The sequence below is a fragment of the Geothrix paludis genome (genome assembly GCF_022808815.1).
GTDB classification, from domain to species: domain Bacteria; phylum Acidobacteriota; class Holophagae; order Holophagales; family Holophagaceae; genus Geothrix; species Geothrix paludis.
This window is the reverse complement of record NZ_JAKZLC010000001.1, coordinates 112,009-224,194: the sequence shown is the minus strand read 5'-3', so window position 1 is coordinate 224,194 and position 112,186 is coordinate 112,009. Positions and strand designations below refer to the sequence as shown.

Annotated in this window: 101 protein-coding genes, 2 tRNA genes, 1 pseudogene and 1 riboswitch (2 of these 105 running past the window's edge); of the genes and pseudogenes, 49 read left to right on the top strand and 55 right to left on the bottom strand. The window is 68.0% G+C overall.

All coding sequences use genetic code 11. The features are described from left to right. From MLE64_RS01040 to MLE64_RS01005, 8 genes are all read right to left on the bottom strand, one after another. Positions 1-1,230: the 5' portion of an MFS transporter gene (locus MLE64_RS01040; protein ID WP_243314859.1), read on the bottom strand. 18 nt of this gene lie to the left of the window's left edge; the window shows 1,230 of its 1,248 coding nt (coding positions 1-1,230); its start codon is at positions 1,228-1,230; its stop codon lies beyond the left edge, outside the window. A gap of 167 nt (positions 1,231-1,397) precedes the next feature. Next, positions 1,398-1,820, bottom strand: a complete 423-nt coding sequence (locus MLE64_RS01035; protein WP_243314857.1) for a CBS domain-containing protein — start codon at positions 1,818-1,820, stop codon at positions 1,398-1,400. Positions 1,821-1,831: 11 nt separating this feature from the next. Next, positions 1,832-2,536, bottom strand: coding sequence for an ABC transporter ATP-binding protein (locus MLE64_RS01030; protein WP_243314855.1), 705 nt, complete (start codon positions 2,534-2,536; stop codon positions 1,832-1,834). Beyond that, positions 2,529-3,248 (bottom strand): ABC transporter ATP-binding protein, encoded by a 720-nt coding sequence (locus tag MLE64_RS01025; protein ID WP_243293367.1) that lies wholly within the window; start codon positions 3,246-3,248, stop codon positions 2,529-2,531. The genes MLE64_RS01030 and MLE64_RS01025 overlap by 8 nt, the downstream gene beginning before the upstream one ends. Then, positions 3,248-4,297 (bottom strand): branched-chain amino acid ABC transporter permease, encoded by a 1,050-nt coding sequence (locus tag MLE64_RS01020; protein WP_243314854.1) that lies wholly within the window; start codon positions 4,295-4,297, stop codon positions 3,248-3,250. Before MLE64_RS01020 ends, MLE64_RS01025 begins: the two co-directional genes overlap by 1 nt. 10 nt (positions 4,298-4,307) lie before the next feature. Then, positions 4,308-5,177, bottom strand: coding sequence for a branched-chain amino acid ABC transporter permease (locus MLE64_RS01015; protein WP_243293365.1), 870 nt, complete (start codon positions 5,175-5,177; stop codon positions 4,308-4,310). 105 nt (positions 5,178-5,282) lie between these two features. Further along, positions 5,283-6,428 (bottom strand): ABC transporter substrate-binding protein, encoded by a 1,146-nt coding sequence (locus tag MLE64_RS01010; protein WP_243314852.1) that lies wholly within the window; start codon positions 6,426-6,428, stop codon positions 5,283-5,285. 149 nt (positions 6,429-6,577) lie between these two features. Further along, a complete protein-coding gene (locus MLE64_RS01005) occupies positions 6,578-7,840 on the bottom strand; it encodes a porin (protein ID WP_243314850.1) in 1,263 nt (420 codons plus the stop codon). A 477-nt stretch (positions 7,841-8,317) separates the two neighbouring features. Here MLE64_RS01005 and MLE64_RS01000 point away from each other — a divergent pair, with 477 nt between their 5' ends. The 11 genes from MLE64_RS01000 (at position 8,318) to MLE64_RS00950 (ending at position 20,554) form a co-directional block, all read left to right on the top strand. Continuing rightward, positions 8,318-9,559, top strand: a complete 1,242-nt coding sequence (locus MLE64_RS01000; RefSeq protein ID WP_243314848.1) for a porin — start codon at positions 8,318-8,320, stop codon at positions 9,557-9,559. Positions 9,560-9,695: 136 nt separating this feature from the next. After that, on the top strand, positions 9,696-10,064 hold the full coding sequence (locus MLE64_RS00995) for a CidA/LrgA family protein (RefSeq protein ID WP_243314845.1): 369 nt from the start codon (positions 9,696-9,698) through the stop codon (positions 10,062-10,064). Next, positions 10,052-10,744 (top strand): LrgB family protein, encoded by a 693-nt coding sequence (locus MLE64_RS00990; protein ID WP_243314843.1) that lies wholly within the window; start codon positions 10,052-10,054, stop codon positions 10,742-10,744. Before MLE64_RS00995 ends, MLE64_RS00990 begins: the two co-directional genes overlap by 13 nt. 149 nt (positions 10,745-10,893) lie before the next feature. Next, entirely contained in the window at positions 10,894-12,174 is a 1,281-nt protein-coding gene (locus MLE64_RS00985) for a LytS/YhcK type 5TM receptor domain-containing protein (RefSeq protein WP_243314841.1), read from the top strand. After that, positions 12,171-12,914, top strand: coding sequence for a LytR/AlgR family response regulator transcription factor (locus MLE64_RS00980; protein ID WP_243314839.1), 744 nt, complete (start codon positions 12,171-12,173; stop codon positions 12,912-12,914). The genes MLE64_RS00985 and MLE64_RS00980 overlap by 4 nt, the downstream gene beginning before the upstream one ends. Before the next feature lie 132 nt (positions 12,915-13,046). Then, entirely contained in the window at positions 13,047-14,450 is a 1,404-nt protein-coding gene (locus tag MLE64_RS00975) for an SLC13 family permease (protein ID WP_243314838.1), read from the top strand. 4 nt (positions 14,451-14,454) lie between these two features. Beyond that, positions 14,455-15,858: an FAD-binding oxidoreductase gene (locus MLE64_RS00970; protein WP_243314836.1), complete on the top strand. Its 1,404-nt coding sequence runs from the start codon at positions 14,455-14,457 to the stop codon at positions 15,856-15,858. Further along, a complete protein-coding gene (locus MLE64_RS00965; protein WP_243314834.1) occupies positions 15,852-17,087 on the top strand; it encodes a (Fe-S)-binding protein in 1,236 nt (411 codons plus the stop codon). The genes MLE64_RS00970 and MLE64_RS00965 overlap by 7 nt, the downstream gene beginning before the upstream one ends. Positions 17,088-18,179: 1,092 nt before the next feature. Further along, on the top strand, positions 18,180-18,941 hold the full coding sequence (locus MLE64_RS00960) for an SDR family NAD(P)-dependent oxidoreductase (RefSeq protein WP_243314832.1): 762 nt from the start codon (positions 18,180-18,182) through the stop codon (positions 18,939-18,941). A gap of 25 nt (positions 18,942-18,966) precedes the next feature. Further along, entirely contained in the window at positions 18,967-20,007 is a 1,041-nt protein-coding gene (locus MLE64_RS00955; RefSeq protein ID WP_243314830.1) for an AraC family transcriptional regulator, read from the top strand. 16 nt (positions 20,008-20,023) lie between these two features. Then, the gene (locus tag MLE64_RS00950) at positions 20,024-20,554 is read left to right on the top strand and encodes a hypothetical protein (RefSeq protein WP_243314828.1); all 531 of its coding nucleotides are present in this window, start codon (positions 20,024-20,026) and stop codon (positions 20,552-20,554) included. Positions 20,555-21,270: 716 nt separating this feature from the next. Here the strand turns inward: MLE64_RS00950 and MLE64_RS00945 are convergent. Together MLE64_RS00945 and MLE64_RS00940 are read right to left on the bottom strand one after the other, a co-directional pair. Then, positions 21,271-21,347: transfer RNA gene (locus MLE64_RS00945), tRNA-Arg, on the bottom strand. A 17-nt stretch (positions 21,348-21,364) separates the two neighbouring features. Further along, positions 21,365-22,597, bottom strand: coding sequence for an FAD-dependent oxidoreductase (locus MLE64_RS00940; protein ID WP_243314826.1), 1,233 nt, complete (start codon positions 22,595-22,597; stop codon positions 21,365-21,367). A gap of 60 nt (positions 22,598-22,657) precedes the next feature. Between MLE64_RS00940 and MLE64_RS00935 the strand changes: the two genes are divergently transcribed. Continuing rightward, positions 22,658-23,881 carry an MFS transporter gene (locus MLE64_RS00935; RefSeq protein WP_243314824.1) on the top strand — a complete coding sequence of 408 codons (1,224 nt, stop codon included), beginning with the start codon at positions 22,658-22,660 and terminating at the stop codon, positions 23,879-23,881. Between the two features lie 241 nt (positions 23,882-24,122). On the opposite strand, the gene MLE64_RS00930 is transcribed toward MLE64_RS00935, so the two are convergent. From MLE64_RS00930 to pgsA, 3 genes are read right to left on the bottom strand one after another with little or no spacing between them, the layout of a single operon-like run. Further along, on the bottom strand, positions 24,123-24,851 hold the full coding sequence (locus tag MLE64_RS00930) for an SDR family NAD(P)-dependent oxidoreductase (RefSeq protein ID WP_243314822.1): 729 nt from the start codon (positions 24,849-24,851) through the stop codon (positions 24,123-24,125). Further along, positions 24,848-25,486 (bottom strand): DUF502 domain-containing protein, encoded by a 639-nt coding sequence (locus MLE64_RS00925; protein ID WP_243314820.1) that lies wholly within the window; start codon positions 25,484-25,486, stop codon positions 24,848-24,850. The genes MLE64_RS00930 and MLE64_RS00925 overlap by 4 nt, the downstream gene beginning before the upstream one ends. Further along, positions 25,487-26,140, bottom strand: a complete 654-nt coding sequence (gene pgsA / locus MLE64_RS00920) for a CDP-diacylglycerol--glycerol-3-phosphate 3-phosphatidyltransferase (RefSeq protein ID WP_243314817.1) — start codon at positions 26,138-26,140, stop codon at positions 25,487-25,489. 123 nt (positions 26,141-26,263) lie between these two features. On the opposite strand from pgsA, the gene queG reads away from it, so the two are divergent. Then, complete coding sequence (gene queG, locus MLE64_RS00915) at positions 26,264-27,208, top strand: tRNA epoxyqueuosine(34) reductase QueG (RefSeq protein WP_243314815.1); 945 nt, start codon at positions 26,264-26,266, stop codon at positions 27,206-27,208. A 92-nt stretch (positions 27,209-27,300) separates the two neighbouring features. Further along, complete coding sequence (speA, locus tag MLE64_RS00910) at positions 27,301-29,190, top strand: biosynthetic arginine decarboxylase (RefSeq protein WP_243314813.1); 1,890 nt, start codon at positions 27,301-27,303, stop codon at positions 29,188-29,190. A gap of 17 nt (positions 29,191-29,207) precedes the next feature. On the opposite strand, the gene MLE64_RS00905 is transcribed toward speA, so the two are convergent. Both MLE64_RS00905 and MLE64_RS00900 read right to left on the bottom strand, forming a co-directional pair. Continuing rightward, positions 29,208-29,690, bottom strand: a complete 483-nt coding sequence (locus tag MLE64_RS00905) for a nucleoside deaminase (protein ID WP_243314802.1) — start codon at positions 29,688-29,690, stop codon at positions 29,208-29,210. A 40-nt stretch (positions 29,691-29,730) separates the two neighbouring features. Next, a complete protein-coding gene (locus MLE64_RS00900; protein WP_243314798.1) occupies positions 29,731-30,213 on the bottom strand; it encodes a DinB family protein in 483 nt (160 codons plus the stop codon). 122 nt (positions 30,214-30,335) lie between these two features. Here MLE64_RS00900 and MLE64_RS00895 point away from each other — a divergent pair, with 122 nt between their 5' ends. The 3 genes from MLE64_RS00895 to MLE64_RS00885 all read left to right on the top strand — a co-directional run bounded on the left by MLE64_RS00895 (position 30,336) and on the right by MLE64_RS00885 (position 34,926). Beyond that, entirely contained in the window at positions 30,336-31,223 is an 888-nt protein-coding gene (locus MLE64_RS00895) for a 3-hydroxyacyl-CoA dehydrogenase family protein (RefSeq protein ID WP_243314797.1), read from the top strand. Positions 31,224-31,247: 24 nt separating this feature from the next. Further along, positions 31,248-31,595 (top strand): hypothetical protein, encoded by a 348-nt coding sequence (locus MLE64_RS00890; protein WP_243314794.1) that lies wholly within the window; start codon positions 31,248-31,250, stop codon positions 31,593-31,595. A 70-nt stretch (positions 31,596-31,665) separates the two neighbouring features. After that, positions 31,666-34,926, top strand: a complete 3,261-nt coding sequence (locus tag MLE64_RS00885) for a S41 family peptidase (protein ID WP_243314792.1) — start codon at positions 31,666-31,668, stop codon at positions 34,924-34,926. A gap of 39 nt (positions 34,927-34,965) precedes the next feature. Here MLE64_RS00885 and purD read toward each other — a convergent pair whose 3' ends face one another. Beyond that, positions 34,966-36,270: a phosphoribosylamine--glycine ligase gene (purD, locus tag MLE64_RS00880; protein WP_243314790.1), complete on the bottom strand. Its 1,305-nt coding sequence runs from the start codon at positions 36,268-36,270 to the stop codon at positions 34,966-34,968. A gap of 220 nt (positions 36,271-36,490) precedes the next feature. Here purD and MLE64_RS00875 point away from each other — a divergent pair, with 220 nt between their 5' ends. After that, complete coding sequence (locus tag MLE64_RS00875; RefSeq protein ID WP_243314788.1) at positions 36,491-37,060, top strand: hypothetical protein; 570 nt, start codon at positions 36,491-36,493, stop codon at positions 37,058-37,060. Positions 37,061-37,109: 49 nt separating this feature from the next. Here MLE64_RS00875 and MLE64_RS00870 read toward each other — a convergent pair whose 3' ends face one another. Both MLE64_RS00870 and MLE64_RS00865 read right to left on the bottom strand, forming a co-directional pair. Further along, a complete protein-coding gene (locus MLE64_RS00870) occupies positions 37,110-37,862 on the bottom strand; it encodes a LytR/AlgR family response regulator transcription factor (RefSeq protein WP_243314786.1) in 753 nt (250 codons plus the stop codon). Next, positions 37,859-38,938: a sensor histidine kinase gene (locus MLE64_RS00865; RefSeq protein WP_243314782.1), complete on the bottom strand. Its 1,080-nt coding sequence runs from the start codon at positions 38,936-38,938 to the stop codon at positions 37,859-37,861. Before MLE64_RS00865 ends, MLE64_RS00870 begins: the two co-directional genes overlap by 4 nt. A 154-nt stretch (positions 38,939-39,092) precedes the next feature. Between MLE64_RS00865 and tpx the strand changes: the two genes are divergently transcribed. Next, positions 39,093-39,638 (top strand): thiol peroxidase, encoded by a 546-nt coding sequence (gene tpx, locus MLE64_RS00860; RefSeq protein WP_243314780.1) that lies wholly within the window; start codon positions 39,093-39,095, stop codon positions 39,636-39,638. Positions 39,639-39,778: 140 nt separating this feature from the next. Here the strand turns inward: tpx and MLE64_RS00855 are convergent, their stop codons facing one another. The 6 genes from MLE64_RS00855 to polA all read right to left on the bottom strand — a co-directional run bounded on the left by MLE64_RS00855 (position 39,779) and on the right by polA (position 47,856). Next, positions 39,779-40,270 (bottom strand): 3-isopropylmalate dehydratase small subunit, encoded by a 492-nt coding sequence (locus tag MLE64_RS00855; protein ID WP_243314778.1) that lies wholly within the window; start codon positions 40,268-40,270, stop codon positions 39,779-39,781. A gap of 3 nt (positions 40,271-40,273) precedes the next feature. Beyond that, the gene (locus MLE64_RS00850) at positions 40,274-41,554 is read right to left on the bottom strand and encodes a 3-isopropylmalate dehydratase large subunit (protein ID WP_243314776.1); all 1,281 of its coding nucleotides are present in this window, start codon (positions 41,552-41,554) and stop codon (positions 40,274-40,276) included. Positions 41,555-41,570: 16 nt separating this feature from the next. Continuing rightward, complete coding sequence (locus MLE64_RS00845) at positions 41,571-42,770, bottom strand: CaiB/BaiF CoA transferase family protein (protein WP_243314774.1); 1,200 nt, start codon at positions 42,768-42,770, stop codon at positions 41,571-41,573. Beyond that, positions 42,767-43,675 carry a hydroxymethylglutaryl-CoA lyase gene (locus tag MLE64_RS00840; protein WP_243314771.1) on the bottom strand — a complete coding sequence of 303 codons (909 nt, stop codon included), beginning with the start codon at positions 43,673-43,675 and terminating at the stop codon, positions 42,767-42,769. The genes MLE64_RS00845 and MLE64_RS00840 overlap by 4 nt, the downstream gene beginning before the upstream one ends. 108 nt (positions 43,676-43,783) lie before the next feature. Further along, entirely contained in the window at positions 43,784-44,902 is a 1,119-nt protein-coding gene (locus MLE64_RS00835) for an isocitrate/isopropylmalate dehydrogenase family protein (protein ID WP_243314769.1), read from the bottom strand. A gap of 155 nt (positions 44,903-45,057) precedes the next feature. Continuing rightward, complete coding sequence (gene polA / locus MLE64_RS00830; protein ID WP_243314767.1) at positions 45,058-47,856, bottom strand: DNA polymerase I; 2,799 nt, start codon at positions 47,854-47,856, stop codon at positions 45,058-45,060. A gap of 468 nt (positions 47,857-48,324) precedes the next feature. On the opposite strand from polA, the gene MLE64_RS00825 reads away from it, so the two are divergent. Together MLE64_RS00825 and MLE64_RS00820 are read left to right on the top strand one after the other, a co-directional pair. After that, positions 48,325-48,978: a TetR/AcrR family transcriptional regulator gene (locus tag MLE64_RS00825; RefSeq protein WP_243314765.1), complete on the top strand. Its 654-nt coding sequence runs from the start codon at positions 48,325-48,327 to the stop codon at positions 48,976-48,978. 7 nt (positions 48,979-48,985) lie between these two features. Further along, complete coding sequence (locus tag MLE64_RS00820) at positions 48,986-49,936, top strand: alpha/beta hydrolase (RefSeq protein ID WP_243314763.1); 951 nt, start codon at positions 48,986-48,988, stop codon at positions 49,934-49,936. Positions 49,937-49,972: 36 nt separating this feature from the next. Here MLE64_RS00820 and MLE64_RS00815 read toward each other — a convergent pair whose 3' ends face one another. The 3 genes from MLE64_RS00815 to ispH all read right to left on the bottom strand — a co-directional run bounded on the left by MLE64_RS00815 (position 49,973) and on the right by ispH (position 52,939). Further along, on the bottom strand, positions 49,973-50,797 hold the full coding sequence (locus tag MLE64_RS00815) for an SDR family NAD(P)-dependent oxidoreductase (protein WP_243314760.1): 825 nt from the start codon (positions 50,795-50,797) through the stop codon (positions 49,973-49,975). Positions 50,798-50,872: 75 nt separating this feature from the next. Further along, on the bottom strand, positions 50,873-51,154 hold the full coding sequence (locus tag MLE64_RS00810) for a hypothetical protein (RefSeq protein WP_243314753.1): 282 nt from the start codon (positions 51,152-51,154) through the stop codon (positions 50,873-50,875). A 63-nt stretch (positions 51,155-51,217) separates the two neighbouring features. After that, entirely contained in the window at positions 51,218-52,939 is a 1,722-nt protein-coding gene (gene ispH, locus MLE64_RS15920; protein ID WP_243314750.1) for a 4-hydroxy-3-methylbut-2-enyl diphosphate reductase, read from the bottom strand. Positions 52,940-53,081: 142 nt separating this feature from the next. On the opposite strand from ispH, the gene ppc reads away from it, so the two are divergent. Continuing rightward, a complete protein-coding gene (gene ppc / locus MLE64_RS00800; protein ID WP_243314749.1) occupies positions 53,082-55,841 on the top strand; it encodes a phosphoenolpyruvate carboxylase in 2,760 nt (919 codons plus the stop codon). Between the two features lie 51 nt (positions 55,842-55,892). On the opposite strand, the gene MLE64_RS00795 is transcribed toward ppc, so the two are convergent. The 3 genes from MLE64_RS00795 to MLE64_RS00785 all read right to left on the bottom strand — a co-directional run bounded on the left by MLE64_RS00795 (position 55,893) and on the right by MLE64_RS00785 (position 60,495). Further along, positions 55,893-57,038, bottom strand: a complete 1,146-nt coding sequence (locus MLE64_RS00795; RefSeq protein ID WP_243314747.1) for a S53 family peptidase — start codon at positions 57,036-57,038, stop codon at positions 55,893-55,895. Positions 57,039-57,248: 210 nt separating this feature from the next. Then, on the bottom strand, positions 57,249-58,160 hold the full coding sequence (locus tag MLE64_RS00790; protein WP_243314745.1) for a prohibitin family protein: 912 nt from the start codon (positions 58,158-58,160) through the stop codon (positions 57,249-57,251). A 103-nt stretch (positions 58,161-58,263) separates the two neighbouring features. Further along, the gene (locus tag MLE64_RS00785; RefSeq protein ID WP_243314743.1) at positions 58,264-60,495 is read right to left on the bottom strand and encodes a nitric-oxide reductase large subunit; all 2,232 of its coding nucleotides are present in this window, start codon (positions 60,493-60,495) and stop codon (positions 58,264-58,266) included. Between the two features lie 212 nt (positions 60,496-60,707). Here MLE64_RS00785 and MLE64_RS00780 point away from each other — a divergent pair, with 212 nt between their 5' ends. Together MLE64_RS00780 and MLE64_RS00775 are read left to right on the top strand one after the other, a co-directional pair. After that, positions 60,708-61,148 carry an ATP-binding protein gene (locus MLE64_RS00780; RefSeq protein ID WP_243288121.1) on the top strand — a complete coding sequence of 147 codons (441 nt, stop codon included), beginning with the start codon at positions 60,708-60,710 and terminating at the stop codon, positions 61,146-61,148. Beyond that, positions 61,145-61,768, top strand: a complete 624-nt coding sequence (locus tag MLE64_RS00775; RefSeq protein WP_243314741.1) for a cation efflux transmembrane domain-containing protein — start codon at positions 61,145-61,147, stop codon at positions 61,766-61,768. Before MLE64_RS00780 ends, MLE64_RS00775 begins: the two co-directional genes overlap by 4 nt. A gap of 22 nt (positions 61,769-61,790) precedes the next feature. On the opposite strand, the gene MLE64_RS00770 is transcribed toward MLE64_RS00775, so the two are convergent. The 5 genes from MLE64_RS00770 to MLE64_RS00750 form a co-directional block, all read right to left on the bottom strand. Continuing rightward, positions 61,791-62,120, bottom strand: coding sequence for a DUF190 domain-containing protein (locus MLE64_RS00770; RefSeq protein ID WP_243293325.1), 330 nt, complete (start codon positions 62,118-62,120; stop codon positions 61,791-61,793). Between the two features lie 9 nt (positions 62,121-62,129). After that, positions 62,130-62,516: a fluoride efflux transporter CrcB gene (gene crcB / locus MLE64_RS00765; protein ID WP_243314739.1), complete on the bottom strand. Its 387-nt coding sequence runs from the start codon at positions 62,514-62,516 to the stop codon at positions 62,130-62,132. Between the two features lie 14 nt (positions 62,517-62,530). After that, a riboswitch (Fluoride riboswitch) is annotated at positions 62,531-62,593 on the bottom strand. 3 nt (positions 62,594-62,596) lie between these two features. Beyond that, positions 62,597-63,511, bottom strand: coding sequence for a divergent polysaccharide deacetylase family protein (locus MLE64_RS00760; RefSeq protein ID WP_243314737.1), 915 nt, complete (start codon positions 63,509-63,511; stop codon positions 62,597-62,599). Position 63,512: 1 nt separating this feature from the next. After that, on the bottom strand, positions 63,513-64,676 hold the full coding sequence (locus MLE64_RS00755; RefSeq protein WP_243314735.1) for a S41 family peptidase: 1,164 nt from the start codon (positions 64,674-64,676) through the stop codon (positions 63,513-63,515). 87 nt (positions 64,677-64,763) lie between these two features. Then, positions 64,764-65,852, bottom strand: a complete 1,089-nt coding sequence (locus tag MLE64_RS00750) for a D-alanine--D-alanine ligase family protein (RefSeq protein ID WP_243314732.1) — start codon at positions 65,850-65,852, stop codon at positions 64,764-64,766. 143 nt (positions 65,853-65,995) lie between these two features. Here MLE64_RS00750 and MLE64_RS00745 point away from each other — a divergent pair, with 143 nt between their 5' ends. The 3 genes from MLE64_RS00745 to coaD all read left to right on the top strand — a co-directional run bounded on the left by MLE64_RS00745 (position 65,996) and on the right by coaD (position 68,582). Beyond that, positions 65,996-67,234 (top strand): DUF438 domain-containing protein, encoded by a 1,239-nt coding sequence (locus tag MLE64_RS00745; protein ID WP_243314730.1) that lies wholly within the window; start codon positions 65,996-65,998, stop codon positions 67,232-67,234. Between the two features lie 279 nt (positions 67,235-67,513). After that, positions 67,514-68,023 (top strand): DUF1858 domain-containing protein, encoded by a 510-nt coding sequence (locus MLE64_RS00740; protein WP_243314727.1) that lies wholly within the window; start codon positions 67,514-67,516, stop codon positions 68,021-68,023. Positions 68,024-68,096: 73 nt separating this feature from the next. Beyond that, positions 68,097-68,582, top strand: a complete 486-nt coding sequence (gene coaD, locus MLE64_RS00735) for a pantetheine-phosphate adenylyltransferase (RefSeq protein ID WP_243314725.1) — start codon at positions 68,097-68,099, stop codon at positions 68,580-68,582. 8 nt (positions 68,583-68,590) lie between these two features. Here coaD and MLE64_RS00730 read toward each other — a convergent pair whose 3' ends face one another. From MLE64_RS00730 to MLE64_RS00710, 5 genes are all read right to left on the bottom strand, one after another. Then, positions 68,591-68,959 carry a pyridoxamine 5'-phosphate oxidase family protein gene (locus tag MLE64_RS00730; protein WP_243314722.1) on the bottom strand — a complete coding sequence of 123 codons (369 nt, stop codon included), beginning with the start codon at positions 68,957-68,959 and terminating at the stop codon, positions 68,591-68,593. Positions 68,960-69,046: 87 nt separating this feature from the next. After that, positions 69,047-70,369, bottom strand: coding sequence for a S8 family serine peptidase (locus tag MLE64_RS00725; RefSeq protein WP_243314720.1), 1,323 nt, complete (start codon positions 70,367-70,369; stop codon positions 69,047-69,049). Between the two features lie 187 nt (positions 70,370-70,556). Further along, positions 70,557-72,641, bottom strand: coding sequence for an ATP-dependent DNA helicase RecG (gene recG / locus MLE64_RS00720; RefSeq protein WP_243314717.1), 2,085 nt, complete (start codon positions 72,639-72,641; stop codon positions 70,557-70,559). A 10-nt stretch (positions 72,642-72,651) separates the two neighbouring features. Further along, positions 72,652-73,362: a hypothetical protein gene (locus MLE64_RS00715; RefSeq protein WP_243314715.1), complete on the bottom strand. Its 711-nt coding sequence runs from the start codon at positions 73,360-73,362 to the stop codon at positions 72,652-72,654. An 83-nt stretch (positions 73,363-73,445) separates the two neighbouring features. Continuing rightward, positions 73,446-74,660, bottom strand: coding sequence for a trans-sulfuration enzyme family protein (locus tag MLE64_RS00710; protein WP_243314714.1), 1,215 nt, complete (start codon positions 74,658-74,660; stop codon positions 73,446-73,448). A 77-nt stretch (positions 74,661-74,737) separates the two neighbouring features. Here MLE64_RS00710 and MLE64_RS00705 point away from each other — a divergent pair, with 77 nt between their 5' ends. Continuing rightward, entirely contained in the window at positions 74,738-75,202 is a 465-nt protein-coding gene (locus MLE64_RS00705) for an Lrp/AsnC family transcriptional regulator (protein WP_243314712.1), read from the top strand. Here MLE64_RS00705 and MLE64_RS00700 read toward each other — a convergent pair. After that, on the bottom strand, positions 75,190-75,525 hold the full coding sequence (locus MLE64_RS00700; RefSeq protein WP_243314709.1) for a winged helix-turn-helix transcriptional regulator: 336 nt from the start codon (positions 75,523-75,525) through the stop codon (positions 75,190-75,192). The genes MLE64_RS00705 and MLE64_RS00700 overlap by 13 nt on opposite strands. 227 nt (positions 75,526-75,752) lie before the next feature. Between MLE64_RS00700 and MLE64_RS00695 the strand changes: the two genes are divergently transcribed. Beyond that, on the top strand, positions 75,753-76,823 hold the full coding sequence (locus MLE64_RS00695) for a DUF3187 family protein (protein ID WP_243314707.1): 1,071 nt from the start codon (positions 75,753-75,755) through the stop codon (positions 76,821-76,823). Positions 76,824-76,844: 21 nt separating this feature from the next. On the opposite strand, the gene MLE64_RS00690 is transcribed toward MLE64_RS00695, so the two are convergent. The 5 genes from MLE64_RS00690 to MLE64_RS00670 are packed head-to-tail and all read right to left on the bottom strand — an operon-like array spanning position 76,845 to position 80,293. Further along, complete coding sequence (locus MLE64_RS00690; RefSeq protein ID WP_243314705.1) at positions 76,845-77,450, bottom strand: TMEM175 family protein; 606 nt, start codon at positions 77,448-77,450, stop codon at positions 76,845-76,847. A gap of 35 nt (positions 77,451-77,485) precedes the next feature. Next, positions 77,486-78,025: a DUF1697 domain-containing protein gene (locus MLE64_RS00685; RefSeq protein WP_243314703.1), complete on the bottom strand. Its 540-nt coding sequence runs from the start codon at positions 78,023-78,025 to the stop codon at positions 77,486-77,488. A gap of 2 nt (positions 78,026-78,027) precedes the next feature. After that, a complete protein-coding gene (locus MLE64_RS00680; RefSeq protein WP_243314701.1) occupies positions 78,028-79,320 on the bottom strand; it encodes a hypothetical protein in 1,293 nt (430 codons plus the stop codon). Then, on the bottom strand, positions 79,317-79,940 hold the full coding sequence (locus MLE64_RS00675) for a hypothetical protein (RefSeq protein WP_243314699.1): 624 nt from the start codon (positions 79,938-79,940) through the stop codon (positions 79,317-79,319). Before MLE64_RS00675 ends, MLE64_RS00680 begins: the two co-directional genes overlap by 4 nt. Further along, entirely contained in the window at positions 79,940-80,293 is a 354-nt protein-coding gene (locus tag MLE64_RS00670; RefSeq protein ID WP_243314697.1) for a hypothetical protein, read from the bottom strand. The genes MLE64_RS00675 and MLE64_RS00670 overlap by 1 nt, the downstream gene beginning before the upstream one ends. A gap of 46 nt (positions 80,294-80,339) precedes the next feature. Here MLE64_RS00670 and map point away from each other — a divergent pair, with 46 nt between their 5' ends. Beyond that, complete coding sequence (gene map, locus MLE64_RS00665) at positions 80,340-81,137, top strand: type I methionyl aminopeptidase (RefSeq protein WP_423748239.1); 798 nt, start codon at positions 80,340-80,342, stop codon at positions 81,135-81,137. Between the two features lie 76 nt (positions 81,138-81,213). On the opposite strand, the gene MLE64_RS00660 is transcribed toward map, so the two are convergent. Then, entirely contained in the window at positions 81,214-81,717 is a 504-nt protein-coding gene (locus tag MLE64_RS00660) for a thioesterase family protein (protein WP_243314695.1), read from the bottom strand. A 20-nt stretch (positions 81,718-81,737) separates the two neighbouring features. Here MLE64_RS00660 and ispE point away from each other — a divergent pair, with 20 nt between their 5' ends. The 11 genes from ispE to MLE64_RS00605 all read left to right on the top strand — a co-directional run bounded on the left by ispE (position 81,738) and on the right by MLE64_RS00605 (position 95,742). Beyond that, on the top strand, positions 81,738-82,592 hold the full coding sequence (gene ispE, locus MLE64_RS00655) for a 4-(cytidine 5'-diphospho)-2-C-methyl-D-erythritol kinase (RefSeq protein WP_243314693.1): 855 nt from the start codon (positions 81,738-81,740) through the stop codon (positions 82,590-82,592). A gap of 17 nt (positions 82,593-82,609) precedes the next feature. Next, positions 82,610-84,175, top strand: a complete 1,566-nt coding sequence (locus tag MLE64_RS00650) for an NAD(P)H-dependent oxidoreductase (protein ID WP_279342837.1) — start codon at positions 82,610-82,612, stop codon at positions 84,173-84,175. A gap of 60 nt (positions 84,176-84,235) precedes the next feature. Continuing rightward, the gene (locus MLE64_RS00645; RefSeq protein WP_243314688.1) at positions 84,236-85,156 is read left to right on the top strand and encodes an ABC transporter ATP-binding protein; all 921 of its coding nucleotides are present in this window, start codon (positions 84,236-84,238) and stop codon (positions 85,154-85,156) included. A gap of 2 nt (positions 85,157-85,158) precedes the next feature. Continuing rightward, positions 85,159-86,217, top strand: a complete 1,059-nt coding sequence (locus MLE64_RS00640; protein WP_243314686.1) for an ABC transporter permease — start codon at positions 85,159-85,161, stop codon at positions 86,215-86,217. A 48-nt stretch (positions 86,218-86,265) separates the two neighbouring features. Next, entirely contained in the window at positions 86,266-88,707 is a 2,442-nt protein-coding gene (locus tag MLE64_RS00635; protein ID WP_243314684.1) for a hybrid sensor histidine kinase/response regulator, read from the top strand. Between the two features lie 38 nt (positions 88,708-88,745). Then, a complete protein-coding gene (locus MLE64_RS00630) occupies positions 88,746-90,008 on the top strand; it encodes an MFS transporter (RefSeq protein WP_243288090.1) in 1,263 nt (420 codons plus the stop codon). Further along, positions 90,005-91,495 (top strand): histidine ammonia-lyase, encoded by a 1,491-nt coding sequence (gene hutH, locus MLE64_RS00625; protein WP_243314682.1) that lies wholly within the window; start codon positions 90,005-90,007, stop codon positions 91,493-91,495. Before MLE64_RS00630 ends, hutH begins: the two co-directional genes overlap by 4 nt. Continuing rightward, the gene (locus tag MLE64_RS00620; protein ID WP_243314681.1) at positions 91,492-92,166 is read left to right on the top strand and encodes an HD domain-containing protein; all 675 of its coding nucleotides are present in this window, start codon (positions 91,492-91,494) and stop codon (positions 92,164-92,166) included. The genes hutH and MLE64_RS00620 overlap by 4 nt, the downstream gene beginning before the upstream one ends. Before the next feature lie 7 nt (positions 92,167-92,173). Further along, on the top strand, positions 92,174-94,429 hold the full coding sequence (locus MLE64_RS00615; RefSeq protein ID WP_243314678.1) for a HEAT repeat domain-containing protein: 2,256 nt from the start codon (positions 92,174-92,176) through the stop codon (positions 94,427-94,429). A gap of 73 nt (positions 94,430-94,502) precedes the next feature. Then, positions 94,503-95,027 carry an inorganic diphosphatase gene (locus MLE64_RS00610; protein WP_243314677.1) on the top strand — a complete coding sequence of 175 codons (525 nt, stop codon included), beginning with the start codon at positions 94,503-94,505 and terminating at the stop codon, positions 95,025-95,027. Positions 95,028-95,034: 7 nt separating this feature from the next. Then, positions 95,035-95,742 carry an HAD hydrolase-like protein gene (locus tag MLE64_RS00605; protein ID WP_243314674.1) on the top strand — a complete coding sequence of 236 codons (708 nt, stop codon included), beginning with the start codon at positions 95,035-95,037 and terminating at the stop codon, positions 95,740-95,742. Here the strand turns inward: MLE64_RS00605 and MLE64_RS00600 are convergent. The 3 genes and pseudogenes from MLE64_RS00600 to MLE64_RS00590 all read right to left on the bottom strand — a co-directional run bounded on the left by MLE64_RS00600 (position 95,726) and on the right by MLE64_RS00590 (position 98,168). Next, entirely contained in the window at positions 95,726-96,319 is a 594-nt protein-coding gene (locus tag MLE64_RS00600) for a LolA family protein (protein WP_243314671.1), read from the bottom strand. The two genes, MLE64_RS00605 and MLE64_RS00600, sit on opposite strands and share 17 nt — an antisense overlap. 709 nt (positions 96,320-97,028) lie before the next feature. Beyond that, a pseudogene (locus MLE64_RS16000) lies at positions 97,029-97,604 on the bottom strand (GTP-binding protein); the annotation flags it as partial. A gap of 75 nt (positions 97,605-97,679) precedes the next feature. Beyond that, positions 97,680-98,168, bottom strand: a complete 489-nt coding sequence (locus MLE64_RS00590; protein ID WP_243314668.1) for a peroxiredoxin — start codon at positions 98,166-98,168, stop codon at positions 97,680-97,682. A 94-nt stretch (positions 98,169-98,262) separates the two neighbouring features. Between MLE64_RS00590 and MLE64_RS00585 the strand changes: the two genes are divergently transcribed. Beyond that, a complete protein-coding gene (locus tag MLE64_RS00585) occupies positions 98,263-99,291 on the top strand; it encodes an isocitrate/isopropylmalate dehydrogenase family protein (RefSeq protein ID WP_243314666.1) in 1,029 nt (342 codons plus the stop codon). A 123-nt stretch (positions 99,292-99,414) separates the two neighbouring features. Here the strand turns inward: MLE64_RS00585 and MLE64_RS00580 are convergent, their stop codons facing one another. Then, complete coding sequence (locus MLE64_RS00580) at positions 99,415-99,708, bottom strand: cupin domain-containing protein (protein ID WP_243314662.1); 294 nt, start codon at positions 99,706-99,708, stop codon at positions 99,415-99,417. A gap of 70 nt (positions 99,709-99,778) precedes the next feature. Continuing rightward, positions 99,779-100,432, bottom strand: coding sequence for a transcriptional repressor LexA (gene lexA, locus MLE64_RS00575; protein ID WP_243293286.1), 654 nt, complete (start codon positions 100,430-100,432; stop codon positions 99,779-99,781). A gap of 192 nt (positions 100,433-100,624) precedes the next feature. On the opposite strand from lexA, the gene MLE64_RS00570 reads away from it, so the two are divergent. Together MLE64_RS00570 and MLE64_RS00565 are read left to right on the top strand one after the other, a co-directional pair. After that, positions 100,625-102,448 carry a 2-oxoacid:acceptor oxidoreductase subunit alpha gene (locus tag MLE64_RS00570; protein ID WP_243293285.1) on the top strand — a complete coding sequence of 608 codons (1,824 nt, stop codon included), beginning with the start codon at positions 100,625-100,627 and terminating at the stop codon, positions 102,446-102,448. Between the two features lie 14 nt (positions 102,449-102,462). Continuing rightward, positions 102,463-103,515, top strand: a complete 1,053-nt coding sequence (locus MLE64_RS00565; protein ID WP_243314659.1) for a 2-oxoacid:ferredoxin oxidoreductase subunit beta — start codon at positions 102,463-102,465, stop codon at positions 103,513-103,515. 70 nt (positions 103,516-103,585) lie between these two features. Here MLE64_RS00565 and MLE64_RS00560 read toward each other — a convergent pair whose 3' ends face one another. Then, the gene (locus MLE64_RS00560) at positions 103,586-104,359 is read right to left on the bottom strand and encodes a cytochrome b/b6 domain-containing protein (RefSeq protein WP_243314658.1); all 774 of its coding nucleotides are present in this window, start codon (positions 104,357-104,359) and stop codon (positions 103,586-103,588) included. Between the two features lie 79 nt (positions 104,360-104,438). Between MLE64_RS00560 and MLE64_RS00555 the strand changes: the two genes are divergently transcribed. Further along, positions 104,439-104,993: a helix-turn-helix transcriptional regulator gene (locus MLE64_RS00555; protein ID WP_243293282.1), complete on the top strand. Its 555-nt coding sequence runs from the start codon at positions 104,439-104,441 to the stop codon at positions 104,991-104,993. Positions 104,994-105,027: 34 nt separating this feature from the next. Continuing rightward, positions 105,028-105,103, top strand: a tRNA-Ala gene (locus tag MLE64_RS00550). Positions 105,104-105,162: 59 nt separating this feature from the next. Here the strand turns inward: MLE64_RS00550 and MLE64_RS00545 are convergent. Then, positions 105,163-106,998, bottom strand: a complete 1,836-nt coding sequence (locus MLE64_RS00545) for an acyl-CoA dehydrogenase (RefSeq protein WP_243314655.1) — start codon at positions 106,996-106,998, stop codon at positions 105,163-105,165. A 131-nt stretch (positions 106,999-107,129) separates the two neighbouring features. Beyond that, positions 107,130-108,806, bottom strand: a complete 1,677-nt coding sequence (locus tag MLE64_RS00540) for an AMP-binding protein (protein WP_243314653.1) — start codon at positions 108,804-108,806, stop codon at positions 107,130-107,132. A 168-nt stretch (positions 108,807-108,974) separates the two neighbouring features. Here MLE64_RS00540 and MLE64_RS00535 point away from each other — a divergent pair, with 168 nt between their 5' ends. The 3 genes in view from MLE64_RS00535 to MLE64_RS00525 are tightly spaced (at most 31 nt apart) and all read left to right on the top strand, a layout consistent with a single transcriptional unit that may run on beyond the window. Then, entirely contained in the window at positions 108,975-111,413 is a 2,439-nt protein-coding gene (locus MLE64_RS00535; RefSeq protein ID WP_243314652.1) for a bifunctional acetate--CoA ligase family protein/GNAT family N-acetyltransferase, read from the top strand. Positions 111,414-111,444: 31 nt separating this feature from the next. After that, positions 111,445-112,071: a CBS and ACT domain-containing protein gene (locus MLE64_RS00530; protein WP_243314650.1), complete on the top strand. Its 627-nt coding sequence runs from the start codon at positions 111,445-111,447 to the stop codon at positions 112,069-112,071. Further along, on the top strand, positions 112,059-112,186 hold the beginning of the coding sequence (locus tag MLE64_RS00525; protein ID WP_243314648.1) for an acetoin utilization protein AcuC. The gene runs 1,006 nt beyond the window's last position; only the first 128 of its 1,134 coding nucleotides appear in the window; the start codon lies at positions 112,059-112,061; its stop codon lies beyond the right edge, outside the window. The genes MLE64_RS00530 and MLE64_RS00525 overlap by 13 nt, the downstream gene beginning before the upstream one ends.

Here is a 112,186-nt window from a genome sequence, read left to right as displayed (position 1 = left end):
GGGCAGCATACGGTCGTACACCCAGAGCAGCACGGCCGTGAGCACGCCCACGCCGATGATCGTCCAGAGCATGCCCGCCGGCTTGTGCGTCACCTCGCCGAAGTGATGCATCAGTTTCCCGCCGAACCAGCCCCCGATGAGGGAACCAAGGCCGATGGGCAGGAAGGCGAAGCCCATGTAGGTCCCCTGCTGCCCCGGAGGGGCGAGGCGTGAGATGTACTCGTAGTAGCGCGGCGACTGCACGATCTCTCCCAGCGCGACGCAGACGAGCGTGACGATCACGCCCGTCACAGTCGGCCTGAAGATCAGCACGATCCAGGCGAGGGACGACATCAGGGTTCCGATGGTGACCGCCTTCACCGAGGCGATCTTCTGGGTAGCCAGGTTGATCAGGACCGTCAGGGAGATCACGACCAGCGGGCCCGTCATCAGCAGCAGCTCCGTGTCCGCCTTCGGATCGATGTATTTGGCGACATACAGGGGCAGCGTGATGAATTCCTGCCAGTACACCACCCAGTACCCCGTGAAGATCAGCAGGAACAGCATGAACTTCGGGTTCGAAAGGACCGTGAGGAAGTTCCTGCCCGTCTCCGCCAGAGAGGGAGGCGGCACATCGCCCTCTTTGCGCGGTTCCTTGAACAGCAGCAACACCGCGAAGAACATGAGGAACACGCTGATGGCCGCTACGCGGAATACATTCTCCACGCTCATGTGGCGGTGGACGTACGACGCGACAAAGGGGCCGGCGGCGCCGCCGATGTTCACCAGCGTGTAGTAGATCGAATAACCGATGGAGCGGACATTCTCTTTCGAGGCGCGCGCAGTGGTTCCGACCACGGCCGGCTTCACCAGCGCGATGCCGAGGGCCGGCAGCATCAGCAGGAACGCCACGAGCGCGCCGAGCGGCACCAACCCTCGCACCGGAGCCATCCAGGAGGAACCGAGCGATCCCAGAAGAAAATAGGAGCAGCTAAGGATCAGGTAGGCGAGGGAGAGTGCGCGACGGAAGCCGAGGCGATCGGCAACCGCGCCTCCGAAGGCTGCCAGGAACCAGACCAGCCCTCCGAACAACCCGGCCAGGCTGCTGGCATCCTGGGTCGGAAAGCCCAGAGATTCGTTCAGGTACCTGGCCAGAGATGCGAAGGCCGCGTAGTAGGAGAGCCGCTCGAACAGCTCGCTGACGTTCGCGACCCAGAAGGGGCGTTCGAATCCGTCGCGGATCTCACGCAAGCGTCGAGCTGGGCTCAAGGGACCTCCTGGGGAAGGATGATGACCTTCGATCTTCCCGGGGAACCGGAGGCAGGGTCAACCCATGCCCTCCAGGCGCCTGCCTGGCAAGCGCCCGGGAGACCGCGCCTGTTCCATCGCGCGGCCCCCGTGGCGTATCGGGAGGGCTGCTACTTCCCGGCTTTCGCGAACTCCACCACGGCCTTGAGCATGTCGCCCACGGACATGATGCCCACCAGCTTCCCCTTGGCATCCACCACGCACAGGCCGTAGAGCTTGTGGTCGAGGATGGCCTGGGCGGCCGTGGCCAGGTCCGTATCCGGCGTCACCGTGATCGGATGCAGGTTCATGACCTCCTTCACGGCGGTCTTGGACAGCAGGTAGTGGACCTCCCAGGTGTCCAGGGAGGTCGCCTTCCCGGGGGTGTAGTCCTTGATCATGCGCTCGGTGATCAGGCCGACGAACGAGCCCCTGGCCATGACGGGGAGCCGCCGGATGCCCTTCTCCTTCATGAGGTGGATGGCCTCGATGATGGAGGCGTCCTCCTCGATGGTGATGGGGTTCTTGGTCATCCACTTTTCGACCGTGGTCATCGGGTGTCTCCTCACATGCCCAGGAAGGCTTTCTTGATGTGTTCGTCGGCGAGCAGTTCCTCTCCGCGGCCCGTCATGACCACGCGGCCCGTCTCCATGACGTAGGCGCGATGCGCGATGCGAAGGGACTGGTAGACGTTCTGCTCCACGAGAAGGATGGTAACGCCCTGCTTGTTGATGCCGGTGATGATGTCGAAGATGTTCTTCACCAGCAGGGGCGACAGGCCCAGCGATGGCTCATCCAGGAGGAGCACCTTGGGGTTGGCCATGAGCCCTCGGGCGATGGCCAGCATCTGCTGCTCGCCGCCGGACATGGTCCCCCCCAGCTGCTGTTCGCGCTCCTTGAGGCGCGGGAACAGCTCGAAGACCCAGTCGATGTTCTTCTGGCGATCCGCCCGGGTGGCCTTGACGTAGGACCCCATGCGGAGGTTCTCCATCACGGTCATCTCCGGGAAGATCCGGCGTCCCTCGGGCACCTGGACGAGCCCCGCCTCGACCACATGATGCGGGAGCATTTTGCCGAGATCCTTGCCCTGGAAGGTGATGCTCCCGGAGGCGGGCTTGACGAGCCGCGAGATGTTCTTGAGGGTGGTGGACTTCCCGGCGCCATTGGCGCCGACCACTGTGACGATCTCGCCCTCGTGGACTTCCAGATCCACGTCCCATAGGACTTTCAGATCGCCATAGGCGAAATTCAGCTTCTCGACCTTAAGCATGGCTCTCACCCAGATAGGCATCGATCACGTCCTGATTGCTCACCACCTCCTGGGGGGTGCCTTCGGTCAGCTTCTCACCGGAGGTGAGGACGACGATCCGGTCGGAAATGCGCATGATGGCCTTCATGTCGTGCTCGATCACCATCTGCGTCAGGCCTTGCGCCTTGATGTCCAGGATGAGCTGGATGATCTCATCGCTCTCGGCGGGGTTGAGGCCGCCCATGACTTCGTCCAGCAGTAGGAGCTTCGGCTGCGTGGCCAGGGCCCGGGCCACCTCGAGCTTCTTCCGCTCGCCGATGGGCAGGCCCCCGGCCAGGAAGTCAGCCCGGTGCTCCATGCGGACCACCTTGAGCTGCTCCATGGCCATGTCCCGGGCGGTCTTCAGCGAGATGGTGCGGACCAGGGCCCCCACCATGACGTTGTCCACCACGGACAGCTTGGCCAGGGGGCGGACCTTCTGCCACGTCCGGACCATGCCGAGCTTGCAGACCTTGTCCGGCTGGAGCCCGTTCATGCGGCGGCCATTGAAGATGACCTCGCCCTTGGACGGGGGGTAGTAGCCGGTGATGCAGTTGAAGAGGGTGGTCTTGCCCGCGCCGTTGGGCCCGATGAGGCCCATGATCATGCCCTGCTCCATGGAGAAGGACACATCGGAATTGGCCGCCAGGCCTCCGAAGAACTTGCTGACGTTCTTGATCTCCAGGATGGGCATCAGGCCGCCTCCCGCTTCCGGCGCGAAGCCAGTTTCTTGACGAAGCCCATGAGGCCGTCCGGCATGAAGAGGATCACCAGCACCACGAGGATGCCGTAGATGAGGACGTGGGCGTGGGCGAGGTTCTCCTTGAGGAAGAGCCCCACCTTCGAGTCCGCGCTCACGAGGCCGATCTTCACGAGCCCCTCGGTGATCATGTTGCTGCGGAGGGCCTCGGAGAGGGGCACGAGCAGCAGGGAACCGAGCACCGGGCCCCAGATGGTGCCCATGCCGCCGATGATGCAGATCAGCATGATCTGGACGGAAACATCCAGCCCGAGCACCGTGGGGGGGTCGACGAATCCGACGTAGATGCCGTAGAAGCTCCCGGCCAGCGACGTCAGCACCGCCGAGATGACCAGCCCGATGTTCTTGTAGACCGAGATGTGGATGCCCAGGGAGTGGGCGGCATCCTGGTCCTCCCGGATGGCCTGGAAGTAGTAGCCCAGCTTGGAGTGCTGCACCCAGTAGGCGATGGCAAGGGTCAGCAGGGCCAGGAAGAGGCCGATGTAGTAGAAGGGCACCTTCGTGAGGAAGTCCGTCACCACCCGCTCGCCGATCTTGAAGGCGGGGATCTCAGTGACCAGGATGCCCTCGGCGCCGTTGGTGAGCGTGGTGAGGTTAATGGCGGACAGCCGCATGATTTCGGCCACCGCGATGGAGGCCAGCACGAAGTACGGGCCGCGCAGCCTGAAGCAGATGCTGCCGATCACGAGGGCCACGGCGATCACCGCCGCCACGCCGGCCCAGACACCGACCCAGGGCGCCACCTGCTTGGAATACATGAGCATCATGGTGGTGTAGGCGCCCACGCCGAAATAGGCGGCGTGGCCGACGGAATACTGGCCCGCGTAGCCCCCGAGGATGTTCCAGCTCTGGCCCTGGGACACGCTGAGGAACAGCAGGATCATCATGTGCAGCGCGTACGGGCTCTCCACGAAACGCGGAACGACCAGGAGGCCTGCCAGTACGATGAGGCCGATCGCGGCCTTGAGCATGCGCTTGTTCATGTCGTCCTCCTCAGGTCCGCGACTTGCCCATCAGGCCCGAGGGCTTGAAAAGGAGTACGAGCAGGAAGAGCACGAAGACCACCACATCCTTCCATCCGGAGGAGATGTAGACCGCGCTCATGGATTCGGTGATGCCGATGAGGATCCCGCCCAGCGTGGCGCCCACCACGCTGCCCATGCCGCCGAGCACCGTGATGACGAAGGCCTTCAGCGTGAAGGTGCCACCCACCTGCGGGAAGATGTAGTAGGTCGGCGAGATCAGCGCGCCGGCCGTCCCGGCCAGGGCCGCGCCGAGACCAAAGGCGATGACGGACATGCGACTGACGTTGATGCCCATCAGCTGGGCGGCGTCCCGGTCCTGGGCCGTGGCCCGGATGGCCTGGCCCGTGTCCGTCTTCAAGAGGAACCAGCCCAGGGCCGCCGTGATGACGGCCGTGATCAGGAACGAGACCAGCAGCGGGGTGGAGATCGACACCCCGCCGCCCACCTGGATGGTGGAGGAGGAGTACGAGGTGGTGAGGATCTTGTAGTCCGACGTGAAGATCAGCATCACCGTGTTGCTCATGACGAGACCCAAGCCGATGGTCAGCAGGATCTGGTTCTGGGCGACGGCGTTGAGCACGCGGTTGATGAAGACCTTCTGGAGGAATCCCCCGAAGAAGAACATCAGCGGGAAGCTGATGAGCACCGACACGAAGGGGTCCACGCCCATCAGCGTGAACAGCAAGTAGGTGAGGTACATCCCCACCATCATGATGTCGCCGTGGGCGAAGTTGATGACGCGCATCACGCCGAAGATGAGCGTGAGTCCGATGCCGATGAGCGCGTATACCCCACCGATCAGGACGCCGCTGATGAGAGATTGAAGGAAGACAGCCATGGATTCGCGGGGCTCCGGGGGGAAAGTCCCAGTCCGGCTCTGCCGGACTGGGACGCGGGGGCCCGGGGGTGTGCGCGCAGCGCGGAACCCCCGGTCAAATCGGCATCACTTCCACTTCGGGAAGGGGAAGATCGGCTTCTTGGTGGCGAACTTGGCAGGCAGCACCGTCTCGTAGTTCCCGTTGATGATCTGCTGCACGAGCATCTGGTGGTTGTTCTGGTTGGTGAAGCCCTCATAGTCGGCGAACTGGACTTCGCCCATGACACCGTTCCACTTGCCGGCCTTCAGGCCTTGCTGCGTCTTGGTCCGGTCGCCACCCGCATTCCGGGCGGTCTCCGCCATGATCATCATGGAGGCGTAGGCGCAGGCGGCATGGTACGTGGGCTCCTTGCCGAACTTCGCCTTGAAGCGAGCTTCAAATTCCTTGGCGCCGGGCCAGTTCACGTCGCCGGTCCACTGGGTGCAGGAGATGACGTTCTCGGAGATCGCGCGCTCCTTGGCGAACTCCGGCGTGGTGAAACCCGCGCCAGCGCCCAGGAAAGCCTGGGGCTGGAGGCCCACTTCCTTCGACTGCCGCATGAGCAGGATGGCGTCGGCCACGTACGACACCATGAACACCAGGTCCGGGTTCTTCGACTTCACCTTGGCCAGGGTGGACCGGTAGTCCGCGGCGCCCTTGGGATAGGGTTCGTCGGCCACGACCTGCATGCCCTTCTTGGCCACGTACTCCTTGGCCGTCTTGGACGTGGACGTGCCGAAGTCGGTGTTCTCGTAGATGAAGGCGATGGACTTCGGCTTGCCGAGGGCGGCGGCGGCATCGATGAGGCTGGAGGCGTACTTGTCCGCGGGGGCGTTCATCCGGAAGACGTACTTGAGGCCCTGGCGCGTGATCTCCTCCTTGGCCGCGGCGGGGATCAGGAGAGGGACACGGTACTTCTCCGCCAGCTTGGCGACGGCGTTGGAGCAGGCCGAGGTGTAGGGGCCCACCACGCCCACGACGTTGTCGCGCGTGGCGAGCTTCTCCATGGCGCTCATGGAGATCTGCGGCTTGCCCGTGTCGTCTTCCCACACCAGCTGGAGGTTGATGCCCTTCTTCTTGAGGTCCTCTTCGGCGAGCTTGATGCCGTTGGTGATGTGCTCCCCGATGGGTGCCTCGGGTCCGCTCATGGAGTTGATGACGCCGATCTTCTGCGCCATGAGACACGGAGAGAGGGCTAGAACGGCGCCCAGGGCCAAGAGGTGCTTTCGCATGGCAGCTCCAATGCAAAAGAGATGTGGTTGGAAGGTATGGGAAGTCTACACCTGCCGAGGGCCAAAAAAATCACGGAACCCGCGGGTTGTGACCCGTGAGTTCCGTGACCGTGCAGAGAGAAGGATCTGCTAGGTAGAACGTGCTCTGATCAGAAGCCGATCATGAGCGAAGCGACGAGGCTGTCGCCGCCCTGCTCGCCGGTCTGGCCGGCGGCCGGGGCCAGGAAGTTCTTGCTGCGGTGGACGTAGTCCAGCTTCAGCTTGCCCGCGCTGTACTTCGCCGGGTTGAACAGGAAGTTGTAGCCCACGGTGATTTCCGTGTACTTGGGGCTGTAGTCGCCACCGGCGGCGGGCTTGTAGGGGCTGGTCGCGGTGTACCAGTCGTCGCCCGAGTTGTAGTTCATCATGTCGTAGCGGGCGGTGAACCAGTGACGGCCCATCTTGTAGGCGCCATCCACGGCGATGCCCTGGAACTTCTGGTCGAGGTGCTCGCGGAGGGGATTGGTCGTGACGGCCGCGAAGAGGGTGGGGAAGCGGCGGCCCAGCAGGCCCGTGGCGACCTCGGCGCTGGCGTGCCAGGTGGCGTTGTCGAAGGCGTAGTAGGCGCCCATCAGGGTCGTCTTGTCCTTGTTGTCCTTGATCTGGGCGGCGCTGACATAGCCGGCGGTCACCCAGGCGGAGGCGTTGTTGAAGGTGGAGTCCTTCAGGTTCGTCACGCCCTCGCGGTAGTAGGCGCCGAACTTGTGCTCGGGGCCGTAGGCGAACTCGAGGCGGGTGGTCCAGTCCTTCTGGGCGTTGCCAGAGCCGGCCACGGTGTTCTCGTTGTTCTTGCCGCCGCTGCCGTCATCGGTGGTGCCGTTGGAGACGGCGAGGTTGATCTTGCCGTTCCAGCCCTTGGCGTCGCCCCAGCTGTAGATGCCCCACACGCCGCGGTCGCGCTTGTCGCCGAACACGCGGTTGATCTGGTTCCGCTCGAAGAACAGGATGTTCGTGGCGGCGACCATGGTGGCTTCATAGGTCGTGGGCATCTTGAACTGGCCGGCCTTCACGCTGAACCCGCTGCCGATGTTCCAGGTGATGACCGCGTCGTGCAGCACGTTGTTGGGAACGGCGGTGGTGTTGCTGTTGTTCGGATCGAACATCAGGTTCCAGCTCACGTCGTCGGTGATCTTCCCGTTCAGGTAGATCTCGGCGCGCTTGACGGCGAAGTTGTTCTCCTGGAACCGGGAGTCGAGGCCGTAGTACTTCGAGGCACCGGCCGTGGCGGTCGCGTTGTTGCGCAGGTTGCTGTCCAGCATCTGGGTCTGCCAGAACTCGATGAGGACGCCGGTGAGCTTGACGTCCTGGGCCTGGGCCTGGGTGACCCCGGCGGCGAGAAGGGCGGCAACGCCAGCAAGGCGGGTGATCTTCATGGGTGGGCTCCTAATAAGGGAGGGTTGGGGGGATTGAAGGACGAAGGTGACGAGTGGACGGATCAGGTCAGACCACCAGATGTCTGGGACATCAGTCGCGGAAAATCTGAGGGATGATCAAACGGATTCAAGCTAAACGGGGGAGTCGCTTGCGTCTATCAAAAATGAACCAAAAGTTCCGATGGTTGTGATGATAGACACAAAGGTGTGGCGACACTTCGAGGGCCACGGGACTGGCAGGGGATTTCAGCCCTTTCGCAAGGACTGATCGGCTCAGGTTCTTACTGGTCAAGAACCGTGAGTGGATTGGGTAAATTCAGGTTTCCATAAGCCTGCACCCCCTGTAGAAAATCGGGACCGGCGGCCATTGGGCTGAATTCACGTCTCAGACACAAGACCGGACCAAGGTCTTCGCGGGCATGTCACAGGGAGCCGGGAACCTTTCTCCCATCGGCCTGTCGGCCTCTAGGAGACCCCATGAAGCGCACGCGCACCCTCAGCCTGGCGGCACTCGCCCTGGCCACCCTGCCCGTCTCGGCCCAGACGGCGAAGATCGGCGGCGACATCCAGCTCTGGTACACGCAGATGACGGACAGCAACCTCCGGTACAACAGTGCCGCTCCTGGCGGGTACTACAACCTCCGCAGCGAATTCAAGGAGAATACGTTCGCCATCCGCCGCACCGAGATCAAGGTCTCCGGCAACATCGCCGAGGGCGTGGATTACGAGGTGATGTTCGATCCCTCCATCTCCACGGGGACCTCGAACCCCAGCATCCTCCAGGACGCCTTCGTGGTCTGGAAGCCCGTGGCCGGCATCGACGTGAAGGCCGGCCAGTTCAAGGACCTCCAGACCTACGAGGGGGTGACCAGCTCCACGGAACTGCTCTTCGCAGAGCGCAGCCAGCTGGGCCGGATGTTCGGCGACAAGCGCGACCGCGGCCTCGCCCTGGGTTTCTCCTACGGCGATCCCAAGGGCTTCGCCGGCAAGGTCACCGCCGCCGTCTTCAACGGCATGAACGATGCCGCCTCCGGCAAGGCCAACGACACCAACGCCCAGAAGGACTTCGTCCTGCGCCTGGACTTCAGCCTCGGCCAGGCGCACAAGTTCGGCGCCTACACACTCCAGGGCGGTACGGACGTGGCCGACAAGGGGAATCCCCCCGCCTCCATCGCCGCGAACCCCGGGGGCCTCTGGCCGAGCCAGACCGCCATCTACGACAACAAGGACAAGACCACCAACCTGGGCGCCTTCTACGCCTACCAGGACGGCACCTGGACCTTCACCGCGGAGTACATGACCGGTCTGCTCGGCCGCCGCTTCGCCACCCTCGCCGCCACCGCCCCTGTGGTGAAGCGCGAGCACCTGGACCAGAAGTTCACGGGCTACTACGTGACGGGCGGCTACACCTTCGGTCCCCACAGCATCCTGGCCCGCTACGACCTGATGAACCTCAACAGCGGGGACGACTGGTACACGGCCACCAACCCCTACACCACGAACGTGGCCACCGGCCTGCCCACCGGCACCGACTACAGCCCCAAATACACCGAGGTCACCGTCGGCTACACCTACGCCTGGATCCCCGAGAAGGCGAAGGCCGCCAACTTCAAGCTCAACTACATCGCCCGCAGCAAGAACTTCCTCCGGCCCTTCGGCACCGAGACCGGCGAGCAGGGCGGGAACACCGTCGTGGCGGCGCTCCTGGTCGCCTTCTGACCTGAGCCGGAACGTATGGGAGCCCCCGGGAGACCGGGGGCTTCTTGGTAGGTGAGGCACCTGGTTTGGACAAGCCGCCGTTTCAGCTCACAATCGCCTTGTAGCTGGGGCTGCCCCTGCTCCATTCGAGGCTGCCGTGAAGCAACTGAAGATCCTGGGCCAGCTCCTCCTCCTGGCCCTGATCTACCTCCTGGGCAATCAGGTCGCCCGTCTGGCTCACCTGCCCGTCCCCGGCAACGTGGTCGGCATCATCCTGCTCTACCTCCTGCTCAACCTGGGGGTGGTGCGCCTGGAACACGTCCAGGAGGCTGCGGACTTCCTGCTGAGGCACCTGGTCTTCTTCTTCATTCCTGTGGCCGTGGACCTCATGAACTGGGGCGGCGTCTTCTACCGCTACGGGCTGGCCCTGGCGCTCGCCATCGTCCTCAGCACGGCCCTGACCTTCCTCGGGGCCGGCGCCATCGCGCAGTGGCTGGAGAAAGATGGTGCATCATGCACGGACTGATGATCCTGTTCTCCGTCCTGCTGACCGTCGGCGCCTACCTGCTCTCCAAGGCCCTGTACCTCCGGTACAGGCATCCCCTCCTGAACATCGTGCTGCTGGGCGCCGGCCTCGTCATCGCCACCTTGCTGGCCCTGAGGATCCCCTACCAGTCCTACGTCCCGGGTCAGCGGATCATGACCTGGCTGCTGGGTCCCGCCACGGTGGGCCTTGCGGTTCCCCTCTACCGGCAGCGGAGCCTCCTCCGGCGCCATCGCCGGGAGATCTTCGCAGGCGTGGGCCTCGGCGCCCTCGCCTCGATGCTGACCGCCGGCCTGATCGCCCTGGCGGCGGGGCTGCCGAAAGACGTGCTTCTCTCCCTCCTGCCCAAAAGCGTCACCATCCCCTTTGCCGTCGAAATCGCGAGGATCCACGGGGGCAGCCCCGGCCTGGCATCCGCCATCGTCGTGGCGACCGGCACCCTGGGATCCGTCTTCGGCGGCACCCTCCTGACCTGGGCGGGGATCAAGGCCCCCGTGGCCCGCGGGCTGGCCCTGGGCACCGGCGCCCACGGCCAGGGCACGGCCATGGCATTCATGGAGGGCGAGCGCCAGGGTTCCATGGCCGGCCTGGCCATGACCCTGGCCGGCATCACCACCGCCACTTTCGCCCCCCTGATGGTGCGGTTGCTGCTTCGGCATTGACAAGGCTTCCCTGGCCCACATCGTGAGCGGCCTTCCCACCCACTCGCCCTTCGTGGATATGGAGGTGGTGCAGCCCTGAAGGAAGATCCCACTGAGGGCGTCCCGCGCCCTTGGTCGGGCCGGCAGGGCGGTGGATACTTGAGTGGATGATGGATTGGACGAACTTCTCGTGGGGTCCGTTCGAAGGCAAGCTGCTGTGGGACATCCTCCGCAACCTGGCCCTCAACGGCATGGGCGCGTATTTCGTGACCCGCCTGAGCGCGGTGCGCCGCGCCCTCACGGGGACCCGCTCCCGGCGCCTGGACACGCTGGTGCTCATCCTGGTCTTCGGCCTGTTCTCGATCCTCGGCAACTTCCTCGGGCTGCCCATCCACGGGGCCCTCGCGAACACACGCATCGTCGGGCCCATCGCCGGCGGGCTGATCGGCGGGCCCTGGGTGGGGGCCGGGTCCGGCATCTTGGGCGGCCTCGTCCGCTATGGCATGGGCGGCTACACGGCCCTGGCCGCCCTCGTGGCGAACGTGCTGGCGGGCCTCGTGGGTGGCTGGGTCCAGACCGGGCTGGGCTATCGGCGGGTCACCGTTCCCGTGGCCTTCCTCACGGGCGTGGCGGGGGAGCTGGTGCTGAAGGCCTGCATCCTGACCTTGTCCAAGCCCTTCGACATGGCCTGGAAGCTCGAGAAGACCATCGCCGTGCCCACCCTCCTGGCGAACGCCACCGCGGTGGCCATCTTCCTCCTGGTGGTGAAGGACGTGTACCGGGAGCAGGAGAAGGCCACGGCCGACGCCCGCACCCAGGCGCTCCAGGTCCAGGCGGAACTCCAGGCCCTCCGGGCCCAGGTGAACCCGCACTTCCTCTTCAACACCCTGGCCACCATCGGCGCCCTGACCCGCACCAGCCCCGACCGGGCGCGGGAGATCGTCAAGCATCTCTCGGAGTTCCTGCGGAGGTCCCTGCACCGCCGCGAGGAGCAGATTCCACTGGCCGAAGAGCTGAAGTCGGTCGAGCTCTACCTGGGCATCGAGAAGGCCCGCTTCGGCCCCCGGATCGCCAGCCGGATCGAGGTGGACCCGGCCCTGTCCCGCGTCCTGGTGCCCGTGTTCTCCGTCCAGGTCCTGGTGGAGAACGCCATCAAGCACGGGATCGGCCCCCGGCCGGAGGGCGGCCAAGTGGCGGTGACGGCCAGGCGCGAGGGTGGACGGCTGCTCATCCGCGTCGAGGATGACGGGCTGGGCCTCCCCCAGGACCGGCTGGATCAGATCAACCGCCGGGAGCCCAAAGGCTACGGGGAAGGCAGCGGACTGCGGAACCTGCAGCGCCGCCTCGAGCTATTGTGTGGCGATCCCGCGGGGCTGACGCTCTCGCGGGTCGGGGAGGGCGCCGGAACGCTGGCTACCCTGGACCTGCCCCTGAGCGAGGAGGTCCCATGAAGCGACTCAAGGCCGTCCTCGTGGACGACGAGCCGCTCATCTGCGGGGAGCTCAAGTGCCTGCTCGAGGAGCAGGGCTGGGCCTGGGTGGTGGGCGTGTACCACGATGGCCCCTCGGCCCTGGCCTTCCTCGAGGCGGAAGGCGCCGACCTGGTCTTCTTGGACGTGGACATGCCGGGCATGGATGGACTGGAGGTCGCGCGACGCCTCCTGTCCCTCCCGAAGCCTCCCCGGGTGGTCTTCGTGACCGCCCACGCCTCCTTCGCACTGGAGGCCTTCTCGGTGAAGGCCGTGGACTACCTGCTCAAGCCCTTCGACGCCAGCGATCTCCGGCGGGTGGCGGAGCGGGTGCTACCGCAGCCGGCCCCGGCCCCGCACCTGGACCGCGAGCCCTGGGCCCGCACCCTCCTGGTGGAGCACGGGGCCAGCCTGGAAGTGGTTCCCGTGTCCGATATCCGCCTGGTGCTGGCACGGGAGCGGGAAGTGCTCGTCGAGACCCTCGACGGCCGCCAGTGGCCCATCCGCGCCAGTCTGCGGGACCTGGAGGAACAGCTCGATCCCCGGATGTTCATGCGGTGCCATCGCAACTTCATCGTGAACCTCGACCAGGTCCAGCAGCTCACGCCCTGGTTCAACCACGGCTACCTGCTGAAGCTCCGTGCCCCCCGGGACCAGAAGGCCGTCGAGGTGCCGGTGGGCCGGGCCTACGCCGACCGGATCCGGACCCACTTCCACCTTTGAGCCATCCATGGGGCCGCTCGTAGGCGCCTGAGGGCCGTTCGTCGCCCGGGGCATTTTCTTGACCCCCTTGTCGCGATCTGATGCCTGTGGCGGGCCGAGGGGCCCGATTGCGCACCGACGAGGAGGATGGACATGGGTCCAAGGAAAATCGCATCGCTGGTGGCCGCGTTCGCGCTGCTCGCCGCGATCCTGTGGCTGACGCCCGCCGTCAAGGGGCTCAGCCCTCAGGGCAAGGCCTCCATCGCCGTGGCGGTCTTCGCCATCGTGGTGTGGGTCACGGAAGCGCTGGAGGATGCCCTCAGCGGCCTCGTGATCGTGTTCCTGCTGGCGGTTCTGAACGCGGTCCCCCTGGCGGCGGCGTTCGGCGGGTATTCCAACACCGCGCTCTGGCTCATCGTGATCGGCTTCATCATGGCCGGGGCCATGGAGAAGTCCGGCTTCTCCAAGCGGGTGGCCCTCTGGCTCGTGGCCCGGGCGGGAGGCAGCATCATCCGCATCTACTGGGCGGTGGCCCTGGTGATGGCGGTCATGACCTTCCTGGTGCCCTCCATCACGGCCCGCACCCTGCTGATGCTTCCGATCATCCTCGGCATCGGCCAGGCGGTGAAGGCCGAGCCCGGGAAGAGCAACACCATGAAGGCCCTGATGTTCATCGTGGCCATGAGCGGCACGATGATGAGCCTGGGCGTGCTCACGGCCCACGTGGGCAACCCCATCACGGCGGGCCTCATCGAGGCGGCCACGAAGCGCGCCGTCTCCTGGTCCTACTGGCTGAAGGTGGGCGGCATGCCGGCCTTCCTGCTGGCGTTCCTCAGCGTGTTCGTGATCCGCTGGATGTGGCCCCCCGAATCCGAAGCCGCCAGCGGCGGCGCCGACTACATCCAGAAAGAGCTCGAGGCCCTCGGTCCCTTCTCGGCTGCCGAGAAGTACACCCTGGCGGTCTTCCTTCTGACGCTCCTCCTCTGGGCCACGGACGCCTTCCACAAGGTGAACGTCGTCCTCGTGGGAGCGGCCTCCGTCATCGCCCTGCTCTGGCCGGGCAAGGGCATCATGAAGTGGAAGGAAGCCCAGACCCGGGTGCCCTGGAACGTGTTCGTCCTCTACGGGGCGGGCCTCTCCCTGGGGACGGCCCTGGCATCCTCTGGCGCGGCCAAGTGGATGGCGGGCGTCTTCCTGGGTCCCATCGCCGGGATGCCCCATGTCATGCAGGTGATCATCCTCATCTGGGTCGTGACGGCCCTCCAGATCTTCTTCACGGGGGGCGGCCCGAAGACCACGGCCCTCACGCCCATCGTCATCGCCCACGCCCTGGCCATCGGCGTGGACCCCATGGCCTTCGCCCTCGTCCTCGGCATGAACATGCAGCACCAGTACCTGCTGCCCGTCACCAACATGCCCAACGCGGTCGCCATGGGCAGCGGCCATGTCACCTCCCGGGAGATGATCCGCACGGGCGCCGTCATGAGTGTGCTGGCGGCCACCTTCATGTCCCTGGTCGCCCTGACCTACTGGTACTGGCTCGGCCTGACGCGGTGATCCCATGACGACCTTCACCGCATTCGAACCGGAGGTGCTGGACGGGTTCCGCGACGCCGTGGGCCGCGAGCACGTCATCGAGTCGCCCCTGGAAGTCTTCGGGTACTCCTACGACGCCTCCTTCCTGGCCCTGGACCGGAACACCATGCCCCAGGCCGTGGTGCGCCCCCGGACCACCGCCGAGATCAGCAGGGTCATGGCCCTCGCCCATGAGCGGCGCATCCCCGTCACGCCACGGGGGGCCGCCAGCGGCCGCACCGGCGGGTCCGTACCGCTGCAAGGGGGGATCGTCCTCTCCCTGGACCGCATGACCTCCATCCTGGAGCTGGATACCGCCAACATGATGGTGAGCGCCGAGCCCGGCGTGCGCACCGTGGACCTCCACGACCACTGCGCCCGCCACGGGCTGTTCTTCCCCCCGGACCCCGGCAGCTGGAAGTTCTCCACGCTGGGGGGCAATGTCGCCGAGAACGCCGGCGGCATGCGGGCCGTGAAGTACGGGGTGACCCGGGACTATGTGATGGGCCTGGAGGTGGTCCTGGCGGACGGCTCGATCCTCGAGACCGGGGGCAAGGCCGTGAAGAACGTCACCGGCTACGACCTCACGGGCCTGTTCGTGGGCTCGGAGGGAACCTTGGGCATCGTCTCCCGGGCCCTCTTCCGCCTCCGTCCCCTGCCGAAGGCCCGGGGCGTCCTCCGGGTGGTCTTCCGCACCATGGACGAGGCCTGCGCCGCCGTGCAGGAGATGCTGCTGGACGGGGTCACCCCATCCGCCGCCGAAATCATGGACGCCACCTGCCTGGAAGCGGTGGCCCGGGCCCGGAACACCCAGGTGGAGGAGGGAGCCGGCGCCTGCCTCATCCTGGAGATTGATGGAGACGGCCCCGAGGCCCTGGAAGCCCAGTCCAGGCGGATCGAGGCCATCACCGACAGAACCGGGCGCATCGCCTTCCGTTCCGCGGCCTCCCGGGAGGAGACCGAGGCGATCTGGGCCGAGCGCCGGGGCCTCAGCTCCGCCGTGGCGGCCATGGCCCCGAACCGGCTCGGCGAGGACATCTCCGTGCCCCGCAGCGCCTTCCCCGAAGTCGTGCGACGCATCAACGCCATCTCGGCCTCCAGCGGGCTCCCAATCCCCGTGTTCGGGCACGCCGGGGACGGTAACCTCCACCCCTCCGTGCTCTGCGACCTCGCCGACCCCGACCAGGCGGCCCGGGCCCACCGGGCGGTGGACGGCATCTTCCAGGCCGCCCTGGACCTGGGGGGAACCCTGTCCGGAGAGCACGGCATCGGCATCACCAAGCGGCCCTACTTCGCCGACGCCGTAGGGCCCGTGAGCCTGGAGACGCACCGGGCCGTCAAGCGGGCCCTGGATCCCCTGGGGCTCCTCAACCCGGGGAAAATATGGTGACCGCCACCACGAAGGCCGGCCCGGGGCCCTTCGCGTCCGCCCGGGGGAAGGTGCTGGGCTGCGACCGCTGTGGCACCTGCCTGCCGGTCTGCCCGCTGTTCCAGGTCCAGGATGTGGAGCGGGCCAGCGCCCGGGGCAAGAACGCCCTCGTGCGGGGGCTGGCCGAGGGCCTCATCCCGCCCGACCGGGAAGCCCAGGAGGCCCTGGAGTTCTGCCTCCTGTGCCGGGCCTGCACGGACGCCTGCCCCGGCAAGGTCCCCACGGACGAGGCCATGCTGCAGGTCCGCCAGGCCCTCGCTGACACGCTGGGCAGCACCCCGCTCCGCAGCCGCTGGATCGGCCGGGTGCTCCGCCGCCGGAGGATGGTCGGCCTGGGTGCCGCCGCCCTCGCGGGACTGCGGGCCGTGGGGCTCCACCGCCTGCTGCCGTCCCAGCTGGTGCCCCGGGAGACCTCCCGGCAGGCCTACCTTGAGAAGCACGCGGGCCCCGCCCTGCTGGGCGCCCCCGCTCCGAGACCGGAACCAGCCCTCCATCCCGGCGCCAAAGTCGCCTACTTCCAGGGCTGCGGCATGAAGCTGCTCTTCCCGGATGCCTCCCGAAGCACCCAGCGGATCCTCGCCCAGCTCTCGCCCTTCCAGCGGCCGGACCATCCCTGCTGCGGCCTGCCCCACCTCGCCCACGGACAGCGCGAGGCGTTCCTCGAGCTGGCACAGGAGAACATCCGGGCCTTCGAGGGTGCGGACCTGGTGGTGACCGACTGCGCCAGCTGCAGCGGAACTCTCAAGCACCTGGCCTCGTGGTTCGCGGGGGACTCCGTCTGGGAGGACCGGGCCGCGCGATTCTCCGCCAAGGTCATGGACCTGACGGAGTACCTCGCCGCGGCCGGCTACCGCCCCCAGGCGCTTCCCGGAGCCACCTTCACCTACCACGACCCCTGCCACCTGGCCCGGGGCCAGGGGATCCGCCGCCAGCCCCGGCAGCTCCTGGAGCAGGCCGGAAAGCTGATCGAGCTGAAGGAGAAGGAGCGCTGCTGCGGCGGCTCCGGCAGCTTCCACCTGGAGCACCCCCGCGCGGCCGAGGCCATCCTCCGGCGCAAGCAGGAGGACATCCAGGGAACCGGAGCCCAGGTCGTCGTCACCGCCTGCCCCGGCTGCCTGATCCAGCTGACCCGTGCCGCCGAGCAGAGCGGCGGGGCGTTCCAGGCGATGCACATCAGCCAGGTCATCTGAGCCGCACGGCTGCTCGGGCCGGGACACCTTCGCCGAATCGGTCGTGTCCCGGCCGAAGGCTTGGAGGAGAATCCCGCCTTCCGAGCGAGCGATGCCTGATCTCCACCCCCGGGTTCTACGCAGGGTCACTCAACCGTGGGAGGCGACGGTGGGCGAGGGGGAGTCTATCCCTACAAGCAACGAGGAATAGGTGATCAGTGAGGTTGCCATAGACAGCGAAAAATTTACATATATGCCTAGCTAGCCTATAGCCCAAGCTGACACAGCAGAATTGGTAAGGTCCCAACAGGATTTGAGAACAATTTTCGATAGGGGTACCGGCCAGGAATATCCCTACCCGACTCGACTTAGAGCAACGTGCTCATGAGCTCGTTCACGTAAGTGTCAGGTTCATCCTTGGCTGAAAGGATGTGGTGTTCTCTGTATTCGGCAGCATCAGCCTTCTTCTTTGAGTCTTGCTGACTCATCCAGGCGCTAGAGCTACTTCCCCTGGTCAGGAGATGAAAGCCGGGCTGCCCCTGACTGCGGAGGAGCAACGGTCCGCGGAATCGCTTATCTCCATAGCCCGCAGAACGGTTCTGGCTGTGTAGTGCCGCTTGAGGTGCTGCAGCTATCTCGGCCTATCGAAACAAGCTTGTCCCGATATCCAGCAACGAAGCCTGGAAGACCATCCATTGAAAGAGGAAGGAAGTGAGCAAGTAAGACTTTGGGAGCCAAGGATCGAAGGCTCAAATCATTTCGCCCCGACCACAAGAGAGTCATAACATCGATTTTTGAAATACTGAAAGCCTAGTCGCGCAAGTGGCCGGACTCTTCCCTGTCAGGCAGATGTCCCCAAATGTAAACGTAAGTCCAATGGGAGCTTCTGATGTAGTCGATCTCATACCAGACCGATCAACCCAGTGGCCCAAGGAGAGAACCTCACATGGCCTGGATTGAGGCCCTTGTTGGGAACCTTGTATCCTGGGTCAAAGGAATGAGGTTGGCGCACTTTGCAATAGTGTTGGCGCCTTAGGATAAGGCGTCGAAGGGGTATTCTCCTTACGCTTGGGTCCATGGGGCGACACCCGCCCACTCACCCAGGAGGCCAGCATGACCCAGCCCGTAGCCCTCATCACCGGCGGCGCCACCGGAATCGGCAAGGAGACCGCCAAGATCCTTGCCGCCAAGGGCGCCATCGTCTACATCAGCGGACGCCGCAGCGACGTCGGAGAGGAGGCCGTGGCCGAGATCCGGGCGGCGGCTGCCGGGAGTGGCGGCGACGCCTTCTTCGTCCAGAACGACGTGAGCGACGAGGAAGCAGTCGCTAGCATGTTCTCCGACATCCTGTCCCGGCATGGACGCCTGGACATGGCCGTGAACAATGCGGGCATCAACACGGAGTCCAAGACCCTGGCGGATTCCGACACCCAGGCCTTCCGGGCGATGCTGGAGACGAACGTGCTCGGGCTTTACCACTGCATGAAGCTCGAGATCCGGCAGATGCTCGCACAGGGGCACGGCTCCATCGTGAACCTGGCCTCCATCGCCGGGCTCAACGGGATTCCCTGGACCGGCACCTATGCCGCCACCAAGCACGCCGTCGTTGGCTTGACCAAGAGCGCCGCGCTCGACCACGCCACCCAGAACGTCCGGATCAACGCCGTCGCCCCGGGCGCCATCCACACCGACATCATCGACGCCTCCATCGCCCTCGGGGTTTACGACACATCTGCCATCGCGGCCATTCACCCCATGCAGCGGATGGGCAGGCCCGAGGAGGTCGCCCGCGCCATCTGCTGGCTGCTTTCCGACGAGGCTTCCTTCGTGACCGGCCACATCATGAACATCGACGGCGGCTTCCAGGCCAAGTAGACGTCCGATCTACGGGAGGTTCCCCATGGCCATCCAGAGTGCAGACCAGGTCAAGATCCCGCAGGCCACCTGGATCGGGCTGACGGCCTTGGGCATCCGCCCGGCGGAGGCGCTCCGCCAGGCCCGGCTGCCCGCGGCCCTGGTGGCCAAGGGGAGTGCCCTCACCACGGAGCAGTTCTTCGGTCTTTGGCAGGCCATCGGCCAGCTCACGGCCGATCCCGCCGCCGGGATCAAGCTCGTCACGAGGATCGACCCTTCGCAGCTTCCGCCCTCCCTCATCGCGGCCTACCACGCCCGCGACCTCCGGGACGCCCTGGCCCGCGTGGCCCGGTTCAAGCACCTGTGCGCGCCGGAACTGCTCCATGTCACCGAGGATGGCGACACCTGCGTGGTCGAGCCGGAGTGGGTCCACGCGGATCGCGAGGTCCCCGGGCTTCTGGTGGATGCCACTTTCAGCTCCCTCGTCGAGCTGGCGCGGAAGGGAACCCGGACGGAGCTGCGGCCCGTTCGCGTGGAGCTGAAGCGAGACGGTGGTAGGTCCGAGGCGCAGCGCGAGTTCTACGGATGCCCCGTGCGCTTCCGGTCCACTGGAAACCGCCTCGTCTTCCGCCGGGAGGATCTGGACCTCCCCTTCGCCTCCTACAACGCGGAACTGGTGGAGATGCTCACGCCGCAACTGGAGCTGGCCTCGAAGGTCCCTTCGCCCAAGGCGACGGCTTCCGAACAGGTCAGGAGGCTCCTGCGCCAGTTCCTGTCCGCCGGAAGACCGGAGATCGAAGCCGTGGCGAAGGAGCTGGGCATGAGCGGGCGGACGCTGCAGAGGCGCATCACGGAGGAGGGGAGCACCTTCCGGGACCTGCTCTCCCAGGCCCGCCGGGAACTGGCCCAGGAATACCTGGGAGATCCCGGGCTGGACCTGAAGGAGATCGTCTACCTCCTCGGCTACGAGGACGCGCCGTCCTTCTACCGCGCCTTCCGGCACTGGGAGGGGACGACGCCCGCCATCTGGAGATCCCGCAGTTCGCGGGTCGAGCACGACCGCCTGGGGCCGTCCCCGGGCCATTGATGAAAGGAGTGGAACGATGAACGACGCGAGGGTCCTCCAGTTGTCCCAGGCCATCCAACGGTATTTCGACGGGGAGAAGGGCGAGATGCTGGCCATCCTCGCCGGTTCGCTCGCGATGCTGATCCTGGCAGCGGGGCTGTTCATTCACTTCAGGGATGGCTTCGCCCGCGGCTTCGGGCTCGCCGTCCTGGCCGGGGTGCTGCTCTTCTCGGGCGCGGCCACCTCGCTCCTGCTGCGGGACCGGGCGCACCAGGTCGTCCTGCTGGAGGAACTGCAGGCCGGTTCCGCCGAAGGGGTGGCCGCCCGTGAATCCGATCGCATCGAGGTGGTCATCTCGAAATACCCGGCATACCGGTACGCCTCCTTGATCCTGGGGGCGATCGCCCTGGCTGCTGCGGCCTGGATCTCACGTGGGTGGGTGATGGGGAGTGCCGTCGGCGTGCTGCTGATCGCCGCGGCCCAACTGACCATCGACCACTACTCGGAAGCCAGGGCTCGGGCCTACCTTCAGCAGGTATGGCATGGTTCAAGCGCAGCCCAGAGTTGAATCCACAGGAGTGGTGCGAGCGACTGTTACCGGAACAATGACCTTGAGGATCTGGTAGCCGTGATGGACGGTCGGCCTGAATTCATCGAGGAGACCAAGGCGGCGGACCCCACACCATGCAGACCCTGGAGGCATGGCACCTTCAGGAATCCCGCCGCCTCCACCTCCTGTTGGTCGGGATGCTTCGTTCCGAGACCTACGCCCACAACCTCCGCCCTCTCCTGCCAAGTCCTCAGGGTTGGTTCTCGATAGAGGTCGTTCGCTCCGAGTCGCTCCGAGGAAGCGGAGGCGACCATTGGAACCCGATGGGGCATCGCTTTGCATTGGGGGGCTTGAGCATCTCATCGAGCCGCTCCACGGCCTCCACGCCCTTGGCCTCGATGATCTGGCGCAGCTCCACCAGCAGATCCGCACGGGCGGTGTCAGGTCGGACCCAGCATTCATGGACCTTGGGTTGACCGACAGCGGGATCGCCACCTTGAAAGCCTTGCGATGCCTGGTGATCACTACGGACGGTCCACTGTGTGTACGCCTCCAGTCGCGAGGAATCCCCGTCTTCAATTTCCTCCACCTCAGCTCTCTACAGGCCTCGGTTAGAGGCAGGTAGGGAACGAATTGCAGATGCCAGCCTCGGGGTTTCTTCGGCCCTTTGTTGCTTGGATGTATAAAACGAATTAGGCCCAGGTTAATTGCCTGGGCCTAAGTGTTGCATTGAGTGGTGGTCCCGGAGCGACTCGAACGCCCGACCCTCAGATTCGTAGTCTGATGCTCTATCCAGCTGAGCTACGGGACCGCACTGAAAGAATGATTCTACCGGATCTGCGCCGGCTGTCCATCCCAAAGGCGCAGGGGCGCGGTGCGGGAGCCGTCGCAGGGGCGGCCGGTGAGGTCGGTGGCCAGGCGGTCCATGAGGGCGCGGGCGGTGGTGAGCTTGCCGCCGAGCACCATGGTGAGGTTCTGGAACTGAGCGTGGCGCTCAAGCACCGCCTCCCGGCTGAGGTGGGTCGTGGCGCCCCGGGCCGCCACCAGCGGCCGCACGCCCAGCTCCTCGGCCCGGACGGGCATCTCGCGCCAGGGGAGGATGGGCAGGTTGGCCTCCAGGGCGCCGAAGAGTTCCTCCCGCTCGGCTTCCAGGATGGGCACCCAACCGTCCGCCACCTCCCGCTCCGTGGTGCCCACCTGGAGCATGCCGTCCCGGGGGATCACGAAGAGGATGCGCCCCTTGGGTCGCCGGATGGCCCAGGGCCGCTCGCAACCGGGCACCGCGTCGAACCAGAGGTGGATGCCGGCGGACAGTCGCAGCCGCTTCCGCGTCTCGCCGAACCAGCGCGCCATGGCGCCGTCCGTCCATGGCCCCAGGGCGAACACCCAGCGGCGGGCCGCGAGCTGCCGCTGGGAACCGTCCCGGCGATCCACGAGGTGGAGGAGCTTCAGGCCGTCGCTGTCCTGATCGAACCGGTCCGCCTCGTGGAAATCCAGGAGCAGCGCCTCGCTGGAGGCCGCCAGATCCTTCGTCAGGTCCCGGTCCCAGGTCATGAGGTCCGCGTAGGCCGTGGCCCCGCGGAAGGGACCTAGGGTGGCCCGCGGATCGATCAGGAAATCCGGCCGAGGCACGCGCCCGAGGCGCAGGTCCGCGGGCCAGCCGGGCCGCTCGGAGCCCCAGAAGTCATAGAGGCCGATGCCCACGCGATGGGCGAGACCCTCCAGCCGCGTCCGGTGCGGCATCCAGAAGGCCTCCCACCGGCAGCGCTGGGGGGCGATGCGGGCCCAGGTCGCGCGCTCGGCCAGGCCCTCGCGCATCTGGCGGATGTCGCCCGTGAGCATGTAGCGGATGCCGCCGTGCAGGAGCTGACTGGACCACTGGCTGGTGCCGCCGCCCACCTCGCCGCGGTCCACGAGGGCGCAGGACACGCCGCGGAGCGTCAACTCCCGGGCCAGGGCCGCGCCATGGATGCCCGCGCCCAGGATGGCCACCTCCACCTCCAGGCGGGCGGGGAGCGCGCAGGATCCCTCGGGTGGGGCGGGCCAGGCCATATCCGACATGTTCACCTCGGAAGCAGTGTGCCGGGATTCCACCAGGATTCGTATGGTTCAATGGCCTCCATGACCCAGACGAGACTTCGCGCCATCCTGAACCTCACGGTCCTCGTGGCCGCCCTGGGGTATTTCGTCGACATGTTCGACCTGCTCCTCTTCCCCATCGTGCGCCAGCCCAGCCTCACGGCTCTGGGCGTGCCCCAGGGCGACGCGCAGGTATCGGCCACCTTCCTGCTGCTCAACGCGCAGATGGTGGGCATGCTGCTGGGCGGCATCCTCTGGGGCGTGCTGGGAGACAAGAAGGGCCGCCTGAGCACCCTGTTCGGCAGCATCGCCCTCTATTCCGTGGCCAACATCGCCAACGCCTTCGTCCACGGCATCCCCGCCTACGCGGTGTGGCGCTTCCTGGCGGGTCTCGGGCTGGCGGGCGAGCTGGGCGCTGCGGTGACCCTGGTGAGCGAGATCCTGCCCACGGACCTGCGGGCCTACGGCACGGCCATCGTGGCGGGCGTGGGGATCTTCGGGACCGTGACCGCCAGCCTGGTGGGCAAGTACCTGCCCTGGCGCGTGGCCTACCTCGCCGGGGGCGGCCTGGGCCTGCTGTTGCTGGCCACCCGCTTCGGCCTCCGGGAGAGCGGCATGTTCCGCGACCTCGGCCACCAGAACGTCAAGCGGGGAGACTTCTTCAGCCTGTTCACGAAGGGCGAGCGGTTCCTGCGCTACCTGCGCTGCATCCTCATCGGCCTGCCCACCTGGTTCGTGGTGGCCATCCTCATCACTTCCGCGCCGGAGTTCGCCCCCAAGATCGGGGTGAAGGGCCCGGTGAGCGCGGGCACGGCCGTAGCCTTCTGCTACAGCGGGATCACCCTGGGCAGCCTGGCCTCCGGCATCCTCAGCCAGGTGTGGGGCAGCCGGAAGAAGGTGGTGCTGCTCTTCATCCTCGGGGCCCTGGCCGGCGTGGCCGTCTACCTCACCCTGCACGGGCTCACGCCGGCCGCCTTCTACGCCCTGGCCGGCTTCCTGGGCCTGGCCACCGGCTACTGGGCGGTCTTCGTCACCATCGCCGCCGAGCAGTTCGGCACCAACCTCCGCTCCACCGTGGCCACCACCGTGCCCAACTTCGTGCGGGGCGCCGTGCCCCTCATCACCAGCAGCTTCGTCATGCTGCGGGGCCACCTGGGCTACATCGGCTCCGCCTGGACCGTGGGCGGCGTCTGCTTCGCCCTGGCCCTGGTCTCCCTGTGGGGCATGGCCGAGACCCACGGGCGGGACCTGGATTTCGTGGAGTAGGCCACGCCTCAGTAAACGGCGTCAGCTCCTCCATCGCGAAGCGGATGCGGGTCGCGAGCGGAGGCTGCACCGGCAGCCTCCCGAGCGGGGCCCCCGCACCGTTGAGCATCACCTGGCCAGCGGGCTTAGTAGACCGCGTCGGCTCCGCCATCGCGAAGCGGAGGCGGGTCGCGAGCGGAGGCTGCGCGGCAGCCTTCCGAGCGGGGGCCCCGCCCTGCTGAGCATCACCTGGCCAGCGGGCCTAATAGACCGCGTCGGCACCTCCATCAATCGGAATCACACACCCCGTCGTCCACCCGCTCTCGGATCCCAGCAGGTGCGCCGCCAGGGCGGCCACTTCGAGTTCGGTGCCCAGGCGCTTCAGGGGATTCACGGCCGACAGCGCGGCCAGGTCGCCGTCGGGATCCATGCTGGCGGCCAGACGGGCCTCCACCATGTCCGTGCGCACCGGGCCCGGAGCGATGGCGTTGCAGCGGATGCGCCGGGGCGCCCACTCCAGGGCCAGCACCTTGGCCAGCATGTGAACGCCGGCCTTGGCCACGCTGTAGGCGGCACTGTCCGGGATGGCCCGGAGGCCGATGTTGGAGCCCACCAGCACCACGCTGCCGCCAGGTTTCACCCGTGGGCCCAGGTGGTGGGCCATGAGCCAGGGGCCCCGCAGGTTCACCGCGATCGCGGCGTCGAAGTCGGCCGCTGACGTGGATTCCACGGAGCCCAGCAGCAACCCGCCGGCGTTCAGGAACATCCCGTCCAGCTCCGGGCACTCGCGGGCGAAGGCGGCCACGGCCGCGTCGTCGGTGTGATCGAGCACCACGTGGACCGCGTCGGGAAGCGTCTCCCGCAGCGTGTCCAGGCGTCGGCCCGCCAGGATCAGGTCCGCGCCACGATCCCGGAAGAGCCGTGCCGCCGCGCGTCCGATGCCGCTGCCGGCGCCGGTGACGAGGAGGCGCCGCCCCTGGAGGGCGCTCACGACTTCCCCGGCATCCGGAAGGAGCCCGTCCCCGGACGGGGCGGAGTCACCACGCCGCCGCTGATGGCCCAGGTCAGGGCCTGGTCGGCGCTGAGGTCCGCCGGCTGCACCTTGGAGGCCTCGATCATCACCACGTAGCCCGAGGTGGGGTTGGGGGCGGTGGGGATGTAGACCGCGATCAGGTTCTGCCCTCCCGGGATGGCCCAGGAGCAGTCCCGGCTGGCCACGAAGCCGAGGGTGTGGGACCCGGGATGGGGCCACTCCACGATCACCACTTCCTTGAAGCTGCCCCCCTGCCCCGATTGGATGGCGCCCATGAGCTGCCGGGTGGCGCCGTAGACGGTCTTCACCACGGGAAGGGACATCATCAACTCATCCATCCAGCCCAGCAGCTGGCGGCCGATGAAGTTGCCCATCAGGGCGCCCACCACCAGCAGCAGCAGGACGGTGACCAGGGCGGAAAGCGCGGCCAGCGCCCAGGTGGGCGGGTCCGGCATGTGGGTCAGGTGGGCCACCCAGGTGAGCGGTTCCCGCGAGATGCCCACCAGGGCCGTGAAGATGCCCTTGAGGATCCAGAGCGTCACGACGAGGGGCAGCAAGGTGAAGAGACCTGCGAGGAGGTACTTGCGGATCATTCAGTGTCCTTCGGTGTCCTTGTTTCCAGTCAGGCGGCCGTCCTCAGCCATGATGCTGGGCCCCACCACCTTCCAGAAGCCGTGGAAGTAGGAGATGGCGCTCCAGATGGCGAGGATGACGGCGCCCCAGAGCAGCAGCACGCCCATGCCCCAGAAGAAGCTGTAGGGCCGGTTGAGCTGGATGAAGAGGTGGAAGATGTCCTTGTGGGTCCACTCGTAGAGCCAGTAGTCGAGCCTGGGACCGAGGATGAGGCAGGAGATGGCCGCCACCTGGAAGCCCATCTTCCACTTGCCGATGGCGCCGGCCGGGATGGTGTGGCCTTCCTCGCTGGCGATCCCGCGCAGGCCCGTCACGGCGAACTCCCTGGCCAGGATGATGAAGGTCATCCAGGCCGGCGCCAGGTTCAGCTCCACCAGGGAGATCAGGGCCCCGGACACCAGCAGCTTGTCCGCCAGCGGATCCAGCAGCTTGCCGAGGGTGGTCACCTGCTTCCAGCGCCGGGCGAAGTAGCCGTCCAGGGCGTCCGTGATGGAGGCCGCCCAGAACACCAGCACCCCGATGACCTCGTGGTTCGTCACTTTGGTCATGAGCACCACAACCAGGACAGGGACCATGAGGATCCGCGCGAGCGACAGGACGTTGGGCAGGTTCATGGCGGGCGTTCGGCTCCGCATCCAGCCTACCGCCTTTTCCCGGAGGCAGCCGCCGCCCGGGCCCGGAAGGCCGTGACATCCGGGGATCCGGGGGCGAGGATATCTCCGGGAGGAGACCGCCGCGTGCCAGTCGAACCGCCGGAACCGCTGGCATTCAGGGATTGGCTTCGATCCGAGGCCCTGGCCGCCGGGTTCGCCCGGACGGGGTTCGCCGCCTGCGGCCCCTTCCGGGATGAGGAGGGGCATCTCCAGGCCTGGTTCCAGGAGGGCGGGGGTTCCCTGCTTCCCTACCTGGACCCGGCCACCCTCCTGGATCCACGGGCCCTCTGGCCCCAGGCCCGCACGGCCCTGGTGGGTTTCTTCCCCTACGCCCGGCCCGACGCCGTCCCCGGCGCGGCCCCCGACAGCCTCAAGCTCAGCCGCTACCTCTGGGGCCCCGACTACCACATGATCCTCAAGCCACGGCTGGCCCGCCTCCTGGAAGCGGCCCAGGCCCGCTGGCCAGGGCTGGAGGGTCGGGTCTGCGTGGATACAGCCCCCCTGCTGGAGCGGCAGCTGGCGGCCCGGGCGGGCCTGGGCTGGCAGGGCAAGCACACACTCCTCATCGTGGAGAAGGACGGCTCCTGGGGCTTCCTGGGGGCGCTGCTGCTGTCCGTGGAGCTACCCCCGGACGAGCCCTTCGGAACCCAGCAGTGCGGCACCTGCACTGCCTGCCTGGAGGCCTGCCCCAGCCAGGCCCTCTCGGCCTTCCGCCTGGATCCCGCCCGCTGCCTCACCACCTACACCATCGAGACCGAGACCGAGCCGCCCCCGGATATCGCCGCCGTCCTGGCTTCGAGCCGCTGGGCGGCGGGCTGCGACGTCTGCCAGGAGGCCTGCCCCTGGAACCGGGCTCCGGTCTGGGGGGATCCGGCCCTCTGGGGCGGCCCCAGTCCCCTCCACACCCGCCCGGCGGGGGATCTTCCCCGGGGCGCGGCCCAGTGGCGGAAACTCACCCGGCGGACCGCCCTGAGGCGCGTCCGGGACCGCCACTGGCGAGCGACCCTGGCCAGAATTCTGAACCCGTGAATTTTCATTGGTAATGCTTGGCTTTTTTTCCTATAAACAAACTTCCGGCCAAAGGTGGCCGCCTTGGTATTGAGGAGGCACCTCGGATGCCCATGAAGCACTGGACGGTCCAGGACGCCGCGACCCTGTACGGCGTGAAGGAGTGGGGGAACGGTTACTTCGGCATCAATGCCAAGGGCCATCTGGAGATCACGCCCACCAAGGACGAGTCCCTCAGTTGCGACGTCTACGAGATCGTCCAGCACCTGAAGAAGAAGGGCATCCGCACCCCCGTGAACCTGCGCTTCCCGCAGGTGCTGGACCACCGTGTGGTCGAGGTCAACGAGGCCTTCCGGCGCGCCATCATCGAGTTCGGCTACGAGGGCGGCTACCAGGGCGTCTACCCGGTGAAGACCAACCAGACCAAGGAGGTGGTCGAGGAGATCATCCGCTCGGGCAACAAGTACCACTACGGGCTCGAGGCCGGCTCCAAGCCCGAGCTGATCATCGCCCTCAGCCAGGACCTGCATCCCGAGGCCCTGGTGCTCTGCAACGGCTACAAGGACGAGTCCTTCATCCGCATGGCCCTGCTGGCCCGCAAGGCCGGGCGCAAGGTGGTCATCACAGTCGAGAAGATGACCGAGCTGCCTCTGATCCTGAAGGTGGCCAAGGAGCTCAAGGTCGAGCCGCTCATCGGCCTCCGCGCCAAGCTCAACGCCCAGGGATCGGGCAAGTGGGAGACCAGCGCCGGGGACCATGCGAAGTTCGGCCTCACCACCCGCGAGATCCTGGACGCCATCGAGGTGCTGGAGAAGCGCGACCTGCTGGACAGCGTCATCGAGCTGCACTTCCACATCGGCAGCCAGATCACGGACATCCGCAAGATCAAGTCGGCCATGAAGGAAGCCACCCGCATCTACGCCAAGCTGCGGAAGCTGGGCGTGCCCATCCGCTATCTCAACGTGGGCGGCGGCCTCGGCGTGGACTACGACGGCAGCAAGACCACCTTCAGCAGCTCCATGAACTACACCATCGCCGAGTACGCGGCGGACGTGGTCTACACCACCAAGGACATCTGCACCCAGGAGCAGGTGCCCATGCCCGACCTGCTCAGCGAGTCCGGCCGCGCCATCGTCGCCTATCACGAGGTGGTGGTCGTCGACATCATCGGCCTCATCGACACCACCCACACCAAGTACACGGTGACCCTCACCGGCAACGAGCCCCAGATCCTCAAGGAGCTGGCCTACACCCGCGACAACATCTCCGTGAAGAATTTCGCGGAGATGTACCACGACGCCATCACCCAGAAGGACGAGCTGCTCACCCTCTTCAACCTGGGCTACCTGGGCCTGGAGGACCGCAGCAAGGGCGAGACGCTGTTCTGGGAGGTCTGCCGCAAGCTCTCCCGCATCCTCAGCAGCAAGAGCCTGAAGTACGTCCCCGAGGAGTTCCAGGATCTCAACAAGAGCCTGGCGGACAAGCTCATCGCCAACTTCAGCATCTTCCAGACCATGCCGGACCACTGGGCCATCGAGCAGCTCTTCCCGGTGATGCCCATTCACCGGCTCAAGGAGAAGCCCGGGCTGTCGGCCACCCTCTGCGACATCACCTGCGACAGCGACGGGAAGATGGAGAAGTTCATCGACCTGAAGGACGTGCGCGACGAGCTCCCCTTCCACGAGCCCCGCGGCGGCGAGTCCTACTATGTGGCCTTCTTCCTGACCGGGGCCTACCAGGACATCCTGGGCATGCGGCACAACCTCTTCGGCGCACCCAACGAGGCCCACATCGTGGTGCACGAGGACGACACCTTCAAGGTGCAGCACCTCGTCATGGGCGACACGGTGGACCACGTGCTCCGCAGCGTCCACTACGATCCCGACGTGCTCATCCAGGGGCCCCAGACCAAGCGGAGGGCCAGCGCCAAGAGCGACGCCGCCGAGGCCCTGCGGGCGCTGCTCACCGAAGAGCGGAACCTGCACACCTACCTGGAAATATAGCTGTCAGCCGTCAGCTATCAGTAGGGAATCTTGTCCGTCTTGGCGCCCCAGGCGTGGAAGACGGGCAGGGCCTCCTCGCGGAGCACCTGGAAAGCGGGCAGGCTGCGCGCGTCGAGAGGGAGGGCCAGCTCGCGGTAGAGCCAGTCGTCGTCGAACTGGATGGCGGCGGCGTCCGCCCGGCCGTTGGCGTACCACACGCGGTCCAGGCGGGCCCAGTAGATGGCCGCCAGGCACATGGGGCAGGGCTCGCAGCTGGTGTAGATCTCGCACCCCCGCAGCTGGTGGGTGCCCAGGCGCTCGCAGGCCCGCCGGATGGCCACCACCTCCGCATGGGCGGTGGGGTCATGGCCCGTCGTGACCTGGTTCCAACCCTCCCCCAGGATCTCGTCGCCCTTCACGATCACCGCGCCGAAGGGTCCGCCTTCGCCCGCCTCCATGTGGATGCGGGACAGGTCGATGGCGCGCCGCATGAACCGCAGGGCATTCCCGTCTATCCTCATCGGCTTCCCCAGAGATGGCTCCGCTCCATGTTCACCGCGCTCAAAGATCCCAGCGCGGTTCAGGCCGCTGCTTCCAGAGCCAGATGATGTAGTCCACGTTCTTCGCCCCGGCGCCCAGGGCCTTGAGGCGGGTCATGTTCTGGGCGCGGTGGTGCTGGGAGTGCAGGCAGACCTGGGTCAGCGCCTCCCCGACGGAGACCAGGCAGGGCGGATCCGGGAACCACGGCACCCGCACGACGCGGGCCAAGGAAGCATCGTCGAGGCCCCGACCCAGGGCCCGGAAGGCTTCGTGGGCAGAGCGGCACCGGCGCAGCAGGTCGGGGAACGCGCCCACGGGAGGCTCTTCCGAAGGCGGCATCCCGCCTTTGAGGATGTCCAGGAAGGCCTCCTGGACATCCACCTGATGGCTGATCCTGGTCCGCAGCTCGGAATCCTCCGCGAAACCCGATTTGCCCCAGGCATGGAAGAACATCGCGTCCGCCCAGGCCTGGTGGCCAAGCAGATCTTTCAGTAGGCCGGTCATGGGCACCCCCCGGGCACTGGCCGATCATAGCGGAAGCACCCTACCCCAGGTCATCGCTCCGCCCGGATCCCAATCGTCGGAGAATGGAGACCAGACCATCACCATTCCAACGGGGGAGCGACATGGACATCCAGCGCATCGGCATCGTCGGCTGCGGACTCATGGGTTCGGGCATCGCCCAGTGCGCGGCCGAGGCGGGCTGCGAGGTCTGGGTGAAGGAGGTGGACGAGTCCCTGCTGACCAAGGGCCTGGCGCGGATCCAGGACACCTGGGGCCGCGCCGTGGCCAAGGGGAAGATCACGGAGGACCAGAGCACCACCTTCGCCCGCCGCCTCCACGGCACCCTCACCTTCGCCGCCCTGGCCGGCTGCGACCTGGTGGTGGAAGCCGTGCCGGAGCGCATGGATCTCAAGCTGGAGACCTTCGCCGCGCTGGACAAGGTCTTGGAGCCGAACGCCATCCTCTGCACCAACACCTCCAGCCTCACGGTCGCCCACCTCAGCCCGGTGCTGTCGCCGGGCCGCCTGCCCAACCTGGCGGGCCTGCACTTCTTCAATCCGGTCCCCGCCATGCCGCTGGTGGAGATCGTCCGCACCCTCGCCACGGACGGCAACGCCCTGGCCGCCCTGAAGGGCTTCGTCCAGCGGCTCGGCAAGACCGCCGTGCTGGCGCCGGACGCTCCGGGGTTCGTGGTGAACCGCCTCCTGGTGCCCTACCTGCTGGACGCCATCCGCTGCGCCGAGCAGAAGCTCGCCACGGTGGAGGACATCGACACGGGTATGAGGCTGGGCTGCGGCCATCCCATGGGCCCACTGCACCTCAGCGACTTCATCGGCCTCGACACCATGCAGAGCGTGGCCGAGGTGCTGTTCGAGGCCTTCGGGGAGCCCCGCTTCAAGGCGCCCTCGGTGCTCCGCCAGCTGGTGGCCGCCGGCCGCCTGGGCCGCAAGTCCGGCGCGGGCTTCTACCGCTGGGAGGGTGAGAAACGCCAGGAAGCCCTCCCGCTCTGAGCCACCTGAGGTACCCTGGCCCGGATGCTGGATCTCCTGCTCATCCCCGCCGCCATCCTGCTGGGCTTCGCCCTGCGCGCCGTCCGGCGGGGTGACCACCGGCTCCATGGGCACCTCATGGCCGCCACCGTGACGGTGGTCCTCCTCCGGGTGGTCCTGCACCCCCGGAGCCTGGGCCGGCACCATCTCCTCATGTGGCTGGTCCTGATGGGCGCCGCCGGCACGACCATCCTCCTGGGCCGCGCGGCCCTGGCCTGGCGGGAAGGCCGCAGCGCCCGCGCCTACCTCCCCCGCATTCACCGCGCCGCGGGCACTTTCACCCTGGTCCTGGCGGTGTTCACCCTCGCGCTGTGGTTCCTCCGTCCCAGGTAGGCCGGGCCCGAGGCGTTTTGAGGCGGATCCGAACGCTGGTTCAATGGACCTTTTCCGGAGAACCCAGCGCATGCGCTTCCTGACGTTCCTCCTGCCCCTCCTCCTGGCGGCCTCCGCGCCGGCCCAGGACCATCCTCTCTGGCTGAGGTACCCAGCCATCTCCCCGGACGGGAAGACCGTGGTGTTCTCCTACCAGGGGGACCTCTACCGCGTCCCCGCCGCCGGGGGCACGGCCACGCCGCTGACGGTGGGTGGATCTTACAGCTTCCAGCCGGTCTGGAGCCACGACGGCCGCTGGATCGCTTTCGCCTCGGACCGCAGCGGCAATTTCGATGTCTACGTGATGCCCAGCGAGGGAGGCGAGGCCCGGCGGCTCACCTACCACTCCGCGCCGGACCTGCCCTTCGCCTTCACGCCCGACGACCAGGAGATCCTGTTCACCTCCTCCCGGGAACACACGGCCGCCAGCCGCCAGTTCCCGGGCCGGCTCTTCCCGGAGACCTACCTGGTGTCCCGGGCCACCGGCCAGACCCGCCTGCTCTCGGACATCCCCATGGAGAGCGCGGCCTATGCGCCGGACGGAGGCCGGATCCTCTACCAGGACGTGAAGGGCTACGAGGACAAGTACCGGAAGCACCACACCTCCTCCGTCACCCGGGACCTCTGGAGCTATCAGCCCGCCTCCGGGGCCTTCGCCAAGCTCACCAGCTTCCCCGGCGAGGACCGGAACCCCGTCTTCGGCTCTAGCGCCGACACCTACTTCTACCTCAGCGAGCAGGAGGGCTCCTTCAACGTGTTCCGGGGCTCCGTGGCCCATCCCGGTCCCGGCGTGGCGCTCACGCATTTCGCCAAGCACCCCGTGCGCTTCCTCAGCGCGGCCAAGGACGACACGCTCTGCTTCACCTATGACGGCGAGATCTGGATCCAGGCCCCGGGCGCCCAGCCCCGCAAGTTGGAGGTGGCCGTCCGCGTGGATGGACGGGCCGCCCAGGAGAAGGTCCTGCCCGTGAACGGGGCCATGACCGAGATGAAGGTCTCCCCCAACGGCAAGGAGCTTGCCTTCATCGTCCGCGGGGAGATCTTCGTCACCTCGGCGGACGGCAAGGTCACCCGGCGCATCACCAACACTCCCGGACAGGAGCGCAGCGTGAGCTTCAGCCCCGATGGCCGGACCCTGCTGTACGCCGCCGAGCGCGGCGGGAGCTGGGACCTCTACACCCGGCGCATCGTGCGGCCCGACGAGCCCTACTTCTACGCCTCGACCCAGCTGGAGGAGAAGGCCATCCTGGCCACTCCCGCCGAGGAGTTCCAGCCGCAGTTCTCGCCGGACGGCACCGAGGTCGCCTACCTGGAGGAACGCACGGCCCTCAAGGTCCTCAACCTCGCCAGCGGCAAGACCCGCACCCTGCTGCCCGCCGGGAAGAACTACTCCTATTCCGACGGCGACCAGTCCTTCGCCTGGTCCCCGGACGGCAAGTGGCTGGCCTTCGCCATGAGCACTGGGCTGGGGTGGGTCCGCGACATCGGCCTGGTGGCGACCGACGGCACCGGGCCCATCCACAACCTGACCCACAGCGGCTTCGAGGATGAAGGCCCGCGCTTCTCCCCCGACGGCACGATGATCTACTGGTCCTCCGGCCGTGAGGGCAACCGGGCTCTGTCCCAGCAGGGCGTCACCGAGGACATCCATGGCCTGTTCCTCACCCAGAAGGCCTGGGACCGCTACCAGCTGTCGAAGGAGGACTTCGCCCTCGTGAAGGAGCGCGAGGACAAGGAGAAGGAGAAGGAGAAGGAGAAGGAGAAGGAGAAGGCCAAGGACAAGGACAAGGACAAGGAAGGCGGCGCCAAGGACAAGCCCAAGGTCGAGCCGGTGGCCATCGAGTGGAGCGGCCTGGATGACCGCCGGGCGAGGCTGTCGCCGAACACCGCCGAGCTCGCGGACGCGGAGGTCGCCAAGGGCATGGACAAGATGTTCTACCTGGCGAAGTTCGAGAAGGGCTACGACCTCTGGTCTGTGGACCTCCGGACCCGCGAGACGAAGCTGGTCACGAAGCTCGGCTTCCAGCGGGGCGGCATGGAGGCCACCGCCGATGGCAAGTCCATCTTCGTGCTGGCGGACGGCAAGCTGCTGAGGGTGGATGTCGAATCCGGCAAGCGGGAGGACCTGCCCGTGGCCACGGAGCTGGTGCTCCACCCTGCCGGAGAGCGCGCCTACATCTTCGACCACGCCTGGCGGCAGGTGGAGAAGAAGTTCTACGTAACGGACCTCCACGGCGTGGACTGGGCCTTCTACCGGGATGCCTACCGCCGCTTCCTCCCCTTCATCCAGAACAACTACGACTTCCAGGAGCTGCTGAGCGAGATGCTGGGCGAGCTGAACGCCTCCCATACCGGCGGGCGCTACAACCCGCCCCAGGTAAACACGGACGCCTCGGCCGCCCTGGGCCTCTTCTTCGAGCCGACGGCCAAGGGGCTCAAGGTGACTGAAGTGCTCAAGGGCGGGCCCTTGGACAAGGCCACCTCCAAGGCGCGACCCGGCCATGTGCTCACGGCCATCGACGGCGTCGCCCTCGCCTCATCCGAAGACCTGGGGCGCCTCCTCAACCGCCGGGCGGGCCAGCCGACCCTCCTCAGCTTCCTGGATCCCGCCGCCTCCACCCGCTGGGACGAGGCCGTGAAGCCCATCACCCCGATGCAGGAGGGCGAGCTGCTCTACCGCCGGTGGGTGGATCGCAACCGGGCCGAAGTGGAGCGGCTGTCCAAGGGGCGCCTCGGGTACGTCCATGTGCGGGCCATGAACGACCCCAGCATGCGCACGGTCATCGACGAGGTGCTGGGCCGCCACCTGGACAAGGAGGCCCTGGTGGTGGACACCCGCTACAACGGCGGGGGCAACATCCACGAGCAGCTCTCGGATTTCCTCAGCGGGAAGAAGTACTTCGACGTGATCCCCCGGGGCCAGGCCTACGGCCATGAGCCGCTACTCAAGTGGGTTAAGCCCTCCATCGTGCTCATGAGCGAAGGCAACTACTCCGATGCCCACCTCTTCCCCGTGGCCTACAAGCTGAAGGGCCTGGGCCGCACCGTGGGCATGCCCGTGCCGGGCACGGGCACCTTCGTGTGGTGGGAGCCCCAGATCGATCCCACGCTGGTGTTCGGCATCCCCCAGGGTGGCTGGCGCACCCCGGATGGGAAGTTCTGCGAGAACAACCAGCTGGAGCCCGATCTGCCTGTGGCCGACGAGCCCGCCCTGCTCACCAGCGGCCGGGACCAGCAGCTCGAGGCGGCTGTCACCAGCCTGCTCAGCGACCTGGACACCAAGCGGAAGTGAAGGCCTCCGGGCCCGGGTTCCCCACCCGGGCCCGGCGCCTCACCAGTGGTCCTGCACCGTCTTCCCGTCGCGGGCGTGGTGCAGGGCCCGCAGGCCGATATCCCGCCGCAGCTGCATGCCCGGCCACTGGACCTCGGGCAGGGCCGCCGCGATGGCGGCCCTCGCCGCCGCCAGGTCCGGCGCGGAGGTGGCCAGGTTCAGCACGCGGCCCCCATTCGTCATCCACCGGCCGCCCTCCTTGCGCGTTCCGGCGTGGATCACCGTGACGCTGGGCGTTCCCAGGGCGATGGGCACCCCCTTCCTGGCCCGTTCCGGATAGCCCTCGGCCGCAAGCACCACCGTGATGGCCGTGTGCGGCTTTACCTTCAGGTCGCGGCTGGCCAGGCGCCCCTCGGCCACCTCCAGCAGCAGGGCCGGCAGATCCTCATCCAGCAGCTGCATGAGCACCTGGGTTTCCGGATCCCCGAAGCGGACGTTGTATTCCAGCAGCTTGGGGCCCGCTGCCGTCCACATGACACCCAGGAACAGCACGCCCCGGGCCCGGAGGCCATCCTCCCGCAGACCGCGGAGGGTGGGTTCGACGAGCTCGAGGCGCATCCGCTCGATGTCCTCCGGCCGGAGGAAGGGAATGGGCCCGAAGGCGCCCATCCCGCCGGTGTTGGGGCCATGGTCGCCCTCGAAGATGCGCTTGTGGTCCTGGCAGGCGGGCAGCATGGCGTAGGCCGCGTGGCTCGCGTCCACGTCCACCAGCACGTGCAGGGAGAGTTCCATGCCGTGCAGGGGTTCCTCGAAGACCACGGTGCGGCTGGCATCCCCGAACTGGCCCTCCAGGAAGGCCCGGAAGGTCTCGAGCGCCTCGGCCTCGCTGTGGGCCAGCACCACACCCTTCCCCGCGGCCAGGCCATCGGCCTTGAGGACGATGGGATAGCCGTAGGACCAGCCCCGGATCAGGGCGACGCCTTCGGCCAGGTCGGTCAAGGTCTCGCTGGCTGCGCAGGGAATGCCATGGCGCTGCATGAAGGCCTTGGCGAAGGCCTTGCTGCCCTCCAGGCGGGCCGTGGCGGCGTCGTGTCCGAACACGGGGATGCCCAGGGACCGCACCAGATCGGCCACTCCGGCCACCAGGGGCAGCTCGGGACCGACCACCACCAGGTCCGGCCGGTTCGCGGAACACCAGGCGGCCACGGCGGCCGGAGAGGCCAGGTCAAGTGCCACGCAGGTCCCCAGTTCCGCAAGGGCATCGCTGCCCGGCGCGGAGACCAGTTCCACCGGGGTGGCCGAAGCCTTGAGCTTCAGCGCCAGCGCGTGTTCCCGTCCGCCCGAGCCCAGGAGCAGGATTTTCATGGGTGCCTCCGAACCCCAAGTATCGCCCGGAGCAGGGCCGGACCCACCCCCGGAAAGAAACCCCTCACCCCCATCTGGGCCTGTTCGTCCCAGATCCATGGCCTGAGCTGAGACGGCCGCTCATGTTTGGCGGCGTTCACCCCGCCCGTCTGACACCGTTCGGGCTCCCTTCCACCCGTCGCGGGGATCCGTCCCCGACCGCCTTTCTTCCGGAGGCATCATGAACCGCATTTCCGCATCCCTCGTGGTGGCCGCGGCGGCCCTCGTCGGCCTGGCGCTCCAGGCCGAGGACTTCCGCCCGTTGATGAAGACCACCCAGGCCACCTGGCCCGCCAAGCAGCACATCGGCGTGATCTGCGACTACCCGGCCAGCCAGGACGCGGTGCTGGCCCTGGCCCGGGCGGCCGGCGAAGGCGCCTTCATCACCGTGGTGGACGCGCGCAGTTGGGACAAGGCCGTCCCCGCCGCCCATCTCATCGCGAATCACCATGCGGACTACCTGGTGCTGCTGCCCGGGGACCGGATGTTCCGGGATGGTTCCATCGGCGCCACGCAGGCCATCTCCCAGCTCGGGAGGCGAGGCGTACCCGCCATCGCCACCACTCCCGTGGCCCTGAAGCAGGGGGCCGTCTTCAGCGTGGGTGACGGCACCAACGGCGAGCTGCTTGTGACGGACCGCCTCATCGGAACCGTGGACGTCATCCTGCCCAGCCGCACCATGACCGAAAAGGGCGCGCTGGTGCTTCGCGAGGCGGGCATGGCCACCGTCACGGTCCTCGCCCCGGAGTGACCCGCCCCTGCATGCAGGAAGGCCCGGCTCAGCGCCGGGCCTTCCTGTGTCAGAGCCACTCGCCGAACTGGTCCCGGTAGGTCCGGCTGAGGGTCAGGCGGGTGCCGTCGCGCATGATCACCAGGTGGTCCCCTCCGCTCCAGGGCTGGAACTCCCGGATGCAGTCGAGGTTCACGATGGCGGAGCGGTGGATCCGCCGGAACCGGGCGGGGTCGAGCCTTGCAAGGAGACCCGCCATGGTCTGCCGGACCAGATGCGAGGTGCCTTCGACATGAAGACGGACGTAGTTGTCCTCCGCCTCGATCCATTGCACGGCGTCCGTCCTCACCAGAACGTGGCGGTCCCCCTGCCGGACCAGGAGGCGATCCGCCCAGGGCCGATCCCGGCGCAGGCCGGCCATGAGGGCCTCCAGATCCTGCCCCTTCTCGCGGGTGGAGGACCGGCACCAGCGCCGCGCGCGCTCCAGGGCATGGTGGAAGCGCTCGGGCGAAAAGGGCTTCAGCAGGTAGTCCACGGCATGGACCTCGAAGGCCCGGAGGGCGTGCTGATCGTAGGCCGTGATGAAGAGGGTGGGCGGCATGCGATCCGCGCCCATGGCCTCCACCACCCCGAAGCCATCCAGCTCGGGCATCTGGATGTCCATGAACACCAGGTCCGGGGCCAGCTCCTCGATGGCCTTCACCGCCTCCAGGCCGTTGGCGCACTCCCCGACCACTTCGATGTCCGTGGACCGGCGGAGCAGATGGCGGATGCGCTGCCGGGCCAGCGTCTCGTCATCCACCACCAGGGCCCGGAGATTCATGACACGCCCCCGACGGCATCCCCGAGGGGCAGCCGGAGCGCCACCAGGGTGCCGCGCCCGGGCACACCGAGGATGTCCAGGTGATACAGCCCCTTGTAGATCAATCCCAGGCGGGCCCGGACATTGCTCAGGCCCACCCCTTCCCGGCCCGGTGAGTAGCCCGTGCCGTCATCCCGGACTTCCAGCACGAGGCATTCGGAATCCCGCGAGGCCCGCAGCCCGAGCGTGCCGCCCTGCTGCCGGTCGGAAAGGCCGTGCTTGAGGGCGTTCTCCACCAGGGGCTGGAGGATGAAGCTGGGCACCCGCAGGTTCTGCACCGTGGAGGGGGCATCCACTTCGACCCGGAGGCGGCCCTGGAATCGGACCTGCTCGATGGAGAGATAGGCCTGGATGAAGGCCAGTTCCTTCCACAGCGGCACCATCTGGTCCGGCGGCGCCTCCAGGGTCATCCGGAGGAAGTCCCCCAGGCGGCTGATCATGTCGTCCGCCCCCTCGGGGTTCGTATGGACCAGGGCGGAGATGGAGTTGAGCGTGTTGAAGAGGAAGTGAGGCTGGAGCTGCATGCACAGGGCCTGGTTCCGGGCCTCGGCGAACCGGGCCTCCAGTTTGGCGGCCTCGATCTCGCGGATCTGGTACTTCCGGTAGATCCGAAGTCCGTGGAAGGCCGCCACCACCGCCCACATGAAGAGCAGGTTCGTGTGGAAGTAGGCCCGGTAGAACCGGGGCAGCCCCTTCCGGACCGTCGCGAGATCCAGGTGCCTCCCGCCTCCTTCCATGGCCAGGGAGATCAGGTAGGCCAGGAACAGCCCGAGGGTGGCCGCCAGGACGCTGGCCAGCAGGTGCAGGCCCCAGGTGCGCCACTGGCTCCACGCGAAGGACTCGATGGGCTTCCGGTCCGCCAACCGGATGAGGAGGAGACCCAGCAGGCCCCAGGCCCCGTTCTGGAGGAGGTTCATCCCCAGCAGCCGCAGGACCGGCGCGGCGGGATACATGGCCATGTCCCAGGTGGTCATGTACAGGCCCATCAGGCCCCAGATGCTCCAGTACCAGCGCCACTTGCCGAGCGTGGGTTCCATGATCCAAGACTAAGAACGCGAAGCAGTTTCCGCCAGGAAAGGTGGGGCGAGCCGAGGCATATCAGGGGCGAGCCCGGCTCGGGGCCCCCGCCCGGTCAAGAAATCGTGCCGGAATTCTCCATTGGGAGTAGCATGTGCGCGCCGGGAGGTCCCCATGGCCACGATCACCCTGAACGGCACCCCCACCCATACCTGCGGCGAGCTGCCCGCAGTCGGCTCCCCCACCCCTGCGTTCGCCCTCACCCGCACGGATCTGCGCGACACCACGAGTGTGGATCTGGAGGGAAAGCGCGTCCTGCTGAGCATCTTTCCCAGCCTGGACACGCCGACCTGCGCGGAGAGCGTCCGCAAGTTCAATGCCCTGACGCAGGATCTGAGCGACACGGTGCTGCTGTGCGTCTCCATGGACCTGCCCTTCGCGCAGGACCTCTTCTGCGGCTCCCGGGGGTTGGAGCGGGCGCACCCGATGTCCGCCTTCCGCCACCCCGAGTTCGGGGCCCAGTTCGGGGTCACCCTCATCGACGGGCCCATGCGCGGCCTCCTGGCCCGGGCCGTGGTGGCGCTGGACGAGAACGGCACGGTGATCCACACGGAGCTGGTGCGGGAGCTCACGAAGGAGCCTGACTACGAGCTGGCCGTCCATGCCATCCGGAGCCACCACCATCCGTGTCCCGAGGATGCACTGGAGACTTCGGAATAGGCGCAGCGGCGACCGGAAAAGACCTCCATGAAGGACACGAATGCGCCCTGCAGGCGCGGGAAGGGCACGAAGCGAGGCCGGCCGCCCCTTCTTCGTGCCCTTACCTCTACCTTCGTGCCCTTCGTGGAGTCCTTGCCGGGTCAGGCCCTGGCCATCAGCCGGGCGCGCGTGTACGGAATGAGCCCGCCGGCGTCCATGATGCCCTTGCGGGCCGCGGGAAGCTTCACCTGGTCGAAGGCCTTGCCGGTGGTCCTGTTGAGCACCTGGTCCGCGGTGATCTCCAGCTCATCGCCCTCGGTGGCTTCGATGCCGGGGCAGATCACCACCTGGAGCCCCAGGTTGATGCTGTTCTGGAGGAAGATGCGGGCGATGCTGCGGGCCACCACGGCCACGTCGTGGCCCTTCAGCGTGGAGCAGGCCTGCTCGCGGCTGGAGCCACACCCGAAGTTCTCGCCGCCCACGATGATGGAGCCCGGCGCGAAGGCCTTCGCCTTGAGCTGCGCGTTGAACTCCGTGCGGTCGAAGAAGGCGAACTGGGGCGTCTCCGAGGGCAGCACCGTGGCCATGAAGCGGCCGGGGTAGATGTCGTCGGTGCTGATGTCGTTGCCGAGCGCGATGATGACCTTGGACATGGATCAGCCCTTTCTCGGATCGGTGATGACGCCGGTGATGGCGGAGGCGGCGGCCACTGCGGGGCTGCAGAGGTAGACCTCGCCAGTGGGGTTGCCCATGCGGCCCTTGAAGTTGCGGTTGGTGGTGCTGAGGGCCACCTCGTGGTCGCCCAGGGCGCCTTCGTGGACGCCCAGGCAGGGCCCGCAGCCGGAGTTCATGACCACGGCGCCGGCCTTCATCAGGTCGTGGACGATACCCTTGTCCAGGGCCTTCGCGAAGATCTTGCTGGAGGCGGGAAACACCAGCATGCGGGTGCCCTCGGCGACCTTCTTGCCGCGCAGGATGGCGGCGGCGGCCTCCAGGTCGTCCAGACGGCCGTTGGTGCAGCTGCCGATGACGATCTGCTGGACCTTCGTGCCCGCCACCTGATCCACGGGCTTCACGTGGTCCACCATGTGGGGGCAGGCGATCTGGGGCGCCAAGGTGGAGACGTCGATCTCTACGGTCTGGCAGTAGTCGGCATCCGCATCCGGGGCCACGCAGGGGATGGCCTCCGTGACGCCGGCCTCCTCCCGCAGGTACCGCAGGGTCTCCGCGTCCCCGGGGACGATGCCGGAAGTGGCGCCCGCCTCCACGCTCATGTTGCAGATGGCCAGGCGGCCGCTGGTGCTCATCTTCCGGATGGTCTCGCCGTGGAACTCCAGCACCTTGTAGTTGGCGCCCTGGGCGGTGAGCTTCCCGATGAGGTGGAGGATCAAGTCCTTGGGCCCCACCATGGGCGGAAACTCGCCCTTCACCACCACCTTGATGGTGGCCGGCACCTCGATGTTGACGGCGATCCCCAGGCTCCACACGGAGGCCATCTCCGTGGCGCCGATGCCGAAGCTGAAGGCGCCCAGGGCCCCGTGACTGGTGGTGTGGGAGTCAGTGCCCACCACCACGTAGCCTGGCCGGACATAGCCGTACTCAGGGAGGATCTGGTGGCAGATGCCGCCCACATCGCCGCGAACGTCGTGGAACTTGGTGATGCCGTGCTCGGCCACGAAGCCGCGGATCTTTTTCTGGTTGGTGGCGGTCTTCGGGGACTCCGCTGGCACCCGGTGGTCGAAGATGATGGCGATCCGCGACGGATCCCAGATCTTCGGCGCCAGGCCCGTGCCCTGGAAGACTTCAAGAAACTGGTTGATCACCAGCGCCGCGTTCTCGTGGGACATGGCGAGGTCCACCTTGGGCTCGACCACATCCCCGACCTTCACGGACGGCAGACCCGCCGCACGGGCCAGGATTTTTTCGACGACAGTCATGCCCATAAATGCCTCCTCAGATCACAGCCTTGGATTTCAGTTCCGCCAGTTCGGATTCGCCCAACCCCAGGCCACCGTAGATCTCCGCGTTGTGCTCGCCCAGTGCGGGAGGCGGCGTGTCCACGGAACCAGGCGTCTTCTCGAACAGTGCGGTCAGTCCGAACACCTCGATCTCACCGACGCCTTCGGCCCGCACCTTCTGGAGCACGCCGCGATGCGCGATCTGCGGCTGCCGCAGGGCCGCTTCCAGCCCCAGGATCTCCCCGCTCGGAACATCCTTCGCATTCAGTTCCCTGACCCAGAAACTGGTAGGTTTCTGGGTCAGCCGGGCCTCCAAAAGCGGAGTCAATTCCCGGCGGTTCTTCTTGCGGGTATCCCGCTCCTGGAAGCGGGGGTCCGTCTTCAGGTCCGGAACCCCCAGCACCTCGCAGACGGCCTCCCACTGCTCCTGCTTGTTGGCGGCGATGTTGATGTGGCCGTCCTGGGTGCAGAAAGTGCCGCTGGGTGCGGCCGTGAAGTTGTCGTTGCCCATGAGCACGGGCTGCTCGCCGCCGATGAGGAGATTGGCCGCCACCCAGCCCATGAGGGGCATGATGCTGTCCAGCAGCGCGATGTCGATGGCCTGCCCCTGCCCCGTGCGCTCCCGGTGGAAGAGGGCCGCCATGACGGCGAAGGCTGCGTTCAGGCCGCCGACGGTATCGCAGACGGGGAAACCCGTGCGCAGGGGGCTCAGCCGCTCGTCCCCGTTCACGGCCATCTCGCCTGAGAGGCCCTGGATGATCTGGTCGTAGGCGGGCTTGAGGGCGTCCGGCCCGGTCTGGCCGAAGCCGGAGATGGCGCAGTAGATGAGGCGCGGGTTGATCTCGGCGAGCGCCTTGTAGCCGATGCCCAGCCGGTCCATGACGCCGGGCCGGAAGTTCTCCACCACCACGTCCGCGTCCTTCACCAGGCGGCGGAACAGCTCCTTGCCCTCCGGAGACTTCGTGTTCAGCGTGATGGACTTCTTGTTGCAGTTCTGGGCCAGGAAGCTGGTGCCCATGAGCTTCTTGTTCAGGTTGGGCACGATGCCCAGCTTGCGCGCCAGGTCACCATCCTTGGGATTCTCCACCTTGATGACCTCGGCGCCGAGGAGGGCCATGTGGAGCGTGGTGAAGGGACCGGAGAGGACGTTGGTGAGGTCCAGGACCTTGATGCCCTCGAGAATCTTCCTGCTCATGCCGTCACCTTCGCTGCGATGGGGCCAGTCTTGTAGACACACCCGGGAAGCTCGCGGCCGAGGTGCCGCGCGACGTCCCGGCTGACGCCCACGAGGGCTGCCAGGTCGATGTCCGTGCGCTGCCCGGTCCGCTGGAGGCCGTGCACCAAGTCCTCCGTGGCCACGTTGCCCGCCGCCACCTTGGTGAAGGGGCAGCCGCCGAGGCCGCCGAAGCTGGTCTCGATGGCCCGCGCGCCCGCCTCCATGGCCGCGTAAACGCTGGCCATGCCCAGGCCGTAGGTGTTGTGGATGTGGGCCGTGACTTCCGCGGCCGGGTCGAGCTCCAGCACCTTCCGCACATAGCGTCGGACCTGGTCCGGGTGTGAATGCCCCGCCGTGTCCGCGAGGCTGATGGCGCTGAGCCCGGCCTCCAGGTAGGCGGCCACGATGCCCAGCACGCGCTCCTCCGGGATGGGCCCTTCGAAGCCGCAGCCGAAGGCGCTCTGAACGCTCACTTGGACCTTCCGGCCAGCCTGCTTGGCCGCCAAGGCCGTGGTGATGATGCGCCGCTGGGCCTCCTCCGTGCCCATGCCGGTGTTCTTCCGGCTGTGGGTCTCCGAGGCGGAGACACCCATGCAGATGAGCGAAACGCCCACCTCCAGGGCCCGCTCCAGCCCTTTCTCGTTGAGCACCAGGCCGGACAGCAGGGCCCGGTGGGATTCCTTCGCGAGGAGGCGGAACAGGTCATCGGTGTCCGCCATCTGGGGCACCTTGTCGCCCCGCACGAAGGAACCTACCTGCACGATGTCCACGCCCGAATCCGCCACCCGGCGGATCCAGTCAAGCTTCAGCTCCGTCGGCACCACGGCGGCTTCGACCTGCAGGCCGTCGCGGGGACCGACTTCATGGATGAGGATCTGGTTCACTGAAAACCTCAAGATTTGTCCACAGATTCCACAGATTTCGCAGATTAAGAACCTAGATGGCCACGCTTTCCTTCTGTGTGAATCTGTGAAATCTGTGGATAAAAATCCTTAGAGCTTCCGTGCAATCGCTTCGCCCATATCGAGGGTGGAGGCCTTGCCGCCCATGTCGTAGGTGCGGACCTGGCCTTCGGCGATGACGGCGGCCACGGCCTTCTCCAGCCGCGTGCCCTTCTCCGTCTCGCCCAGCCAGTCGAGCATCATCTTGGCGGCCAGGATGGTGGCGATGGGGTTCACCTTGTACTGACCGGCGTACTTGGGCGCGCTGCCATGGCTGGGCTCGAAGACCGCCAGCTTCTCGCCGATGTTGCCGGAGCAGCCGAAGCCCAGGCCGCCCACCATCTGGGCCGCCAGGTCGCTCACGATGTCGCCGAAGAGATTCGTGGCCACCATGACGCCGTAGTTCTTCGGGTTCTTCAGCATCCACATGGTGATGGCGTCCACGTTGGCGTCGTCCATGGCGATGCCCGGGTATTCCTTGGCGATGCGCTTGCCGGTCTCCAGGAACATGCCCTCGGTGGCGCGCACCACGTTGGCCTTGTGGATGACCGTCACCTTGGGATAGTTGAACGCCTTCGCGTACTCGAAGGCGGCGCGGATGATACGGTCGCAGCCCTTCTTCGTGTTGACCTTGCAGGTGATGGCGAACTCGTCGCCCGGCAGTTCCGCGAAGTGGCCGAAGGGCTTGCTCAGCTTCTTCAGCGTGGCCTTCAGCTCATCCGGAACGGGGCTGAACTCCACGCCGGAATAGAGATCCTCCGTGTTTTCGCGGAAGATCACCATGTCGATGCCGTCCTGGTAGTTCAGGGGGTTGCCCGGGTAGGCCTTGCAGGGGCGCAGGCAGGTGTAGAGGTCGAACATCTGGCGCATACGGACGATGGGGCTGCGGTAGACAAGCCCCTTGCCCTTGAGCTCGGGCACCAGCTCTGCTTCGGCATCCTTCACCGGCTTCGAGGTGATGGCGCCGAACATGGCGGCGTGACTGTGCTTCAGCAGGTCGATGGTGCGCTGGGGGAAGGATTCGCCTTCCTTGCACCAGAACTCCCAGCCGATGTCGCCGTGGGTGTAGGTGGCGTCGAACTTCAGGGCATCGAGGCAGATCTTCGCGGCCTCCATGACTTCCACGCCCACACCATCACCGGGCAACCACGCGATGTTGAACTGGCTCATGATCAGGCTCCTTCGCAAGGGGTCTGCGGGTGCGGCACAGGCTGCGCCGGAAACGCCCAATCATGACCTCCCCGTTAACTTCGGGCCCGGGCGGCCATCACAAATCCCTCCGAAAACGTGCGTTTCGGCTCTCTGGACCTACAGATCGTCAAAAACTACTTGGCGGCCAGCCAGCTGTCACCGGTCCGGACCTCCGCCGCCAGCTTCACGCCCAGGGGGCCCAGGTCGTCCGCCCCTTCCATGGCTTCCTTCAGCAGGGCCGAGGCCCGCTCCACCTCCTCGGGCGGCGCCTCCAGGAGCAGCTCGTCGTGGACCTGGAGCAGCAGGCGCGCTCGAAGGCCCGAGGCCTTCAGGCTTCGGTGCAGACGCACCATGGCCCGGCGCATGAGGTCGGCAGCGGTGCCCTGGACGATGGTGTTCACGGCCTCGCGCAGGCCCTGGGCCTGGAACTGCTTGTTGGGGCTCTCCAGCTCGGGGATGCGGCGGATGCGGCCCCAGTGGGTGCGCACCAGGCCCTCCGCCAGGGCGCGCTCCTTGGCATGCTCGATCCAGGCCGCCACCTTCGGCATCCGCTCGAAGTAGCGCTCGATGAAGGCCTTGGCCTCCTTCTGGCTGACGCCTATGTTGGCGGCGAGGGCGAAGGCCCCCTGGCCGTAGAGCAGGCCGAAGTTGACAGCCTTGGAGGCGCTGCGCTGGTCCGCGGTGACCTGGTCCATGGGCACACCGAAGACCTCGGAGGCCGTGCGCCGGTGGATGTCCTCGCCGGCTTCGAATGCGCCCAGCAGCACCGGATCCTCGGCCAGGGCCGCCACCACGCGCAGCTCGATCTGGCTGTAGTCCGCGTCCAGCAGCACCCAGCCGGGTTCGGGCACGAAGGCGCCCCGGATGAGCCGTCCCTCCTCCGTGCGGACGGGGATGTTCTGGAGGTTGGGATCGCTGGAGGCCAGCCGCCCCGAGGCCACGGCCGCCTGGTGCAGGCGCGTGTGAACCCGGCCCGTGACGGGATTCACCATCTGGGGCAGCGCCTCCACGTAGGTGCCCAGCAGCTTCACCATCTGCCGGTGGCGCAGGAGCTCCCGTGCGATTTCGGCGCCCTGCTTCTCCGCCAGTTCCTGCAGCACGTCCTCGTCCGTGCTGGGGGCCTTGGTCTTGCCGGTGTACTTCACGGGCTGGAAGCCAAGCTTACCGAACAGGACGTTTCCCAGCTGCGTGGGGCTGTTGAGGTTGAAGGGCTCGCCAGCGAGCTCGATCACGCGGGTTTGCGCTCGTTCGCGCTCAGCGCGCATGCGCGCGCCGAGCTGGGAAAGAACGTCAAGATCCAGCCGGACGCCATGACCTTCGAGGGCGGCGAGGACATCCACCAGGGGCAGGTCCACCTCCTCGTAGAGCCGCTTCAGACGGTCGTCCGTGAGCCGCTCCCGCAGCTTGTCGCAGAGTTGGAGGGCCAGATCCGCGTCCTCGGCGGCGTACTGCACGGCGTGTTCGAACACGGCCTCGTCGAATCGCTTCTGCGCCTTGCCTTTCCCCACCACCTCCTCGAAGGCGATGGGCTTCACGTCCAGGTGGCGCACGGAGAGGTCGTCGAGGTTGTGGCGCACACCGCTATCCAGCAGGAAGCTCAGCACCATGCTGTCGTCCGCCAGCCCGGCCACCGGCAGGCCGTGGCGGGCCAGCACCTGGAGGTCGTACTTGAGGTTCTGGCCACACTTGCCCACGGCGGAATCCGCGAACAGCGGGGCCAGCACGCGCCGGGCCTCCGCGAAGGGCACATTCCGGGGGTCGAGGTGGGGCGCCAGTTCGGCGAAGAAGGCTGCCGCATCGCCCCGCAGGTCCAGCAGTGCGTCGGGCAGGCCCGAGTCCGGCAGCAGCCCCGGCAGAGAGCCCTCCGTATCCGCCGTGGCCGGCTTCAGGTGGGCCAGCGGCATGTAGAGGCCCTCGTTGGCCGCCCAGGCCAGGCTGAGGCCCACGATGTGCCCCCGCGTGGGATCGACGCTGGTGGTCTCCGTGTCGAGGCCGAACCGGCCCGCGGCGCGGCATGCGGCTACGGCGGCTTCCAGATCCGCCACGGTGGCCGCGGCCCGGTAGGTCCGGGCGCTGCCCGCCTCCCGGGCGCTCTGCGTGAACTCCTTGGTGAGGGTCTGGAAGCCGAGGGCCTTGAAGGTCTCCCGGGCTCTGGCCTCGTCCACGCCGGAGTAGACGAGATCCTTCGGGTGCAGGGGCAGGTCGAGATCCGTCACCACCGTGACCAGGCGCTTCGTGAGGTCCAGCCACTCGGCAGCTGCATCCAGCCCCTCCCGCTGCTTGGGCTTGAGGTCGGCCTTGGCGGCGATCACGCCGTCCAGGCTGCCGTGCTTCTCCAGCAGCAGGGCCGCGCCCTTCTCGCCAATGCCGGGCACGCCCTTTACATTGTCCGAGGCGTCGCCCACCAGGCTGAGGAAGTCCACCACCTGCTCGGGCCACACGCCCATGCGGGCCTTCACGCCCTCGCGGTCGTGCCAGATCTCGCCGTCCTTGGTGTTCAGCACCTGGATCTTCAGGCTGTCGTCCACCAGCTGGAGCAGGTCCTTGTCGGGGCTCACGATGACCGCGGGCAGACCGTGGGCAGCGGATTCCCGGGCCAGGGTGCCCATGACGTCGTCGGCCTCGTAGCCGGACAGCTCCACGATGGGGATGGAGAGCGCCTCCACCAGCTGGCGGATCATGGGGATCTGGGGCCGCAGATCCTCGGGCATCTCCGCCCGGTTGGCCTTGTACTCGGGGTAGATCTCGTGCCGGAATGTGGGGCCCGGCATGTCGAACACGCAGGCGATGTGCGTGGGCTGGTGCTTCTCCAGCAGTTGGAGAACCAGCCGCGTGAAGGTGTAGGCGGCGCCATTCTTCAGCCGCGGATTGGCGAAGTACGCCCTAAAAATGAAGGCGAAGGTGTCGATCAGGTAAAGGCGATCTTCACCCATGAACCACCTCCATGCCGAACGGCGAGGTCTCGCGTATCCGCGCAGCGGATACCGAGAAGATGAAAGCGAAGGTGTCGATCAGGTAAAGGCGATCTTCACCCATGAACCACCTCCATGCCGAACGGCGAGGTCTCGCGTATCCGGGCAGCGGATACCGAGAAGATGAAAGCGAAGGTGTCGATCAGGTAAAGGCGATCTTCACCCATGAACCACCTCCATGCCGAACGGCGAGGTCTCGCGTATCCGGGCAGCGGATACCGAGAAGATGAAGGCGAAGGCGTCGATCAGATACAGGCAGTCTTCGGTCATACCCTCAGTGTCTCAGAATCCCGCTGCAGGAAGGTCCAATGGGTGGTCCCGATGGATCCCTCCAGGCTCAGCCCCGGCTGAGCCTTCTGGTGGTTTTCCGCAACCAACTTGACAGCACGAACGATCGTTCTATTTTTATTGAATCGATCTGGAGTACTTATGCCCAGCACGGCCTCGAAGCCCCTCCTCCCCCTTCCGGCCGGCAAGGGCGCCCTCACCCGGCAGGCCATCCTTCAGGAAGCCATGGACCTGGCTTCCGTGAATGGCCTGGAGGGGCTCACCATCGGCTCCCTCGCCGAGGCCACGGGCCTGAGCAAGAGCGGACTCTTCGCCCATTTCGGCTCCAAGGAGGAACTCCAGCTGGCCACGGTGCAGGCGGCTCGAGGCGTCTTCCAGGACCAGGTCTTCGCGCCGGCGCTCAAGACCCCCCGGGGGCTGAGGCGCCTCTGCGCCATCCTCGCCGCCTGGCTGGACTACGCCGAGCGCGAGATGTTCCGCGGCGGCTGTTTCTTCGCCTCCGTGTCAGTGGAATTCGACAGCCGTCCGGGCCCCGTCAAGGATCTGGTGGCGGCCACCATGGGCCTCTGGCGCGACAGCCTCGCCCGTCTGGTGGGCGACGCCAAGGATGCCGGAGAACTTTCCCGCGCGGCCGACCCTGAGCAGCTGGCCTTCGAGTTCGTGGCCCTGGCCCTGGGCGCCAACGGAGCCTTCCAGCTCCACCGCGACCACCGCAGCTTCACCATGGCCCGCCGCGCCATCAAGGAGCGGCTCAGGGTCTTCACCCCGCCTGGCACGCGGCTTCCCGCCCTGTGAGACCACCATGACCCGCCATAGCCCTTCCGACCTCCGCATCAAGGCCCTGCGACTGGGTTTCCAGACCCTTCGAGCCCTGTCCATCGACCTCGCCCACCGGGGTGCCGAGCACCTGTTCTCCAGGCCCCGCCGCCACCGGGAGCCCGAGTCGGAACGATGCGCCCGGCAGCGGGGCCGAGTGTTCCACTTCAGGTCCAAAGGCCTTCGATTGAGGGGCCATGCATGGGGCGAGGGACCGGCCATCCTCTGTCTCCATGGCTGGGAGGGCCGCGGCACGCAGTTCCAGTCCTTCATCGAGCCCCTGGCGAAGGCAGGATTCTCCATCCTCACCTTCGACCAGCCGGGTCACGGCGGCTCCCAGGGACGGAGGAGCGGCCCCCTGCAATGGGCTGAGGCGACGCGCGACCTGGTGGCCCAGGTCGGCCCCATCCACGGCCTGGTGGCCCATTCGTTGGGCGCCGCAGGAGCCGCCATCGCCATGGACCACGGGCTTCAGGCGCCGCGGGTGGTCTTCCTCGCGCCGCCGGCCAGACCCGATCCCTACTACGACCGGGTCCTGTCCCTGCTCGGTTTTCCCGAGGCCGAACATCCGGCAGCCTTCCAGGCCTACGCCAGGCGCAGCGGGCTTCCCCCCGAGCGCATCCGTCTTCTGAGTCTCGCCTCCCGCCTGTCTGCGCCACTGCTGGTGATCCATGACCGCGGCGACCGCGAGGTTCCCTGGTCGGATGGGGAGGCCATCGCCTCGGCCTGGCCCTCCGCCACCCTCCTCACCACCGAGGGCCTGGGCCACCAGCGGATCCTGAGGGACACGACGGTCATCAAGCAGACCGTCGCCTTTCTTCAGCGGGCCGAAGCCTCTCATCCCCTGCCCTTTCCCCTGCCCTTTCATGGGGAGGGCCTCCGCAGTCTGGAGTGGCATCTCTTCCATCGCGAACTGCGGGGGGACGGGTGGACCTGAAGGTCGAGAACCTCGATATCCACCATTACCCGCAGATCAGCCCACCCGGTAGACCCGGCGCAGGAGGCCCTCCCACCAGGCCGCTGGCAGGAGGGCCTTCAGCTTGCCCGCCCAGAAGGCGTCCCGGCCGATGACCACGCGCCGCGGGGGGCGCTCGGCCACTAGGGCCTTCAGGATCTTCCGGGCGCAGTGTTCCGCGTCCATGGCGAAGCGCTCGCCCTGGTGTTTCCGCGTCGCGAGGTAGCGGGCGAGGATGGCCTCGTAGCGGGTGCCCCGGGCCCGCTCGGGCAGGTCGCCCCATGCCTTCGTCAAGGTTTCGCGGAACTCTGTCCGAATGGCGCCCGGTTCCACCAGCACCACGGCCACCTCCTCACCGATCTCCAGCCTCAGGCTCTCCGCCAAGGCCACCACCGCGTGCTTGGAAGCGTTGTAGGGCCCCGCCAGGGGGATGGACAGGCGCCCCAGCATGGAGGCGACCTGGACGATCCGCGCACCGGACTCACGGCGCAGCAGGGGCAGGAATACCGTCGTCACCTGATGGAGGCCGATGACATTCGTTTCGAATTGCGCACGGAGTTCCCCCGCGCGTAGGAGTTCAAGCGGGCCCACCTGGCCGTAGCCGGCGTTGTTCACCAGCGCTTTCAGGTGCAAGTCGGCGCAGGCCGTCGCGGCTGCAGCGATGCTGGCTTCGTTGGTCACATCGAGCGGCACCACGCGCAGGTCCTCGCCCGGGGGAAGGTCCGCCAGCGTCTCCACCCGCCGCGCCGTGGCCACCACGCCCCAGCCCGCCTCGCGGCAGAGCGGCACCAGGGCCCGCCCGATGCCCGTCGAACATCCCGTGATGAGAACCCAGTGACGCATCTGTTCATCTTTCCATATGCCTGCAAAACGGGGCGCCGTGGGCGCCCCGTTTTGCAGATACCGCCTTCGGCGGGACTACTTCTTCTTCGCCGGAGCCTTGGCGGCGGCCTTCGCCTCGATCTTGGTGGCCACCTGCTTGTAGGTGACGGTCACCTTGTCGCCGACCTTGAGGGCCTCCTTGCCGGCGGTGCCGCCGTCGGTGTAGAAGCGCCAGGCCTCCTTGCCGAGGTCGAGGGTGAAGCTGTCGGGGGCCACTTCCTTCACGGTGCCGGTCTTCTGGTAGCTGGCGGCCGCGGCGGCCCAGCCGAGGGCGGCGCCGAGGATGGCCGTGGCCGAGAGGACGACAAGCGACTTCATGCGCATAGGGCTCTCCTTGAAAAGGTGCCCCAAGGCTAGCAGTCCCCCATGAAAGGGCAAGAACTACACGATGGCCAGCAGCCCCACCAGCCAGAAGCTCAGGTCCACGCTCAGCTCGAAGCGGTGCTTCCCCGCCGTGAAGCGCTCGTGGTAGAGCCACAGGTAGAGCACCGGATAGGCCGCGCAGGCCACCAGCACCAGGGCCACGGCCAGGGGATGCCCGTGCTGGCGGTTCTCGAAGGTGAGCCAGAGCGTGCCTGCCAGCAGCGTGCCGAGGAGGCCCACCAGCACCGCCTTGGTGACGGACTTGCCCATGAAGATGGGCAGGGTCTCCTTCCCCACGATCTGATCGTTCTGCATGTCCCGGATCTCGTAGATGACCGTCCGGACGAAGGTGAGCACCCCCACCAGGAAGATGGCCGCGAAGGCCCTCAGGTCCCAGACCCGTCCTTCCTGCCAGACCGGCATGATGACGGCCACCGTGGCCAGGGCCAGGGCCACCACCACATCCTTGGAGCCGGGAACCTTCCTGAGGCTGAGGATCCACCCGCCGACCTGGAAGCGCCGCTTGTAGCCCGCGCCCACCAACGAAGCGGCCGCCGCCACGGCCAGGGCCTTCAGCCCCAGGCTCGCCGCGAGCCCCAGGGTGAGCAGCAGCGCCACCACCCCCAGGGCCACGAGGGCCCTGCGGTTGCGCTCCAGGAACCGGGCCCGCGCCGGCCCCTTGGCGCCCAGGCCCAGGGGATCCAGGAAAGGCGTCAGCAGGTACATGGCCAACACGTAGGTTCCCGTCAGGAGCGGGTAGCGCCAGCCCATGCGCAGGTCCAGCCACTTGTGGACGCCGAGGGTCATGAGCGCGGCGCCCACCGCCATCAGCGAGGAGCTGCCGAAGGTCGCCTGGAGGAAGCTGCGCCAGCGGCTCGGGCCGTCCCCCAGTTGCTCCAGCACATCCACCACCTCGTCCACCAACCAGGTGGGAGTGGACGCGCCCGCCAGCACGCCCACGGTCTCGCGGCCCGTGAAGGCGCCCAGATCCAGTTCCACGGCCGTCTCCACGTACTGCACGGGCTTGCCGTAGTGGTGGGCCAGCTCGGCCAGGTGCTTGGTGTTGCTGGAGGTCTTGCCGCCCACGACGATGACGGCATCCACCGTGCGGGCCAGTTCCCGGGCCTCGTCCTGGCGCATCCAGGTGTCTTCGCAGATGGTGTTCTCGAAGACGGCATCCACCGCGCGGGTGCGCAGGTAGTCCGTGATGGCGTGGTAGTCCTTCACGGTGAAGGTGGTCTGGGCCACCACCAGGACCCTCTTCAGCTGCTCGTCCGTGAGCGCCTCCGCCTCGGCCATGCTCGAGACGATCACCGATCCGTTCTCCGCGAAGCTGCGGTGGGCCACGCTCTCCGCATGGCCGTGGCTGCCCAGGATCACCGTGAAGTAGCCCTTGGGGCTCCACTTCTTGATCTTGTGGTGCACCTTCGCCACTTCGGGACATGTGGCGTTCACGATCTTCAGCTCGCCCTTCTTCTGCCGCTCCTTCAGGCCACGCAGATCCTGGATGGGGATGCCGTGGGCCCGGATCACCACCGTGCCGTTCTGCACCTTCTCCGGCGCTTCGGCCACCCCCACGCCGCGCCGGCCGATGAGCTCCAGGGCCTGGGGGTTGTGGATGAGCGGGCCCAGGGTCTGCACGCTGCGGCCGTCGTTGCGCACGGAGGCCTCCAGCACGGCGTCCATGGCGCGCTTCACTCCCCAGCAGAACCCTGCGGTCTTGGCGACGATGACTTTCACGGGAGCCCCATAAACCTGACCGAGTTGGTCAAGATATTCATCATACCGCGAGTCGGGCGCCTGTCAGATGGGCCAGATGGGACCGTACCAATCGGCTACTCTGGCTCCACTCCGCCCGACTTCCGTTTCCAGGGATCCCCTCATGGATGTCACGCCCTCCGACAAGGACCTGCCCCTGAAGGAGGACATCCGCACCCTGGGACGCCTTCTGGGGGACACGGTGCGGGAGCAGGAGGGCGAGGAGGTCTTCCAGCTCATCGAGCGGATCCGGCAGAGTTCGGTGCGCTTCCGCCGAACTGGAGAATCAGGCACCGACGACGAGCTGAAGGCGATCCTGAAGCGCCTCAGCCCCAGCCACGCCATCCTGGTGGTCCGGGCCTTCAGCTACTTCTCGCAGCTTGCCAACCTGGCGGAGGATCAGCATCACATCCGGCGCTCCCGGGCCCACCACATGGAGGACGCCGCGCCCAGGCCCAGTTCCCTGGAGCATGCCCTGGACCGGGCCGCCGAGGCGGGGCTGGATGCGGCGGATCTGCGCGCCTTCTTCAGCGGGGCGCTGGTCCGGCCGGTGCTCACCGCCCATCCGACCGAAGTCCACCGCAAGAGCATCCTCAACGCCCACCTGGGCATCGCCCGGCTCCTGGATGAGCGGGACCGCCACACCTGGACGCCCAGGGAAGCGACCTTGCAGGACGAGCACCTGCAGCGACTGGTCCTGCTGCTGTGGCAGACCCGCATGCTGCGCCCCCAGCGCCCCGCGGTGGCCGATGAAGTCTCCAGTGCCCTTTCCACCTTCGACCATACGTTCCTGCGGGAGGTCCCGGCCCTCTATGCGGACCTGGAGGACCGCCTGGGGGAGGATCCCGCCTGGGGCGACACGGAGCTCCCGCCCTTCCTCCAGATCGGCAGCTGGATTGGCGGTGACCGGGATGGCAATCCGTTCGTGACGGCCGAGGTGCTCCAACAGACCCTGCGCACCCAGTCCCGCGTCATCCTCGAGCACCTGCTGCGGGAGACCCGGGCCCTCGCCGAGGAGCTTTCCCTGAGCCTGCAGGTGTCCAGCGCCTCCTCGGAGGTCCTGGACCTGGCGGAACGGTCCCCGGACCAGGCCCCCCGACACGCGGACGAAGCCTACCGGCGCGCCCTGTCCCTGATCTTCGACCGGCTGTCGGCCACCCACCGGAAGGAGGCGGCCCCGGAGACGGGCGCCGCGTCTGGCTCCCGGCCCTACGATTCCCCGGCCCAACTCAAGGCAGATCTGGACGCCCTGGACCACTCCCTGCGGACTCACGGCGGTCGCCGGCTGGCCCGGGGGCGCCTGCGTGAATTGCGACGGGCCGTGTCGGTCTTTGGCTTCCACCTCGCCCCACTCGACCTGCGGCAGAGTTCCGATGTCCACGAGCGGGTGGTGGCCGAGCTCCTGGAGGCGGTGCGCCCTGGCGCCCGGTACCTGGGCCTTGGCGAAGCGGAGCGGGTGGCCCTCCTGGCCTCTGAACTGGAAAGCCCCCGCCCTCTCGCCTCGCCCTACCTGGCCTACAGCCCGGAGACCCGGAGCGAGCTGGACGTGTTCCTGGCCGCCGCCGGAGCCCAGGGCCGCCTGGGGCTCGAGGCGCTCCCCAGCTGCATCGTCAGCCACACGGAAAGCCTCTCCGACCTCCTGGAAGCGGCGGTGATGCTGCGGGAGGGCGGGATCCTGCGCCCGGCGGAGGGCCGCCTGGACAGCAACCTCATCCCGCTCTTCGAGACCATCGAAGACCTCCAGCGCTGCGGCAGCATCCTGGATGGCCTGCTCGCCCTGCCCCTCTACCGGCGTCTGCTGGACAGCCGCGGGGGCGTGCAGGAGGTGATGCTGGGCTACTCGGACAGCAACAAGGACGGAGGCTTCCTCACCTCGCGCTGGGAGCTCTACAAGGCCGAGCTGCGTCTGGTGGAGGTGGCCGAACGGCACGGCATCCGCCTCCGGCTCTTCCACGGTCGGGGCGGTTCCGTGGGCCGGGGTGGCGGCCCCAGCTATGAGGCCATCCTGGCCCAGCCCCCCGGCGCCGTGCAGGGCCAGATCCGCCTCACCGAGCAGGGCGAGGTGATCGCCGCCAAGTACGGCCACCCGGCCGTGGGACGCCGGAACCTTGAAGTGCTGGTGGCCGCCACCCTGGAGGCGAGCCTTCCGGATGCCGATGGCTCCGGGCTGGATCCGCGGTTCGCGCAGGCCATGGATGAGCTCTCGGACGGGGCCTGCCGGGCCTACCGCGAGCTCATCTACGGCACCGAGGGTTTCGAGCGCTTCTTCTGGGAATCCACCCCCATCGCCGAGATCGCCCGGCTCAACATCGGATCCCGGCCCGCCAGCCGGAAGGCGAGCCGGGCCATCACCGACCTCCGGGCCATCCCCTGGGTCTTCAGCTGGAGCCAATGCCGCGTGATGCTGCCGGGGTGGTACGGATTCGGCGCGGCGATCTCGGCGTTCGAGCAGAAGCACGGAGAGGCGGGCCTAACCCTACTGAGGGAGATGCACGCCCGCTGGCCCACCTTCCGCAGCCTGCTTTCCAGCATGGACATGGTGCTGGCCAAGGTGGACCTTGGGATTGCGTCACGCTACGCGGCCCTGGTAGAGGACGCGCGGCTTCGGAACGGGATCTTCGAGCGCCTCCAGAAGGAATGCGAGGCCTCCATCCAGGCCCTGAAGGCCATCACCGGACAGGACCAGTTGCTGGAGGACAATCCCACCCTGAGGCGCTCCATCCAGCACCGCTTCCCCTACATCGACCCCCTGAACCACCTCCAGGTGGAGCTGCTGCGCCGCTACCGCGCGGGCGACCAGGCCCGCGGCAGCGACGACCTCACCGTGCGCAGCATCCTGCTCACCATCAACGGCATCGCCGCGGGTCTTCGGAACAGCGGGTGAAGCCGGGCCTCGATGAAGAGGGCTCCGGCCTCACCCGATCCGGCTTGGAGATCAGAACCCTCCGGTTCCCTGGGGCGAGCCGACGCCCGTGACGTAATCCCACCCCACCAGGCACGGGAAGCCGTTGTTCCCGGAGGTGATGTCCCGGAAGACCGGCGTGGTCGGCGGGTTGAGGTAGTTGGTGTAGATCGCCGAGAGCAGCTGGGTGGTGTTCGCGAAGGCTCCGCCACCCAGGTTCACCATGCCGGCCATGCAGGGCGAGGAGACGCTCGTGCCGCCCACCACCCACCATCCGGACCGTCCGTGGTAGGACGTGGTGTCGTACACCGCCACGCCCGTGTTCGGATCTGCGTCGGAGGCGATGTCGGGCACGCCGCGACCTGAACCTGTCATGGACACGGCCGCCTGCCAAGTGGGCTTCGCTTCGTATGGGCTGTTGCCGCCGCCCCCGGAACTCCAGCCGGTCTCGCCGGTGAAGGCGCCGTTGGCATCCGTGGCCACGCTGGTCCCACCCACGGCGACGACGTACGGCGAGGTGGAGGGGTAGATGGTCTTCCCGCCCGTATCCCCGCTGGCCGCAAAGAACGCGGGCCCGTTCACATTGAAGTGCGTGTCATAGGCGGCCTCTCCTGAGGACTCACTGCCGCCCCAGCTCATGGAGACCTGCTTCACCCCCGCGAGGGACACCGCCAAGTCCACCGCAGCGTAGAGGTTCGCGTTGCTATTGGACTGGGCCTCCACGAGGATGATCTTCGCGTTGGGCGCCATGGCGTGGGCCCACTCGATGTCGAGTGCAGCCTCCAGGGCCCATCCGGAATTGGTCCGGGGCTTCTTCCCTCCCTGGTAGACGACCTGGAAGACCGTGTTGGTGGAGGCGGTGGGGTTGGTAGAGGCCTCCTGCGGCAGGCCGAACTGGGCGGAGAAGGTGTTGAAGTCGCTCAGGGCCGTCGGGTAGTGATAAGCGTCGATGATCGCGATGACATCGTGGCCCCCGCTGGCGGGGAGGTTGTAGAAGTCGCGGAGCTGCGTCGGCGACATACCACCCCCGGGCCCCAGCCCTCCTGCGGGACGGAGCAGCACCAGGTGGTTCGTGTGGGATCGGAGGCCGACATCCTCCCGGGCCTCAAGGCTGGTATCGGGAATCAGGATGTCCCCGTGGATGACTGGGGGAGCCTCCTGCCCGGCAAGGCTGGCCAAACCCAGCCCGAATCCGAGTATCACCGAACGTGCTCTCGTCCACCTCATGCCGCCCTCCGTGATGCCGTCCGGGGCATCCGGACGCGATTCAGGACCGAGTGGTTATTGATACCGTGTCTCATTGTTTTGAAACGGCACGGAAATCTACATTCGCTGTCCCTGAACGTCAATGCATCGTGATGGGATAGACAATCAGCACCCGACCTCGATCTATTTCCGGGTCGGCACCTGAATCATGGGAGTGGCGCCGCCCATGGGCGTGATGATCAGGTTGCCCTTGGTGCCGATGTCCCGCAGGGCCTGGATGCGCTGGTACTCGATGATCTGGGGCGTCAGGCTCTGGCTCACGATCTGCTGGGCCTTGGCTTGGCCTTCGGCCTCGATGCGCTTGCGCTCGGCCTCCTGCTTCTCCTTCTGGAGCACGAAGGCCATCTTCTGGGCATCTTGGTCCGCGCTGATCTTGTCGTTGATGGCCTTGGTGATCTGGTCGGGCAGGATGACGTTGCGGAGCAGCATCTGCTCCAGGGTGATGCCGCGGGCCTCGAAGGCCGCCTTGAGCGTCTTCGACACCTGGTCCACGAAGGCCTGCCGCTTGGACGTGTAGAGCTCGGTCGCAGAGAGGGCGGCGGCGGCATCCCGCAGACTGGCGCGGATCTCGCTGCGGACGATGCGCTCCTCCACGTCCGGGCCGATGGTGCGGTAGATCTCCGGCAGGCGAGCCTGCTGAAGCGAATAGAAGATGGTCGCGTCCAACTTCACGGTGAGGCCATCGCTGCTGATGACCGAGATGGAATCATCCCCCCGTTTCTGACCCTCGTCACCCACGGTCGACATGGTGTAGTTCCGGGTGCGGACCTCCATCTCCACCACCTGGGCGAAAGGGTTGATGAAGTGCAGGCCCGAGGGCAGCGGCTCCGCGCTCACCTTGCCGAACAGTACCTGCACACCGGCCTGGCCCGGGGGCACCACCACGGCCATGGAGGCCAGGAACACGATCACGCCCAACCCCAGGCCCACCCACTGCAGGATCGCCAGCCGGGCCGACAGGGGATAACCCACCTTGGTCTTCCATCGCCAAGCCAGGGCACCGACCACGAACAACAGCAGGGCGAAAAGGACCACAGAACACCTCCAAGGGGCGGGTCAGGTTAACAGGCCGTCTTGCGCCCGCCTGGACAGGCCAGGGCCCCCGTCTCGCGACGGGGGCCCTGGCTTCCCAGTGACCTCAGTCCTCGTTCAGGGCGAAGGCCGGGGCGCCGTCCACGGCCTCACGGGCGGGCTTGGTCTCTTCCGCAGTCCGCCAGTTCCAGGCGCCGATGACGGCCTTGAAGGTGAAGATGATCACCGCCAGGGCGCCAAGGCCGAAGAGGGTGTCGCCGGGCATGCGCAGCCAGGTGAAGGTGCGCATCAGGGGCGACTGCACCACCTCGGCGCTGCGAGCGTACCAGGTGCCCTGGTTCAGGCTCTGGGTGATCTGGTAGAGGCCGCTGGGAACCAGCGACATGGCCAGCATCAGGACCAGGCCCAGGTTCAGGCCCCAGAAGCCCCACTTCAGCCACTTCTCGTCCCAGGCCTTGTCCGGCGTCATGCCGCGCAAGGCGAAGAGCATGAGGGAGATCGCCAGGAAGCCGTAGACCCCGAAGAGCGCGGCGTGGCTGTGGATGGGCGTGGTGTTGAGGCCCTGGCCGAAGTAGAGCACGGAGGGTGGGTTGATGAGCATGCCGAAGACGCCGGCGCCCAGCAGGTTCCAGAAGCAGACCGCCGCGAAGTACTTGAACGGCCACTCGTAGCCGCTGCCGAGGGCGCGGCCCGCCTTGAGGCTCATGGCAATCTCGAAGCCCACGATGGTGAGGGGCACGATCTCCAGGGCGCTGAACACGGAGCCCAGGGCCGAGATGGAGGCCGGGGAACCCGTGTAGTAGAGGTGGTGGAAGGTGCCGATGACGCCGCTGCCCAGGAAGAGGCCCATGGAGAGGCTCACGGCGCGCAGCGCGGTGCTTTCGCGCAGCAGGCCCATGCGGGTGGAGAGCAGCGCGATGGCGACGGTGGCGAAGACCTCGAAGAAGCCCTCCACCCAGAGGTGGACCACCCACCAGCGCCAGTACTCGGCCAGGGCGATGTGGGTCTCGCGGGTGTACATGAAGCCCGCGGAGTAGAAGAGCGGGATCGCGATGGCGGACAGCACGAAGAGCTTGAGCAGGCCCAGGCGGCCCTTCTCGCCCTTCAGGGCAGGGATCAGCGAGCGCAGCACCAGCACCAGCCAGAAGACCATGCCGATCGTCAGCAGGATCTGCCAGAGGCGGCCCAGCTCGACGTATTCGTACCCCTGGTGGCCCAGCATGAAGGAGCCGGAGAGCTTGCCCACGATGGCCTGGTGAGCGCCCACGAGGGCGCCGACCACCACCACCACGAGCGCCGCCAGCAGGCCGGCCACGCCCAGCCACTGGCCCTTGGGCTCCTTGGCGCTGAGCTTGGGGCCCAGGTAGAGGCCCGTGGCCAGCCAGCAGGTGGCGATCCAGAACACCGCCAGCTGGAGGTGCCAGGTGCGGGACGCCGCGTAGGGCAGGATGTGCGAGAGGTCGAGGCCGTAGAGGCCGTTGCCCTCCACCGCGTCATGGGCCGTCAGCACGCCCATGCCGATCTGCACCAGGAACAGGGCCATGGCCACCGCGAAGTAGATGGCGGACCAGCGCTGGCTGGGGGTCGCCGGGGCGGGCGGGATGGGCTTGGGATCCGGGAACTCCTCGGCGGGCTGGTTGGCGTGGTGCCAGACCATGAGGCCCACGCCCAGGATCAGCAAGATGATCGACAGGATGCTCCAGAGGTGGCTGATGGGCGTGATGGTGTTGCCCACCAGAGGCTCCTGAGGCCAGTTCTGGGTGTAGCTGTGGTCCGCACCGGGACGGCGGGCCGCAGCGGTCCAGGCCGTCCACAGCCAGAAGTCGGCCACGCGCTCGCCTTCCTGCATCGTGGGGATCCAGCGGGCGGGAATGGCCGCCCCCTTGTCGCCTTCCACGGCCACCTTGGCCAGCTCCTCACGGGCCTTCAGGTAGGCCGCGGCCTGGGCGGCATTCAGCTTCAGGGTTCCCGTGGAGCTTTCATACTGATTGCTCTGAAATATGGACACAGTGGTGGCCCTCGCGTCCGCGAGGGATGCCCCTTGGGCCTTCACGCCGTCCAGGGTGTGGGCCGCCCACTGGTGCAGCGCCTTCGCCGTCCAGTCCGGCGCCAGGTAAGCCCCATGGCCCCAAATAGAACCGATGTGCTGACCGCCGTGGCCCAGGTAGCTCACCTGGCCTTCCAGGATCTGGCCGGGGCCCACAAGCTGGGTGCCGTCCTCGGCTACCACATGCTGCGGAATGGGCGGGGCATTCTGGGCGATCTGCTTCCCCCCCAACCCCAGCACGCCGAAGCCCGCCAGGAGCACCAGCAACACCAGCCACCACCTTGCCTTCATGGGAACCTCCGTCTTGCCCGCTCTGGGCGCCGGACAGCAGTGTTCCACAATTTTCCACATTTAGGACCGTTAATTCTTAATTGTGACCTCCGGCACGTGCCCCACCCTTCCCGGATGCCTGTCGGGACATGGCAAAACCTCTGGCTTCGGAAGGCGGATTCCAAGTACCTTGACCTTGGCATGCCTGATCTCTGAAAGGGAATTCCAGTCCCATGGCCCACCCCGCCCTACTGCCCGTCGTCCTCACCTGCAACACGGACCTGCGCTTCATCGACCTCATCCAGGTGGTGGGCGCGGAGTTCCTGAAGCACCTGAGCTTCACCCAGGAGGATGGCGAGCGCCTGTGGCTGGCGATCCAGGAAGGCATTGCCAACGCCATGCGCCACGGCAACAAGCTGGACCGGGACAAGCCTGTGAAGGTCACCTTCACTCCCAAGACTGACCGTTTCGAGATCCGCATCGAGGACCGGGGGCCCGGCGTGGACCTGGAGGCTCTGCCCGATCCGAACCTGCCCGAGAACCTCCTGAAGCCGGGCGGCCGGGGCGTGTACTTCATGCGCCAGGTCATGGACGAGGTCCACATGGAATGCCATCCCCAGGGCTCCACCCTGGTGCTCGTAAAGGCCAGGAAGGTGCGGGAAGCCCACGCATGAGCGGGCCGGACTGGCGCCGCCGGGCGCTCTGGCTGGCGGGTTTCACGATCGCCTACAACCTGCTGGAAGGCCTGGTCTCCATGGCCTTCGGCTGGGCGGACGACTCGGTCGCCCTCTTCGGCTTCGGCGCCGACAGCTTCATCGAAGTGGCCTCGGCGCTGCTGGTGCTGTGGAAGCTCCTGGACCACGGCAACCTCGAGCGCGAGCGCAAGGCCACGCTCGGCATCGGCCGGCTGTTCCTCTTCCTCGCCGCGGGCATCGCGGGGGGCGCCGTCCTGCAGCTCACGGCCCGCGCCCATCCGCCCACCACGGTGCCCGGGCTCGTGATCTCGGCGCTCTCGCTGGCCTTCATGGTGTTCCTCTGGCGCGCCAAGCTCCGGGCGGCCCAGGCCCTGGACAGCGCCACGGTGGCGGCGGACGCGGCCTGCAGTCGGGCCTGCATCCAGCTTTCCGTGGTGCTCTTCGCGGGCAGCCTGCTCTTCCTGATCGCCCCCGCCCTCTGGTGGGTGGACGCCGCCGCGGCCCTGGGGCTCGCGTTCCTCATCGGGAAGGAGGGCCTCGGCATGACCCGCGCGGCGAAGAGCTCCTGCTTCACGGGCGGGTGCGGCTGCGGGCACTGAGCACGCCCGACAGAACCTGCCCCTAGGAACGCACCTGCTCGTTGATGAAGCCGCACTCGGCGGGCACAGAGATGTAGAACATGGACTGGCCTTCCGCCTGGATGAAGGCGATGAGGCGGTTCGCCTCCTCCTCAGTGGCCATGAAGGTCACTTCCACGGGCAGATCGCCCGCCAGCTCGATGAAGTGGTCCGCATGGATGAGCCCGTGGCGGCCGAAGCCGGCGATGGCCTTGAAGGCCGTGCCGCCCTTGAGGCCCAGCCGCCGTGCCTCCTTCAGCAGCCACTCGTAGACCAGGATGCCGTGATGGGTCCGGTCCTCCTGGACGAAGAAGGTCAGGTAGGTGCCCTTCATGACGCCTCCTCAGGCTTTCACGAACGCCTTCACCGTCAGCAGGCCCAGCAGGGTCATGGAAAGGGACCCCGCCAGGTGGACGGCCATGTGGCCCGCCGCCCATCCGTATTCACCGCGGCTCAGGAGATGCACCGCCTCGGCCGAAAACGTCGAGAAGGTGGTGAGCCCCCCCAGGAAGCCCGTGATGACGAGGAGCCTCGCCTCGGGAGCCAGGCCCGGATGCTGGGTGAACACGGCGACGGCCACGCCCACAAGGTAGCCCCCCAGCAGGTTCGCCGCCAGCGTCCCAAGGGGAAGGGATGGGAGGAATGGATTCAGGAGGGCGCCCAGGCCCCAGCGCAGCCACGCGCCCAGGGCAGCCCCGACGCCCACCGCCAGAAAAGAATAAATGGCCATGCCTGTGTCCTCCAGGATCCACAGGCGTCATCAGCCGTTTTGGCGGTTATGGGGCGGACGCCATCGCCAGCGTCAGCGTATCACTTCGCCAGCTCGCCGGCCTTCACGAAGCGCACCTGCCCCTCGGTGCGGGGCACCAGCTTCTCCAGGGCCTCCACGGTCTCGGGGTAGATGTGCCCGATGATGAGCACGGAGCCATCCTTCTCCGCGAGCTTGAGGGCCCGGTCCCACTGCTTCTCCATCTCGGGGAAGGCCTTGTCATCATCCAGGAACACCTTGCGCTGGACCGCCGGGATGCCGAGCTCCTCCGCGACGTCATAGGCCACGCTATCCTTCTCCGTGCGGCTGTCCACGAAGAAGAGCTTGCGGGCCTTGAGCTCCTGGAGCACCCAGGTCATGCGGGTGCGGTCCGGCGTGATGCGGCTGCCCATGTGGTTGTTCACACCCGCGCGGTGGGGAATGCCGTCCAGCGCCAGGCGGACGCGGCGGCGGACCTCGGGCTCCGGGAGGTTGAAGAGGATGGCGTTGGGCCCCGGATCGCGACCCGGCCCCGGGTACCCAATCGGTTCCATGGGCAGGTGGAGCATGACCTCCTTGCCCAAGCGGTGGGCGATGTCCGCGCTGTCCCGCGTGAACTCCTGGTAGGGCAGCACCGCCACGCTGAAGGACACGGGCAGGCTGCAGAGCCGCGTCACCAGCTCCGGCTGCATGTAGCCCAGGTCGTCGATCACCAGGGCGAAGCGGGGCAGCGGGCGCTCCGGTTCGGGGCCCTGAGGCTTGGCGGCCTCGGAGGACGGCTTCGCCTTCGGCTCAGCCTGTTTTCGTTCGGGTTTCTTGGATTCGGGCGCAGGGGCCTCCCGCTTCGCGGGAGCCTGGCGCCTTCCGCAGCCCTGCTGGCCGAGCATCAGGCCCGCGCCCAGACCCAGGAGCAGGGTGAAGGTGGCCCAGCCCAGCAGGGCCAGGGTGGACGTGCGCTTTCCTTTGCCTCGGGCCAAGCTAGGCGGCCTTCGCCGGCGTGGGGGTGGCGGGCGCCGGGGCCTCGAGGGCGGCCAGCACCTTGGCCAGGGCGTCATCGGAATCCGTGAGCTTCAGCACCTGGTCCGGGGCCACGCCCTGGCGATCGAGCTTCTCGCCGCCCAGGCCCACCCAGCGGCGGGACACCAGCTCCACCGCCCCGCCCTGCTTCAGGAGGAAGCGGCTGCGTTCCACACCCAGGCCCGGGGTCTTCTCTCCGAAGGTGCGCGCGCCGCCCTTCTTCAGGCAGGAGGCCAGCACTTCGGGAAGGCCCAGGGTGGAGCGTCCCACCAGCAGCGAGAGGCGGGCGAAAGGAGCGCCCGTTCCGGCCAGCGGGACCTCCTGGTCGGGCTTGCCCGCTTCCTGGACGGTGCCGAGGGGACCCTTGGCGCCCAGGAGACCCGCCACGGCGGCGGCCTCGCCGGGCGTGCCCTTCACGCACTGGCGCAGGTCCAGCACCAGCGTCTGCTTCCGGTCCACCGGCGCCAGCAGCTTCTTGAGCTCCTCGGCCCGGCCGGCATTCAGGTCCGGCAGGGACACCATCAGGGCACCGGCCCCCTGCTTGAGGGTCACCGGCGCCTTGGGCAGCCGCTGCATCTGCAGGGTGGTCTTGGTCAGGTCACCGGTGGCGTTGTAGCGGTAGAGGTCCACGGCCGTGCCTTCGGCTCCCCGGAGGCGGCGCTCCAAAGTCCAGGCGCTGAGCCGGCCCACCGAATCCCCATCCACCTTGCGGATCACGTCACCGGGCTGGATGCCGGCCTTGGCGGCCGGGCCGCCGGGCGTCACCGCCAGCACCGTGGCGTAGATGCCCCGCTTCACCACCACCAGACCCGCCTCGGCCGGGCCGGGATCCGGCAACCGCAGGTCGTCGGCGGACAGGTAGGCGTTCATGGGATGCGAGCGTTCGAGCACGGCCTGGATCCCACCGGAGACGACCTTCTCCATGTCGGGCGGATCGACGTAGTTCTGCTGCACCAGGGACAGGACGTCCTGGATGTCGGACAGGCCCGCCAGAGGGTCCTGGGGCGGAGCCTTGACTCCCGGCTTGGGCTGCGAGGCAGGCTGCTCGCCCCGCTGGATCACCGGCAGCGTGAAGACCGCGACGAGCGGGAAGGAGAACACCGAGAGCCAGGTACGGGCGTGCATGGGGACAGTCTACGTGGAAATGGGTGTTCAGCTGTCAGGTATCAGCTGTCAGCTGTCAGTGAAGAAAGGGGCCCTGGGTGGGAGGGCTCAGCCCCGGAACCAGTCGCTACCGGACCGGAAGCCCTTCTGCTTGGTGGCGGTCTGGGCGTGGCGGGCCAGGGCCAGGTTGATGAGGCGCGTGAGCAGCTCGGCGTAGGGTACGCCGCTGGAAGCCATCATCTTGGGATACATGGAGATGCTGGTGAATCCGGGGATGAAGTTCAGCTCGTTCAGGAACACCCGGCCCGTGAGGCGCTCCAGGAAGAAGTCCACCCGGGCCATCCCGTACCCATCCGAGGCCGCGAAGGCCTTGGCGGCCAGCTTGCGCACCAGGTCCGCCAGTTCTTCGGGGATGTTCGCGGGAATCTCCGTGCGGCTCTTGCCGTGGAGGTACTTGTCCTCGAAGGTGTAGAACTCGTCGGCCACGATCACTTCGCCGGGCTGGGACACCAGGGGCTCGTCGCCACCCAGCACCGCCACCTCGATCTCGCGGACGTCCAGGCCCTGCTCCACCAGCACGCGCCGGTCGAAGGTGAAGGCCCGGTCCAGGGCCGCAGGCAGGTCCTCGGCGCGCTTCACCTTCTCCACGCCGATGCTGCTGCCCAGGTTCGCGGGCTTCACGAAGAGGGGCAGCCCCAGCTTGGCGCAGTCCGCCAGGCAGGTCGCCCGTTCCCGTGCCCAGCGCTCCTCAATGAGGCCCACGTAGGGCACCACGGGAAGGCCTTCGGACTCCCACAGGCGCTTGGTGATCCACTTGTCCATGCCCGCAGCCATGGCCAGCAGGCCGGCCCCCGTGTAGGGCCGGTGCAGCAGCTCCAGGTAGCCCTGGATCTGGCCGTCCTCGCCGCCGGCGCCGTGAAGGGCGTTGAAGAAGAGGTCCGGCAGGGGCGTGGCCTCGGCGCCCTTCTCCAGGGGCAGGAAGGGGTGGCTGCTGCGCTCCGGCAGCTCCCCGGCCGCCAGACGTGTGAAGGGATCGCCGGTCACCACCCACACGCCATTCCGGGCGATACCCATGGGCCGCACCTCGAACCGCGCGGGATCCAGGTGCTCCGCGATGGCCCGGGCCGTGACGATGGAGACTTCGTGCTCGGGGGATTCCCCGCCGAAAAGGAGGCCGACGCTCAGTTTCTCGCTCATGCACCTACTCTAGCACTCGCCCCTGGCGGGCTCTCCGGCGATGGAACCCAGGTCCGGTGCGACGAAGATCACATTTAAGAATTCTTGATCGTTTTTATCTGATATTCATAAACCCCGGGGACGGCCCCCCACGGAAAGTCACCATGAGCGAACTCCTCAACAACCGTGAACACCGGGTCGCCACCCTCAAGGAGGTCATCCTGCACCTGCACCGGGGTGAAGCCCCCGAGCAGGTGAAGGGGCGCCTGGCTCAGCTGGTGGGCGAGGTGGATGCCAGCGAGATCGCGGCCATGGAGCAGTCCCTCATGGCGGACGGCATGAGCCCCGAAGAAGTGAAGTCCATGTGCGACCTCCACGCGGAGGTGCTGCAGGACACCGTGACCCCGGCCAAGGCCCGGGAGCTGCCGGCGGGTCACCCCGTGGACACCTTCCGGCGCGAGAACCGGGCCCTGGAGGCCGCCACCGCCACCGCCCGGCAGCGGGTCGCCACCCTGGCATCCGTGGCGGACCAGACCTACCCCGCCGCCGAGCGCCTGGCCGTGCTGGAGGCCTTCAACGCCCTCATGGACGTGGAGAAGCACTATCAGCGCAAGGAGCACCTGGTCTTCTCCATCCTGGAGCGCCACGGCAACACCGGCCCTTCCAAGGTCATGTGGGCCAAGGACGACGAGGTGCGCGAGCTGCTCAAGGGGGCCATCGAGGTGCTGCGGGAGGAGAGCCTCAGCGGCGCCGAGCTGAAGATCCTCATCCCCACGGTGCTGCGCCCCGCCCTGGCCGCGTTGGAGTCCATGATCTACAAGGAGGAGACCATCCTCCTGCCCATGTGCCTGGGCCTGTTCACCGAGGAGGAATGGGGCGAGGCCTGGCGGGACAGCCCGCGCTACGGCTGGTGCCTGGTGGAACCCGCCACGGGCTACGCCCCGCCGGTGGCCGCCCTGCCGGAGGACCCCATCCGCCTGCCGGACGCCTCGGCCGTGGCTTTCCCCAGCGGCGCCCTCAGTGTCCGGCAGCTCATCGGCATCTTCTCCTCCCTGCCCGTGGACATCACCTTCGTGGACGCGGAGGACCGCGTGGCCTTCTTCAGCGAGGGGCCGGACCGGGTCTTCGCCCGCAGCCGCACCATCCTGGGCCGCGAGGTGAAGCACTGCCACCCGCCCAAGAGCGTGGACGTGGTGGAGCGCATCCTCAACGACTTCAAGTCCGGGCGCCAGACCGTGGCGGAGTTCTGGATCCAGATGCAGGGGAAGTTCGTCCACATCCGCTACTTCGCCGTGCGCGATGAGGCCGGGGCCTACCTGGGCACCCTGGAGGTCACCCAGGACCTCACGCGGCTGCGTGCCCTTGAAGGCGACCGCCGCCTGCTCCAGTACGACGAAGCATGAGAGGGTGTCTGCAAATTCCCGCGAGCCGCGACGGTGGCCAGCCGCGTGATCCGGCAAGGAAGCGCGCGATGGGCGATGCGGGACATCGTTCAAGCGCGGTGACGCCGCCGGGCGCACGGCTGGCCACCGTCCCTCCGGGCTGGGGCGGCGGGCTGCGCCTGGCGTCGTCCTCGGCCCTCGACATGGAACCACCATGCCTGCGGGCCTCCTCCTCGCCATGCTTGCCCGACGCTCCCAGCGCGGCCCGTGCGAATTTGCAGACACCCTCTTAGGCATCCCATGGCCATCACGCCCGAAACCAAGATCGGCGACTTCCTGGCGGCGCACCCGGACCAGCAGGAGGCCCTCATCGCCCGCGTCCCCGAGTTCGCCAGGCTCCGCAACCCCGTCCTCCGACGCACGGTGGCGAAGCTGGCCACGGTGGAGCACGCGGCCCGCATGGCGGGCCTCCGCACGGCGGAGCTGGTGTGTTTCCTTCGGGAGTTGGCCGGGGAGGCCGCCGGCCCCGTGGCTGAAGGGACGGTCCCGGTGGAGGATCCCCGCCCCGACTGGGCGCGCTCCAGCGCCGTGCGCTCCACCCTGAACGCGGATGCCCTCATGGCGGCCGGCGAGCACCCCCTGGCCCGCGTCCGCCGGGCCCTCCTGACCCTGGCCCCCGGCGAGGCGATGCAGCTCCTGAGCCCCTTCCGCCCCGAGCCCCTGCTGGACCAGTTCCGCCAGGAGGGCACCCCCTGCTGGTGCGAGGCCGAGGAGACGGGCCGGTTCCGGACCTGGATCCTCAAACTATGAGCATCCGGAGCACCTTTGACCCGGGATGCGACTCGGTTGCGCTAGGCTGATTCACCCTTCCTTCGGAGCGCCCGTGCGGTCGGCCATCTATCCAGGCTCCTTCGATCCCGTGACCCTGGGTCACTGGGACCTCATCCAGCGGGCCGCCAAGCTCGTGGACCGCCTGGTGGTGGCCGTCCTCCACAACCCGGCGAAGTCCCCGGCCTTCAGCGTGGACGAGCGCGTGGCTATGCTCAAGGAGCTGACGGCCTCCCTGCCCCAGGTGGAAGTGACCACCTTCCACGGCCTGCTGGTGGATTTCGCCAAGGCGCAGAACGCCCAGTTCATCATCCGGGGGGTGCGCGCCTTCAGCGACTTCGAGTACGAGTTCCAGATGGCCCTCATGAACCGCAAGCTGGCCCCGGAGCTCGAGACGGTCTTCCTCATGCCCAAGGAGAAATACAGCGCCGTGAGCAGCCGCTTCGTCCGCGAGATCGGCAGCATGGGCGGCAACCTGGCGGACCTGGTGCCCGAGGTGCTGCGCGGCCGCATCGCAGAACGGCTGATGAACCGGTCTTAGAGGAACGCTTAGCCCAGGATCCGCTCGACCTTCGCCACGTGCATCACGACCACCCCCCGGCACCAGGGGTAATTGGCCTTCATCTGCTCGTGGAGCGCTTCGCCCGACTGCACCTTCGCGGTCCCCGAGAGCCGGAAGCCGATCGCCGGGCCCTCGGCGCTCCGCTGCCTGCCGATGATCATCTGGACCGAGGGATCGCGGGCGAGGTTTGCCTCGGTCACCCGGTAGCCTCCGGCGGGGAACACCAGGGTCGTGGCATCGACCGCGTCGAGGTAGCTCTGCCAGGTCGCCACCAGGTGCGGACCCTCAGGCCCCTTCGTCACGAAGGTCGCGGATCCTTCCGCTTCGAGCACGGCAAGAACGGCTGCATCGAGCATCGTCGACCTCCCACCCCACGGTAGCACCCAGGCGCAGCCGGGGCCGGACAGAGCCGGCCCCGGGGGAGGTCCATCAGCCTTCAGGCCTCAGCGTAGGGCTTCCAGGGCATTCACGCGGCCCCGGCCCGAGTAGGGATCGACCCCGGGCTTGAGGATGTCGTCGGCGCTCTGCAGGATCCTCCGTTTCAGCTCGGCGGGCGGCATCTTGCCGTACTTGCCCACGATCAGGGCCGCCACGCCTGAGACATGGGGTGCCGCCATGGAGGTGCCGGCCGCGAAGAAGTACTGCCAGGTCCCCCCGCTGGTGCGGCCTGCGGGGCTGATCACCATATCGAAGGGATAGCCCGCGGCGGAGGCGAAGTCGCCACCGGGAGCGGCCACATTCACGACTGAAACCCCGTAGTTGGTGTACGAGGCGGCCCGGTCGAAGTCGGTCAGCCCGTAGGGCCCGGTGGCGGACACGGCCATGCCGTTGCCCGACTGGGCCGGGATCGCCCAGAGCCGGCTGTCGAGGTTCACGCCTTCGTTGCCCGCGGAGGCCACGCACAGGGTGCCGGCGGCCGTGGCGTAGGTGATGGCCCGGTTGAGGGCGGCGATCAGCGGGCCGGACCCGCTGCCACCCGCATTGATGCGGTCGAAGGTGGCCCCCAGGCTCATGTTGATCACGTCCGCCCGGACCTCAGGCCCGGCCGCGTACAGGATGCCGGAGATGATCCACGAGAAGGACCCGTTTCCCGTGTCGCTGCGCAGCACCTTGACGGCGACGATCTCGGCCTTGGGAGCCACGCCCTGGGTGCCGCGGTCGTTGATCGGAGCGGCGATGATCCCGGCGACATGGGTGCCGTGGTTGAAGCCGTACACGATGGGGTCGATGTTGGGCTCGGTGGGGACGAAGGACCGGCTCAGCGCCAGGTTGACGTTGGGGCCGATGTCGGGATGCCCGCTCCAGATGCCCGCGTCGAGGACCGCCACCCGCGCCCGCGCCACACCCCAGCCCTGGTCGCCGTTGAGCGCCGTCTGGTCCGCGTGGATCTGGCGGATGTTCCACTGGTAGCCCCAGGAGGGTTCGCTGTTGAGCCCATTGGCCTGGAGGTCGGAGTCCTGAGCCGCCGTGGCGTGCACGTCGGGAAGCCACGGCACTTCGAGGTCCTCGGCGGCCTGCTGCACCCGGGCATCGGCGGTCACCTGCGCCAGGAAACCCGGGTTGGCGGAGGTCGCCAGCACCACGCCGATGTCGGGGAGGCGACCCGTGATGGCGCCACCGGCGGAGGTCACCAGGTCGTCCAGGTTGGTGCTGCCGCGGCCCTGCCCCCGAGCCAGGATCAGGTAGGCGCGCGGGGCGTCCGCGGCCAGGGCGACGCCCCCGGCCAGGACGAGGGTCAGGAAGAGGCCGGTGGGAAGGGACTTCATGGTCCATCTCCTTCTGGGGCTGCCGGGACGCCGGCAGCAGGGTTGCGTCGAAAAATCTTCATCAAGAAAAAACAATGATGCGATCTCGAGAACATGGTCATTTATCAAGACCATGTCAACAAACCCGTAGATCCACTGAAAGCGTGGTGGTGTTCAGTTCATCGGCGCCTGTTCTCCGGCCCGGAGGTCAGCTCACCTCGGCCAGCCTCAACCGCACCTGCTCGCGTTGCAGCCAGGCCGCTTGGGCATCACTGAGGCCGTGCGCCAGGGCCCGGTCGGCGGCCTCGCGACACCTGGCGAGCAGGCGGCGGTCACGCACCAGATCCGCCACCTGGAACTGGGGCATCCCCGCCTGCCTCACGCCGAAGAACTCGCCGGGGCCCCGCAGCTCCAGGTCCCGCTGGGCGATGCGGAAGCCGTCCTGGGTCTCCACCAGCGTCTGGAGGCGCTCGGTCTCGGAGCCGCTAATCATGAGGAAGTGGCTGCGATGCGCGCCTCGCCCCACCCGGCCCCTCAGCTGGTGCAGCTGGCTGAGGCCGAAGCGCTCGGCGTGGTCCACCACCATCACCGTGGCGTTGGGCACGTCCACCCCCACCTCGATGACCGTGGTGGCCAGGAGGATCTTCGCCTCGCCGGAGGCGAACCGCGCCATGCGGGCCGCCATCTCATCCGTCCGGACCCGGCCGTGCACCACCTCGAGCTCCACCTCCGGGAAGATGCCCCGCAGCAGGGCCTCCATGGCCTGGATGTCGCGGAGCTGGACCTTCCCTTCGTCGGAGGGGTCGATGCTGGGGCTCACCACGAAGGCCTGGCGGCCCTCGGCCAGCTCGCGCCGCACCTGCTCCCAGGCCCGCTCCGCGGACTCGGGCTTGTGCAGCTTCGTGCTGATGGGCTGGCGGCCGGGCGGCAGCTCGTCCAGCACGCTTTGATCGAGATCGCCGAAGATCGCCAGGGCCAGGGAGCGCGGGATGGGCGTGGCGCTCATGACCAGCCAGTGGGGATCGCCCCCTTTCCCCTTCAGGGCCTCGCGCTGCTTCACGCCGAAGCGGTGCTGCTCGTCCACCACCACCAACTGGAGCCTGTGGAAGGCCACGGCCTCCTGGAAGAGAGCGTGGGTGCCCACCACGTAGCGGGCCTCGCCGCTGGCGATGCGGGCCAGGGCCGCGCGCTTCTCCGCCGCCTTCATGCCGCCCAGCAGGAGCTGGAGGCTGTCGGCGCGGTCGCCCAGGTAGCGCCGGAAGCTGGCGGCATGCTGGCGGGCCAGCACCTCCGTGGGCACCAGCAGGGCCCCCTGTCCGCCGGTCTCGGCCACCATGGCCATGGAGAGCAGGGCGACCAGCGTCTTGCCGCTGCCCACGTCGCCCTGGAGCAGTCGGTTCATCACGCGACCCGAGGTGAGGTCGTCCACGATGTCCTTGAAGGCCCGCCGCTGGGCTCCGGTGAGGTGAAAGGGGAGGAAGGACCGCAGCCGCTCGCGCAGCTCCGGCGAGGTGGGCACCACCAGGCCGCGGCGCTTCAGGCGCCCCGCGCGGCGCAGGGCCACGCCCAGGGCGAAGGCGAACAGCTCCTCCGCCGCCAGGCGCTCGTGGGCGGGCGACTGGCCCTTCTCCAGCAGGGCGGGATCGCTGCCGTCCGGCGGATCGTGCAGCAGCCGGAACGCCGTCATGGCGTCCGGCAGATCCTTCGCCAGCTCGAGGGGCAGCCACTCCTCCGCCGCATGGGCCCGGCCCAGGGCCTCCTGCACCAGCCTCTGCCGCGCCCGGCCCGGCAGGGGTCCCAGCTTGCGGTAGAGGGGCAGGAAGCGCCGGACCCAGGCGAGATCCTCGCCCCGGCCCATCATCTCGAACTGCGGCCCGCGCATCTCCAGGCCCTGGCGGCCCACCGAAAGCGGACCGAAGGCCAGCAGGCGGTCGCCCACCTTCAGCGACCGGCCCAGGTAGGGCTGGTTGAACCAGATGAGGCGCAGGGTGCCGGTGCCATCCTCCAGCAGGGCCTCGGTGAGGGCCATGCGCTGCACGCGCGTGGTGCTCTGGCGCAGGTCCCGCAGGGTGCCCAGGACGGTCACGATGCCCGAATCCGCCGGCTCGAAGCCCCGCAGGTCCAGGCTGCCCAGGGTCCGCAGGCTGCCCCGGTCCACGTAGCGGTAGGGCAGGCTCCACAGCAGGTCCCGCAGGGTGTCGACGCCCGCTTCCTGCAGCGCCGCCGCCCGCGCGGGGCCCAGGCCCCGGAGGACCGTGACCTTGGTGGATAGTGGCAGGGGCGCGAGCGTCATGGCGGCTGTTTCAGCCTAGCCGCGCCTCTATGGACTCCACCATCTTGGCGACGTAACGATCTCCGTACCAGGCCCCGTGGCGGGGATCCTCCAGCTTCCGGAGGCCCGTCATCAGGGCCGGCAGATCCAGGATCCCACGGTCCACGAGGCCCCGGATCTGGGTCCGGGTCCGGCCGGGGCCGGCGACGGGATGATCCTCCGCGAGCCGGGCCAGGGCCCGGGCCATCCAGGGGAGGGCCGGGATGCCACAGCCGGCCAGCGCGCGCCAGCCTCCTTCCAGGAACGCGCCCCAGAGGCCCCGGGCCTGGGCCAGCGTCTCCTCCTCGAGCAGGACCCGTCCCGTGAACAGACCAGGCAGGGCGGCCGGCGCGGTCTGCGACACGCCCCGATCCAAGGGGACCAGATCGGCGAGGGTGCTCTCGGGAAGCTCCGCCAGCACCCACAGCAGGCAGGCCTGCTCCCAGGGATCCGGACCGAACCAGAGGACGGGCTCGGCGGTCCCGCCCAAGTCGTCCAGGACGAGCCTGGGCGGGTCCTCGCCCTTGGGCAGCTCCCACCAGGCGGCCCGCAATCCGGGCAGCCGGGAAGTATCGGAGGTCCAGGGACCCACCGCAGGAGAATCCCGGCAGACACGCACGGTGCCCGGCAGGCCGGACCGCCGATGCACCGCGACTGCGGCATCGCCACAGTGGAGGTGGATCAGGCTGTCGCGTGAAGCCATGGGCCTCTCCGGAATGGAGACACCCAAAGCATACGACCCGGGTCAATCGATCTGCCGGCCCTAATCTCGGGCGAACGCAGCCTTCAGCGGGCGGCGCCGACGGCCTGGCGCGCCATGGCCTTGGCCAGGGCCTGCTCCAGATCGGCCCACAGGTCCTCGGGGCTCTCCAGGCCCACGGAGAGGCGCATGAGGGACTGGGACACACCGCTGTGCTCGCGGGCCGCAGGATCCACCACGCGGTGGGTGAGGGCGGCCGGGTGCTGGATGAGCGTGTCCACGCTGCCCAGGGACACGGCGGCCGTCATGAGCTTCACCTCGGCCATGACCACGGAGGCGGCCTCGAAGCCTCCCTTCAGCTCGAAGGCCATGAGGGAGCCGGGGCCCTTCATTTGGCGGCCGAGCAGGCCCTTGGGATCCTGGCCGGGCAGGCCCGGGAAGTGGACGGCGGAGACGGCGGGATGCTTGGCCAGGCGCTCGGCGATCACCTGGGCGCCCGCCTGCTGCGCGCGCACGCGCAGGGGCAGCGTGGGCAGGCCGCGATGCAGCAGGTAGGCCGCCAGGGGATGGAGCACGTTGCCAGTGATGACGCGGACCTTGCGCAGCTCCGTGGCCCAGTCGTTGTTGGTGGCCACGATGCCCGCCAGCACGTCGCCGTGCCCGCCCAGGAACTTGGTGGCGCTGTGGAGGACCAGGGTCACGCCCTGCTTGATGGGGTTCTGGAGGATGGGGGTGGCGAAGGTGTTGTCCACCAGCACGGGGACCTTGCCGGCCTGGCGCACCACGTCGTCCAGGTCCACCATCGCGAGGGTCGGGTTGGCGGGCGTCTCCACGATCACCATCGCCGTGTCGGAGCGGAGGGCGGCGGAAATGCCGTCGGCCTCGGCCCAGGTCACCTCGAGCCCCAGCATCCCGGAGGCCAGCAGGTGGTCCGTGCCGCCATAGAGCGGGCGGACGGCCACGACATGGCCGCCCCGGGCCTTCGCCGCCATGAGGCAGGCGGTCACCGCCGCCATGCCCGAGCCGAAGGCCACGGCCTCCTCGGCGCCCTCCAGCTGGGCCAGGGCCTGCTCGTAGCGGGCGGTGGTCGGATTGTAGAGGCGGGAATAGACGGGGCTCCCGATGGGCAGTCCGCCCATGGCCATGGCCTCCAGGCTGCGGCCGCCCTCGTCCAGGTCGCGCAAGGGGTAGGTGCTGCTGAGGTCGATGGGCAGGGCATGGACGCCCTGTTCGTGGAGCACCTCGCGGCCGGCGTGGACGGCCTGGGTCTCGATGGACAGGGCGGTGTTGGGCTTGGACATGGGGACACTCCTGTCCCCAATGTAGGTTTCATGAATTCGGCAATCCCCCGAATCTTTTTCGTGGAATGATGTCACTCATGGAACTTGACCGAATCGACTGCAACATTTTGAGCTTTTTACAGAAGGATGCTCGGCTATCCAACAAGGAACTGGCCGCCGCCGTGGGTTTGGCGCCGTCCTCCTGCCTGGCTCGCGTGCAGCGCCTGCGTTCCGAGGGCGTGCTGAAGGGCGCCCATGCGGAGGTGGACCCGGGAGCCCTGGGCGTGGGCCTCCAGGCCCTCATCGCCGTGCAGCTGCGCCAGCACAGCCGGGCCCAGGTGAAGGCCTTCTGGAAGCACGCCATGGGCCTGCCGGAGGTGCTGGCGGTGTTCCATGTGGCCGGCACCCACGACTTCCAGGTGCATGTGGCCGTGCGGGATGCCCACCACCTGCGCGACCTGGCCCTGGACGCCTTCACCACCCGCGCCGAAGTGGCCCATATCCAGACCAGCCTCATCTTCGAATGGGCCAAGGGCGCCGCGATGCCGAACTACCGGGCCTGATCCTCGGCGTCCACGATCTGGGTTCCCCACTGGGTGACGGCCTCCACCACCTGGCGGAAACCCTGCCCCTTGCAGGTGAGCTCGTACTCCACCCGCACGGGCGTGGTGGGCAGGACGCGGCGCACCAGCAGGCCCTGGCATTCCAGCTCCTTCAGGCGGGCGGAAAGGACCTTCTCCCCGATGCCGGGAACCCGGGCGGCCAGCTCGTTGAACCGGAGGGGGCCCTCCTGGAGGACCCATAGGATCTGCCCCGTCCAGGGCTTGCCCAGCAGGTCGATGGCCATGCGGAAGCAGCGGCAGCTGGATGATTCGGGAAGGTTCATGAGGCGGTCCATGGGCCCGGGGGAAACCCGGTGGCACCACAAAACTATCCCAAAGAAAGCTGCTTGACAAGGGGAAGTCGGGATCTCAATATTGCTTTCATAGGGAAATAGGCTTCCCGGAAGAAAGCACAACCCGGACGACTCCGGCACCCAATCACCCATCGCCAGCGGCACCCCGCCTGGCATGGGAGGGTCATCGATCCGTCTTCAACCAAGGAGCACCTCCCATGCGCGCCGTTCTCGCGCTGGCCCTCGGCCTGTCCCTCCAGGCCCAGGACGAGCCCTATCCCGAGATGGGCCCCCTGCCCACCCGGAACATGTTCACCCTGCTCCAGGCCCCCATGACCTACCAGCCCCAGGCCCCGCGCCCCATCGGCCCGGGTCGCTGGCAGGTGACCCTCACCCACGTCCGGGCCAACGTCTTCGAGTTCTCCGACCTGATCAAGGATCACCCGCCCGCCTGGTTCCAGGGGCGCCATCGCATGGACCGGGCTTCCCTGGAGGCCCTGGCCGCGGAGTACCCCACCGCCCCCTTCGTCTTCTACTTCGACGAGGAGATCGCCCGGACCACCCTCCAGGTCCGGCGCGGCCTCACGGACCGAACGGATGTCTGGGCGGAGCTGCCGGTGGAGCGCCACGGCGGTGGTGACCTGGACACTCCCATCGAGACCTTCCACAAGACCTTCGGCTTCGAGCAGTGGGGGCGCACCGAGGTAGCCCGCAACCAGGCCGTGGTGGCCACCATCCGGTACGGACGCCTGGATTTCGTGCGGGAGGGCGCCCAGCCCACCCGCGTCCAGGACCCCCTGTTCGGCCTGGTCCACCTGATCCACCAGGACGCGTCCACGGGCCTGAGCGCCACCCTCACGGTGAAACCCCCGCTGGCCCGCACCTACAACTCGTTCAAGTCAGGCTGGGACGTCGAAGGCGGACTCAGCGGCTGGTGGCAGCCCTCCGCCACCCAGGTGATCTACGCCGGCGCCGCCTACACCCACCGGGGGCGCGGCAACGCCGCCTACAACCAGCTGGACTACACCTCCGACCTGGGGGCCCATCTGACCTGGCAGGGACGCCGCAACAAGGTCATCCAACCCTTCCTCCAGCTCTACTTCCTTAGCGGCTTCAGCACGCCCCAGCCCTTCGCCAAGCTGCACGACAACAGCCTCCAGCACGACCTTGGCTTCCATGCCTACCTGAACCGCCGGACCACCCTGACCTTCCGCTACGTGAACAACATCACCCACCACGAGAACACCGACGACGCATCCTTCGCGCTGGGCGCCACGTACCGGTTCTGACCGGGATCCCGTCCTCTCACGTCAGCGCCTGGAGCCGTCCTCCCCGGCGGCTTCGCGGGCCAGGATCTTCTCGATGCGCCGATCCGGCACCAGCCAGATGAGGGCCACCACCCAATAGAGCGCGAAGCCGGCCCAGCGGTTGACGAAGGACAGGCAGATGGCAGAGGCGTAGATCGCGATGGAGATCTTCCCCTTGAAGTCCCCGCCCACGGCAGCCTCAAGGAGAGAACCCCGCCCGTGGTGGTGGATGAGGCACTGGCTCAGCAGGTAGTAGGCCAGCGCGGCCATGAGCAGGACGGCCCCGTAGAGGGCCACGGGCCCGGCCGCGAAGTGGTTGCCCCCCATCCAGGCCGTGGCGAAGGGCACGAGCGAGAGCCAGAACAGCAGGTGCGTGTTGGCCCACAGGATCGGCCCGTTCACCTTCCTGGCCGCGTGGAGCATGTGGTGGTGGTTGTTCCAGTAGATGGCGATGTAGATGAAGCTCAGCGCATAGCCCACGAAGGTGGGCAGGAGCGGCCGGAGGGCCGCAAAGGAGTCGCCGCGGGGCGCCCTCAGCTCCAGCACCATGATGGTGAGGATGATGGCCATCACGCCGTCACTGAAGGCTTCCAGCCGGTTCTTGCCCATGAACTCCTCGGATCCGCGATTGTTTCACGACCTGGCTAGGACAGGTGCTTGGCCACCAGCCGCTGGAGCGTGGGAAGGCCCCGGAAGGTCGCCTCCAGGCCCAGGGCCTTCTCGAAGACCGCGTTGGAGAAGGCGGACTGGCTCTGCTTCGTGCGGCAGCGCCACCACACCTCGCGGCCGTGGAAGCGGAAGTCGTCCTCCGCCGTCTCCAGGTCCCGGAGGCGGGCCGCCTGGGTCTTCGTGAGCGGCGCCTGGAGGAAGATCACGTTCATGGCCCGGGCCTCCGCCTGCTCGGTGACATCGTAGGGGCAGCCGGCCACCAGGGCCGCCAGTTCCGCGCCGGAGCGCAGGAAGACGGCCACGGGAAACCCCAGCTTGGCCTCCAGGTGCGTCTCGAGGCGCGCCGCCAGGGACGCCTCACCGGCCCGGCCCGCCTCGAAGACCACGTTCCCGCTGGCGATGAACGTCTCCACGCTCCGCAGGTCCAGCTCCTGGAACCGCGCCTTCAGGTCGGCCATGGTCACGGTGTGGCCTCCGACGTTGATGGCGCGGAGGAAGGCGAAGGTCTTCGGCATGGCTATCTCAGCGCCCGGTCGGCCAGCCGCCCCAGGTCGCCGCTGCCCTGGCTGTTGGCCAGGCTCTTGGCGAGGGCCACCAGCATCGCTCCCTGCGCGGGAGGCGGCAGATCGGGCAGCAGGTCGGCGGCGGCGGCCACGGCCATTACCTGGTGGGCGTGGTTGAAGGTGGGATCGTCCTGGACCGCCGCTTCGGCCAGGGCGGCCAGAGCCGCCTCCGCACGGCCTGCGCTCGCCAGCCCGCCGGCGTGGGCCATGGCCAGGGCCGGCTCCACGTCCAGGATCGCCTCCGTCAGGGCCCCGGCGTCCGGATCCCCGACCCGGGCGGTCCGCACCCGCTCCTCGGGCTCGTCCGTGGGGAAGAGGTTCACCAGGGCCGCGGCCTGGCACCAGATGCGCGGGTCCGCGGGGCGGGCGCGCGCCACGGCAGCCAGGTAGACGTACGTCCACGCGGTCTTGCCCTCCAGGTCGCGCCGGGCGTCCAGCTGCTTCTCGGAGGCCGCCAGCACCAGGGCCGCCAGCGTGTCCCCGCTTCCCTGGCCCGCCTTCAGCCGGGCCGTGAACGGATCCAGGAGCGCCACGAGGCCCAGGTCGCAGATCTCGCGCACCTGGGGTTCCCAGGCCGCCTCGTCGAGCGTGGCCGGCATCCAGGGCACGGACACCGCCGCGTCACCCAGTCGCTTGGCGGCGCGGCGGGCCCAGAAGGTGTCCTCCGGCGAGGCCGCTACCCAGGCCGCCAGGCCAAAGAGCCTCCGCCCGGTGGCCTTGGGCCGTTCCAGCCGCTCGTGCAGGTCGGCGAGATGGTCGCACACCACCGCCTTGTGCCCGACCGTGGCCATGTCCAGCTCGGTGAGTCCTCGAAGGCGCTGGAAGTCGGCCTCGGCGGGAGCGTCGAAGCCCTGGGCCTCGGCGTAGGCCAGGCCGGGCCGGCGGGACTGGATGAAGGCCTCCAGGTTCGGCCAGTGGCCGCTGCCCTTGGCTGCCGACACCTGGGCCAGGTTCTGGGGTGAGCGGCGTCCCTCGTGGGCGGCCATGTGCAGCTGCGTGGCCAGGGCCCGATGGAAGCCCGCCTCGCTCAGCAGCGGCTTTAGGCGCAGCACCGCGCGCAGGCCGAGGATGCCGTGCGGCACGTGGGGCAGGTAGGCCTCCCAGTCGATGCGGGGGACGAGGGTCTTCACGGCCTCCCGCACACCATCGCGCACGCCGTCCGGCATGGCGAGCTGGGCCGTGAAGGCCCCGAAGAACCGCTCCGTGGGAGCCTCCAGCTCCTGCTGCCAGCGGGGATCGACCGTCATGCGCCCTCCAGCGGCAGGTTCCAGGCGGCGCCCACGAGGCGGGCCCAGTGGTGGTTCCAGGCCCGTTTCCAAACCAGGCCGCCCTCTTTCATGTCCGAGGCCTCCAGGCGCTGGCGCAGTTCGGCCTTCAGGCCTTCGGCGGCCGGCCCGAGGGCCTCCTCGGCCAGGGCCAGCAGGGCGGCGCGGGCCTCGCGCTCCTGGTCGTGGTGTGAAAGGTAGCCGGCGGATTCCGGCGAGGGTGCGGCGGCCCGCAGGCGCTGCCAAGCCTCGAAGGCCGCCTTCGCGGCGGGGTCCTCCCTCAGGGGCTTCTTGACCTGGTCCCAGCCTTTGCCCGCATCCAGCTCCGGCCCTGCGCGGACCACGGCCTCTCGCAGCTTCACAGCCTTGGCCACGTCGCGGTCGAGGTGCTTGAGGGCCACGAAGGTGCGCGGCTTCTCGCGCTTCCCGCGGCGATCGAAGAACGCGTTGAGGGCGGATACCACCAGGTCCATGGGCACGCCTTCGGCTTCCCAGGCCAGGACCTGCCGGTAGTCGTCGGTGCTGAGCAGGCCGGCGCGGCCCCAGGCCCGGAAGGCCCACTCGCGCTCCAGCCAGTCCTTCTCCTCGCGGGTATAGGGCATCAGGGCGCGGCCGGGGCTTCCTGCACCAGCACGGTGCCGTCCTTCAGATGCAGAACGCCGTTCTGCCAGGACACCACTTCCTCGGGAACGATCTTGGCCTTGGCGAAGCCGCGCAGCCGGAAGGAACCCGAGGCCAGGGAGCGGCCCTGGCGGTCCCAGATCTCCAGCTGCCAGAGGGTGCCCTGGTGGCCGCCCACCTTGAGGAACACGCCCTCCTTGGCCTCCGCGCACCACATGGCTTCAGGGGAGACCGAGGCGGGACGGGCAGGAACGCCACGGCAGCTCATCAGGCCCGCCATCAGGCCCGAAGCCAGCAGGGTTGTCGTCACCAGGATCTTCGGATGTCGCGCCATGCCGACATTCTACCGCCACCCCGCTAGACTGGTGACCGAGGGCAAGATGGTCCTGATCCGAGAACAGATCCGCTACAAGAGCCGCAAGGAGATCGAGAAGCTCCGCGAGGCGGGCCGCGTGGCCGCCAACGCGCTCCGCCTGGCCGCCCGCGCCGCCAAGCCCGGCGTGAGTCTCCTAGAGATCGACCGCGTGGCCGAAGCCTACATCCGCCAGCAGGGCGCCAGCCCCAGCTTCAAGGGCTACCACGGCTTCCCCGCCACCCTCTGCACGTCGGTGAACGACAAGGTGGTGCACGGCATCCCCTCCAAGTACGTGCTCCAGGAGGGCGACATCATCGCCATCGACTGCGGCGCCAAGCTGGACGGCTACCATGGCGACACCTGCCTGACCGTGGGTGTGGGGAAGATCAGCGAGGAGGCCAGGCGCCTCATCCAGACGGCCCAGCTGGCCATGTTCGTGGGCATCGAGCACTGCCGCCCCGGCGAGCGCCTGGGCGACATGGCCACCGCCGTGCAGACCTTCGCCGAGGAGCGCGGCTACTCCGTGGTGCGCGAGTACATCGGCCACGGCCTGGGCAGGGATCTGCACGAAGATCCGCAGGTGGTCTTCGCGGACCAGCGGCCCGGCACCGGCTTCCGCATGGAGCCCGGCATGACCATCACCATCGAGCCCATCCTCAACATCGGCAGCCACAGGTGCCTGGTGGAACCCGACGGCTGGACCGTACGCACCCGCGACGGCCAGCTCTCCGCCCAGTTCGAGCACGACATCGCTATCACCAAGGACGGGCCGGAGATCCTCTCGATCCCCGATCCTGAGTTCGAACTCGAAGACGGGCTGTAGGGCAGTTCTCAGTCCTCAGTCCTCAGATGCGCGGACTGAGCCCAAGCGTACGAAAAACGCGAACGCGTTTTTCGCCTCACCCCTTCGCCCACCGCCTGATGGCCTCTGGCACTTCGAGCTGGGGCCCGTCGTACTCCATCAGGCGGAGCACCTCAGCCATGGGGACGTTGCCGGCCTTCCCTCGGAAAAGGGCTTTCACCACACCTTCGGCGGCGAGGTCGCCATCACGTTTCAGGAACCGCTGCTCCAGGAAGACCCACTTATCGTCCCAGCCCAGCAGGCGTGTGTGGAGGGTGAAGGGTTCGAACAGCTCGAGGCTGCGGCGGTAGCGCATGGTGATGCCGCCGACCAGCGGCTTCCAGCGGTTCCCCAGCATGGCCCGGCCCAGCTTCGTCCGGAACGTAAGGTCGAACCGCCCTAGGTCCATGATGCTGAGGAAGCGCCCGTTGTTCATGTGGATGTTCATGTCCAGGTCGTTGGGCCAGACGCGGAAATGCAGCACGGAGACGTCCAGGGGATCGAGTCCCGGACGGCGCCAGAGCGTAAGCAGTTTCCAGAGGGTGCGGAAGAAGAGGACCATCCGACCAGCCTAGCGGAGCGATGCGCTACCTTGGAGCCATGGCTCTCCAGGTCTCCGCCCCCGCCAAGCTGAACCGCTTCCTCGCCGTGCTGGGCCGGCGTGCCGACGGCTTCCACGAGCTGGAGCTGGTCACCACGGTGCTGGAGGGTGTGGCGGCGCTGACGGACACGCTGTCGGCCGAGCCGGCCCCGGCGCTGACGATTGAGATCACCGGCCCCACCGGTCAGGGCCTCACAGCGGACGAGTCGAACCTGGTGATCAAGGCCTGGCGCCTCCTGGAGGAGGCCGCCAAGCGTCCCCTGCCCGCGGCCCTGCGCCTGGAGAAACGCATCCCCCACGGCGCCGGCCTCGGCGGCGGCAGCAGCGATGCGGCGGCGGCCCTGCGGTTGGGGAACCGGATGTTCGACCTGGGCCTCGACGACGCGGTGCTGCTGGGCCTCGCCGCCCGCCTGGGCAGCGACGTGCCCCTGTTCCTGCTGGGCGGCACCGTGCTGGGCCTGGGCCGGGGCGAGCGGGTGTTTCCCCTGCGGCCGGTGCCGCTGGAACCCCTCCTGCTGGTCCACCCGGGCCTGCATGTGAGCACGCCCAGCGTGTACCGGGCCATCCAGGACGTGGGCTATCCCTTCCCCGAGGCCCTGGCGTCGCAACCCGAAGGCGCCGCACCGCCCTGGCGCAACGACCTCACGGGCGCGGCCCTGTGGGTGTGCCCGCCCCTGGCGGAGGTGCGCGACGCCCTGCGCGATACCGGCGGCGAGCCACTGCTCTGCGGCTCCGGCAGCTGTTGGGTTGCCCGGTACGACAGCGTCGAGGCGCGGGGCGAGGCCGCGGCGCGGATCTCCGGCCTCCGGCCCGACTGGGGCCTCTGGCGCGTCTGATCGATCCCAGGAGTAGGATGGCCCCATCCCATCCGGACGGAGGGCAGGTGGCGGCATCCACGGAAGGCGCGGCACCAAGGGTTCTCGTGATCCTGGGTCATCCTCGCCTGGACAGCTTCTGCGCGGCCCTTGCCGGGGCCTATGAAGCAGGCGCCCGGACCGCGGGCTTCGAAGTCGAGCGCCTCGACCTCGTCAGCCTCGCCTTCGATCCGAATGTACGGACGCCCTCGCCCCGGGAACAACCTCTGGAACCGAACCTGGCCCGGGCCCAGGCGCTGATCCGCTGGGCCGACCACCTGGTCTTCGTCTACCCGGCCTGGTGGGGCACCCTGCCCGCCCTGCTCAAGGGCTTCCTCGACCGCGTGCTCACCCCCGGCTTCGCCTTCGAGGCCCAGGACGAGGATCCCGCCTCCTGGACGAAGCTGCTGAAGGGGCGCTCGGCCCACCTGCTGGTGACCATGGACACGCCGTCCTGGGTCTACCGGCTCATCTACCGCCAGCCCGGCCACCAGGCCATGCGGCGCGCCACTCTGGGCTTCTGCGGCGTGGCGCCCACTTTCATCTCCACCTTCGCCCCTGTGAAGCCCGCCACCGCCGAGATGCGGGCCCGGTGGCTGGGCCAGGCCCGGGCCGAAGCGACCCGGCTGCCCGGCCGCCTCCGCCGCCACGCCCTCCTCCGCCGTGCCGGAGCCTGGCTGCGCCTGCTCCGCCTGCAGTTCTACCCCATGGCCTGGGTGGCCTACACCATTGGCGCCCTGGCGGCGGCGAGGCACGGCGCCTTCTCGCGTCCCGTCTACTGGCTCGGCTACCTGTGCCTCTTCCTGATGGAGGCGCTCACCGTGGTCAGCAACGAGTGGTTCGACCAGGGCACGGACCGCCTCAACCGCCACGCCGGCCCCTTCAACGGCGGCAGCCGCGTGCTGGCGGACGGGGAACTCGGCCCCCGCAGCGTCCGGCGGGCCATGGCCGGGCTGGCCCTGGCGCTGGGCGCGAGCCTGGCGGCCCTGGGTGCCGTCCAGGCCCCGTCCGGGTCGGGCCTGGCGGCCATGATCGCCCTGGCGGTGCTCGCCGCGGGCTACACTGTGCCCCCCCTCAAGCTCGTCTATCGGGGCCTGGGGGAGCTGGACGTGGGCCTCACCCACAGCTTCGCGGCCATCTTCGTGGGCGGCTTGCTCCAATCCGGCATCTGGCGGGACCCCTTCCCCTGGCTCACGGGCCTGCCCCTGTTCCTGGCCACCCTTTCCGCCATCACGCTCTCGGCCTTGCCGGACCACGAGGCAGACCACGCCGTGGCCAAGCGGACGCTGGCGGTGCTCCTGGGACGCCGAGGGGCCGCCTGGGCCGCTCTGGGCTTTGCGGTGGCGGCTGCTGTCTGCGGGGTGGTCTGGCAGCGGTGGGGCCTCTTCGGCGGGACCAGCGGGCTCCTCGTCTTCCTGGCCCTTCCCCATGCGCTGCTGCTGGCCCGGGCCATCCTCCGGTACCTCCGCCGCGGCGCGCCCTGCGAGCGCATCGACGGCCTCATGGCCCTTGCCCTCACTTACCTCCTGTGGTTCGGGATCATCCCCCTGGCCCACCTGTCCTGACCCACCTTCCTGTACGCACAGGAAATTGAACCCGGGCATGATGGTGGGTCCGAGGTGTCCATGACCGGCTCCGCATTGCAAATCCGCGGCCTCCGCAAGGCCTTCCCCAAGGTGGTGGCCGTGGACGGCGTGGACCTGGACGTGGCCCGGGGCGAGGTGTTCGGCCTGCTGGGCCCCAACGGCGCGGGCAAGACCACCACGCTGGAGATCATCGAGGGCCTCACCACTGCGGACGCCGGGGACATCGAGATCCTGGGCCTGACCTGGGCCGAACGCGGGCAGGAGATCCGCGCCCGCATCGGGGTGCAGCTCCAGAGCACCAGCCTCTTCAACAAGATCACGCCCCGGGAGGCCCTGGACCTCTACGGCAGCTACTACCCGAAGCGCCGGAGCACCTCGGAGCTGCTGGACCTGGTGCAGCTCCAGGAGAAGGCCGACGCCTACCACATCACCCTCAGCGGCGGCCAGCAGCAGCGCCTGGCCCTGGCGCTGGCCCTGGTGAACGATCCGGAGCTGGTCTTCCTGGACGAGCCCACCACGGGCCTCGATCCCCAGGCCCGGCGCAGCCTCTGGGACGTGGTCCGCCGCATGAAGGCCGAAGGGCGCACGGTCATGCTCACCACCCACTATATGGACGAGGCCGAGGCCCTCTGCGACCGGCTGGCCATCATGGACCACGGGAAGGTCATCGCCACGGGCACCCCGGCCTCGCTCATCTCGGACCTGGCCATTCCCAGCGTGGTGGAGCTGACCTTCGAGGGCGATGCGCCCGAGCCGGCGGCCTTCGCGGCGCGATTGGAGCAGGCCGTGGAGCGGCGCGCGGACCTCTGGGAGATCCCCACGCCGGACCCCAAGGCCCTGCTGCCGCGGCTGCTGGAGGCCGCTGAGTCTGCCGCCGTTCCCTTCCAGCAGGTCCACATCCGGCGGGCCACGCTGGAGGACGTCTTCCTGCACCGCACCGGCCGCAGCCTGAGGGAGTAGTGATGATGCTCTGGCGCCAGTTCGCAATGGAATGGCGGCTCTACCGCCGGGACCGCGTGGCCATGTTCTGGACCTTCGCCTTCCCGGTGGTGCTGCTGCTGGGCTTCGGCACCATCTTCCGGGACGGCGGCGGGCCGAAGCTCTCCGTGGTCCGCGTGCAGGCTCCGGCTCCGGGTCCGCAGGACACCGCCCTGGACCAGGCCCTGGTCGACGTCCAGCTCAAGGTGCAGGCCCTCCCGAAGACCGAGGCCGAGGCCCGCTGGTCGAGGGGCGAGACCGCCGCCCAGCTGGAGACCGATGGCGCGGGCTACCGCCTCCGTCTGAACAGCTACCTCATGGCCCAGGCGGGAGCCACGGCGGGGCTGGTGAACCAGGCCTGGCTCATGGCCCAGGCGCGATTGAACGGATCGCCCGAGCCCCAGCGGATCCCCGTCTCGGTGGAGAGCCCCGGCCACAAGCACTCCGCCAACTACGCCGCCTTCCTGCTGCCGGGCCTGCTGGGTCTGAACCTGGTGAGCATGGGGCTCTTCAGCGTGGGCATGGTGAACGTGTCCTACCGCGAGAAGGGCAAGTTCCGCCGCTTGGCCGTCACGCCGCTGCCCAAGTGGATCTTCCTCCTGGGCCAAGTGCTGCACCGCCTGACGGTCACGGTGGTCCAGGCCGCCATCCTGCTGCTGGTGGGACGCCTGGTCTTCGGCATCGAGAACCAGGGCTCCTTCGTCGACCTGTTCCTCATCATGACCCTGGGCACCGGCTGCTTCATGGCCTTCGGCTTCGCCCTCAGCGGCTTCGCGGAAACCTCCGAGGGATACGCGGCCATCTCGAACCTGGTGTTCTTCCCCCTCATGCTGCTGAGCGGCGTCTACTTCACGCTGGATTCCGCCCCGGCCTGGCTCCAGCACGCCGTGGCCATGGCGCCCCTGGCCCCCTTCCTGCGGGCGCTGCGGGCCGTGTTCAACGACGGGGGCTCCCTGGCCGGACACGGCGCCGGCCTGGCCATCGTGGCCGCCTGGGGGCTTGCCGCCTTCGCCCTGGCGGTGCGGCGGTTCCGATGGGCCTGAACCTGTCCAGTTCTACAGCCGGATGGCAGATGACCCGATAACGGACCCATGCATCCGCCAGGGGAACCCCAGGATCCTGCCGAGGCCCTGGCCTTGGTCCGCCGCTACCTGAACGCCACCTACCGCATCGCGGAGGCGGCGCTTCGCGCCACCGACCTCCAGGAGATCTACACGCGGATCCACACCATCGTGCGGGATCTCATGCCGGCCGAGAACCTCTACTTCGCCCTGTGGGACAAGCCCTCCGACACCGTCTCCTTCCCCTATTTCGTGGACGCCCAGGACCCCAAGCCCGAGCCGAGGCAGCTTCGGCGGGGGCTCACGGAGTACGTGCTCCGCACGGAGAAGCCTCTGCTCCTGGACACGGAAGTCCTCCTGGAGTTGGAGGCCTCCGGAGCGGTGGAGCCGTTCGGGACGAATTTCCTGGACTGGCTGGGGGTGCCGCTGGTGGGCAGCGAAGGCGTGTTCGGCGCCCTGGCCATCCAGATCTATGAGGGCGACCGCCGGTACACCCCGGAGGAGCGGGATCTGCTGGTCTATGTGTCCGGCCAGGTGGCCATGGCCATCGAGCGGAGAGCCGCCGAGGACGCCCTCCGCCTCAGCGGCGAGAAATTCACCAAGGTCTTCCAGGCCAGCCCGGACGCCATCAACCTGACCAGCCTGGACGACGGCACCTACCTGGACATCAGCGACGGCTTTACGCGCCTCACGGGATGGACGCGAGAGGAGACCCTGGGCCGGACCACCCTGGACCTGAAGATCTGGGGCCAGCCCGAGGACCGGGAGCGGGCCGTCCGCCTCATCCGCGACCACGGGGAGTTCACGGGCCTCGAGGCCCCCTTCCGCCGCAAGGATGGCAGCCTCCTCACGGGCCTCATGTCCGGGAAGATCATGGAGGTGGATGGCACGCCATGCCTGCTATCCATCACCCGGGACATCTCGGACCGCAAGGCCGTCGAGCAGGCGCTCCAGGCGGAGCGCGGGCTCTTCGTGGGCGGGCCCGTGATGGTGGTGCGCTGGCGCGCCGCCGAGGGATGGCCGGTGGACTACGTGTCCCCCAACGTCCGGACCATCCTGGGCTACTCCCCGGAGGACCTCGTCAGTGGCCGGGTCTCCTACAACAGCCTGGTGCATCCCGATGAACTGGAGGCCATCCACCAGGCCGCGGCGGCCTTCAGGGCCCGGGGCCAAACCCACTACGAACAGCAGTACCGGCTGCGGACGGCCGCCGGGGAGTACCGGTGGTTCTACGACTTCAGCACCTCGGTGGCGGGACCGGGGTCGGACCCCGGCTACCACCTGGGCTACCTCCTCGACATCACGGATCGCCGGCGCGCCGAGGAGGCGCTGCGCCAGAGCCAGAAGCTGGAGAGCCTGGGCGTGCTGGCGGGGGGCATCGCGCACGACTTCAACAACCTGCTCACCGTGGTGCTGGGCAACCTGAACCTCGCCCAGCTCAAGCTCCCCGAAAACGCCCCGGTCCGGCCGTACCTCGCCAACATGGAGGCGGCCATCCTGCGCGCCACCGAACTCACAAAGCAGATGCTGGCGTACTCAGGGCGGGGCCACTTCGAGGTCCGGCCGCACGACCTCAATGCCGTCGTCCGGGACCTCACCCACCTGCTCGAGGTGTCCATCTCCAAGAAGGTCCGCCTCCACCTGGAGCTGGCCGCCGACCTCCCGGCCATCCAAGCCGACGCGGCCCAGTTCCAGCAGGTGATCATGAACCTGGTCACCAACGCCTCCGACGCCATCGGCGACCGGGAAGGCACCATCCACATCACCACCTCGGCAGGGGATCTCGACGTCTCGGCCCTCCGGAACGAGTTCAGGCTCGAGGCTCCCAGGCCGGGGCGCCACGTGATTCTCGAAGTCGAAGACACGGGCTGCGGCATGACGCCCGAGGTGATGGACCGCATCTTCGATCCCTTCTTCACCACCAAGGCGGCGGGCCGGGGACTTGGGCTCTCAGCCATGCTCGGGATCCTCCGCGGCCACGGCGCCGGCCTGAACATCACCAGCCAAGTCGGCCGGGGCAGCCGGTTCAGGCTCTGTTTCCCCGCCGCGGACGAGGTCCCCGTCTCCGGGTCCAGGCAGGCCTCGCATCCCGAGCCGGCACCCTTCCGCGGACTCGTGCTCCTCGTGGACGACGAGGAGCAGATCCTTCGGACCACGGGGACGGCCCTCGATTCACTCGGATTCCAGGTGCTGGTCGCCCAGGATGGCCTCGAGGCCCTGGAGCGATTCCGTGAACACGGAAAGAACCTCCATCTGGTGATCATGGACCTCACCATGCCGCGCCTGGATGGCCGGGAGGCCTTCCGGACCATGCGGAACCTGGATCCGACCATCCCCGTAATCCTCAGCAGCGGGTATTCGGAGCAGGACTCACTCCAGACTTTCCCCGAAGGCGGACCGACGGGTTTCCTCCAGAAGCCCTACCAGCTCAAGGACCTGAAGGCCGTCATCCAGAGAGCCCTGGGAAGCTGAGACGCATCCCAAGCTAAACTGGTCGGCTGGAGATCCTCATGCCGTCTTCCAAGCGCGCCAGGCTGGCCATCTTCCTCACCGTGTTCACCGACCTGCTGGGCTTCGGCATCGTCATCCCGATCCTGCCCCTCTATGCCAAGGAGATCGCGGATCACCCCAGCGCCTGGATGGAGGGCGTCAACCACTTCCTCGGCCTCGGCGGCACGGGCACCACGCCGGGAGCCTTCTGGGCCGGCGTGGGCTTCCTCAGCTTCAGCCTCATGCAGTTCATCGCCTCGCCCATCCTCGGCCGCACCTCCGACAAGGTGGGCCGCAAGCCCGTGCTGTGGATGAGCCTGGTGGGCTCGGCCATCGGCTACCTGATGCTGGCCCTCACCAGCCGCTTCGAGTGGATGCTGGCGGCACGGATCCTGGACGGTATCACCGGCGGCAACATCTCCGTGGCCCAGGCAGCCATGGCGGACAGCTCGGCCCCGGAGGAACGCTCCAAGGCCATGGGCATGATCGGCGCCGCGTTCGGCCTGGGCTTCGTGCTGGGCCCCGCCATGGCCGGCATCCTCAGCGGCAGCGCCTTCGGACACCATCTGCTGGCGACCCGCGGCTGGCACCTGCCCTTTTTCGTGGCGGCGGGGCTGTCCCTGACCGCCTCGCTCCTGGTGGCGCTGTGGGTGCCGGAGACGCTCGACCAGGAGGCGCGGGCGCGGTCCCGCGAGACCCGCGGCCATGCCCTGGTGAAGGCCTTCAAGCGCCCGGGCATGCCCCAGCTGCTGATCGTGTCCCTGCTCGCCATGGCGGGCTTCTCCATGATGGAGGGGACCTTCGCCTTGCTCGTGCACGCCCGCTTCGACTTCCACCAGCGGGAGGTGGGCTTCCTCTTCGCGGGCATCGGCATCCTCATGGTGATCTACCAGGGCGGCCTCGTCCGGATGGTATCCAAGCGCATCCCCGAGCGGATGGCCCTCATCACCGGGCTGCTCCTCCTGGGCATCACCCTGCCCCTCATGCCGAAGGCCGCCTGGATGTGGCCCTTCGTGCTTCTGTTCATCCCCCTCTCCTGGGGCAGCGGCATGAGCAACACCGCCGGCTCGGCTCTCGCCAGCCGGCTGACCCCGCCGGAGGACCAGGGCAGCCTCTTCGGTGTGCTGAACGCCATGACGGGCCTGGGGCGCATCATCGGCCCGGCCGTCGGGACCTTCGCCTTCGCCCGCTGGGGCGGCCAGGCTTCCTACACGGTGGCCGGCCTCACCATGGGCCTCGCCCTCCTCCTCGCCCTCACCCTCTCCCGCAAGGTGCCCGCATGATCCGCCTCGATGGACGCTCCCTCACCGCCCCCCTGCTGGCGCGCATCGCCGCCGGCGAGGGCGTCTCCCTCGACGAAGGCGCCCTGGCCCTCGTGGCCGAGAACCGGGCTGTGGTGGACCGCATCGTGGCCGAGGGCCGCACGGTCTACGGCATCAACACGGGCTTCGGCCAGTTCGCCACGGTGGTCATCCCCCCGGACCAGCTCCAGCAGCTCCAGCTCAACCTCATCCGCAGCCACGCCGCCGGCGTGGGCGAGCCCCTGCCCGTGGACCAGACGCGGGCCCTGATGGCGGCCCGCATCAACTGCCTGTTGAAGGCCCACAGCGGCATCCGCCCCGGGCCCATCCGCCTGTTGGCGGAATGCCTGAACCGCGGCATCGTGCCCGTGGTGCCCAGCCAGGGCAGCGTGGGCGCCAGCGGCGACCTGGCCCCCCTGGCCCACATGGCGCTGCTCCTCGTTGGCGAGGGGCTCGCCTGGTCCGGCGACCGGCACATTCCCGGCGGCGAGGCCCTGGCGAAGGCGGGCCTGAAGCCCGTGACCCTCCAGGCCAAGGAGGGCCTCGCCCTCATCAACGGCACCCAGCTCATCACGTCCCTGGGCAACCTGGCCACGGAGAAGTTCACCCGCCTGGCGGATCTGGCCGACGAGATCGCGGGCCTCAGCCTGGAGGCCCTGCGGGGCACCCGCGCCGCCTTCGATCCCCGCATCCACACCGCGCGGCCCCACCCAGGCCAGATCGCCGTGGCCGAGCGCATGCGGGAAATCCTGGGCGCCTCCAGCGAGATCTCGGAAAGCCACAAGGACTGCCACCGCGTGCAGGACGCCTACAGCCTGCGCTGCATCCCCCAGGTCCATGGGGTGACGCGGGACGCCCTCCAGTTCGCCAGCGCCATCCTCGAGCGGGAACTCAACAGTGCCACGGATAATCCGATGATCTTCACAGACACCCAGGAGTCCCGTTCCGGTGGCAACTTCCACGGCCAGTATCCCGCCTTCGCCTGCGACGTCCTCGCCATCGCGGCGGCGGACCTCGCCAGCATCTCCGAGCGCCGGCAGGAGCGCCTCGTGAATCCGGCCTATTCGGATCTTCCGGCCTTCCTCACCCAGAACGGCGGCCTCGAATCCGGCTTCATGATGGCCCACGTCACCTCGGCCGCTCTGGTGAGTGAGATGAAGGGACTGGCCCATCCCGCCTGCGTGGACACCATCCCCACCAGCGCCGGGAAGGAAGATCACGTCAGCATGGGCCCCATCGCCGCCCGCAAGCTGCTGCGCGCCGTGGACGCCCTGGAGCAGGTGCTGGCCATCGAGGCCCGCATGGCCCTCGAGGGGCTGCGCATCCTCGGGCTCGCCCCGGCCACGGGCCTCCAGCCCCTGGTCGCCCGCCTGGCGGAGGCCTGCGCTCCCTGGACCGACCGGGTGATGTTCCAGGAGATCGACGCCACCCTCGGCGCCCTCCGCGCCCACCAGGAAGTCTGCCCATGACCACCCCCTGGCGGCCTGCCTGCGAACTGGCGCTCCGGCGTTTCTCCGATGCCGACGCCATCCGGTTCTGGGGCATCGGCCACCAGGTGAACGGCGAGTATCAGCCCATCTTCAACTACCGCTTCGAGCACACCTACGCGGCGGTGCTCCTGGCCCGGTGGCTGGCGCCCCTGGTGGGCGCGGACCTCGAAGTGGTGGAGTGCGCGGCCTGGCTGCATGACGTGGCCAAGCGGCTGAAGGATCCGCACGCCAAGGACACCCATGCCCAGGACGCCTCGGCCCAGGTGGAGGAGATCCTCTCGACCACGGATTTCCCGCCGGGGAAGATCCCTGCCGTGCGCCACGCCATCGAGCACCATGTGGGTTTGAAGCTCACGAAGCGGCTGGAGCCCATCGAGACCGCCTGTCTCTGGGACTGCGACAAGCTCAGCAAGATCGGGGCAGCCAGCCTCATCCACTTCGGCTGCATCAGCGGGGCCTTCCAGCCCATCACCACGGCGGAGATTCTGAAGCGCGGCGAGGCCTGGCTGGACCTGGCCCGGGGCATCACCGCCAGCTTCAACACCGAGCCCGCCCGGGAGGAGGGCCGCCGGCGCCTGGCCTTCCTGGAGGCCCACTACGCGCAGCTGCGCCGGGAGTGGTCCGATCCCATGAAGGCGACGCCCCCATGAGCCCGATATGAGCGATGTCCTCCAGCTGGCCCAGAGCCTGGCCGTGGCCTTCCGGTCCCTGCAGATGTACACCGCGGCCCATCCCCGTTCCAAGGACGCCGTGGCCGCGGCCTACGCCACCCTGCAGCTGCATCTGGAGGAACGCCCGCGGATCCAGCTCGTGGTCTCGGGGGCTCGGCCCTTCTTCAATGGCGAGGCCCAGGACGACCGCAGTCCGCACCTCGCCGCCCTCGTCCGGCAGGTCACCGAGCGGGGGGTGAGCGGCTTCATCGTCGAGCGCGGGGCGACGCTGGAGGAGTTCACGGCCTTCCTGGAGGCCCTGGGGACCCGGCCTCCGCGGGTCCAGGAGCTGGGCGGGCTCGAGAGCATGCTGCTGGCGGCGGGCGTGAAGCGCATCCAGATCACCCAGGTCCGCTACCAGGTGGTGCTGGAGGGCGATGAGGGGGAGGATGCGGGACGGGAGCTGAATCGCGCCCCCTCGGTCCAGGCCCCGCCCCTCGAGGATCCGCTGGTGAAGGCCATCCGGGAGGCCCTGCTGTTCTCCCTGCCGATGGGCCCGGGCCCCGGAGCGGGTTCCGCGGAGGCCGATGAGCTGGCCTTCCTCCAGGACTTCCAGCCCCTCCACCTGGGGGGTCTCGGCGCCCTGGGCGCCGAGCTGGGCTTCGGGCCGGACCAGCCCTCCGCCGACCAGGTGGACACGCTCGGCCAGGTCCTCTCGGGCCTCGGCCCCGGGACGCTGCTCCGCCTGCTGGCGGGCCTCGGCACCCTCCCCCAGGATCCTGCTGGACTCGCCATCGGGGCCCACGGCCTGGCGGGAGGCCTCCTGCAGCAGGCGGTGGCCGGCCTGCTCGGCCTGGGGGCCGACTGGGGTCAGCTCGCGGGCCCCGTCCAGGGCATCCTGGATCAGTTGTCCGACAAAGACCAGGTCCGGGGCGGCCTCGGCGACTTCCTCCGGGGCCAGGGGCACGACGCCAGCAAGATCGGGCTCCTCCTGCGGCGCGTCACCTGGGAGGACCTCAGCCTCGAGGCCCGGCTTGTGAAGGTCCTGGAGGACGGCTGCCTCTTCGACCTCACGCTGGAGGAACGGCTGGCCTTCCTGAGGGAGCTGCTCGACCTCGGCCGCATCGACGACTTCGTCCGGGTGCAGGAGCTGCTCCTGGACGCCCTCCGCCAGGAGCGCCTGCTCCGCCTGCAGTCCGCCCAGACCCTCGCCGGCATCGCCCGGTGGGCCCATGCCCCGGGCCTGCCTCCGGACATCGAGGGCCCCCTGGCGGAAGGTCTGAAGGCCAACTTCCCGTGGGAACCCGATCCCCCGGTCCACCACTGGACCACTGAGGCGCTGGAGTCCCTCCTCCGGGCCCATGTCAAACGCGGCGACCTCAACCAGGTCATCTCCGATGTGCGGGAGCTGGAAGGCGCCTGCGCCTTCCTAGACCATCCCCAGCCCTGGCGCCAGGAGGCCTACGACCGGCTTCTGGAGGCCCTCCGGCGCCCGGGTGCCCTCGACGAGGTGGTGGCCCACCTCCACAGCATGGACCGCGCCCACCTCGCCTCGGAAGTCTTCCCCTACCTCGAATTCATCGGGGTTCCCATGGTCCACCACCTGATGGCCTGCCTGGGCCAGGAGGAGGACCGCGTGAAGCGGGGACGGCTGGTGGAGGCCATCCGCCAGATGGGGCCGGCGGCCCTCCCGCCCATCCTCCAGGCCCTGGAGTCGCCCACCTGGTACCTGGTGCGGAACGCCCTCACCCTGCTCACGGACATAGGCGACGCCGGCCTCCTCCCCGCCATCGCGCCCCTGCTCCGGCATCCGGAACCGCGGGTCCGCCGGGTGGCCATCCGCTCCCTGTGGCGGCTGTGCGGCCCCGCCTCCGAACCGCATCTCATCCCCCGGATGAAGGAGACCGATCCGGGGGCGCTCGAAGAGGTGCTCTTCGCCCTGGGCCAGCTCAAGTCCGTGGCCAGCCTCCCGGCCATCGCCGAGTTCGCCCAGGACCGCCGCGCCATGGAGAAGCTGCGGATCAAGGCCATCGAGACCCTCGGGGCCATCGGCTCGCCGGAGGCCCAAGCCCCCTTGGCGGAGCTGGTCCGGCGCCGGGGCTTCTTCACCGGCACGGAATCGTCCCCCGTCCGGCTGGCGGCCGCCCGGGCCCTCGCGGACCTGGGGACGCCCGGCGCCACGTCGCTCCTGAGAAGCGTCCTCGACGCGGAACCGCGAGGCGAGTTCCGTGAGGCCCTGATGGGGCTGATCGGGCTCGCCTGAGGGGAGCCTCGGGGCGTGCCGGCGTGACGGACGTCACAGGACATGCGAAAATCGGGGCCTTCGCGGAGCTTCCATGTCCCTGGTCCACCTCGATCCCGGCAAGCAGGCGCCCGAGATCGTCAACGCCATCATCGAGATCCCCACGGGCTCCCGGATCAAGTACGAGATCGACCACCACACGGGCTTGGTCCACGTAGACCGGGTGCTGTTCTCGCCCTTCCACTATCCGGCCGAGTACGGGTTCATCCCCGGCACCCTGGCGGAAGACGGCGACCCGGCGGACATCCTCGTGCTCATCAACGGCGCGACCTACCCCGGCGTGGTGATGCGCGCCCGACCCATCGGCCTGCTGCGCATGAGGGATGACAAGGGCCCGGACTCGAAGGTGCTGGCCGTGGCCACGGACGATCCCACCTACGCCCACGTGACCTCCCGCAGCGACCTGCCACCCCACTTCCTCCTCGAGGTCGAACACTTCTTCCTCACGTACAAGGATCTCGAGCGCAAGAGCGTCTCCAGTGACGGCTGGGGCGGCAAGGACGAGGCGCACGCCTTCGTGCGGGCATCCATCGAGGCCTTCAACAAGCGGAAGAAGTAGGGCGCCGATGACCGCTTCCGAGGAGGCACCCGGCCTCGTCTGCTTTGACCTGGACGGAACCCTGGTGGATCCCCTGCTGGGCGTCCGCAACTGCCTGCGGAAGACCTGCGACGCCTTCGGGCTAACCCTTCCGGACGAGCTTACCGTCCGCGGCTGGATCGGCTTCGGCATGCGCGAATCCCTGGCCACCCTCCAGGGTCTGGAGGACCCGGAGCGGCTGGAGGAGGCCCTGGATTTCTACTGGGAGCGGTACCGGGAGGACGGCGTCTTCGAGCACGAGCTGTATCCGGGCGTCTTCCATCTCCTGCATCGGCTGAAGCGCCAGGGGCACCGCATCTACATCGTGTCCGCCAAGCCGACCCTCTTCGCCCGTCGCATCGCCTACCAGTTCGACCTGAACCTCATCTTCGATGACATCTTCGGCAGCACCCTCAAGGGGCGCTGGCAGCCCAAGACCGACGTGGTGGCGGGCCTGGTGCGCCAGGGCGCCCTCTGGCCCGGCGGCGTGTTCATCGGCGACCGGGGCGTGGACATGGTCGCGGCGAGGGACCACGGCCTCGAGGCCATCGGCGTGGGCTGGGGCTACGGCAGCCCGCAGGAGCTGGAGGACGCCGGGGCCGAGCGCATCTTCGACACGGTGCCGGAACTCGACGGCTGGCTGCGGGAGCGGTTCCCGCAGGCGGAAGTGTTCGACGCCTTCAGCCGTTCGGAGTAGCCCAGCGGGTGCCAGCCGGCACTTGGGCCTTGAAGGCCGAGGCCGCGGGCGGCGGCGGAACCTTCGCGTCCAGCAGCTCCAGCCGCTGGCGGGCCCCCGTGGGATCGGTCCACTCGAGGGTGTGCAGCAGACCCTTCCGTCCCGTGGCGGTCAGGGCGGGGATGTCCGGCGCCCGGGGCACCAGCTTGACGGCCTCGCCCCCGGCGGATTCGGCCCGGTAGAGGGCCCCGATCCGGGCGGGATCCAGCAGGATCCCCAGCAGGGGGAAGTCGCGCACGGCCCGGGCCAGTTCCACCCGCTGGGCCGTCCGCGTGTCGGGATCGTACTGCACCAGATGGCGGCCATCGGAGGTCACGGCCAGGCCCGAGTCGTAGGTCACCTTGAGCTTCCCGCCCCGGGCCAGCAGCAGGTTCCCCTCCCGAGCCATTTTCCCGAACACGGCGCTGTCGCTCTCCTGACGGAAGCGGCTGGCCAGGACCGGCACCTTCGGGAAGGCGGTCCACCACCCGGGCAGGGCCGCGGCCAGGGGCCCCGCGAGCAGGGTCGCGAAGCAGAAGACATGCAGGCGGAAGGCCATGTCAGCTCCGCTTCAGCTCGACGCTGAGCTTGGCCGTGCTGCCCTTGGCCGGAGCCGGCCGCTGGATCTGCCCCTCGGTCAGCACCGTCCCCTGGTGGCGCAGCTGAACGACCACCTCGATCTCCTGGCCCTCCAGGTCCGAGGGAACCTCGATCCGCAGCACCGACGGGGCTCCTTGGCGGCCCACCTGGGTCAGTTCCTCGAGCAGCGAGGAGATGGCGTCCTTGGGATCCGGGTTCCTGGAGGGCGGGGCCGGCCGCCGGGCCTCGACCTTCAGGGAGGCCAGGGCCGCCAGGGGATCGGCCTTCACGACGGGCTTGGGCGCGGGCGGAAGGACGGCGGGCGCGGGTTCCCAGGGCGTCACAGCCTCCGGAGCCGGCGCCTGGGCCTCTACGACCGGGGCTTCCCCCTGGAAGGCCGAGAAGGCCTCGGCATCGAACCCGGACTCGCCCTCCTCCATGAGGAAGGCCAAGCCGTCGTCTCCCGCGGGAGGTTCCGGCAGATGGGGCGCCTCGATGAAGATGCCGGTATCGTCGTCCAGATCCGGCAGCGGGCCGATCCCGGACGGCTGGACTGGCCCATCCATGTCGAGGAGATCCGTGACGGAGGGCAGGTCCGACAGGGTGAGGGCCTCGATCTCGGACGATTCCGGAGTCACCCTGGAAGCCATGGGGGCGGGAGCCGCCTGGGGCTCCTCGAGCACGTGGGTCTTGATGTGGGACAAGGCCAGCTTGGTGATGCCGCGCAGGGTCTCGAAGACGCCCGTGCCGTCCGACGCCACGGACTGGAAGCTGGGCACGCCCCGGGGGTTGAAGACCGCTTCCAGCTCATCCACGGAGACCACGTTCTTCAGGTCCCGCTTGTTCCACTGGAAGACCACGGGGATGTCCTGGAGGTTGAGCCCCAGCTCCCGCATGTTTTCCTCCAGGTTCATCCAGCTTTCGCGGCAGGCATCCAGCATGGGCACCTGGCTGTCCACCACGAAGACGATGCCGTCCACGCCCTTGAGCACGAGCTTGCGGGTGCTGTTGTAGAACACCTGGCCGGGCACGGTGTAGAGCTGGAGCTTGGTCCTGAAGCCGGCCACCACGCCCACATCCATGGGCAGCAGGTCGAAGAAGAGGGTGCGGTCAGTCTCGGTGTTGAGGCTAACCATTTCGCCGCGAGCCCTCTGGCTCGTCTTACTGTAGATGGTGTTGAGGTTGGTCGTCTTCCCGCACAGGCCGGGCCCGTAGTAGACGATCTTAGCCGTCATCTGCCGGGTGGCGTGGTTGAAGAAGACCATTCCTGAACCTCTTGGGAGAAATAAGTTTAGCCCGGAAAACCCGCCGGGCTCAACGCAAATGCGGCTTTTCCGCCTTCAGGACAGGTTCTTGAGGAGGGCCAGCACCTGCTGATCGTGATCCTTCGCACGGACATCCGTGATGACCTTCCGGACGATGCCCTGGCGGTCGATGAGGACCGTGATCCGCTTGGCCATGCCAAGGAGGGGCATCTTCACCCCGTAGGTTTCGATGATCCGCCGGTCTGGATCCGCCAGGATGCTGAAGGGCAGGTGGAACTTCTCGGCAAAAGCCCTGTGGCTCTGCGTGGTGTCCGCACTCACCCCGAGGATGACCGCCCCCGCGGCCTGGATGGCGGCGAACCCGTCTCTCAGGCTGCAGGCCTCGGCGGTGCAGCCGGGCGTGTCGTCCTTGGGATAGAAATAGAGCACCACGGCCGACTTGCCCTGGAAATCCGCCAGGCGGACGAGGGCTTCGTGCTGGTCCCGGGCCTCGAAAGCCGGGGCCTTCACGCCCTCCTTGACCACCCCTGCGCTGGCCGCGCCGAAGATCGCCAGGATTCCCATCGCCGTCCTCCATCCACGACCCATGGCCGCCTCCCGAGGGGTGGGAGTGTGGCACCATCGGCTTGGCACAGAAACAGAAAACGGAGCAGTCACCTTGGATGTCGCGACACGCATTGCCCTCATCCCCGGCGACGGGGCCGGTCCAGAGGTCATGGCCGAGGCCAGGCCTTTGCTGGACTGGGCCAGGGTACGGGGACGCCATCTGGAGGCCGTCCCCATGCCCTACGGGGCGGAGCACTTCCTCGCCACGGGCGAGACCCTGCCCGAGGCCGCCTACGCGGATCTCCGCGATGGATTCGACGCCATCCTGTTCGGGGCCGTGGGCGATCCGCGGGTGCCGGACGGGCGCCATGCCGAGGCGATCCTCCTGCGCCTCCGGCAGGGGCTGGAGCTCACCGTCAACTTCCGCCCCTGCCGGCCCCTTCCCGGTACTGGGCCTGAAGGGCTCCACCTCGAGGTCTTCCGGGAGAACACGGAGGGAGCCTACTGTCTCCAGGGATCCACGGAACCCGGGCGGGCCGTGGATTTGGCCGTCCACACGGAGCCTGCCGTGCGCCGCCTGCTGGAGGCGGCCTTCGTCAGGGCCGCGCAACGGGGCTGCGTTCTCACCCTGGCCCACAAGGCCAATGTGCTCAAGCACGGCCACGGCCTCTGGGTGCGGCTGTTCCAGGAGCTCCAGGCGCGACATCCCGAGGTGTCCGCCCGCGCCATGCACGCGGATGCCCTGCTCTGCGCCCTAGTGCAGGATCCCCGCTCCTTCGGCGTCATCGCCGCCGACAACTACCTGGGGGACCTCATCAGCGACCTTACCGCGGCCTTCGCCGGCGGCATGGGCACGGCTCCCTCCCTGAGCTGGGCACCGCACCAGCCCTTCCGCTGCGCGGTCCTGGCGGAACCGGTGCATGGCTCAGCACCGGACATCGCGGGAAAGAACCTGGCCAATCCCGTGGGCATGATCCTCAGCACCGCCCTGCTCTTCCGACACCTGGGCTGGGAGCCCGAGGCGCAGGTAGTGGAACAGGCCGTGACGGAGGCCCTGCTCCACGGGGCGCGGACCCGCGACCTGGGCGGCAACCTGGGCACCGCGGAGATGGGAACGATCATCCGCGATCAGTTGCCCTGAAGAAGGAAGCGGACCGGACCCGGCCGCGCCGAGGCGATGAACGGAGCCGAAGAAGCGGGGACTGGAGAGAGAGAGCGGAAGGCAATGCAGGTGGAGTCCCAGCCGAGCTGAGGGTTCGGGCGATCACTGGTCAATGATGAGGCAGGTGCCCGAGCTACCTGGCGCTACCGCATGGGGGACTCCAGGGGGAATGACGTACATCTCGCCCGCTCGAACGATGACTAATGCTTCATGAATCAAAAGATTGAGCTGGCCATCCGTCACCAGCAAACACTCCGGATAACCGTGTGACTCATCTGGATAGGAAGCACCGTCCATGTGCATGACCTTGACGTTTGCTCCACCGACCGTTGTAAGTACCGTGGACCTCCAGGCAGGCTTTGTGTCAGCGAAGGACTTCAGTTTGTAGTGACTCATTGGCCTCCTTGGGAGCCCCTGAACCTGCATCCTGACACTCCACAGCCTGTTGATGGTGTCAGCCCGGCTTTCAGCAGCTGCGCATGACGCCGACGAGCACACCCTGGATGTCGATGTTCTCGGGGGCGTAGCAGCGGGGCTGGAGCTCGGGGTTGTGGGGGATGAGCCACACGCCCCGGTTGTCCCTGCGGAACTCCTTGAGGGTGACCTCTTCCTGGTCGATGAGAGCCACCACCCGGTCACCGTTGCGGTACTCGCCCTTGCGCTGCAGCACCACCAGATCCCCGTCGAGGATGGCGTCGTCCACCATGGAGTCGCCCCGCACCCGCAGCACGAAGAGCTCCTCCTTCTGCCGGTGGATGCTGTTCGGCACTTCGATGGGCAGGGCCCGGCTCTCGGGCAGGATGGGGGAACCGGCCGCCACATCCCCACAGAACGGGAAGATCCGCACGGGACTCGGGGGCTCGGCGCGCTCCGTCCGCGGGGACACCTCATCCATCACCGGCCCCGCGGCCACCACCAGGTTGTTCCCCTTGCCGTGGCTGCGGACGAGGAAGCCCTTGTCCATCAGGTGCTGGACGTGTTTGTGGATGGTGGACACGGCGCTCGACCCCACCCCCTTCGCGATTTCCGCCAGGGTCGGGCTTCGCCCTTCCTCCTGCACGAAGGTGCGGATGAACATCAGGACGGCCTGCTGGCGTTTGGTGAGATCGCTGGCTTTCATGCTCTTCAAAGTAAGAGTCGATCCCTGGGTCGTCAATCCCTTTTTTTTCGCTTTATTTCAGATCCCTCCCGGAGGCCGTTCCGACACCTTGCCTGGATGCCCTCGGTGGCCTCTGCCATACTCGAGGATGCTTTGGTGAACCTAGTATTTACGCCCTCTTCGTCGCCATTGCCCCGCTGAGAAAGGAGTCCTATGACTGCCGCCCTTGCCGCCCCCTCGCCCGTCGGTGGAGCGAAAACCCGGATCAATGATTTTTCCATCCAGGTGGCCACGGTCAACGGATCGGGTTCCCAGACGGCCAACACGGTCCTCCTGCGCGCCATCTTCCAGATGGGCGTGCTCGTCAGCGGCAAGAACCTCTTCCCCTCGAACATCGCGGGGCTGCCCACCTGGTTCACCATCCGCGCCAGCGCCAAGGGCTACGTGGCCCGCAAGGCCAGCAACGAGATGCTGATCCTCATGAACCCTGAGACGGCCAAGGAGGACATCGCCAAGGCCGACCCGGGCGCCCTCGTGATCTACGACGAGCCCCTGCAGCTCGACAAGCTGCGCAGCGATCTGGCCTACACGCCCGTGCCCTTCCAGAAGCTGGTGACGGCCTCCTGCCCCGAGCCCAAACTGCACAAGCTCGTGAAGAACATGATCTACGTGGGCGTGGCCGCCCGCCTGCTCGGCATCGACATGGAGGAGGTCAAGAAGGCCATCGCCAAGCAGCTCAAGGGCAAGACCAAGGCCATCGAGCTCAACCAGAACGCCTGTGTGGCCGGCTACGACTGGGCCATGGAGAACCTGGAAGACCAGGATCACATCAAGGTCGTGCGCGACAACAAGACCCAGGGCCTCATCATCATCGACGGCAACGAGGCCTGCGCCCTGGGCGCCCTCTTCGCCGGCGTGACCGTGGTGGGCTGGTATCCCATCACCCCGGCCTCAAGCCTGGTCGAGACGTTCATCGAGTACGCCGAGGAGTACCGCAAGGATCCCAAGACCGGGAAATCCACCGTCGCCATCGTGCAGATGGAGGACGAGCTGGCCTCCGCGGGCGTGGTGCTGTCAGCCGGCTGGGCCGGTGCGCGCTCCATGACCTCCACCGCGGGGCCCGGCGTCTCGCTCATGAGCGAGTTCATCGGCCTGGGCTATTACGTTGAAGCCCCCGGCGTGTTCTTCAATGTCGCCCGCACGGGCCCCAGCACGGGCCTCCCCACCCGCACCCAGCAGTCCGACGTGGAGCTCTGCGCCAAGTGCAGCCACGGCGACACGCTGCACGTGAACCTCTACCCCGGGACCATGGAGGAGTGCTTCCAGTTCGCCTACGACGCCTTCGACCTGGCCGAGCGCTTCCAGACGCCGATCTTCGTCGTCACCGACCTCGACCTGGGCATGCAGAACTGGGCCTCCAAGCCCTTCGCCTATCCAGCCAAGCCCTACGATCGCGGCAAGGTGCTCAACCAGCAGCAGCTGGCGGAAGTGAAGGACTGGGGCCGCTACAAGGACGTGGACGGGGACGGCATCCCCTTCCGCAGCCTCCCCGGCACGCCCGGCGGCAAGGGCGCCTACACCACCCGCGGTTCCGGCCACAACGCCTACGCCCAGTACTCCGAGAAGCCTGAGGACTACCTTGAAGTGGTGGACCGCCTGAAGCGGAAGTACGAGACCGCCAAGTCCCACGTGCCGGGCCCCGTGTTCCGCAACCAGGGCTCGGACAAGGGCGTGCTGGCCTTCGGTTCCAGCGACCCCGCCGTCATCGAGGCCCAGGACATCCTCGCCGAGGGCGGGCTCAAGACCGACTACCTGCGCCTGCGCGCCCTGCCCTTCACCGCGGAGGTGGACGCCTTCGTGAAGGAGAAGAAGGTGGTCTACGTGGTCGAGCAGAACCGCGACGGCCAGATGGCGAACCTCTTCCGCGAGACCTATCCGGAGCACGCCACCAAGTTCAAGAGCGTCCTGCACTACGACGGCCACGCCATCGATGCCAAGAGCATCGTGGACCAGATCACCGCCTTCGAGCAGAAGTAACTGAGGAGCCGACCATGACCACCACGACTTCTGCCACCCCCACGCCCGCCGCTCCCACCAACAAGCTCGGCTTCACCAAGCAGGACTACGTAGGCTCCAAGTCCACCCTGTGCGCCGGCTGCGGCCACGATTCCATTACTGCCCAGATCATCAACGCCGCCTTCGAGTCCAGCATCGAGGGCCACCGGGTCACGAAGTACTCCGGCATCGGCTGCTCGTCCAAGACGCCCGCCTACTTCATCAACCAGGGCTGGGGCTTCAACAGCGTCCACGGCCGCATGCCCTCCATCGCCACCGGCGCCTCCCTCGCCAACCGGACGCTGATCAACATCGGCGTCTCCGGCGACGGCGATTCCATGTCCATCGGCATGGGGCAGTTCGTCCACGCCGTGCGGCGCAACATCCCGATGATCTACATCATCGAGGACAACGGCGTCTACGGCCTCACCAAGGGCCAGTTCTCCGCCACCGCCGACAAGGGTTCCCACCTGAAGACCGGCGCGGTGAACGACTTCCCCTCCATCGATCCCTGCACCCTGGCCATCGAGCTGGGCTGCGGCTTCGTGGCCCGCAGCTTCTCGGGCAACCCCAAGCAGCTGAACGCCCTCCTGAAGGCGGCGTTCGCCTACCAGGGCACGGTGGTCCTCGACGTCATCAGCCCCTGCGTCACCTTCAACAACCACGACGCCTCGACCCGCTCGTACAAGCACGTGAAGGATCACGACTTCCCCCTCCATGACCTGGGCTTCATCCAGTACTCCGAGGTGGAAGAAGTGGACATCCCCGCCGGCGAGACCGAGATCGTCACCTTCCCGGACGGCTCCAAGGTCTCCATCAAGGCCATCCATGAGGGCTACGAGCCCACGGACCGCTTCGGCGCCATGAAGGCCATCCACGAGTCCATGGCCAAGGGCGAGTTCCTCACGGGCCTGCTCTACATCAACCCCACCCAGCCGCCCCTCCCCGAGGTGCTGAACCTGGTGGACGAGCCCCTGGCCACCCTCGGCGAGGACCTGCTCAAGCCCAGCCCCGCCGAGCTCGACAAGATCATGCAGGCCTTGATGTAGGCAACCCAGGTCAAGCCAACAATGCAGGAGGCCGCCGAAGGGCGGCCTCCTGCGCTATCTAGAGTGGGCTTCAGTCGTCATCATCCTCCGACGGGTGGACATCACCCCGCTCGGCTCCCTCCCCGAGCTGCAGTTTCACCTGCGTTCCGGGTAGGACCAGGGATCCGGTTCGGGCATCGAAGGACGTCGCCAGGGCAGCGCCCCATCCGCCCAAGAGCAGGAGCGCAACCAGTGCCGGAATGGGGTGGAACGAGGAGATTCCCTCCTTTCCCATGCCCCGTTTCAAGCCAGTCACCATGCTCCCGATCGTCCGGTCCCGGTGGCGGAAAGCATGGAGTCCCAAGCCCAGGAGATGGCCCGCCACGACCGCCACCATCCCGTAAGCCAGGGCCTTGTGCAGCTCCTCAAAGATCTCCTTCCGCCCTTGCACCATCAGACCTGTCGCAACAATCGCCAGTGGCAGAACCAGCATGGCGATGGCTCCATAGGCAGCCCCTGGGTTGTGGCCGGCTTGGCGGGCATCTCTCCCCTTCAGGCTGTCTCCCAGATAACGCAACAGCGCCCCCGGGCCACACAAAAAGGAACCGAACCTGGCATGTTTCGATCCGAAGAGCCCCCACACCACTCTTAGCGCCACAACCGCGACCATCATCAGGCCTGCGAGCATGTGCCACCGGAAGGCAGGGCTGTGCTCCGACGTCAGCGCGGCCAGGACCATCGCGGCCGCAAAGAGGCCTGCCAAGGCCCAATGCAGCAGGCGAGTGGGCAGGTCCCAGACCCGGATCGTCACGTGGGATGCTGGATCATCCTTGGATTCCGTTGAAGTCGAACCATTCCCGGTCATGGTAGCCTCCCGCCTGAGCAGCATCAGCCACAGTGAAAAGACGGGCCATCCAACGCATGGCCGATGCAGAGAGGGCCTCATGGGGCAAGGCATAGGACTGGCGGATCCGACAGAAGGCCGATGGCACCCGACCCGCGCCTTCGCCTTGGCGCTGCTGGCGGTAAGTGCCCTGCTCATCTTGGATCTGGCCACCGACCGCCTGCTCCGTTCCGCCGGCTGGGGCCATCTCATCGTCGAAGGATTGGCGGCGGTCCTGGCACTCACCATGTCGCTCTGGATGTTCCGCGCACTCCAGGCGCGTAGCCAGGATGTCCATCGGCTGCGTCGCGACCTGGCCAAGGTGCAGGCCGAGGCCAACCACTGGCGCGCGGAGGCCGCCGATCTGCTCCGAGGGCTCTCGGAGGCCATCGACCAGCAGTTCGACCGATGGCACCTGACCGACGCGGAGCGGGAGGTGGCCCTGCTCCTGCTCAAGGGATTGAGCACCCGGGACATCGCCGCCCTTCGCGACACCCGGGAGCCCACGGTCCGCCAGCAGGCCCAGGCCATCTACCGCAAGGCTGGGCTGGAGGGCCGAGCAGAGCTCGCTGCCTTCTTCCTGGAGGATCTCCTGGCCCCTCATCCATTGCATTGACGCGAAGCGAGAGCCCGCTAAACTGGAGGATCCAGGGCCTGTAGCTCAGCTGGGAGAGCGCTGCGTTCGCAATGCAGAGGTCGTCAGTTCGATCCTGATCAGGTCCACCAAAGGAAAAGCCCCCTGTCGCCAGGGGGCTTTCTCATGGACGATCGAAGACGGAAGGGGCCTAGAACACCGCCTCCATGGGGGCAGTCTCGCCGGCGCGCAGGGCCACGGCCTGGGCGGCCACCAGGGGCAGGCCCCGGTGGGCGAAGTGGATCGCCGCCTGGACCTTGTTCTGGTAGAAGGCGGCCTCGGAGCTGCCGGCCAGGAGGGCCCGGAAAGCCTTGGCATCGCCGGCGTCCACGCCCCGCTCCTGCAGCAGCGCGGCGAGCTTCCCCTTGGCCAGGACGGCCTGCTGGAGCAGCAGGTGGCCCGCCACCACATGGCCGACCATGTCCAGGATGGGGACGGCATTCAGGCCCGTCAGCAGGGCGGCGTTCTCGTGGGCGGGGATCTCCTGCAGCACCGTCCCCAGCGCCTTGGCGGCCTCGCCCAGCTGCCGGGCGGAGGGACCAAGGACGGGATCCGCGGCCAGGGACTGGACCGCAGCCCCCACCTGGCCCATCAGGGCCTTCACGGGCTTGCCCTCCTGCATCCGGAACTTGCGGCCCACCAGGTCGAGGGCCTGGATGCCGTTGGTGCCTTCGTAGATCGAGGCGATCTTGCAGTCGCGGAGGTACTGCTCGGCGGGGTATTCCATGGTGTAGCCGTAGCCGCCGAAGGTCTGGAGGGCCCATTCGGTCACGCGGAAGCCCCAGTCGGAGCACCAGGCCTTGCAGACGGGGGTGAACAGCTCCACCAGCCCCTGCCAGCGGTCCTTCTCCTCGCCGACGGAGACGTGGGCCATGTCCATGCACCAGGCCGTGTAGGTCACGAGGGCGCGCATGGCCTGGACGTAGGCGGACTGCATGAGGAGCATCCGGCGCACGTCCGGGTGCTCGACGATGAGCGACTGCCCGACGCCCTTGGCGGCCCCGGGAGCGCGGCCCTGCAGACGCTCCTTGGCGTAGGCCAGGGCCGCCTGGTGAGCGGCGGAGGCATTGCCCAGGCCCTGGACGCCCACCTCGTACCGGGCGGCATTCATCATCACGAACATGTGGGCGAGGCCCTGCCCTTCCTGACCCAGCAGGAAGCCCTGGGTGCCGCCGTTGGTGCCGAACACCAGGCTGCAGGTGGGCGACCCGTGGATGCCCAGCTTGTGCTCGATGCCGGCGCAGGCCACGTCGTTGGGGGCGCCGAGGCTGCCGTCGGCGTTGACCCGGACCTTGGGCACCACGAAGAGGCTGATGCCCTTGGGGCCCGCGGGAGCGTCCGGCGTCCGGGCCAGCACGGCGTGGATGATGTTCGGCACCAGCTCGTGGTCGCCGCTGGTGATGAAGATCTTCTCGCCAGTGATGAGGTAGGATCCGTCCGCCTGCTTCACGGCCTTGGTGGTGAGCGCGCCCAGGTCGCTGCCGGCGCCGGCCTCGGTGAGGCACATGGTGCCGGTCCACTCCCCGGTGTACATCTTTTCGCAGTAGGCCGCCTTCAGCTCGTCGCTCCCGAAGGTCTCGATGAGGTGGGCGGCGCCGCGGGTGAGCAGCACCTTGAGGCCCAGGGCCGTATTCGCCCCCATGAGGTACTCGCTGATGCCGGTGCCCACGGCCTCCGGCAGGCCCATGCCGCCGAACTCGGGGTTCATGGTGGCGCTGATCCATCCGCCGGAGGCGAGGTCCTCGAAGGCTTCGGCGAACCCGTCCGGCAGCCGCACCTTCCCGTTCTCCCACTGGGCGCCGACCCGGTCGCCGACTTCGTTGCAGGCGGCCACGCTGCCCTTGGCCACCTTGAGCGCCTCGTCGAGAACCATGGCCAGCTGGTCGCGGTCGACCTCCTGGTAGGGCTCGGTCTTCAGGACCGCATCCAGATCCAGCCACTCGAGGAGGTTGAACTTGATGTCGCGGGCGTCGTCCAGGTACTTCATGGGAACCTCCGGAAAGCGTGGCTCAGGGGATGGATGGCGGGAACGGGGACGGATCTCCATTCTTCGATGGGGAGCCCGCCCTTCCAATACCTGTCCTCAGGTAAGTTGCAGCGGGCTTCCCAGGGCGGTGGCTACTTCAGTTCAGGGAACTGCTCCTCGCGGAACTCCAGGGAGGATGACGTGGGATCCGCGGCCCGCTTCCGCAGCTCCACCCGTCGGATCTTGCCGGAGATGGTCTTGGGGAGGTCGCCGAACTCGATGATGCGGATGCGCTTGTACGGGGAGATGCGTTCGCGGATGAACCGGAACAGGGCCAGGGCCATGGCCCGGTCCGGCGCGTACCCCGCCCGCAGGATGATGTAGGCCTTGGGCACGGTGAGCTTGAGGGGATCCGGGCTTGGCACCACCGCCGCCTCGGCCACGGACTCGTGCTCGATGAGGAAGGACTCCAGCTCGAAGGGACTGATCCGGTAGTCGGAGCTCTTGAAGACATCGTCCGCCCGGCCCACGAAGCAGAGGTAGCCATCCTCGTCGCGGGTGGCCACGTCGCCGGTGCGGTACCAGCCTTCGGCCTCGGCCTTGCGCATCTTCTCGGGATCGTCCTTGTAGCCGGCCATGAGGCTCGTGGGCCGGGGGTTCAGCTTCAGGGCGATCTCGCCCTCCTCCGCCTCGTTCCCCTCCGAATCCAGCAGCGCCACATGGAAGCCCGGCAGGGGGCGGCCCATGGAGCCGGACTTCACCGCCTGCCCGGGCGAGTTGCCTACGATGGCGGTGGTCTCCGTCTGGCCGTAGCCGTCGCGGATGGTGAGGCCCCAGGCCTTCTCCACCTGGCTGATGACCTCGGGGTTCAGGGGTTCGCCGGCACCCACCAGGGCCCGGAGCTTCACCTTGTAGGCCGCCAGGTCCTCCTGGATGAAGAGGCGCCACACGGTCGGGGGGGCGCAGAGGGTGGTCACCCCCTTGTCGACGATGGTCTTGAGGGTGGCCGACGCGCTGAAGCGGGCCGCGCGGTAGACGAAGATGCAGGCCCCGGCGTTCCAGGGCGCGAAGAAGCTGCTCCAGGCGTGCTTGGCCCAGCCCGGCGAGCTGATGTTGTAGTGGACGTCGCCCTCCCGCAGGCCCACCCAGTACATCGTGGACAGGTGGCCCACGGGGTAGGACTGGTGGGTGTGGACCACCAGCTTGGGCTTGGCCGTGGTGCCGGAGGTGAAGTAGAGCAGCATGGGGTCCGTGGCGCGGGTGGGCGCATCGGGCGCGAAGGCGGTCGAACCCGCGTAGAGCTCGGACACGTCGTGCCAGCCGGGTACCGCGGCGCCCACGCAGATGCGGGTGAGGCTGGCGTCCAGGCCGTCGAACTTGGCCGTCTGGGCGGAGTCCACCACCAGGTGCCGGATCCCGCCGCGCTCGATGCGGTCCTGGAGGTCGGCCTGGGAGAGCAGCAGGGTGGAGGGAACCAGCACCGCGCCGAGCTTGATGCAGGCCAGCATCACCTCCCAGAGGGGGAGGACGTTGTCCAGCATGATCAGCAGGCCGTCGCCGCGCTTCACCCCCATGGCCCGCAGGGTGTTGGACACCTGGTTGCTGCGCCGGGAGAGCTCCTGGAAGCTGACCTTCGTCTCCGCCCCGTTCTCTTCGACGATCCACAGCGCGGGCCGGTCGTTGCCCGCGGCGTAGGCGTCGAAGTAGTCCAGGGCCCAGTTGAAGGTGTCGAGGACAGGCCAGCGGAAGTCGCGGCGGGCGCCTTCGTAGTCGTCCCGGTGCTGGGCGAGGAAGTCCCTGGCCTGGAGAAACGCTTCGCGACCATTCATCTGGTCCTCCTGATTCGCTGGGGGGGTATAGAGCAATCTAGGACGGCCCTGACCGGCCGTCCAGAACGAAAAACGACATGCAGGGGGAGAAAGGATCTCAAGTAGGGCCCGGCCCCGGGGAGCGCATGATAGGGTGGTCGCATTGCACCCCGATCCGCGAGGCACCCTGTGTTCAGCATCATCCCTGACGGCGCAGGCTACCGGGAATTCGTCCTGCTGAAGGACGGCCAGGGCGTCCTCCTGCGGATCGCCTCCCCGGAGGATGCGGACCGCGTGGAGGCATTCATCAGCGGCCTCTCCCGGGAGAGCATGGCCATGCGCTTCATGGGCGGCGTGTCGAGCGTCTCCCGCAAGTTCGTGGAGGATCTCTGCGACGAGAACCCCCGCCAGCGGGCCTGCCTCCTGGCCATCGAGGGCGAGGGGGCGGAGCAGCAGGTGCTGGGCCTGGGGAACTACGTGGGCGATGGCGGGGCCGTCGCCGAGGTCGCGTTCATGATCGCGGACGCCCACCAGGGCCGGGGCATCGGCACGCTGATCCTCGAGCGGCTCGCAGGTCTGGCGGCGGGCGCGGGCTACGTCGGCTTCGAAGCCGAGGTGCTCCATGAGAACCAGAAGATGGTCAATGTCTTCCGCGATTCCGGGTTCGAGACCACCCGGGCCATGGAGGGCGGCATCATCCATGTGCGTTTCCCCCTGAGCGCCCCCGAGGCCCAGCGGGAGCGGGCCGAGATCCGCGAGCGGGTGGCCACCGCCAACTCTCTGGTGCCGCTCCTGCGGCCGGGCAGCGTGGCCGTGGTGGGCGCCTCCCGGGATCCCGGCTCCGTGGGGAGCACCATCTTCCGCAACATCCTCCGGGGCGGATTCCAGGGCGCGGTCTATCCGGTCAATCCCAGGGCCAAGGCCATCGAAGGCGTCCAGGCCTATCCCTCCCTGGCCTCCCTGCCGGAGCCTCCGGATCTGGTGGTCCTGGCGGTGCCGGCGGCCAAGGTGTCGGCCCTCGCCCGGCGGGCCCTGGACAAGGGCGCGCGCGGCCTCCTGGTCCTCACGGCCGGGTTCGCCGAGACCGGTCCGGAGGGAGCCCGCCGCCAGGAGCGGCTGGTGCGCCTCGCCCGCAGCCGGGGCGCGCGCCTGGTGGGCCCCAACTGCCTGGGGCTGCTGAACACCCATGCGGCGGTCCAGCTGAACGCCAGCCTGGCCACCGTGATGCCCCCCCGCGGAAGGGTGGGCTTCTTCAGCCACTCCGCAGCCCTGGGCGTGGTGATCCTGCAGTACGCCGCGGAGCGCGGGCTGGGGTTCTCCTCCTTCGTTTCCGCCGGAAACCGGGCCGACGTCTCGGGCAACGACCTGCTCCAGTACTGGGAGGAGGACCCGGACACGGACCTGGCCCTGCTCTACCTGGAGACCTTTGGGAATCCCCGCCGCTTTGCCCGGCTGGCCCGCCGGATCTCCCACCGCAAGCCGGTGCTCTGCGTGAAGAGCGCCCGGAGCCATGCCGGGCGGCGCGTGGCCCAGGCCCACATCGCGGCGAGCCCGCAGAACGACGCGGAGGTGGAGGCCCTCTTCCACCAGGCCGGCGTGATCCGGGCGGACACCCTGGAGGACCTGTTCGACATCGCGCTGCTGCTGTCGCACCAGCCCCTGCCCCGGGGCGACCGGGTGGCCATCGTCAGCAACTCCGGCGGCGTGGCCACCATCTGCGCGGATGCCTGCGAATCCCACGGCATGCGGATCGCGGGTCCCGGCGTGGTGGACCTCCATGCCATGGCCACGGCGGAGCACTACGAGCGGGCCTGCCGGGAGGCTCTGGAGCATCCCGAGGTGGACGCCCTCATCGCCTCCTTCGCCTGCCTGGGGGACTGCGACCCGGCCCTGGTGGCCCGGGCCATCCGGCGGGCCGCCGTGCGGGCCGAGCAGACCACGGGCATCGCCAAGCCGACCCTGCTCTCCCTCATGGGCGTGAGCGGGGCCATCCCCGTGGGATCAGCCGCCCTGGGCGAGGGGGGCGCCATGCACCGCACCTTCCCCTCCTACCGCTTCCCGGAGTCGGCGGCCCTGGCCCTGTCCAAGGTGGTCCAGTACGCCCACTTCCGCCGGCAGCCCCCGGGCCGGTTCCAGGGCTACGCGGACATCAACGCCGGCGAGGCCCGGCGGCGCGTGGAGCAGCTGGTGGAGAAGCTGCCCGATTCCGCCCACGCGATCCTCTCCGTGACCCAGGCCCGGGAGCTCATGGGGCTCTTCGGCGTCCCCGTCACGAACCTCCCGGAACCCGCCGACCGGCGGGGCCCCAGGGTGGGGCTCAACCTCTCCACGGATCCCGACTTCGGACCCATCTGGCGCTTCCACCGCCAGGGCGTGGGCTCCATCCTGCGCATCACCCCGCTCACGGATCTGGACATCGCCGACGTCCTCGAGCGGATGCACCTGCCGCCCGGCAACGGCCTGGGCGAGACTCTGGGCCGCCTGACCCAGCTCGTGGAGGAGCTGCCCTGGCTCCACACCCTGGAGGCCCAGGTCGCCGTCCACGGCGAGACCGGCGCCCTCAGCCCCCTGCCCCTGCAGCCGGACCTGCGCCTGACCTTCACCCAGGTCGGCTTCCGCAAGCCCTGAACCCCGAGCCTGAACCCCGAGGAGAACCGCCATGCTCGTGAAGGAGATGATGCGCCGGCCGGTGACGGTGGTCTCCGCGGAGGCCACCATCGGAGAGGCCTACCAGATGCTCCAGGACCGCGGCTTCCGCCACCTGCCGGTGGTGGACCGGGGACGCCTGGTGGGCGTCCTCACGGACCGCGACCTCCGCCTGGCCACCAGCAGCCTCTGCCAGAATCCCCGCCCCGCCGGGGATCCCGTCTCCGCCGTCATGAGCAGCCCGCCCCTGACGGCGGATCCCCTGGATCCCGTGGAGGACGCCGCGCGGATCATGCGGGAGCACAAGATCGGCTGCCTGCCCGTGGTGGACGGCGGCGAGCTGGTGGGGATCCTCACGGGCATGGATCTGCTGGACGCCCTGATGATCCTCACCGGAGTGACCAAGCCCTCCTCCCGGCTCGAGGTGGCCCTCGCGGACCGGCCTGGCGAGCTGGCCCGCCTCACGGCCTTCCTCGCGGAGCGCCACGTCAACATCCACTCCATCCTCACCTACCCCTCGCCCGAGGCTGTCCGCACGGTGCTCCGGGTGGATTCCAACCAGATCCGCCCCCTCGCGGACGAGCTCCGGCGGGCGGAGTTTGAGGTCCTGTGGCCCATCCAGAAGCCATGGCAGCACTGATCTACCGCCCGGAGTACGCCGGGTACGACTTCGGGCCGGAGCATCCCTTCACGCCGGCGCGGCTCGCCATGCTCCTGGACCTGATCCACACCCTGGGCCACGCCACCTCGCCCAT

Coding starts and splice junctions, on each gene's coding strand:
- MLE64_RS00705 (WP_243314712.1), top strand. CDS start 74,738: ATGGAACTTGACCGAATCGACTGCAACATTTTGAGCTTTTTACAGAAG.
- MLE64_RS00780 (WP_243288121.1), top strand. CDS start 60,708: ATGGCCCACCCCGCCCTACTGCCCGTCGTCCTCACCTGCAACACGGAC.
- tpx (WP_243314780.1), top strand. CDS start 39,093: ATGGCCACGATCACCCTGAACGGCACCCCCACCCATACCTGCGGCGAG.
- MLE64_RS00730 (WP_243314722.1), bottom strand. CDS start 68,959: ATGCTCGATGCAGCCGTTCTTGCCGTGCTCGAAGCGGAAGGATCCGCG.
- MLE64_RS00925 (WP_243314820.1), bottom strand. CDS start 25,486: ATGATCCGCAAGTACCTCCTCGCAGGTCTCTTCACCTTGCTGCCCCTC.
- MLE64_RS00745 (WP_243314730.1), top strand. CDS start 65,996: ATGAGCGAACTCCTCAACAACCGTGAACACCGGGTCGCCACCCTCAAG.
- MLE64_RS00820 (WP_243314763.1), top strand. CDS start 48,986: ATGACCCGCCATAGCCCTTCCGACCTCCGCATCAAGGCCCTGCGACTG.
- MLE64_RS00675 (WP_243314699.1), bottom strand. CDS start 79,940: ATGCCCTATACCCGCGAGGAGAAGGACTGGCTGGAGCGCGAGTGGGCC.
- MLE64_RS00580 (WP_243314662.1), bottom strand. CDS start 99,708: ATGAGTCACTACAAACTGAAGTCCTTCGCTGACACAAAGCCTGCCTGG.
- MLE64_RS00660 (WP_243314695.1), bottom strand. CDS start 81,717: ATGGTCCTCTTCTTCCGCACCCTCTGGAAACTGCTTACGCTCTGGCGC.
- MLE64_RS00950 (WP_243314828.1), top strand. CDS start 20,024: ATGAACGACGCGAGGGTCCTCCAGTTGTCCCAGGCCATCCAACGGTAT.
- MLE64_RS00785 (WP_243314743.1), bottom strand. CDS start 60,495: ATGAAGGCAAGGTGGTGGCTGGTGTTGCTGGTGCTCCTGGCGGGCTTC.
- MLE64_RS00775 (WP_243314741.1), top strand. CDS start 61,145: ATGAGCGGGCCGGACTGGCGCCGCCGGGCGCTCTGGCTGGCGGGTTTC.
- MLE64_RS00620 (WP_243314681.1), top strand. CDS start 91,492: ATGACCACCCCCTGGCGGCCTGCCTGCGAACTGGCGCTCCGGCGTTTC.
- MLE64_RS00645 (WP_243314688.1), top strand. CDS start 84,236: ATGACCGGCTCCGCATTGCAAATCCGCGGCCTCCGCAAGGCCTTCCCC.
- MLE64_RS00905 (WP_243314802.1), bottom strand. CDS start 29,690: ATGAGGATAGACGGGAATGCCCTGCGGTTCATGCGGCGCGCCATCGAC.
- MLE64_RS00960 (WP_243314832.1), top strand. CDS start 18,180: ATGACCCAGCCCGTAGCCCTCATCACCGGCGGCGCCACCGGAATCGGC.
- MLE64_RS00965 (WP_243314834.1), top strand. CDS start 15,852: ATGGTGACCGCCACCACGAAGGCCGGCCCGGGGCCCTTCGCGTCCGCC.
- MLE64_RS00940 (WP_243314826.1), bottom strand. CDS start 22,597: ATGTCGGATATGGCCTGGCCCGCCCCACCCGAGGGATCCTGCGCGCTC.
- MLE64_RS00685 (WP_243314703.1), bottom strand. CDS start 78,025: ATGCCGAAGACCTTCGCCTTCCTCCGCGCCATCAACGTCGGAGGCCAC.
- purD (WP_243314790.1), bottom strand. CDS start 36,270: ATGAAAATCCTGCTCCTGGGCTCGGGCGGACGGGAACACGCGCTGGCG.
- speA (WP_243314813.1), top strand. CDS start 27,301: ATGAAGCACTGGACGGTCCAGGACGCCGCGACCCTGTACGGCGTGAAG.
- MLE64_RS00640 (WP_243314686.1), top strand. CDS start 85,159: ATGATGCTCTGGCGCCAGTTCGCAATGGAATGGCGGCTCTACCGCCGG.
- MLE64_RS00615 (WP_243314678.1), top strand. CDS start 92,174: ATGAGCGATGTCCTCCAGCTGGCCCAGAGCCTGGCCGTGGCCTTCCGG.
- ispE (WP_243314693.1), top strand. CDS start 81,738: ATGCGCTACCTTGGAGCCATGGCTCTCCAGGTCTCCGCCCCCGCCAAG.
- MLE64_RS01035 (WP_243314857.1), bottom strand. CDS start 1,820: ATGACCACGGTCGAAAAGTGGATGACCAAGAACCCCATCACCATCGAG.
- MLE64_RS01010 (WP_243314852.1), bottom strand. CDS start 6,428: ATGCGAAAGCACCTCTTGGCCCTGGGCGCCGTTCTAGCCCTCTCTCCG.
- MLE64_RS00605 (WP_243314674.1), top strand. CDS start 95,035: ATGACCGCTTCCGAGGAGGCACCCGGCCTCGTCTGCTTTGACCTGGAC.
- MLE64_RS00975 (WP_243314838.1), top strand. CDS start 13,047: ATGGGTCCAAGGAAAATCGCATCGCTGGTGGCCGCGTTCGCGCTGCTC.
- MLE64_RS00545 (WP_243314655.1), bottom strand. CDS start 106,998: ATGAAGTACCTGGACGACGCCCGCGACATCAAGTTCAACCTCCTCGAG.
- MLE64_RS00610 (WP_243314677.1), top strand. CDS start 94,503: ATGTCCCTGGTCCACCTCGATCCCGGCAAGCAGGCGCCCGAGATCGTC.
- lexA (WP_243293286.1), bottom strand. CDS start 100,432: ATGAAAGCCAGCGATCTCACCAAACGCCAGCAGGCCGTCCTGATGTTC.
- MLE64_RS00560 (WP_243314658.1), bottom strand. CDS start 104,359: ATGACCGGGAATGGTTCGACTTCAACGGAATCCAAGGATGATCCAGCA.
- MLE64_RS01025 (WP_243293367.1), bottom strand. CDS start 3,248: ATGCCCATCCTGGAGATCAAGAACGTCAGCAAGTTCTTCGGAGGCCTG.
- MLE64_RS00635 (WP_243314684.1), top strand. CDS start 86,266: ATGCATCCGCCAGGGGAACCCCAGGATCCTGCCGAGGCCCTGGCCTTG.
- MLE64_RS00680 (WP_243314701.1), bottom strand. CDS start 79,320: ATGACGGTCGATCCCCGCTGGCAGCAGGAGCTGGAGGCTCCCACGGAG.
- MLE64_RS00530 (WP_243314650.1), top strand. CDS start 111,445: ATGCTCGTGAAGGAGATGATGCGCCGGCCGGTGACGGTGGTCTCCGCG.
- MLE64_RS00895 (WP_243314797.1), top strand. CDS start 30,336: ATGGACATCCAGCGCATCGGCATCGTCGGCTGCGGACTCATGGGTTCG.
- MLE64_RS01005 (WP_243314850.1), bottom strand. CDS start 7,840: ATGAAGATCACCCGCCTTGCTGGCGTTGCCGCCCTTCTCGCCGCCGGG.
- polA (WP_243314767.1), bottom strand. CDS start 47,856: ATGGGTGAAGATCGCCTTTACCTGATCGACACCTTCGCCTTCATTTTT.
- MLE64_RS00570 (WP_243293285.1), top strand. CDS start 100,625: ATGACTGCCGCCCTTGCCGCCCCCTCGCCCGTCGGTGGAGCGAAAACC.
- MLE64_RS00985 (WP_243314841.1), top strand. CDS start 10,894: ATGGATTGGACGAACTTCTCGTGGGGTCCGTTCGAAGGCAAGCTGCTG.
- hutH (WP_243314682.1), top strand. CDS start 90,005: ATGATCCGCCTCGATGGACGCTCCCTCACCGCCCCCCTGCTGGCGCGC.
- MLE64_RS00690 (WP_243314705.1), bottom strand. CDS start 77,450: ATGGGCAAGAACCGGCTGGAAGCCTTCAGTGACGGCGTGATGGCCATC.
- MLE64_RS00725 (WP_243314720.1), bottom strand. CDS start 70,369: ATGAAGTCCCTTCCCACCGGCCTCTTCCTGACCCTCGTCCTGGCCGGG.
- MLE64_RS00850 (WP_243314776.1), bottom strand. CDS start 41,554: ATGACTGTCGTCGAAAAAATCCTGGCCCGTGCGGCGGGTCTGCCGTCC.
- MLE64_RS00870 (WP_243314786.1), bottom strand. CDS start 37,862: ATGAATCTCCGGGCCCTGGTGGTGGATGACGAGACGCTGGCCCGGCAG.
- MLE64_RS01000 (WP_243314848.1), top strand. CDS start 8,318: ATGAAGCGCACGCGCACCCTCAGCCTGGCGGCACTCGCCCTGGCCACC.
- MLE64_RS00815 (WP_243314760.1), bottom strand. CDS start 50,797: ATGCGTCACTGGGTTCTCATCACGGGATGTTCGACGGGCATCGGGCGG.
- ppc (WP_243314749.1), top strand. CDS start 53,082: ATGGATGTCACGCCCTCCGACAAGGACCTGCCCCTGAAGGAGGACATC.
- MLE64_RS00750 (WP_243314732.1), bottom strand. CDS start 65,852: ATGAGCGAGAAACTGAGCGTCGGCCTCCTTTTCGGCGGGGAATCCCCC.
- MLE64_RS00855 (WP_243314778.1), bottom strand. CDS start 40,270: ATGTCCAAGGTCATCATCGCGCTCGGCAACGACATCAGCACCGACGAC.
- MLE64_RS00970 (WP_243314836.1), top strand. CDS start 14,455: ATGACGACCTTCACCGCATTCGAACCGGAGGTGCTGGACGGGTTCCGC.
- MLE64_RS00695 (WP_243314707.1), top strand. CDS start 75,753: ATGCGCGCCGTTCTCGCGCTGGCCCTCGGCCTGTCCCTCCAGGCCCAG.
- crcB (WP_243314739.1), bottom strand. CDS start 62,516: ATGGCCATTTATTCTTTTCTGGCGGTGGGCGTCGGGGCTGCCCTGGGC.
- MLE64_RS00555 (WP_243293282.1), top strand. CDS start 104,439: ATGGGGCAAGGCATAGGACTGGCGGATCCGACAGAAGGCCGATGGCAC.
- MLE64_RS00670 (WP_243314697.1), bottom strand. CDS start 80,293: ATGGCGCGACATCCGAAGATCCTGGTGACGACAACCCTGCTGGCTTCG.
- map (WP_423748239.1), top strand. CDS start 80,340: ATGGTCCTGATCCGAGAACAGATCCGCTACAAGAGCCGCAAGGAGATC.
- recG (WP_243314717.1), bottom strand. CDS start 72,641: ATGACGCTCGCGCCCCTGCCACTATCCACCAAGGTCACGGTCCTCCGG.
- MLE64_RS00630 (WP_243288090.1), top strand. CDS start 88,746: ATGCCGTCTTCCAAGCGCGCCAGGCTGGCCATCTTCCTCACCGTGTTC.
- MLE64_RS00715 (WP_243314715.1), bottom strand. CDS start 73,362: ATGGCTTCACGCGACAGCCTGATCCACCTCCACTGTGGCGATGCCGCA.
- MLE64_RS00740 (WP_243314727.1), top strand. CDS start 67,514: ATGGCCATCACGCCCGAAACCAAGATCGGCGACTTCCTGGCGGCGCAC.
- MLE64_RS00755 (WP_243314735.1), bottom strand. CDS start 64,676: ATGCACGCCCGTACCTGGCTCTCGGTGTTCTCCTTCCCGCTCGTCGCG.
- MLE64_RS00590 (WP_243314668.1), bottom strand. CDS start 98,168: ATGGGAATCCTGGCGATCTTCGGCGCGGCCAGCGCAGGGGTGGTCAAG.
- MLE64_RS00835 (WP_243314769.1), bottom strand. CDS start 44,902: ATGAGCCAGTTCAACATCGCGTGGTTGCCCGGTGATGGTGTGGGCGTG.
- MLE64_RS00900 (WP_243314798.1), bottom strand. CDS start 30,213: ATGACCGGCCTACTGAAAGATCTGCTTGGCCACCAGGCCTGGGCGGAC.
- MLE64_RS01020 (WP_243314854.1), bottom strand. CDS start 4,297: ATGAACAAGCGCATGCTCAAGGCCGCGATCGGCCTCATCGTACTGGCA.
- MLE64_RS00600 (WP_243314671.1), bottom strand. CDS start 96,319: ATGGCCTTCCGCCTGCATGTCTTCTGCTTCGCGACCCTGCTCGCGGGG.
- MLE64_RS00565 (WP_243314659.1), top strand. CDS start 102,463: ATGACCACCACGACTTCTGCCACCCCCACGCCCGCCGCTCCCACCAAC.
- MLE64_RS00845 (WP_243314774.1), bottom strand. CDS start 42,770: ATGAGCAGGAAGATTCTCGAGGGCATCAAGGTCCTGGACCTCACCAAC.
- MLE64_RS00955 (WP_243314830.1), top strand. CDS start 18,967: ATGGCCATCCAGAGTGCAGACCAGGTCAAGATCCCGCAGGCCACCTGG.
- MLE64_RS00935 (WP_243314824.1), top strand. CDS start 22,658: ATGACCCAGACGAGACTTCGCGCCATCCTGAACCTCACGGTCCTCGTG.
- MLE64_RS00990 (WP_243314843.1), top strand. CDS start 10,052: ATGCACGGACTGATGATCCTGTTCTCCGTCCTGCTGACCGTCGGCGCC.
- MLE64_RS00885 (WP_243314792.1), top strand. CDS start 31,666: ATGCGCTTCCTGACGTTCCTCCTGCCCCTCCTCCTGGCGGCCTCCGCG.
- MLE64_RS00710 (WP_243314714.1), bottom strand. CDS start 74,660: ATGTCCAAGCCCAACACCGCCCTGTCCATCGAGACCCAGGCCGTCCAC.
- MLE64_RS00865 (WP_243314782.1), bottom strand. CDS start 38,938: ATGGAACCCACGCTCGGCAAGTGGCGCTGGTACTGGAGCATCTGGGGC.
- MLE64_RS00700 (WP_243314709.1), bottom strand. CDS start 75,525: ATGAACCTTCCCGAATCATCCAGCTGCCGCTGCTTCCGCATGGCCATC.
- MLE64_RS00875 (WP_243314788.1), top strand. CDS start 36,491: ATGAACCGCATTTCCGCATCCCTCGTGGTGGCCGCGGCGGCCCTCGTC.
- MLE64_RS01015 (WP_243293365.1), bottom strand. CDS start 5,177: ATGGCTGTCTTCCTTCAATCTCTCATCAGCGGCGTCCTGATCGGTGGG.
- MLE64_RS00770 (WP_243293325.1), bottom strand. CDS start 62,120: ATGAAGGGCACCTACCTGACCTTCTTCGTCCAGGAGGACCGGACCCAT.
- MLE64_RS00810 (WP_243314753.1), bottom strand. CDS start 51,154: ATGAAGTCGCTTGTCGTCCTCTCGGCCACGGCCATCCTCGGCGCCGCC.
- MLE64_RS00650 (WP_279342837.1), top strand. CDS start 82,610: ATGGCCCCATCCCATCCGGACGGAGGGCAGGTGGCGGCATCCACGGAA.
- MLE64_RS01030 (WP_243314855.1), bottom strand. CDS start 2,536: ATGCTTAAGGTCGAGAAGCTGAATTTCGCCTATGGCGATCTGAAAGTC.
- MLE64_RS00980 (WP_243314839.1), top strand. CDS start 12,171: ATGAAGCGACTCAAGGCCGTCCTCGTGGACGACGAGCCGCTCATCTGC.
- MLE64_RS00890 (WP_243314794.1), top strand. CDS start 31,248: ATGCTGGATCTCCTGCTCATCCCCGCCGCCATCCTGCTGGGCTTCGCC.
- pgsA (WP_243314817.1), bottom strand. CDS start 26,140: ATGAACCTGCCCAACGTCCTGTCGCTCGCGCGGATCCTCATGGTCCCT.
- MLE64_RS00825 (WP_243314765.1), top strand. CDS start 48,325: ATGCCCAGCACGGCCTCGAAGCCCCTCCTCCCCCTTCCGGCCGGCAAG.
- MLE64_RS00540 (WP_243314653.1), bottom strand. CDS start 108,806: ATGAATGGTCGCGAAGCGTTTCTCCAGGCCAGGGACTTCCTCGCCCAG.